At 61.1% G+C, this 115,343-nt stretch carries 98 protein-coding genes (2 of these 98 only partly in view); 58 read left to right on the forward strand and 40 right to left on the reverse strand.

The window, feature by feature from the left end; genetic code table 11:
* Both MHH62_RS03805 and MHH62_RS03810 read left to right on the forward strand, forming a co-directional pair.
* Positions 1-857, forward strand: partial view of a TolC family outer membrane protein gene (locus MHH62_RS03805; RefSeq protein ID WP_014718378.1) — the 3' portion only. The gene continues 487 nt to the left of window position 1, outside the view; 857 of the gene's 1,344 nt are visible here — the last part of the coding sequence; its start codon lies off the left edge, out of view; its stop codon occupies positions 855-857.
* An 87-nt stretch (positions 858-944) separates the two neighbouring features.
* Complete coding sequence (locus tag MHH62_RS03810; RefSeq protein ID WP_019820111.1) at positions 945-1,841, forward strand: LysR substrate-binding domain-containing protein; 897 nt, start codon at positions 945-947, stop codon at positions 1,839-1,841.
* Positions 1,842-1,843: 2 nt separating this feature from the next.
* Here the strand turns inward: MHH62_RS03810 and MHH62_RS03815 are convergent, their stop codons facing one another.
* Positions 1,844-2,299: a hypothetical protein gene (locus MHH62_RS03815; RefSeq protein WP_019820112.1), complete on the reverse strand. Its 456-nt coding sequence runs from the start codon at positions 2,297-2,299 to the stop codon at positions 1,844-1,846.
* 388 nt (positions 2,300-2,687) lie between these two features.
* Between MHH62_RS03815 and MHH62_RS03820 the strand changes: the two genes are divergently transcribed.
* The 3 genes from MHH62_RS03820 to MHH62_RS03830 are packed head-to-tail and all read left to right on the forward strand — an operon-like array spanning position 2,688 to position 8,536.
* Positions 2,688-3,929, forward strand: a complete 1,242-nt coding sequence (locus MHH62_RS03820) for an efflux RND transporter periplasmic adaptor subunit (RefSeq protein WP_060766478.1) — start codon at positions 2,688-2,690, stop codon at positions 3,927-3,929.
* A gap of 15 nt (positions 3,930-3,944) precedes the next feature.
* The gene (locus MHH62_RS03825; RefSeq protein WP_003191086.1) at positions 3,945-7,124 is read left to right on the forward strand and encodes an efflux RND transporter permease subunit; all 3,180 of its coding nucleotides are present in this window, start codon (positions 3,945-3,947) and stop codon (positions 7,122-7,124) included.
* The gene (locus tag MHH62_RS03830) at positions 7,121-8,536 is read left to right on the forward strand and encodes a TolC family protein (RefSeq protein ID WP_014718375.1); all 1,416 of its coding nucleotides are present in this window, start codon (positions 7,121-7,123) and stop codon (positions 8,534-8,536) included. Before MHH62_RS03825 ends, MHH62_RS03830 begins: the two co-directional genes overlap by 4 nt.
* A gap of 84 nt (positions 8,537-8,620) precedes the next feature.
* Here the strand turns inward: MHH62_RS03830 and MHH62_RS03835 are convergent, their stop codons facing one another.
* Positions 8,621-9,637 (reverse strand): AraC family transcriptional regulator, encoded by a 1,017-nt coding sequence (locus tag MHH62_RS03835; RefSeq protein ID WP_019820116.1) that lies wholly within the window; start codon positions 9,635-9,637, stop codon positions 8,621-8,623.
* A gap of 168 nt (positions 9,638-9,805) precedes the next feature.
* Between MHH62_RS03835 and efeU the strand changes: the two genes are divergently transcribed.
* Genes efeU through efeO (MHH62_RS03855) form a run of 4 tightly spaced genes read left to right on the forward strand, consistent with a single transcriptional unit; the run spans position 9,806 to position 14,024 of the window.
* The gene (efeU, locus tag MHH62_RS03840) at positions 9,806-10,651 is read left to right on the forward strand and encodes an iron uptake transporter permease EfeU (protein ID WP_103451301.1); all 846 of its coding nucleotides are present in this window, start codon (positions 9,806-9,808) and stop codon (positions 10,649-10,651) included.
* A gap of 10 nt (positions 10,652-10,661) precedes the next feature.
* Positions 10,662-11,864, forward strand: a complete 1,203-nt coding sequence (gene efeO, locus MHH62_RS03845) for an iron uptake system protein EfeO (RefSeq protein ID WP_339232522.1) — start codon at positions 10,662-10,664, stop codon at positions 11,862-11,864.
* A gap of 14 nt (positions 11,865-11,878) precedes the next feature.
* The gene (efeB, locus tag MHH62_RS03850) at positions 11,879-13,183 is read left to right on the forward strand and encodes an iron uptake transporter deferrochelatase/peroxidase subunit (RefSeq protein WP_060766477.1); all 1,305 of its coding nucleotides are present in this window, start codon (positions 11,879-11,881) and stop codon (positions 13,181-13,183) included.
* A gap of 25 nt (positions 13,184-13,208) precedes the next feature.
* On the forward strand, positions 13,209-14,024 hold the full coding sequence (gene efeO, locus MHH62_RS03855; RefSeq protein ID WP_014718370.1) for an iron uptake system protein EfeO: 816 nt from the start codon (positions 13,209-13,211) through the stop codon (positions 14,022-14,024).
* Between the two features lie 71 nt (positions 14,025-14,095).
* On the opposite strand, the gene pssA is transcribed toward efeO (MHH62_RS03855), so the two are convergent.
* Positions 14,096-15,439, reverse strand: a complete 1,344-nt coding sequence (gene pssA, locus MHH62_RS03860) for a CDP-diacylglycerol--serine O-phosphatidyltransferase (protein ID WP_019820125.1) — start codon at positions 15,437-15,439, stop codon at positions 14,096-14,098.
* A 123-nt stretch (positions 15,440-15,562) separates the two neighbouring features.
* On the opposite strand from pssA, the gene MHH62_RS03865 reads away from it, so the two are divergent.
* Positions 15,563-16,126, forward strand: a complete 564-nt coding sequence (locus MHH62_RS03865; protein WP_014718368.1) for a TetR/AcrR family transcriptional regulator — start codon at positions 15,563-15,565, stop codon at positions 16,124-16,126.
* Positions 16,127-16,180: 54 nt separating this feature from the next.
* Positions 16,181-16,660 (forward strand): nuclear transport factor 2 family protein, encoded by a 480-nt coding sequence (locus MHH62_RS03870; RefSeq protein ID WP_339232526.1) that lies wholly within the window; start codon positions 16,181-16,183, stop codon positions 16,658-16,660.
* 176 nt (positions 16,661-16,836) lie between these two features.
* On the opposite strand, the gene MHH62_RS03875 is transcribed toward MHH62_RS03870, so the two are convergent.
* Together MHH62_RS03875 and MHH62_RS03880 are read right to left on the reverse strand one after the other, a co-directional pair.
* Positions 16,837-17,994 carry a PQQ-dependent sugar dehydrogenase gene (locus MHH62_RS03875; protein ID WP_014718366.1) on the reverse strand — a complete coding sequence of 386 codons (1,158 nt, stop codon included), beginning with the start codon at positions 17,992-17,994 and terminating at the stop codon, positions 16,837-16,839.
* 12 nt (positions 17,995-18,006) lie between these two features.
* Positions 18,007-18,315: a hypothetical protein gene (locus MHH62_RS03880; protein ID WP_014718365.1), complete on the reverse strand. Its 309-nt coding sequence runs from the start codon at positions 18,313-18,315 to the stop codon at positions 18,007-18,009.
* Positions 18,316-18,500: 185 nt separating this feature from the next.
* On the opposite strand from MHH62_RS03880, the gene MHH62_RS03885 reads away from it, so the two are divergent.
* Positions 18,501-19,340, forward strand: a complete 840-nt coding sequence (locus MHH62_RS03885) for a Ku protein (RefSeq protein ID WP_014718364.1) — start codon at positions 18,501-18,503, stop codon at positions 19,338-19,340.
* 24 nt (positions 19,341-19,364) lie between these two features.
* Complete coding sequence (gene ligD, locus MHH62_RS03890; RefSeq protein WP_339232531.1) at positions 19,365-21,878, forward strand: DNA ligase D; 2,514 nt, start codon at positions 19,365-19,367, stop codon at positions 21,876-21,878.
* A gap of 18 nt (positions 21,879-21,896) precedes the next feature.
* Here the strand turns inward: ligD and lpxO are convergent, their stop codons facing one another.
* Positions 21,897-22,796 (reverse strand): lipid A hydroxylase LpxO, encoded by a 900-nt coding sequence (gene lpxO, locus MHH62_RS03895; protein WP_014718362.1) that lies wholly within the window; start codon positions 22,794-22,796, stop codon positions 21,897-21,899.
* A 263-nt stretch (positions 22,797-23,059) separates the two neighbouring features.
* Positions 23,060-24,385, reverse strand: a complete 1,326-nt coding sequence (locus MHH62_RS03900; protein ID WP_014718361.1) for a Wzz/FepE/Etk N-terminal domain-containing protein — start codon at positions 24,383-24,385, stop codon at positions 23,060-23,062.
* Between the two features lie 340 nt (positions 24,386-24,725).
* Between MHH62_RS03900 and MHH62_RS03905 the strand changes: the two genes are divergently transcribed.
* From MHH62_RS03905 to MHH62_RS03920, 4 genes are all read left to right on the forward strand, one after another.
* Positions 24,726-25,112 (forward strand): TIGR03067 domain-containing protein, encoded by a 387-nt coding sequence (locus MHH62_RS03905; RefSeq protein WP_019820134.1) that lies wholly within the window; start codon positions 24,726-24,728, stop codon positions 25,110-25,112.
* Between the two features lie 290 nt (positions 25,113-25,402).
* A complete protein-coding gene (locus MHH62_RS03910) occupies positions 25,403-26,641 on the forward strand; it encodes an MFS transporter (RefSeq protein ID WP_336826446.1) in 1,239 nt (412 codons plus the stop codon).
* A gap of 142 nt (positions 26,642-26,783) precedes the next feature.
* The gene (locus tag MHH62_RS03915) at positions 26,784-28,370 is read left to right on the forward strand and encodes an ABC-F family ATPase (RefSeq protein ID WP_003191057.1); all 1,587 of its coding nucleotides are present in this window, start codon (positions 26,784-26,786) and stop codon (positions 28,368-28,370) included.
* 419 nt (positions 28,371-28,789) lie between these two features.
* Entirely contained in the window at positions 28,790-29,962 is a 1,173-nt protein-coding gene (locus tag MHH62_RS03920) for an MFS transporter (protein ID WP_339232532.1), read from the forward strand.
* Here the strand turns inward: MHH62_RS03920 and MHH62_RS03925 are convergent.
* Together MHH62_RS03925 and MHH62_RS03930 are read right to left on the reverse strand one after the other, a co-directional pair.
* Positions 29,956-30,993, reverse strand: a complete 1,038-nt coding sequence (locus MHH62_RS03925; RefSeq protein ID WP_032874017.1) for a dienelactone hydrolase — start codon at positions 30,991-30,993, stop codon at positions 29,956-29,958. The genes MHH62_RS03920 and MHH62_RS03925 overlap by 7 nt on opposite strands.
* Before the next feature lie 191 nt (positions 30,994-31,184).
* Positions 31,185-31,796: an FMN-dependent NADH-azoreductase gene (locus MHH62_RS03930; protein ID WP_003191051.1), complete on the reverse strand. Its 612-nt coding sequence runs from the start codon at positions 31,794-31,796 to the stop codon at positions 31,185-31,187.
* Positions 31,797-31,921: 125 nt separating this feature from the next.
* On the opposite strand from MHH62_RS03930, the gene MHH62_RS03935 reads away from it, so the two are divergent.
* Complete coding sequence (locus MHH62_RS03935; protein ID WP_014718355.1) at positions 31,922-32,830, forward strand: LysR substrate-binding domain-containing protein; 909 nt, start codon at positions 31,922-31,924, stop codon at positions 32,828-32,830.
* Complete coding sequence (locus tag MHH62_RS03940; protein ID WP_014718354.1) at positions 32,827-33,183, forward strand: MmcQ/YjbR family DNA-binding protein; 357 nt, start codon at positions 32,827-32,829, stop codon at positions 33,181-33,183. The genes MHH62_RS03935 and MHH62_RS03940 overlap by 4 nt, the downstream gene beginning before the upstream one ends.
* Here MHH62_RS03940 and MHH62_RS03945 read toward each other — a convergent pair.
* Positions 33,172-33,555 (reverse strand): DUF1294 domain-containing protein, encoded by a 384-nt coding sequence (locus tag MHH62_RS03945; RefSeq protein WP_014718353.1) that lies wholly within the window; start codon positions 33,553-33,555, stop codon positions 33,172-33,174. The two genes, MHH62_RS03940 and MHH62_RS03945, sit on opposite strands and share 12 nt — an antisense overlap.
* On the reverse strand, positions 33,552-34,382 hold the full coding sequence (locus MHH62_RS03950) for an undecaprenyl-diphosphate phosphatase (RefSeq protein ID WP_014718352.1): 831 nt from the start codon (positions 34,380-34,382) through the stop codon (positions 33,552-33,554). Before MHH62_RS03950 ends, MHH62_RS03945 begins: the two co-directional genes overlap by 4 nt.
* A gap of 226 nt (positions 34,383-34,608) precedes the next feature.
* On the opposite strand from MHH62_RS03950, the gene MHH62_RS03955 reads away from it, so the two are divergent.
* Positions 34,609-36,243 carry a methyl-accepting chemotaxis protein gene (locus tag MHH62_RS03955; RefSeq protein WP_058410366.1) on the forward strand — a complete coding sequence of 545 codons (1,635 nt, stop codon included), beginning with the start codon at positions 34,609-34,611 and terminating at the stop codon, positions 36,241-36,243.
* 47 nt (positions 36,244-36,290) lie between these two features.
* Here MHH62_RS03955 and dctM read toward each other — a convergent pair whose 3' ends face one another.
* The 8 genes from dctM to MHH62_RS03995 all read right to left on the reverse strand — a co-directional run bounded on the left by dctM (position 36,291) and on the right by MHH62_RS03995 (position 45,011).
* A complete protein-coding gene (gene dctM / locus MHH62_RS03960) occupies positions 36,291-37,571 on the reverse strand; it encodes a C4-dicarboxylate TRAP transporter large permease protein DctM (protein ID WP_014718351.1) in 1,281 nt (426 codons plus the stop codon).
* Entirely contained in the window at positions 37,571-38,203 is a 633-nt protein-coding gene (locus MHH62_RS03965; protein WP_339232535.1) for a TRAP transporter small permease, read from the reverse strand. Before MHH62_RS03965 ends, dctM begins: the two co-directional genes overlap by 1 nt.
* A 201-nt stretch (positions 38,204-38,404) precedes the next feature.
* Positions 38,405-39,388, reverse strand: a complete 984-nt coding sequence (gene dctP, locus MHH62_RS03970) for a C4-dicarboxylate TRAP substrate-binding protein DctP (protein ID WP_014718349.1) — start codon at positions 39,386-39,388, stop codon at positions 38,405-38,407.
* A gap of 218 nt (positions 39,389-39,606) precedes the next feature.
* The gene (locus MHH62_RS03975) at positions 39,607-40,422 is read right to left on the reverse strand and encodes a CoA ester lyase (RefSeq protein ID WP_200599194.1); all 816 of its coding nucleotides are present in this window, start codon (positions 40,420-40,422) and stop codon (positions 39,607-39,609) included.
* 14 nt (positions 40,423-40,436) lie between these two features.
* Positions 40,437-41,630 (reverse strand): CaiB/BaiF CoA-transferase family protein, encoded by a 1,194-nt coding sequence (locus MHH62_RS03980; protein ID WP_073453285.1) that lies wholly within the window; start codon positions 41,628-41,630, stop codon positions 40,437-40,439.
* A 10-nt stretch (positions 41,631-41,640) separates the two neighbouring features.
* A complete protein-coding gene (locus tag MHH62_RS03985) occupies positions 41,641-42,990 on the reverse strand; it encodes an MmgE/PrpD family protein (protein ID WP_339232537.1) in 1,350 nt (449 codons plus the stop codon).
* Between the two features lie 10 nt (positions 42,991-43,000).
* A complete protein-coding gene (locus tag MHH62_RS03990; RefSeq protein WP_020301504.1) occupies positions 43,001-44,164 on the reverse strand; it encodes an acyl-CoA dehydrogenase family protein in 1,164 nt (387 codons plus the stop codon).
* Between the two features lie 28 nt (positions 44,165-44,192).
* Positions 44,193-45,011, reverse strand: a complete 819-nt coding sequence (locus MHH62_RS03995) for a MaoC family dehydratase N-terminal domain-containing protein (protein ID WP_019820163.1) — start codon at positions 45,009-45,011, stop codon at positions 44,193-44,195.
* A gap of 284 nt (positions 45,012-45,295) precedes the next feature.
* On the opposite strand from MHH62_RS03995, the gene MHH62_RS04000 reads away from it, so the two are divergent.
* From MHH62_RS04000 to MHH62_RS04010, 3 genes are all read left to right on the forward strand, one after another.
* Positions 45,296-46,195: a LysR family transcriptional regulator gene (locus MHH62_RS04000; protein ID WP_014718343.1), complete on the forward strand. Its 900-nt coding sequence runs from the start codon at positions 45,296-45,298 to the stop codon at positions 46,193-46,195.
* A gap of 116 nt (positions 46,196-46,311) precedes the next feature.
* On the forward strand, positions 46,312-48,135 hold the full coding sequence (locus MHH62_RS04005) for a serine hydrolase domain-containing protein (protein ID WP_339232539.1): 1,824 nt from the start codon (positions 46,312-46,314) through the stop codon (positions 48,133-48,135).
* A 16-nt stretch (positions 48,136-48,151) separates the two neighbouring features.
* Entirely contained in the window at positions 48,152-48,943 is a 792-nt protein-coding gene (locus MHH62_RS04010) for a MipA/OmpV family protein (RefSeq protein ID WP_339232541.1), read from the forward strand.
* A gap of 136 nt (positions 48,944-49,079) precedes the next feature.
* On the opposite strand, the gene MHH62_RS04015 is transcribed toward MHH62_RS04010, so the two are convergent.
* Both MHH62_RS04015 and MHH62_RS04020 read right to left on the reverse strand, forming a co-directional pair.
* Positions 49,080-50,357, reverse strand: a complete 1,278-nt coding sequence (locus MHH62_RS04015) for an ATP-binding protein (protein ID WP_014718340.1) — start codon at positions 50,355-50,357, stop codon at positions 49,080-49,082.
* Positions 50,358-51,065 (reverse strand): response regulator, encoded by a 708-nt coding sequence (locus MHH62_RS04020; protein ID WP_014718339.1) that lies wholly within the window; start codon positions 51,063-51,065, stop codon positions 50,358-50,360.
* 157 nt (positions 51,066-51,222) lie between these two features.
* Between MHH62_RS04020 and MHH62_RS04025 the strand changes: the two genes are divergently transcribed.
* Positions 51,223-52,422, forward strand: a complete 1,200-nt coding sequence (locus MHH62_RS04025; protein ID WP_336826425.1) for an MFS transporter — start codon at positions 51,223-51,225, stop codon at positions 52,420-52,422.
* Here the strand turns inward: MHH62_RS04025 and miaE are convergent.
* Positions 52,378-52,980: a tRNA isopentenyl-2-thiomethyl-A-37 hydroxylase MiaE gene (gene miaE, locus MHH62_RS04030; protein WP_014718337.1), complete on the reverse strand. Its 603-nt coding sequence runs from the start codon at positions 52,978-52,980 to the stop codon at positions 52,378-52,380. The two genes, MHH62_RS04025 and miaE, sit on opposite strands and share 45 nt — an antisense overlap.
* A 149-nt stretch (positions 52,981-53,129) precedes the next feature.
* On the opposite strand from miaE, the gene MHH62_RS04035 reads away from it, so the two are divergent.
* Positions 53,130-53,993 carry a universal stress protein gene (locus MHH62_RS04035; RefSeq protein ID WP_014718336.1) on the forward strand — a complete coding sequence of 288 codons (864 nt, stop codon included), beginning with the start codon at positions 53,130-53,132 and terminating at the stop codon, positions 53,991-53,993.
* Positions 53,994-54,127: 134 nt separating this feature from the next.
* On the opposite strand, the gene MHH62_RS04040 is transcribed toward MHH62_RS04035, so the two are convergent.
* Entirely contained in the window at positions 54,128-54,595 is a 468-nt protein-coding gene (locus MHH62_RS04040; protein WP_339232544.1) for a DUF1289 domain-containing protein, read from the reverse strand.
* Positions 54,596-54,990: 395 nt separating this feature from the next.
* Between MHH62_RS04040 and acnB the strand changes: the two genes are divergently transcribed.
* The 5 genes from acnB (at position 54,991) to MHH62_RS04065 (ending at position 61,605) form a co-directional block, all read left to right on the forward strand.
* Positions 54,991-57,600: a bifunctional aconitate hydratase 2/2-methylisocitrate dehydratase gene (acnB, locus tag MHH62_RS04045; protein WP_003190828.1), complete on the forward strand. Its 2,610-nt coding sequence runs from the start codon at positions 54,991-54,993 to the stop codon at positions 57,598-57,600.
* A 364-nt stretch (positions 57,601-57,964) separates the two neighbouring features.
* Complete coding sequence (locus tag MHH62_RS04050; RefSeq protein WP_014718333.1) at positions 57,965-58,858, forward strand: alpha/beta hydrolase; 894 nt, start codon at positions 57,965-57,967, stop codon at positions 58,856-58,858.
* A 25-nt stretch (positions 58,859-58,883) separates the two neighbouring features.
* Positions 58,884-60,155, forward strand: coding sequence for a glycosyltransferase (locus MHH62_RS04055; protein ID WP_014718332.1), 1,272 nt, complete (start codon positions 58,884-58,886; stop codon positions 60,153-60,155).
* 117 nt (positions 60,156-60,272) lie between these two features.
* A complete protein-coding gene (locus MHH62_RS04060; RefSeq protein WP_020301512.1) occupies positions 60,273-60,998 on the forward strand; it encodes an autoinducer binding domain-containing protein in 726 nt (241 codons plus the stop codon).
* Positions 60,999-61,026: 28 nt separating this feature from the next.
* Complete coding sequence (locus MHH62_RS04065) at positions 61,027-61,605, forward strand: acyl-homoserine-lactone synthase (RefSeq protein ID WP_014718330.1); 579 nt, start codon at positions 61,027-61,029, stop codon at positions 61,603-61,605.
* 52 nt (positions 61,606-61,657) lie between these two features.
* Here MHH62_RS04065 and MHH62_RS04070 read toward each other — a convergent pair whose 3' ends face one another.
* Positions 61,658-62,935, reverse strand: coding sequence for a serine/threonine transporter (locus MHH62_RS04070; RefSeq protein ID WP_014718329.1), 1,278 nt, complete (start codon positions 62,933-62,935; stop codon positions 61,658-61,660).
* Between the two features lie 415 nt (positions 62,936-63,350).
* Between MHH62_RS04070 and MHH62_RS04075 the strand changes: the two genes are divergently transcribed.
* The 5 genes from MHH62_RS04075 (at position 63,351) to MHH62_RS04095 (ending at position 67,437) form a co-directional block, all read left to right on the forward strand.
* The gene (locus MHH62_RS04075; protein WP_339232546.1) at positions 63,351-63,845 is read left to right on the forward strand and encodes a DUF4822 domain-containing protein; all 495 of its coding nucleotides are present in this window, start codon (positions 63,351-63,353) and stop codon (positions 63,843-63,845) included.
* A 90-nt stretch (positions 63,846-63,935) separates the two neighbouring features.
* Positions 63,936-64,349 carry a hypothetical protein gene (locus tag MHH62_RS04080; RefSeq protein ID WP_020301515.1) on the forward strand — a complete coding sequence of 138 codons (414 nt, stop codon included), beginning with the start codon at positions 63,936-63,938 and terminating at the stop codon, positions 64,347-64,349.
* A gap of 148 nt (positions 64,350-64,497) precedes the next feature.
* Positions 64,498-65,451, forward strand: coding sequence for a 2-hydroxyacid dehydrogenase (locus MHH62_RS04085; RefSeq protein WP_339232547.1), 954 nt, complete (start codon positions 64,498-64,500; stop codon positions 65,449-65,451).
* Positions 65,452-65,580: 129 nt separating this feature from the next.
* On the forward strand, positions 65,581-66,648 hold the full coding sequence (locus MHH62_RS04090) for a phosphotransferase family protein (RefSeq protein ID WP_339232548.1): 1,068 nt from the start codon (positions 65,581-65,583) through the stop codon (positions 66,646-66,648).
* 21 nt (positions 66,649-66,669) lie between these two features.
* Positions 66,670-67,437 (forward strand): SDR family oxidoreductase, encoded by a 768-nt coding sequence (locus MHH62_RS04095; RefSeq protein ID WP_339232549.1) that lies wholly within the window; start codon positions 66,670-66,672, stop codon positions 67,435-67,437.
* Positions 67,438-67,488: 51 nt separating this feature from the next.
* Here the strand turns inward: MHH62_RS04095 and MHH62_RS04100 are convergent, their stop codons facing one another.
* On the reverse strand, positions 67,489-69,219 hold the full coding sequence (locus MHH62_RS04100) for a hypothetical protein (protein WP_339232550.1): 1,731 nt from the start codon (positions 69,217-69,219) through the stop codon (positions 67,489-67,491).
* Between the two features lie 24 nt (positions 69,220-69,243).
* Positions 69,244-72,612 (reverse strand): calcium-binding protein, encoded by a 3,369-nt coding sequence (locus MHH62_RS04105; RefSeq protein ID WP_339232551.1) that lies wholly within the window; start codon positions 72,610-72,612, stop codon positions 69,244-69,246.
* A gap of 161 nt (positions 72,613-72,773) precedes the next feature.
* On the opposite strand from MHH62_RS04105, the gene MHH62_RS04110 reads away from it, so the two are divergent.
* Positions 72,774-74,207 carry a PLP-dependent aminotransferase family protein gene (locus MHH62_RS04110; protein WP_014718321.1) on the forward strand — a complete coding sequence of 478 codons (1,434 nt, stop codon included), beginning with the start codon at positions 72,774-72,776 and terminating at the stop codon, positions 74,205-74,207.
* A gap of 84 nt (positions 74,208-74,291) precedes the next feature.
* The gene (locus MHH62_RS04115; protein ID WP_014718320.1) at positions 74,292-74,693 is read left to right on the forward strand and encodes a cupin domain-containing protein; all 402 of its coding nucleotides are present in this window, start codon (positions 74,292-74,294) and stop codon (positions 74,691-74,693) included.
* A gap of 127 nt (positions 74,694-74,820) precedes the next feature.
* Here the strand turns inward: MHH62_RS04115 and MHH62_RS04120 are convergent, their stop codons facing one another.
* Positions 74,821-75,450, reverse strand: a complete 630-nt coding sequence (locus MHH62_RS04120) for a DNA-3-methyladenine glycosylase I (protein WP_014718319.1) — start codon at positions 75,448-75,450, stop codon at positions 74,821-74,823.
* Between the two features lie 215 nt (positions 75,451-75,665).
* On the opposite strand from MHH62_RS04120, the gene MHH62_RS04125 reads away from it, so the two are divergent.
* The 3 genes from MHH62_RS04125 (at position 75,666) to MHH62_RS04135 (ending at position 78,554) form a co-directional block, all read left to right on the forward strand.
* Positions 75,666-76,991, forward strand: a complete 1,326-nt coding sequence (locus tag MHH62_RS04125) for a C4-dicarboxylate transporter DctA (protein WP_172832684.1) — start codon at positions 75,666-75,668, stop codon at positions 76,989-76,991.
* 158 nt (positions 76,992-77,149) lie between these two features.
* Positions 77,150-77,851, forward strand: a complete 702-nt coding sequence (locus MHH62_RS04130) for a FadR/GntR family transcriptional regulator (protein WP_014718317.1) — start codon at positions 77,150-77,152, stop codon at positions 77,849-77,851.
* Between the two features lie 16 nt (positions 77,852-77,867).
* Positions 77,868-78,554 carry a GntR family transcriptional regulator gene (locus MHH62_RS04135; RefSeq protein ID WP_014718316.1) on the forward strand — a complete coding sequence of 229 codons (687 nt, stop codon included), beginning with the start codon at positions 77,868-77,870 and terminating at the stop codon, positions 78,552-78,554.
* Positions 78,555-78,738: 184 nt separating this feature from the next.
* On the opposite strand, the gene MHH62_RS04140 is transcribed toward MHH62_RS04135, so the two are convergent.
* Positions 78,739-83,607 (reverse strand): NAD-glutamate dehydrogenase, encoded by a 4,869-nt coding sequence (locus MHH62_RS04140; protein ID WP_130174962.1) that lies wholly within the window; start codon positions 83,605-83,607, stop codon positions 78,739-78,741.
* Between the two features lie 482 nt (positions 83,608-84,089).
* On the opposite strand from MHH62_RS04140, the gene MHH62_RS04145 reads away from it, so the two are divergent.
* The 13 genes from MHH62_RS04145 to MHH62_RS04205 all read left to right on the forward strand — a co-directional run bounded on the left by MHH62_RS04145 (position 84,090) and on the right by MHH62_RS04205 (position 92,908).
* A complete protein-coding gene (locus MHH62_RS04145) occupies positions 84,090-84,443 on the forward strand; it encodes a hypothetical protein (RefSeq protein ID WP_003190803.1) in 354 nt (117 codons plus the stop codon).
* Positions 84,444-84,709: 266 nt separating this feature from the next.
* Positions 84,710-85,669, forward strand: a complete 960-nt coding sequence (locus tag MHH62_RS04150) for a MoxR family ATPase (protein WP_020301524.1) — start codon at positions 84,710-84,712, stop codon at positions 85,667-85,669.
* Between the two features lie 5 nt (positions 85,670-85,674).
* Positions 85,675-86,607 carry a DUF58 domain-containing protein gene (locus MHH62_RS04155; RefSeq protein WP_014718313.1) on the forward strand — a complete coding sequence of 311 codons (933 nt, stop codon included), beginning with the start codon at positions 85,675-85,677 and terminating at the stop codon, positions 86,605-86,607.
* Positions 86,604-87,098: a DUF4381 domain-containing protein gene (locus MHH62_RS04160; protein WP_339232552.1), complete on the forward strand. Its 495-nt coding sequence runs from the start codon at positions 86,604-86,606 to the stop codon at positions 87,096-87,098. Before MHH62_RS04155 ends, MHH62_RS04160 begins: the two co-directional genes overlap by 4 nt.
* Positions 87,091-88,179, forward strand: a complete 1,089-nt coding sequence (locus MHH62_RS04165; RefSeq protein ID WP_019820200.1) for a VWA domain-containing protein — start codon at positions 87,091-87,093, stop codon at positions 88,177-88,179. Before MHH62_RS04160 ends, MHH62_RS04165 begins: the two co-directional genes overlap by 8 nt.
* The gene (locus tag MHH62_RS04170) at positions 88,176-89,915 is read left to right on the forward strand and encodes a tetratricopeptide repeat protein (protein ID WP_339232554.1); all 1,740 of its coding nucleotides are present in this window, start codon (positions 88,176-88,178) and stop codon (positions 89,913-89,915) included. Before MHH62_RS04165 ends, MHH62_RS04170 begins: the two co-directional genes overlap by 4 nt.
* Entirely contained in the window at positions 89,912-91,552 is a 1,641-nt protein-coding gene (locus MHH62_RS04175) for a BatD family protein (RefSeq protein ID WP_339232555.1), read from the forward strand. The genes MHH62_RS04170 and MHH62_RS04175 overlap by 4 nt, the downstream gene beginning before the upstream one ends.
* A gap of 103 nt (positions 91,553-91,655) precedes the next feature.
* Positions 91,656-91,778 (forward strand): hypothetical protein, encoded by a 123-nt coding sequence (locus tag MHH62_RS04180; protein ID WP_254989527.1) that lies wholly within the window; start codon positions 91,656-91,658, stop codon positions 91,776-91,778.
* 103 nt (positions 91,779-91,881) lie between these two features.
* Positions 91,882-92,004, forward strand: coding sequence for a hypothetical protein (locus MHH62_RS04185; RefSeq protein WP_254989527.1), 123 nt, complete (start codon positions 91,882-91,884; stop codon positions 92,002-92,004).
* A 103-nt stretch (positions 92,005-92,107) separates the two neighbouring features.
* Positions 92,108-92,230 (forward strand): hypothetical protein, encoded by a 123-nt coding sequence (locus MHH62_RS04190; RefSeq protein WP_254989527.1) that lies wholly within the window; start codon positions 92,108-92,110, stop codon positions 92,228-92,230.
* Positions 92,231-92,333: 103 nt separating this feature from the next.
* Positions 92,334-92,456, forward strand: a complete 123-nt coding sequence (locus MHH62_RS04195) for a hypothetical protein (RefSeq protein WP_254989527.1) — start codon at positions 92,334-92,336, stop codon at positions 92,454-92,456.
* A gap of 103 nt (positions 92,457-92,559) precedes the next feature.
* Entirely contained in the window at positions 92,560-92,682 is a 123-nt protein-coding gene (locus MHH62_RS04200; protein ID WP_254989527.1) for a hypothetical protein, read from the forward strand.
* A 103-nt stretch (positions 92,683-92,785) separates the two neighbouring features.
* On the forward strand, positions 92,786-92,908 hold the full coding sequence (locus tag MHH62_RS04205; RefSeq protein WP_020301528.1) for a hypothetical protein: 123 nt from the start codon (positions 92,786-92,788) through the stop codon (positions 92,906-92,908).
* A gap of 156 nt (positions 92,909-93,064) precedes the next feature.
* Here MHH62_RS04205 and MHH62_RS04210 read toward each other — a convergent pair whose 3' ends face one another.
* Positions 93,065-93,535: a hypothetical protein gene (locus MHH62_RS04210; protein ID WP_173877528.1), complete on the reverse strand. Its 471-nt coding sequence runs from the start codon at positions 93,533-93,535 to the stop codon at positions 93,065-93,067.
* A 408-nt stretch (positions 93,536-93,943) separates the two neighbouring features.
* Here MHH62_RS04210 and MHH62_RS04215 point away from each other — a divergent pair, with 408 nt between their 5' ends.
* The 4 genes from MHH62_RS04215 (at position 93,944) to MHH62_RS04230 (ending at position 99,835) form a co-directional block, all read left to right on the forward strand.
* Positions 93,944-94,195: a hypothetical protein gene (locus MHH62_RS04215; RefSeq protein ID WP_014718308.1), complete on the forward strand. Its 252-nt coding sequence runs from the start codon at positions 93,944-93,946 to the stop codon at positions 94,193-94,195.
* 173 nt (positions 94,196-94,368) lie between these two features.
* Positions 94,369-95,610 (forward strand): exonuclease SbcCD subunit D C-terminal domain-containing protein, encoded by a 1,242-nt coding sequence (locus MHH62_RS04220; protein WP_032903194.1) that lies wholly within the window; start codon positions 94,369-94,371, stop codon positions 95,608-95,610.
* A complete protein-coding gene (locus MHH62_RS04225) occupies positions 95,607-99,245 on the forward strand; it encodes an AAA family ATPase (RefSeq protein ID WP_339232557.1) in 3,639 nt (1,212 codons plus the stop codon). Before MHH62_RS04220 ends, MHH62_RS04225 begins: the two co-directional genes overlap by 4 nt.
* Positions 99,242-99,835 carry a glutathione S-transferase gene (locus MHH62_RS04230; protein WP_003190786.1) on the forward strand — a complete coding sequence of 198 codons (594 nt, stop codon included), beginning with the start codon at positions 99,242-99,244 and terminating at the stop codon, positions 99,833-99,835. Before MHH62_RS04225 ends, MHH62_RS04230 begins: the two co-directional genes overlap by 4 nt.
* Positions 99,836-99,950: 115 nt before the next feature.
* Here the strand turns inward: MHH62_RS04230 and MHH62_RS04235 are convergent, their stop codons facing one another.
* The 5 genes from MHH62_RS04235 to MHH62_RS04255 form a co-directional block, all read right to left on the reverse strand.
* Positions 99,951-100,130, reverse strand: a complete 180-nt coding sequence (locus MHH62_RS04235; protein ID WP_003190784.1) for a hypothetical protein — start codon at positions 100,128-100,130, stop codon at positions 99,951-99,953.
* 156 nt (positions 100,131-100,286) lie between these two features.
* A complete protein-coding gene (locus MHH62_RS04240) occupies positions 100,287-101,459 on the reverse strand; it encodes a lactonase family protein (protein WP_019820208.1) in 1,173 nt (390 codons plus the stop codon).
* On the reverse strand, positions 101,449-101,736 hold the full coding sequence (locus MHH62_RS04245; RefSeq protein ID WP_014718303.1) for a DUF5629 family protein: 288 nt from the start codon (positions 101,734-101,736) through the stop codon (positions 101,449-101,451). Before MHH62_RS04245 ends, MHH62_RS04240 begins: the two co-directional genes overlap by 11 nt.
* Positions 101,737-101,939: 203 nt before the next feature.
* Complete coding sequence (locus tag MHH62_RS04250; protein ID WP_339232558.1) at positions 101,940-104,315, reverse strand: RND family transporter; 2,376 nt, start codon at positions 104,313-104,315, stop codon at positions 101,940-101,942.
* Positions 104,316-104,333: 18 nt separating this feature from the next.
* The gene (locus tag MHH62_RS04255; RefSeq protein ID WP_339233046.1) at positions 104,334-105,371 is read right to left on the reverse strand and encodes a YCF48-related protein; all 1,038 of its coding nucleotides are present in this window, start codon (positions 105,369-105,371) and stop codon (positions 104,334-104,336) included.
* 431 nt (positions 105,372-105,802) lie between these two features.
* Between MHH62_RS04255 and MHH62_RS04260 the strand changes: the two genes are divergently transcribed.
* Positions 105,803-106,918: a Gfo/Idh/MocA family oxidoreductase gene (locus MHH62_RS04260; protein ID WP_020301534.1), complete on the forward strand. Its 1,116-nt coding sequence runs from the start codon at positions 105,803-105,805 to the stop codon at positions 106,916-106,918.
* A gap of 114 nt (positions 106,919-107,032) precedes the next feature.
* Here MHH62_RS04260 and MHH62_RS04265 read toward each other — a convergent pair whose 3' ends face one another.
* The 6 genes from MHH62_RS04265 to MHH62_RS04290 form a co-directional block, all read right to left on the reverse strand.
* Positions 107,033-108,736: an AMP-binding protein gene (locus MHH62_RS04265; protein ID WP_014718299.1), complete on the reverse strand. Its 1,704-nt coding sequence runs from the start codon at positions 108,734-108,736 to the stop codon at positions 107,033-107,035.
* Between the two features lie 31 nt (positions 108,737-108,767).
* On the reverse strand, positions 108,768-110,066 hold the full coding sequence (locus tag MHH62_RS04270) for an acetyl-CoA C-acetyltransferase (RefSeq protein ID WP_014718298.1): 1,299 nt from the start codon (positions 110,064-110,066) through the stop codon (positions 108,768-108,770).
* Positions 110,063-110,953: a MaoC/PaaZ C-terminal domain-containing protein gene (locus MHH62_RS04275; protein ID WP_058410555.1), complete on the reverse strand. Its 891-nt coding sequence runs from the start codon at positions 110,951-110,953 to the stop codon at positions 110,063-110,065. The genes MHH62_RS04270 and MHH62_RS04275 overlap by 4 nt, the downstream gene beginning before the upstream one ends.
* Positions 110,954-110,956: 3 nt before the next feature.
* The gene (locus tag MHH62_RS04280; RefSeq protein ID WP_020301537.1) at positions 110,957-112,300 is read right to left on the reverse strand and encodes a 3-oxoacyl-ACP reductase; all 1,344 of its coding nucleotides are present in this window, start codon (positions 112,298-112,300) and stop codon (positions 110,957-110,959) included.
* A 153-nt stretch (positions 112,301-112,453) separates the two neighbouring features.
* Positions 112,454-114,964 carry an acyl-CoA dehydrogenase gene (locus MHH62_RS04285; protein WP_339232559.1) on the reverse strand — a complete coding sequence of 837 codons (2,511 nt, stop codon included), beginning with the start codon at positions 114,962-114,964 and terminating at the stop codon, positions 112,454-112,456.
* A 217-nt stretch (positions 114,965-115,181) separates the two neighbouring features.
* Positions 115,182-115,343 carry the end of an outer membrane protein transport protein gene (locus MHH62_RS04290; RefSeq protein WP_014718294.1) on the reverse strand. The gene runs 1,284 nt beyond the window's last position, so only the last 162 of its 1,446 coding nucleotides appear in the window; its start codon lies off the right edge, out of view; the stop codon is at positions 115,182-115,184.

Raw genomic sequence — 115,343 nt, forward strand, 5'->3', positions numbered from 1 at the left:
TACAAACCTTGCGCGAGAGCCAGACGCGCAGCCAGCGACTGCTGGCCGACGGCGCCACCACCGCTAATGCGCTCGCCCAGGTGCAGGCCAAGTACGACCAGGCATTCGCCGAACAGGTGGCGGCCCGTGGCGCACTGGACATTGCCAACGAAACGCTCACCCAATTAACTGCCGCACAGGCAGGCCCGTGGTCAGGCAAAGAGCCGCAGTTCAGTGCCCCGGTGCCCGCTGCCATCGATGATTGGGCCACGACCGCGCAACAAGGCAACCTTGCCGTACAGGCGGCGCAGATTGCCCAGCGCCTGGCCGAAATGGACATCGACAAGGAACGGGCCGGCCATTTGCCGACCCTGGATCTGATCGCCGCCCATGGCCGCTTCGCCTCTGTCGGCGGTGATGTCTACGATGTGACGTTGCCGGAAAACCGCTATAACCAGACCGTGGTCGGGGTCAAACTGAGCGTTCCTCTCTACAGCGGTGGCCGCACCAGCAGTCGCGTGCGCGAAGCCCATGCACTGCAAAGCAAGGCGGCGGACGAAGTCGAAGATGCACGTCGCAACGCCGGGCTGAAGGCGCGCCAGGCTTACCTGCAAGTCACCAACGGCATGAGCCAATACCAGGCACTCAAGCAGGCCTTGAACTCCAGCCAGATCAACCTTGCCGCCGTGACCCACGGCTTCGAAGCCGGTTCCCGCATCAACACCGACGTGCTGGATGCCCAACAAAAAGTCACCGATACCCAGCAACGCCTGGCCCAACAACGTTATGCGATCCTGATGGCCCAGTTGCACCTGTTGGCATCCACCGGCAACCTGAGCGACGCGCGCCTGCGGGATATCAGTCATACGCTGAACTGACGCACTGATCAGTAGTGCGCTGACATTCGCTCAACGTGAGGGCTGATTTGGATTAAGCTTGGGCATCTCAAAAATGGAACACTGCCCATGTTCGACCTCAACGAACTCTTCCTCTACGCCAAGGTGGTCGAACACGGCGGGTTTGCGGCGGCGGGTCGAGCGTTGAACCTGCCCAAATCGACCTTGAGCCGCAGGGTCAGCCAGCTTGAAGCCAGGCTGGGGGCACGGCTGATACAGCGTTCGACGCGCCAATTCCAGGTGACCGATATCGGCCATGCCTATTACCGCCATTGCGTGGCGATGATTGCCGAAGCCGAGTCAGCAGAAGATGTGATTGCCTTCAACAAATCAGAGCCGCGGGGCGTGATCCGCCTGAGCTGCACCACCGCATTGCTCAACTACTGGGTGGCGCCGATGCTCGCCCAATTCATGGCGCAATGCGCCAGCGTCGAACTGAACGTGAAGAGCTTCAACCGCAAGGTCGACATCATCAGCGAAGGCTATGACATGGCCTTGAACCTGTGTTTCCCACCGCTGGAAAGCAGTGAGCTGGTCATGAAGGTACTGGCTAAAAGTCCTCAGGTACTGGTGGCGAGCGCGACTTTTTTGCAGGACGCTCCCCTGCCCTCGCTACCGGCTGACCTTGCCGGGCTGGCGACTATCCATTGGGGCAACCCGTTGCTTCAATACCTGTGGGACCTGACCGGGCCGGACGGCGCGACGGCCCAGGTCGCGCACACGCCGCGCCTGGTCAGTGATGACATGTCGACCCTGAAAAATGCAGCACTGGCGGGCGTGGGCATCGCCAACCTGCCCCAAGTCGTCGTGAAAGACGAGTTGGCCGATGGCCGCCTGATTGCCGTATTGCCTGAATGGCAACCCGCTGAAGGCGTGATCACCGCCGTGTTCCCCTCTAGGCGCGGGCTGATGCCGTCGGTGCGGTCCTTGATCGACTTTCTGGGCGATGCGTTCGAGGCGCCGTGATCTTAACTAGCCGCCGTTGCATGAACCAAAGCTAGGCCGGCTACATCATAGACCACACTGTCATATTCAAATGCCAGGTAAAATTGAGCCTGGATGGTATCTTTGTCACCGTCCTTGAATCTTTTTATATTCAATTTCCCACTGTCCGCCTTGATGAGCGACGGTAAAGCAAAAGTAGCATTAACACCTGCCTCATCCCTGCTTACGTCATGCTCGCCATCTTTTATAGGTGGCGGCATCTTGAAGGTGAGCAGCTCAAATCGCCCCGTCTCCTCTTCATTAAGGCTCCCACGAAGAATAAGAACGCCATCGTCCGACTCATAATAGCGGAACTCTAATGCCCTCCAAAATTCCTCTACCATAGGAAAGGGAGGAGCAAACATGAAGTTAAAATAATCAGCGCCGACCTTTGAATTCTTCGCTGCGCCAGAAGACTCGCTGGGTTTAGTGTTATTCATGGCTCAATTCCTTGAACTGATTGATTAATCTACGCTCGGCATTTCGAGAGCCCTCCGGGCATGAATATCAGCCTACGCAAACGCCATTAATCAAACTACTGTCAGACTTCTCAGTTGACATCTGTGCCATGTGATGCGCATTAGCTTCTGGCCGAATCAGCGACACCACTGCCCATCGATACCTACTCGGGCTGCATCCATGCATTCGCTGCAACAGTCTTTTGTCATCAATCACATTGATAGCTCCCTAACAAAAGCCCCATGCTAGAGGGCTGACTCCGCGCTTATATCATTCCGAATGATAGTTACCTTTGCTTCATTCGATTCGTGACCTAGCACCTCCCCGCGCATGATCCGCCCATCTCAAATACATTGGCGGATGCACCTCATGGAACAGTCACTCAAACTTTTGCGCTTCCCCTTGGCGATCTTGGCCGTGGTGGTGATCAGCGCGTGCGGCAAGTCTCCCGAACAAGCGGCCGCCATGCCCCCAGCCAAGGTCAGCGTGGCCAAGGTGCTGGAACAACCGGTCAACGAGTGGGACGAGTTCACCGGGCGCCTTGAAGCGCCGGAAACCGTGCAGATTCGTCCGCGGGTGTCCGGCCAGATTGACCAGGTGGCGTTCACCGAAGGCGCGCTGGTGAAGAAAGGCGACCTGCTGTTCCAGATCGACCCTCGCCCATTCCAGGCCGAAGTGCGCCGCCTCGAAGCCCAGCTTGCGCAGACTAAAGCCGCCGCCACTCGCAGTGAAAACGAAGCGCAACGTGGCGAGCGCCTGCGCCAGAGCAATGCGATCTCTGCCGAACTGGCCGACTCGCGCACCACCGCCGCCCAGGAAGCCCGCGCCGCGATGGCCGGGATCCAGGCGCAGTTGGACCTGGCCAAGCTGAACCTGAGTTTTACGCGCGTGACCTCGCCCATCAGTGGCCGCGTCAGCCGTGCCGAAATCACCGCCGGCAACCTGGTGACCGCCGATACCACCGCGCTGACCAGCGTGGTCTCCACCGACAAGGTTTACGCCTACTTCGACGCCGATGAGCGTGTATTCCTCAAGTACACCGAACTGGCCCGTGAAGGCCGGCGTGGCGCCACCACCCCGGTGTATCTGGGCCTGTCCAACGAAACCGGCAACCCGCACCTGGGCCAGATGAACTTCGTCGACAACCAGGTCAACCCGGCCACCGGCACCATCCGTGGCCGCGCGGTGTTCGACAACAGCAAGGGCGAATACACCCCTGGCCTGTATGCGCGTTTGAAGCTGGTCGGCAGCGGCACCTATTCGGCGGTGTTGATCAATGACGAAGCCGTCGGCACCGACCTGGGCAAGAAATTCGTGCTGGTGATGGACGGCGACAAGCCGGCTTATCGCGCGGTGGAACTGGGGCCGAAAATCGAAGGCTTGCGCATCGTGCGCAGCGGCCTGACCAAGGATGACACCGTGATCGTCAAGGGCCTGCAACGCGTGCGCCCTGGCTCGCCGGTCGCACCGGAAACCATTCCGATGGCCAGCAAGGAAACCCTCGCCGCCTTGGCCCAACAACGACAAGCGCTTGAAGCCAGCAACCTGGAGCAAGTGGCGCCGGAAAAACCCGCGCCCAAGCTCGCAAGCGTCGCGACTCCACGCGGTTAAGGGATACGACTCAAGATGAATTTTTCCAAGTTCTTCATTTCACGGCCGATCTTCGCAGCGGTGCTGTCGCTGTTGATCCTGATTGCCGGTGCAATCTCGCTGTTCCAACTGCCGATCAGCGAATACCCGGAAGTGGTACCGCCGACCGTGGTGGTGCGCGCCAACTTCCCGGGCGCCAACCCCAAAGTCATCGGTGAAACCGTGGCCGCGCCGTTGGAGCAAGCCATCACTGGCGTTGAGAACATGCTGTACATGTCCTCGCAATCTACCGCCGACGGCAAGCTGACCCTGACCATCACCTTCGCCCTGGGCACCGACCTGGACAACGCGCAGGTGCAGGTGCAAAACCGTGTGACGCGTACCCAGCCCAAGCTGCCGGAGGAAGTGACACGCATCGGTATTACCGTGGACAAGGCCTCCCCCGACCTGACCATGGTGGTGCACTTGACCTCCCCGGATCAGCGTTATGACATGCTGTACCTGTCCAACTACGCGATCCTCAATATCAAGGATGAACTGGCCCGCCTGGGCGGCGTCGGTGACGTGCAGTTGTTCGGCATGGGCGACTACTCCCTGCGCGTCTGGCTGGACCCGAACAAAACCGCTTCGCGCAACCTGACCGCCACCGATGTGGTCACGGCGATCCGCGAGCAGAACCGCCAGGTGGCAGCCGGTGCCCTGGGCGCACAGCCTGCGCCGAGTGACACCAGCTTCCAGTTGTCGGTCAATACCCAGGGCCGCCTGGTCACTGAAGAAGAGTTCGAGAACATCGTGATTCGCGCCGGCGCCAACGGTGAAATCACGCGCCTCAAGGACATCGCCAGGGTCGAACTGGGCTCCAGCCAATACGCGCTGCGCTCGCTGATCGATAACCAGCCGGCCGTTGCGATTCCGATTTTCCAGCGTCCCGGCTCCAATGCCATCGACATCTCCAACGATGTGCGCAGCAAGATGGCCGAGCTGAAAAAGAGCTTTCCGGCGGGCATGGATTACCGCATCGCCTATGACCCGACCATCTTTGTACGCGGTTCCATCGAAGCGGTGGTGCATACCCTGTTTGAAGCACTGATCCTTGTGGTGCTGGTGGTGATCCTGTTCCTGCAGACCTGGCGCGCCTCGATCATCCCGTTGGTGGCGGTGCCGGTTTCATTGATCGGTACCTTTGCGGTGATGCACCTGTTCGGGTTCTCACTCAATGCCCTGTCATTGTTTGGCCTGGTGCTGGCGATCGGTATTGTGGTGGACGACGCCATCGTGGTGGTGGAAAACGTCGAGCGTAATATCGAGTTGGGGCTTGAGCCGTTCCCGGCGACCGAAAAAGCCATGAGTGAAGTGACCGGCCCCATCATCGCCACGGCGCTGGTGCTGTGTGCGGTGTTCATTCCGGCCGCCTTTATCAGTGGCTTGACCGGGCAGTTCTACAAGCAGTTCGCCTTGACCATCGCGATCTCAACCGTGATCTCGGCGTTCAACTCCCTGACCCTGTCCCCTGCCCTGGCCGCTGTGCTGCTGCGCGGCCACGACGCGCCAAAGGACCGTTTCTCCAAGTTCCTCGACAAGGTCTTCGGGGGCTGGCTGTTCCGTCCCTTCAACCGCTTTTTCGAAAAGGCCAGCCATGGCTATGTAGGCACCGTGCGCCGAGTGATTCGCGGCAGCGGTATCGCCTTGTTCGTCTACGCAGGTTTGATGGTGCTGACGTTCTTCGGGTTTGCCCACACGCCGACCGGTTTCGTACCGGCCCAGGACAAGCAATACCTGGTGGCCTTCGCCCAACTGCCCGACGCCGCAAGCCTGGACCGCACCGAAAACGTGATGAAGCGCATGTCGGAGATCGCCCTGAAACAACCCGGCGTGGAAGCTGCGATTGCCTTCCCGGGCCTGTCGATCAACGGGTTCACCAACAGCCCGAACAGCGGCATCGTGTTCGTGACCTTGAAGCCGTTCGATGAGCGTAAAGACCCGAGCATGTCCGCCGGTGCGATTGCTGGTGCACTGAACGGCCAATACGCCAATATCGAAGAGGCCTACATGGCGATCTTCCCGCCGCCGCCGGTACAAGGCCTGGGCACCATCGGGGGCTTCCGCCTGCAGATCGAAGACCGTGGCAACCTCGGCTATGACGAGCTGTATAAAGAAGTGCAGAACGTGATTGCCAAGAGTCACAGCGTGCCTGAACTGTTCGGCCTGTTCACCAGCTACACGGTGAACGTGCCGCAAGTGGACGCGGCCATCGACCGCGAAAAGGCCAAGACTCACGGCGTGGCGATCAGCGACATCTTCGACACCCTGCAGGTCTACCTGGGTTCGTTGTATGCCAACGACTTCAACCGTTTCGGGCGTACCTATCAGGTCAACGTGCAGGCCGAGCAGCAGTTCCGCCAGGACTCCGACCAGATCGGCCAATTGAAAGTGCGCAATAACAGAGGCGAGATGATCCCGCTGGCGACCTTTATCAAGGTCAGCGACACCTCGGGCCCGGACCGTGTGATGCACTACAACGGCTTCATCACCGCAGAAATCAACGGCAACGCCGCGCCGGGCTACAGCTCTGGCCAGGCCCAGGCCGCGATTGAAAAGCTGCTCAAAGATGAACTGCCCAACGGCATGACCTACGAGTGGACCGACCTGACCTATCAGCAAATCCTCTCGGGCAATACCGCGCTGTTCGTATTCCCGCTCTGCGTACTGCTGGCGTTCCTGGTGCTCGCCGCCCAATACGAAAGCTGGAGCCTGCCGCTGGCGGTGATCCTGATCGTACCGATGACACTGCTGTCGGCCATTACCGGGGTGATCATCTCGGGCGGCGACAACAACATCTTCACCCAGATCGGCCTGATCGTACTGGTGGGCCTGGCGTGCAAGAACGCGATTCTGATCGTCGAGTTCGCCAAGGATAAACAGCAGGAAGGCCTCGACCCGCTCGCCGCAGTACTGGAAGCCTGCCGCCTGCGTCTGCGGCCGATCCTGATGACCTCGTTCGCGTTCATCATGGGTGTGGTGCCGTTGGTGCTCTCCAGCGGTGCCGGCGCCGAGATGCGCCATGCCATGGGCGTGGCGGTGTTCTCCGGGATGATCGGTGTGACCTTCTTCGGTCTGTTGCTGACACCAGTGTTCTACGTACTGATCCGTCGCTATGTCGAGCGCAGTGAAGCGCGCAAAGCGGCCAAGGCCTTGAAGCTGGAGACACAGCAATGAGTGTGAAAGTATTCCTGCCGAGCCTGTTGGTGCTGGCGCTCGCCGCCTGTGCCGTAGGCCCGGACTACAAGACCCAGCCACTGGAGGCGGCCAATATCACGGCCGCCGCCGACAGCAAAAGCTACGACCATGCCAAGTACGAAGGCATCTGGTGGCAGCAGTTCGAAGACCCCACGCTCAACCAGCTGGTAACCCAGTCGCTGAGCGGCAACCGTGATTTGCGCGTAGCCTTTGCCCGCCTGCGGGCGGCACGGGCTATCCGTGATGACGCGGCCAACGACATCATGCCGGTGGTCACCTCTCGCGCCAGCAGCGATGTGGGCAAGGGCCAGATTCCCGGGCAGACCACCAAGCGTGTCAACAGCGAGCGCTACGACCTGGGCCTGGACATGGCCTGGGAAGTGGATTTATTCGGGCGCATCCGCCGCAACCTGGAAGCCAGCGACGCCGACCAACAGGTGGCCGAAGCCGACCTGTACCAACTGCAAGTCACCATGATTGCCGAACTGGTGGATGCCTACGGTCAACTGCGTGGAGCGCAACTGCGTGAACGCATTGCCCTGGACAACCTGAAGAACCAGCAGGAATCGCGCACCATCACCGTCAGCCTGCGTGATGCCGGCGTCGGTGATCAGCTCGACGTGGAACGTGCCGACGCGCGCCTGGCAGCAGTTGAAGCCAGCGTGCCGCAACTGCAGGCCGAACAAGTGCGCGAGCGCAACCGCATCGCCACCCTCCTCGGCCAGCGCCCCGACAAACTGAGCGTGGACCTGAGCCCGAAAGACCTACCAGCGATTGCCAAGGCGTTGCCGATTGGCGACCCGGGGCAACTGCTGCAACGACGCCCGGACATCCTCAGCGCCGAACGCAAACTGGCCGCCGCCACCGCACGTATCGGCGTGGCCAAGGCCGACCTGTTCCCACGGGTGAGCCTCAGCGGTTTCCTCGGGTTCACCGCCGGGCGCGGTTCGCAGATCGGCTCCGCCGCGGCGAATGCCTGGTCCCTGGGCCCGAGCATCACGTGGGCCGCGTTTGACCTGGGCAGCGTGCGTGCGCGTCTGCGTGGCGCGAATGCCGAAGCCGATGGCGCGTTGGCGACCTATGAACAGCAAGTGTTGCTGGCATTGGAAGAGTCCGAGAACGCCTTCAGCGATTACGGCAAGCGCCAGCAACGCCTGGTCTCGCTGATCCGCCAAAGCGAATCCAGCCGCGCCGCCGCCGACCTCGCGGCGATCCGCTATCGCGAAGGCACCGTGGACTTCCTGGTACTGCTCGACGCCCAGCGCGAACGCCTGGCTGCCGAAGACGCCCAGGCCCAGGCCGAAGTGGATCTGTATCGCGGCATCGTGGCGATCTACAAGGCCTTGGGTGGTGGCTGGCAGCCGGATACGGTGGTCGCCAGCAACCGGTGAGGTAAGAGCTCCTTTGGTTGGTCGCATCCAGCCAATTTTTAGCCCTGCGGTCCATTCGGTCGCGGGGCTTTTTTTCGTGTGGGATTAGCTGGCCTCACCCAGAATCAGGCTACGGTAATGCCCCGGATTCGATCCCACCCACTTACGAAAGGCCTTGTAGAACGAACTCGCATCGGCAAACCCCAGCCGCGTGGCGATCTCGGCAAAACTGATCTGCGGCTCGGCCAACCACACAATCGCCAGTTCCTTGCGCACGCTGTCCTTGAGGCCCTGATAGGTCTGCCCCTCTTCCGCCAGGCGGCGGCGTAGTGTGGACGCAGAAATACACAACCTGGCGGCAAGCCCCTCGGTTTCCGGCCAGGTGTCGGGGGGCATCTGCCGCAAGTCGTGCTTGATGCGCGTGGCGAGGCTTTCCGGGTCGCGGTATTTCACCAGGATGTTAGCCGGTGCATGAGCCAGGAAACGTTGGAGCTCCTGCGGGCTGCGCTTGATCGGCAGGTCCAGGCAGTCGGCAGAAAAAATCATGCGGGTGCGTGGCCGATCAAAGCGCAGGTTGTCAGAAAACATCACCTGATAATCGTCACAGAAGTCCGGCTGCGCGCAACGCAACTCGATGGCGAGGATCGGAATGCGCCGCCCTGCCAGCCAGCAGGCGACGCCGTGGACGATCATCCAATAGGTGAAGTAGGTAAACGCACGCTTGGGATCATGCTCAGGTTCGAGCAGGACGATTTCCGCCAGGCTCTGTTGACGCACCAGCTGGGCTGGCATGTGCTCCAGCATCAACGACAGAAACCCCAGGCCGGTTTCCAGGCCCGCTGCCAGGCTGGGTTGCGCCACGGCGGCGCGACACAGGAACGCCAAGCTGCCGGACTTGAGCTTGCGCGGGTCCATGCCAAAGAACTCATCGTCCCTGCGCCGCGCCAGCAAGCGCCACAGGCGTGCATAGGCCGTGGCCGCCACGCGAGCGTCGGGCTGCTCAAGCAACGCCGGATCAATCCCGACTTTGCTCAATGCCTCAACGGTGGCCGCTCCCGGCGCGCAACTCTGCAACAGCGCTTCGCGCACGAGGTGGATGGAGATGGTGTCTTTTTCCGACATGGGGCGTTGAGCTATCCGGCTGCGGTCTGATTGCCCCGCATCATAAAGGCGGTTGCGCTTCGCCACCACTGTTCAGCCCACGTTCAGCAAAGGTCAATATTTCTTGTTTAGCAATGAGTATCATTATGTTACAACTTAGCTCCCTAACTAGTTGCGCCCGGGTGCCCGATGCTCGTTCCTTTTTTAATCATGCTGCGCGAAGGCATTGAAGCGGCATTGATCGTTGGCATTATCGCCAGTTACCTGCAACAGACCGGGCGTGGCCAGTGGATGCCTGCGGTGTGGATCGGCGTGTTCCTGGCGGCCGCGCTGGCGCTGCTGGTGGGCGGCGGCCTGGAATTGGTCAGTGCGGAGTTCCCGCAAAAGCAGCAGGAATTGTTTGAAGGTGTCGTCGGCCTGGTCGCCGTGGGTATTCTCAGTTCCATGGTGTTCTGGATGCGCAAAGTGGCGCGCTCGATTAAACACTCGCTGCATGAATCTCTCGACCATGCGTTGGCCGGTTCCAGGCACCAGGTGTTTGCCCTGATCGCCATGGTGTTTTTTGCCGTGGCCCGCGAAGGACTGGAGACGGTGTTCTTCCTGCTTGCCGTGTTTCAGCAGAGTGAAGGCCCCGGCGCTCCGGTAGGCGCCCTGCTCGGCCTGGTCCTGGCCATTGTCGTCGGCTTGCTGATTTATTCCGGCAGCATGCGCCTGAACCTCGGTGCATTTTTCCGCTGGACTGGCCTGTTCATCCTGGTGGTTGCGGCCGGCATTCTCGCCAACTCGGTGCAGGCCCTGCACGAGGCCGGCGTGTGGAATCACTGGCAGACCGTGCTGTTCGATTTCAGCGCTGCATTACCCATGGACAGCCCGCTCGGCTCGGTACTGGCCGGCATGTTCGGTTACCAGGAGGCGCCGACCGTCAGCACCCTGGGCGCCTATCTGATTTACCTGGTGGTGGCCCTGGTGATGTTCTTCCTGCCCTCGGCCCCTACCCAGCCCGTTGCCAATACCTCTTCCGTTTCCAGCCAGTAAGGACCGTCTCTTGTCCAACCCAACCCCTCAATCGGCCCCGCCATCCCGCGCCTTGCGCTGGAGCGTGGCCGGCTCGGTGGTGGTGATGATCGCCGCCGGTGGCCTGTTCTACTACGCCTCGCAATTGGCCGCGACCAAGCGCCAGACCAACCACAATGAAATCGCGGTCACGATTCACAGTCACGCCTGCGAGCCTAACGCTCTCACCGTGCCGGCCGGGCGCGCAAGCTTTCGTATCATCAACCGCTCCGACCGTGCGGTGGAGTGGGAAATCCTCGACGGCGTGCTGGTGGTCGAAGAACGGGAGAATATTGCCCCGGGCCTGAGCCAGGTGATCAATGCCAACCTGTTGCCCGGTGACTACGCCATTACCTGTGGCCTGTTGAGCAACCCGCGCGGCACCTTGCATGTCACGCCCACGGCAGAGTCTGACGCCCAGGCCAAGGCCAAGCCGTCGATGGTGGCCTTTATTGGCCCGTTGTCGGAGTTTCGCGTGTACCTGAGCGGCCAGAGCGGTGCGCTGGTCAAGGCCGTGACGGCCCTGCAACAGGCCATCGCCGCCGGTGATCTGGCCCAGGCACAGGCACTGTATGTGCCGGCCCGTGAGGCGTATCAGCGCCTGGCGCCGGCGTCCCAGCGCCTGGCCGAATTGGATAACGCGATCAACGCCCGCGCCGACTACTTTGAAAAGCGCGAGCAAGACCCCGCCTTCAGCGGCTTCCATCGCCTGGAATACAGCCTGTTCCAGCAACACAGCCTTGATGGCCTGGCGCCGGTCGCCCAACGCCTGGTTACCGACGTCACCACGCTCAAGCAACAGTTACTGGCCCAGTCCCTGCCACCAGAGCAACTGGTGAGCATTGTGGTACGCAACCTCGACAGCCTGGCAGACGTTCGCGCGGCGAGCGGTGAAGAGGAACGCTACAGCCACATCGACTTGAACGGCTTTGCCGCCAATCTTGAGGTGGCCCGCAAAGTGGTCGACCTGATGCGCCCGTTGCTGGGCAAGTCCGCCGCCGACCTGTTGCCCACTATCGACAGCGCGCTCAACGCCTTCGACACCGAACTCGAGGGGCTCAAGGTGAATGACCGCTACCCAACCTACGACAAGGTTACAGCCGATCAGCGCAAGCAGATCGCCGATAAGGCCAAGGCACTGGCCGTTGCACTCGATGGAATCGACCCCGCCCTTGGCCTTTCCGGCCTGCAGTGAAGACGACCGCATACATGAGTGATACAGAACAGTTTGACCTCCAACGTCGCCGCGTCCTGTTGGGCATGGCGGCCACCGGCGCTGCGATTGCCGGCAGCAGCCTGAGCTGCCCGGCGATGGCGGCAGCGGCCGAGCAAGTCACCACGGCCCCGCGTAGCGACAAGACCCAGGACCACCAAGCGTTTTTCGGCAAGCACCAAAGCGGCATCGTCACCCCGCGCCCGGCCTGCGGCATGGTCGTGGCGTTCGATGTACTGGCCAGCGACCGCGAAGACCTGGAACGCCTGTTCCGCACCCTCAACGAGCGCATCGCGTTCCTGATGACCGGCGGCACCGTGCCCCAGGTCGACCCGAAATTGCCGCCTACCGATTCCGGCATCCTTGGCCCGGTGGTCACGCCGGATAACCTGACCATTACCGTATCGGTCGGCGAGTCGTTGTTCGACGAACGCTTCGGCCTCGCGGCGGCCAAACCCAAGCGCCTGAGCCGCATGGTCGGTTTTCCCAACGATGCGCTGGAACCGGCGCAGTGCCACGGCGACCTGAGCCTGCAGTTCAGCTCCAACACGCCAGACACCAATATCCACGCGCTGCGCGACATCGTCAAAAACCTGCCCGACCTGCTGCTGGTGCGCTGGAAGCAAGAAGGCAGCGTGCCGCCCCAGGCACCGACCAAACCCGGTGAGCCGGCGCAGAGTGCGCGCAATTTCCTGGGCTTTCGCGATGGCTCGGCCAACCCCGACTCCAACGATGACAAGGCCATGGACCAGATCGTCTGGGTACAGCCCACCAGCGACGAACCGGCCTGGGCCGCCCATGGCAGTTACCAGGCCGTGCGCATCATCCGTAACTTTGTCGAGCGCTGGGATCGCACCCCGTTGCAAGAACAGGAAAGCATCATCGGCCGCGTCAAACCCACGGGCGCGCCCATGGACGGCCAGCATGAAACCCAGGTCCCGGACTACAGCAAGGACCCTGAAGGCAAGTTGACCAAGCTCGATGCCCACATCCGCCTGGCCAACCCGCGCACCCCGCAGACCCAGGCCAACCTGATCCTGCGGCGGCCGTTCAACTACTCCAACGGCGTCAACAAAAATGGTCAACTGGACATGGGCTTGTTGTTCATCTGCTACCAGGCTGACCTGGAGAAAGGCTTTATCAGCGTGCAAACCCGGCTCAACGGCGAGCCGCTGGAGGAGTACCTCAAGCCCGTGGGTGGCGGGTATTTCTTCACCTTGCCAGGGGTCACCGGCCCCAAGGATTTCATCGGGCGCACGCTGCTCGCGGCAACGCACTCTCAAACTCCTGCCAAGACCTAAAACACACCAGAGCGGAATGTCTCCCATGAAGAAGTCGTCTATTGCGTTGTTGTTACTCAGCCTTTCGCCACTGGCAAGCTTCGCCGCTACTGCGCCGTTGGACCTGGTGGGCCCGGTGTCGGATTACAAGATCTACGTCACCGAAGAAATCGGCGAACTGGTCACCCAGACCCAGGCGTTCACCGACGCTATCAATAAAGGCGACCTGGCCACGGCCAAGAAACTCTATGCGCCAACCCGCGTGCACTATGAGTCCATTGAGCCGATCGCCGAGCTGTTCAGCGACCTCGACGCGTCCATCGATTCGCGTGTCGACGACCATGAAAAAGGCGTGACGGCCGAAGACTTCACGGGCTTTCACCGGATCGAATACGCGCTGTTCTCGCAGAACTCGACCCAGGGCCTGCAAGCACTGACGGCCAAGCTCAACGCGGACGTGAATGACCTCAAGACCCGCGTCGACGGCCTGACCTTCCCGCCGGAAAAAGTCGTCGGTGGTGCCGCTGCGTTGCTTGAAGAAGTCGCGGCCACCAAGATCTCCGGTGAAGAAGACCGCTACAGCCACACCGACCTGTACGACTTCCAGGGCAACATCGACGGCGCGAAGAAAATCGTTGACCTGTTCCGTGGCCAGATCGGGCAGCAGGACCAGGCCTTCCTGGCAAAAGTCGACAAGAACTTTGCCAGCGTCGACAAGATCCTGGCCAAGTACAAAACCAAGGATGGCGGCTTCGAGACCTATGACAAGGTCAAGGACAACGACCGCAAGGCCCTGGTCGGCCCGGTCAACACCCTGGCCGAAGACCTCTCGACCCTGCGCGGCAAGCTGGGTTTGAACTAACTGCAGCGCACAAAAAAACACCCAGTCCCTGTCGAGGGGCCTGGGTGTTTTTTTGCCGGCACGTTGCTCAGTTAGAGAATGCGGTACAGCAAGCGCTCGATCCGCACCCGGCTGACACGCCGCAGGAACTTGCCGACAGCGGGCGGGTAATCCACCAGCGTCTGCAATTGCTGGTAACCCTGGATACGCGTGGTGTGCTGGAAAATATTCGCAAGCTCAGCGCCTCGCGGCCCTAGCCATTGGCCTTGAGGGTCGTCGATCAGCAAGCCGTTTTCCAGGTCGAGGCGAAACGCCCGCGGGTTGAGGTTGTTGCCGGTGAGCAAGGTGTAGCGCTCATCCACCCACATGCCCTTGAGGTGATAGGTGTTATCGCCGTCGCGCCATAGGTGCAGGTTCAACTGGCCGCTGTTGATCATCGGCTGGTGCCGTTTGGCAAAGCGCCGCAGGCTGATCTCGTACAGGTACGGCAACGCCGCAATCACCTTGAAGGGTTCAGTGGGCGGAATATAGAAGTCGTTGGCGGTCTTGTCGCCCACCACGATGTCGATCTTCACACCGCGTGCCAGGGCACGGTTGATCTCGCGGGTTACCGGCAATGGCAGGTTGAAATACGGCGTGCAGATGGTCAGTTGCTGCTGGGCGCTGGCGATGAGTTCGAGGATCACCCGGCTCAACGGGTTGTTCTTGCCGACGCCCAGCAAGGGGCTGACCGACAGATGGCCATTGGGCAACTGCCCGGCTGTGGTGTCGTAGGTCGCATGCTTGAGACGGCTGCGCAGGTCGCCGATGTCGTTGCGCAGGCTGCGAGTGGTGGGCGGGTTTGGCAGGTCCAGGCGATGCACTGCCTTGGACGCCACCAGGCCGTGTTCCACCAGGTGCTGCATCGAATCGGCCAAGGGTTGGCTATGGATCAGGTGATAACGGTCGAAGCGGTATTTGTCGAACTTGTGCAGGTACACATTGTTCAGGCTGGCGCCGCTGTACAGCACGCTGTCATCGATCACGAAACCCTTGAGGTGCAACACGCCGAACAGCTCGCGGGTTTGCACCGGCACGCCGTACACCGGCACTTCGGTGGCGTGGCGCTGGGTCATGGCCTGGTACCAGGCGCTGTTGCCCGGTTGCTTGCCTGCGCCGATCAGCCCGCGCTGGGCGCGCAGCCAATCCACCATCACCACGATGTCCAGTTCGGGCCGTGCGGCCTTGGCGGCGTGTAGCGCGTCGTAGATTTCCTGCCCCGCCTCGTCCTGCTGCAAGTACAAGGCAACGATGTAGATACGCCGCGTGGCCTGGGCGATTTTCTCCAGCAGGCAGCGACGGTAGGCGTCGGCGCTTGGCAGCACCTCAAGGGCCTCGTTGGACAACGGAAAACCGCGCAGCTTGGGCAACAGGGAGCGTTTGAAGAACGACGGCATAGGGCTCGCAATGGTCGAATCCGAAGAGGTTCAAAGCTTACACCATGAGGCTGCTCAGGTCTCGCAACGGGCAATCGAAAAAGACTGTTGACCATGAAGAACGGTCGTTCTACTGTACTCGACATGAACGATATAACCCAGAATGAAACCCGCGACATTATTCTCGACGTCACCGAGAAGTTGATCTATCGCCACGGCATCGCTGCCACCGGTATGGACTTACTGGTAAAAACCGCTGGCGTGTCGAGAAAAAGTATCTATCGCTACTTCGCCAACAAAGATGAGTTGGTGGTGGCCGCCTTGCAACGCCGCGACGAGCGCTGGATGCAATGGCTGCGCAGCGAAGTGGAACGCAGCGACGACAGCGGCGAACGCCTGCTGGGGCTGTTCAGCGCGCTCAAGCGCTGGTTCGGCTCGGCAGACTTTCGCGGTTGCGCCTTTATCAACACCAGCGGTGAAACCGGCGATGCCCAAAACCCGGTGCGCCTGCTGGCCAAGGCCCATAAACGCAAACTGTTCGAGTACGCACTTGAACTGTGCCAAGCACATGGCACCCCCGACCCGGAGCAGCAGGCCGCGCAACTGCTGATCCTGATCGATGGCGCCATTACCGTTGCCCTGGTCATGGGTGATTCAACAGCTGCCGATAATGCGCAATGCATGGCGCGGACCTTACTGCAACTTTGAACCCACAGCCCAGGCAACTTTCGACCCAACCTTTATTGCATTGAGGAGTCGCCCATGTCAGCCCAAGAAGAAGTCCGCCCGCCCCTGCCGCCGTTTACCCGCACCTCTGCCATCGAAAAAGTCCGCCTGGCCGAAGATGGCTGGAACTCCCGCGACCCGCAACGTGTATCCCTGGCCTACACCCTGGACACGAACTGGCGTAACCGCGCCGAATTTGCCCATAACCGCGAAGAAGCCAAGCAGTTCCTGACCCGCAAATGGGCCAAGGAGCTGGATTATCGTCTGATCAAGGAATTGTGGGCCTTTACTGATAACCGCATCGCCGTGCGCTATTCCTATGAATGGCACGATGATTCGGGTAACTGGTTTCGCTCGTACGGCAACGAAAACTGGGAGTTCGACGAGAACGGCTTGATGGCCAACCGCTTTGCCTGCATCAACGATATGCCAATCAAGGAGAGCGAGCGCAAGTTCCATTGGCCGCTGGGGCGGCGCCCGGATGCGCATCCCGGCCTGTCAGAGCTGGGGCTATAACCCCGACTCTGCAGACCGAATGAGATCCAATGTGGGAGCTGGCTTGCCCGCGAAAGCGGTCGTGCAGTAACAGATTCAGCGCCTGACACACCGCCTTCGCAGGCAAGCCAGCTCCCACACTTGGATCGCGGGGCATCAATTGGATCTGCGTCTGCTGCCAGCCCCCTCCCACACGTTTAGTCCTGATTCAGCCCAACGCGATACAACACACCGTCATCCTCATCGGTCAGCACATACAGAAAGCCATCCGGCCCCTGTCGCACATCGCGGATCCGCGCTTTCAATTCGCCCAACAAGCGTTCCTCGTGGACCACTTTGTCACCCTCGAACTGCAACCGAATCAGCTCCTGACTCACCAGCGCACCGACAAACAGGTTGTGCTGCCATGCCTTGAACCGGTCGCCGTCATAGAACGCCATGCCACTGACACCCGGCGACTTCTCCCACACATGGTGGGGCGCCACTGTGCCCTCTGCCGTTTTGCCCTTGGCTTCGGGAATCGGCAGCAGGGAATAGTTGATGCCATGGGTTGCCAACGGCCAGCCGTAGTTCTTGCCGCGCTCGATGATATTGACTTCATCACCGCCACGGGGCCCGTGTTCATTTTCCCAGATCGTGCCGCTCCAGGGATTCAAGGCCAGCCCTTGCGGGTTACGCTGCCCATAGGACCAGATCTCGGGACGCACGCCGGGTTGACCGACGAAAGGGTTGTCATCCGGCACGCGCCCATCCGGGTAGATGCGCACCACTTTGCCTTGCAACTTGTCCAAATCCTGGGCCGTGGGGCGGTCGTTGTTCTCTCCAAGAGTCACGAACAGGTAGCCATCACGGTCGAAGGCCAGGCGCGAGCCGAAGTGGTTGCCGGTAGACAGCTTGGGCTCCTGGCGCAGGATCACCTTGAAGTCCTCCAAGCCGCTCAAGTCAGCGGCCAAGCGACCACGCCCTACAGCTGTGCCGGCCTTGCCACCCTCGCCACCGCCTTCGGCGTACGACAGGTACACCAGGCGGTCCTGCTTGAAGTCTGGCGACAGCACCACATCCAGCAACCCGCCCTGCCCTTTGGCCCATACCTGCGGCACGCCCTTCAAGGGCGCAGACAGCTTGCCGTCCGGGCTGACAAACCGCAGGTGCCCAGGTAACTCGGTCACCAGGAAACCTTGCTGGTCCGGCAAAAACGCCAGCGCCCATGGATGGTCCAGGCCCTTGGCGACCGGCGTGGCGGTGATGCTGCCTTGCTCAGTGGGGAACTGTTGGCTATCGACGGCATACGCCGCGCTCAACGGCAGCAACGCGGTGGCGCACAGGGCGGCTAGCAGGGTTTTACGTACAAACATAAGGCGAAATCCTCAGCGGCGATTGCCGTTGGCATCATAGGTGGGCGCTTTGGGTGCGGTGGCCGGGCGGCTGGGGGCCGCCTCCTGCTTGGGGTAGCGGTTGCCGATGCCACCGTTTTCCAGCGTTGGCCGCGGGTTGGCCGGGACGGGCTGGATACTGCGAACAGCCGGTGCATTGGGCTGGGTGCCCTGCATGCTATTGGGGTTGGCCCGGTGAATAGGGCCGTGGTCGCTACGCCCCGGCAGGTTTTGCGCCTGGGCCAATGGCGCAAGGGCCAGGCCCAGCGCCAGTGCTGCGAGATGACGTACACAACGGTTCATGGCCAAACCTCTCTATGCCAAGTACTACGTGCTTTCGATAACACGCTACGCCGCGGGTTCGCGTTGTGACACTAAATAGTTTCTCATCAGGTGTAACACGATCTGTCCGAGCATCTATCCGCCGAAACTTTTGCCCTGCCCTGTGAGTCACCAGCACACAGGCTCTTCGTTGAGGAATCACACCTATGCCACGGGCAATCTGGAAAGGCGCCATCAGTTTCGGCTTGGTTCACATCCCGGTATCGCTGGTCTCGGCGACCTCTTCACAAGGCGTCGACTTTGACTGGCTGGACAAGCGCAGCATGGACCCGGTGGGCTATAAGCGCATCAACAAAACCACCGGCAAGGAAGTCACCAAGGAAAATATCGTCAAGGGCGTGGCCTTTGAAAAAGGACGCTACGTGGTGCTCAGCGAAGACGAAATTCGCTCGGCCCACCCCAAGTCCACCCAGACCATCGAAATCATCGCCTTCGTCGCCAGCGACCAGATCCCCCTGCAAAACATCGACACGCCCTACTTCCTCGCTCCGGATAAACGCGGCGGCAAGGTCTATGCACTGCTGCGCGAAGCGCTGAAAAAAACCGGCAAGGTGGCCCTGGCCAATGTGGTACTGCACACCAAGCAACACCTGGCCGCGTTGATGCCGCTGGAATCGGCTCTGGTGCTGGTCATGCTGCGCTGGCCCGCTGAAGTGCGCAGCCTGGATGAGTTGGAACTGGGCAGCGATGTGACAAAGCCGACCCTGGCCAAAGGTGAATTGGACATGGCCAAGCGCCTGGTGGAAGACATGAGCGCCGATTGGCAGCCCGATGAATACCGTGACAGCTTCCAGGACAAGATCAGGGCGCTGGTGGCGAAGAAGGCCAAGGCCGGCAAGATCGAAGATGTGGAAACGGTCGAAGGCGGCGAAGAGCGAAAATCCGCGGATGTCATCGACCTGACCGAACTGCTCAAACGCAGCCTGGCGGGTAAACCTGCGGCGAAAAAAAGCACCGCGAAAAAGTCCAATAACAAGGCCTCTTGAGCCTGCCATTGACGGGAGAATGACATGGCAAAGCCCCTGAGTGAGTACAATCGCAAGCGCGATTTCAAGATCACCGCCGAACCCGCCGGCAGCTCACCCGCCAGCAAACGCAACGTCTCGGCCCTCAGCTTCGTGATTCAAAAGCACGATGCGCGCAACCTGCACTACGACTTTCGCCTGGAACTCGATGGCGTGCTGCTGAGCTGGGCGGTGCCCAAGGGCCCAAGCCTGGACCCGAGCCAAAAACGCCTGGCGGTGCATGTTGAAGACCACCCACTGAGCTATGGCAGTTTCGAGGGCAGCATTCCCGCCGGCCAATACGGTGCGGGGGATGTGATCGTATGGGACCGAGGCATTTGGCAGCCCCACGATGACCCGCGCAAAGCCTACGCGGCGGGCAAGCTCAAATTCACCCTGGTCGGTGAAAAACTCTCCGGTGACTGGGCGCTGGTACGCACCCGGCTCAAGGGCAGCGGCGACAAGGAGCAATGGCTGTTGATCAAGGAAAACGATCAGCAGGCGCGCCCGGCCGCTGAGTTCGATATCGTCCAGGCCAAGCCCGCCAGCGTGCTCAGCGATGCGGTGGTGGGTAAGCCAAAGGCCAAGGCCAAACCCAAGGCCGCGCCAAAAGCCAAAACGCCCAAGCGCATCGCTGCCCTGCCGGATGAGTTTGCCCCCCAATTGGCAACCTTGGTGGACCGGGCGCCCGAAGGTGATTGGCGCTACGAGATCAAGTTCGACGGCTACCGCATCATGGCGCGTATTCGCGACGGCGAAGTGCGCCTGTTCACCCGTAACGGCCACGACTGGACCGAACGCCTGCCACGTCAGTGCAAAGCCTTGCAAGCCCTCAAGCTCAAGGACAGTTGGCTGGATGGCGAAGTGGTCAGCCTCAATGGCGACGGGCTGCCGGATTTCCAGGCGCTGCAAAACGCGTTCGATATCGGCCGCAGCCTGGACATTGTCTATTACCTGTTCGACGCACCGTTTTTGAACGGCCGCGACCAGCGTGAAGACCCGGTCGAAGAGCGTCGGGCTGCGCTTAAATCTGCGCTGTCCGCCAGCCGAAGCAAACTGCTGCGCTTCTCCGAAGCCTTTGCCGCCAGCCAGCGCGATATTTTCGAGAGCGCCTGTGACCTGGCGCTCGAAGGCGTGATCGGCAAGCGCGCCGGCAGCCCCTACGTGTCGCGGCGCAGTGCCGACTGGATCAAGCTCAAATGCCGCCTGCGCCAGGAGTTCGTGATTGTCGGCTATACCCGCCCCCAAGGTTCGCGCAGCGGCTTTGGGGCGCTGCTGTTGGCGGTCAACGATGACACCGGCCTGGTATATGCCGGGCGGGTGGGCACGGGCTTTGATCAAGCGGCGCTGAAAAGTATCTATGCCAAGCTCACCCCGCTTGAGCGCAAGGACTCGCCCCTGCAAAAACCATTGACCAGTGCCCAGGCCCGTGGCGTGCATTGGGTTGAGCCGAGCCTGGTCGGCGAGGTGCAATTTGCCGAATGGACCCGCGAAGGCGTGGTGCGCCAAGCCGCGTTTGTGGGCCTGCGCACCGACAAGCCAGCCTCGCAGATCATTCATGAACAGCCGCGCGCGGCCAAGTCGGTCAAGGCACCCGAAACGTCGAAAGCCGGTAAAGCGCAGGCAACGGTGAAGAGCGTGAAAATCACTCACCCCGAGCGCATTATCGACAAGCACAGCGGCACGCAAAAACAGCAACTGGCGCAGTTCTACACCGATATCAGCGAATGGATCCTGCCCTTCCTGCGCGCACGTGCCGTGTCATTGCTGCGGGCGCCGGAAGGGATCGAAGGTGAGCAGTTCTTCCAGAAGCACTCAGAGCGTATGGCCATCCCCCACATCAAGCAATTGGACCAGGCGCTGGACCCAGGCCATGCGCGCCTGATGGAAATAGACAGCGTGGAGGCCCTGGTCGGCGCGGTGCAAATGGGTACCGTCGAATTTCACACCTGGGGCGCCACTGCAGACAAGATTGAAACGCCTGACCTGTTTGTTCTCGATCTCGACCCGGACCCGGCCCTGCCCTGGAAAGCCATGCTGGAAGCGGCCCAACTGACCCTGTCGGTACTCGATGAGCTGGGCTTGCAAGCTTTCGTCAAAACCAGCGGCGGCAAGGGCCTGCACTTGATCGTGCCGTTGGCCCGGCGCGACGGCTGGGACACCGTGAAGGCGTTCGCCAAAGCCATTGCGCAATTCATGACCCGGCAACTGCCCGAACGCTTTACCGCCACCAGTGGCCCCAAGAACCGCGTCGGCAAGATTTTTATCGATTACCTGCGCAACGCCCGTGGCGCCAGTACCGTAGCGGCGTATTCCGTGCGGGCCCGCCCGGGCCTGCCAGTGTCGGTGCCGGTGGGTCGAGAGGAGTTGAAAGGATTGCGTGGCGCCCAGCAGTGGACAGTGGCGAACCTGCATCAGCGGCTGCAAACGTTGAAGGATGACCCCTGGGCGGGGTATGCCAATCGACAGAAGATCAGCAAAAAGATGTGGGACAAGCTGGGCGCGCAACCCCCTGGGTGATCCGCGCCTTGAGCCAGGTCAGATAAGAATGAAGATCAGCGCCAGACCGGCAAAGATCGCCCACTTTTCCAGGTAGTAGCGCGTGCGATTGCGCTTCTTGAGCTCTTTGCCACGCAGGCGAATCTTGTACAGACGGGTAAAGGCACGGTTGAGGCCGCCGGTCTTGTCACCCTCATCGTTGGGCGAACCTGCGGCCGCCATCACATTGCGGCTGAACCAGCGGTTGAACGCAGCTGCCCAGCGGTACTTCATCGGCCGTTCGATATCACAGAACAGAATGATGCGGTTCTGTTGGGTGGTGTTTTCCGCGTAGTGAATGTAGGTCTCGTCGAACATCACCGGCTCGCCATCGCGCCAGTAATAGCTTTCGCCATCCACATTGATGTAGCAACCTGGATCGTTAGGGGTATCCAGCCCCAGGTGATAGCGGTACGAGCCCGCATACGGGTCACGGTGACGTACCAGCTTGGAGCCCGGTGGCAGCTCGGCGAACATCGCCGCCTTGATCGAGCCGATGCTCTGCACCAGCTCGGTGGTACGCGGGCACAGCTTCATCGCCGAGGGGTGACTGTCGCCGTACCACTTGAGGTAGAACCGCTTCCAGCCGGTCTTGAAAAACGAGTTGAACCCTACGTCGTTGTATTGCTCCGAGCGTTTGATCTCACCCGCCCGCATCAGATTCTGGCCTTCTTCGCGGATCTCTTCCCAGTGCTCCTGCAATGGGCTCAGGTCTGGAAAGTCGCTGGGCGAGAGGTAGGGACGGCTGGGCTGCTTGGAGAACAGGTACAGGAAACAGTTGATCGGCGCCAGGAACGTCGAGTGATCGCTAAGCTGGCGACCCAGCTTGTGTCGCACCCGACCGCGCAGGTGTACATACGCAATGGAAGCAACGTAGAGAGCAACAATGATGAGTTTCAAGGGATTCGTCACACGTCAGGGAGAGAACAGGCTGCTCCTGCGGGCCCACAACGGCCGAGGATGGATAAGCAGCACCTGAAATCACAATTCACATACAGGCGACACGGCCGGCGGATAACCGCCTGCGTGCGACCATTGGCAGTTATTTAGCCACACTTTGTAACCAAAGGTTAACTAAGAATTGTGAAAAGCTGTCTACTGAGTGTGCTGGGGGTAGGAGCAGGCAGGCCCTTGAGCCTGCCTGTTTGAGGGCGCTGGAAGGGTTACAGCGGCGAGTCGTTACCCTCGCGGCGATCCCCTAATGCCGTATAGGGCACGGCCTGAGTGCGGCTGCGAACGAAGTAGCGGATCAGCGCAATCATCAGGCCCAGCAACAGACCTCCGACAAGGCTCAACGCGATAACCAGCGGCTTTTTCGGCTTGATCGGCGACAGAGGCTCCTGGGCTCGACGGTCAATGGTGACCAGCTTGAGGTTGCTCATATCGATATTCAAACCACGCAACCTGGCGACTTCAGCGCGAAGCGGCTCGACGTCCTGCAAGAAGATGTCTTCATTGCCACGCTTGCGCAGCACCTCAACCTCGCGGTTGCTTTCCAGCAGTTGCAGCTCTTTGCCGATCTCGGCAATGCGCGGGTTGGTGAAATCGTCGCTGGTACGCTGCTGCAATGCAGCGCGTTCGGCTTCCAACGCCTCGGTCCCCATGAAATACAGCGGGATCTTCTGGTTGTTCACCTCGGTCCGCATGACCTGGCTCGAACCCGTGCGGGTGGAGTCGGCCATTGAGGACGGCGTTGTCGGTGTACGAATGCCCATGGACTTGGCAATGCTGATGGCTTCGGCCAACTCGGCGAGGCGGTTGGTGCGTTCCATCTTCATCTGCAGGCGCAGGGCGCTGAGTTCATCCTGCAGTTGGGCACGCTTGAGCCGGTCCGCTTCCAGCAGCTTGGCGATTTTCGATTCTTTATCGGTATCGTAGTTGGCGCGGGCGGCGTCGATCTTGCCCTTGAGCTCGCTCAAGCGGTTATTGACGATCACCTTGAGGTCAGCACCCACTTGCTGACGCTCGGCGGCAATGGCGTAGTCCACAAAACCGTTGAGGATCGCAACACCATCGACGTCGGTCGGGTATTGCAGTTCCAGACGGATATAGCTGCTCAACGAATCGGATTTCTTGGGGTCAGGCAAAATCAGATTGACCGAATTGCGGTTGAACGCCTCAAAGCTCTGCTCAAGGGTTTGCCCCGGTTTCTTGAACGCCTTGAACAACTCCTCATGATCCTTGAAGAACCCCAGGCGTGCATCATAAGAGTCCAGCTGTGCACCTACTTTGAGCAGCGCATCGGCAGGCGGCAACTTATACACTTCCGAACGGTTCAAGGCGTCTAGCTCGTTGATTGCAGCAGGCCGCAACACACTGCTGACTTCATAGGTCTTGGGTGCCAGGAAGGCATAACCTGCGCCTAATACCCCGGCCAGAAGCGTACACCCGATCACCAGCTTTTTTTGTCGCCAGATGGCGTGAAACAATTCAAATAAATCAATTTCATCAGACGCTGCGGAAGGCGGAAGCGGGGAAGTACGATTCAAAATAAGAACACCTTAAAATAATACTAAAAGGCCATCATTCTCAGAAGTCTAAAAGACTTCAAAAATCAGGGACAACGCCCTGGATACGGCAGACCAATGGCGATGTGACCACTCAGTCCCCTGAAATATCCCACAAACTTAGGGATTATTTCGGTTTCATTTCGGTGAGTAAGCCAAATGACACAGCCATGTCAGACTGATCTGGTTGCAAGCGTAGTCAATACAACATGAAAAAGCTGTCAAATAGCTGTCTTATAAAGAAAAAAATTTCGCCTACAGGCGGAACAGTGTCAGCCTCAATACAATTGAACATTTTTTTGAACAGCAATAAGGAGTTTGCATGTCACCCCTTTCCGCTTCGGACTTTCGCGCACTGCAAGGCACTTGGGAACAAACAGCCCTTGAAGACAGTGGCGTGCTTAACCCCGTGGATGCCCACAGCGCGCCGGGAGCAACGACGACAATTGCGGGGGATCGCTTCGAAGTGACCACGGTCAGTGGCGAAGTATTATTGGCAGGACGCTTCGTACTGGACGCCAGTACCACGCCCAAAAGCATTACCTGGACGGACGACATGGGCGATGATGCAGGCAAGCAACTCCCCGCCAGTTACCGGCTCGACGGCGATGATTTCGTATTTATCGCAGCGGATGAAGGCATGCCCAGGCCCACCGTGTTCAGCACCGGCCCTGGGCAAACCATGCGCACCTTTGTGCGGCGGTCTTGATCAAATGTGGGAGCTGGCTTGCCTGCTCCCACATGTTGGAACGCGGGGCGTCAGGGAGATAGGCGGTGACGTGACCATCCGATTTGATCACGGCATTTTCACAAGGTCTTCACTTTTCCATCTATAGGGTGAAGCCTACCTACTCCAGTGAATCCCTTGGCCCGCCCTCTCCTCGCGGGCTTTTTTTTGCGTGCTGAAACCCTCGTTCACCGCGAAACTTATCACCCAGCCCACCGGTCATTAACCCAACGCGTGTTCAGCCCCTGAACGCCGCTCTTGAAGGTCGCATCGTGGCCCGTCATTCAGACCTGCGCATCGCTTTATCCCTGGACAGCCTGAACTTCTTTCTCGCCGATGTGCGCGACGGTCTCGGACCGTACCTGGCGATCTACCTGCTGGCCGTGCATCAATGGGAGCCGGCCAGCATTGGCGTGGTCATGACCCTCGCAGGCATCGCTGCCTTGCTGACCCAAGGCCCCGCGGGTGCGTTGATCGACCGCACTCGCAGCAAACGTGCGGTGGTCGCCCTGGCCGCGCTGTTGGTGACGGGCAGTTGCCTGATGCTGCCCTTCGTCAGTTCATTTGGCTGGGTGGCGCTGACCCAAGCTGCCAGCGCCGTAGCTGCCTCTGTCTTTGCCCCGGCAATTTCCGCCATTTCGCTGGGAATCACCGGGTCGCGTGCCTTCACCCGGCGTACCGGGCGCAACGAGACTTTCAACCATGCCGGCAATGCCGTGGCCGCATTGCTGGCCGGCGGGCTGGCCTACCTGTTCGGGCCGGTGGTGGTGTTCTACCTGATGGCGTTCATGGCCGTCGCCAGTGTCATTGCGGTCAGTTGCGTGCCGGCCAAGGCGATTGACCATGAGGTCGCCCGTGGTTTTGATCCGGCCCATCACACCGACCACGAACAGCCCTCGGGGCTTAACGCGCTGCTCACCAACCAACCGCTGCTACTGTTCGCCATCTGCTGCGCACTGTTTCACCTGGCCAACGCCGCGATGCTGCCGTTGGTCAGTCAGAAACTGGCGCAGATCAATCTGCAGATGGCTACCCCGCTGACTTCAGCCTGCATTGTCGCCGCACAGTTGGTGATGGTGCCGATGGCCTGGCTGGTCGGGCTCAAGGCCGATATCTGGGGGCGCAAGCCACTGCTGCTTGCCGGTTTCCTGATACTGCCGTTGCGTGGCGTGCTCTATACCCTATCCAGCGACCCATATTGGTTGGTAGCCGTGCAGATGCTCGACGGTATCGGTGCCGGCATTTTCGGCGCCCTGTTCCCGGTGATCGTCAAAGACCTGACCCAAGGCACCGGGCGCTTCAACGTCAGCCTGGGCGCCCTCTCCACCGTATTTGGCCTCGGCGCGGCGCTCAGTAGCAGCCTGGCCGGTTTCGTGGTGCAGCAGGCTGGCTACAACGCGGCGTTCCTGACGTTGGCGGCAGTTGCAGCCGCTGCCTTGATGCTGTTGTGGCTGGCGATGCCGGAGACCTTGGCAAAACCATCCTTCGCTCGCCATACAACTGTCGCCTGACATATGCGACAATGCGCGCCAAATTCCAACACACATTCCAAATTTTGTGTTCAGCGACCGGGTTTCGCGCCTTGATGTCGCTGTTGACGCATGCCTGAAGGCACCTGCCGTCACGCTCGCAACCCATTGATAGGTAAAGTAATTGATCTCCACAGCTAACATCACCATGCAGTTCGGCGCCAAGCCGCTCTTCGAGAACGTCTCGGTCAAGTTCGGCGCCGGCAACCGCTATGGTTTGATCGGTGCCAACGGTTGCGGCAAGTCGACCTTCATGAAAATCCTCGGTGGCGACCTCGACCCGTCCGGCGGGCAGGTCATGCTCGAGCCGAATGTGCGCCTGGGTAAACTGCGCCAGGACCAGTTCGCCTACGAAGAATTCACCGTGCTCGACACCGTGATCATGGGCCACGAGGAGCTGTGGAAGGTCAAGGCCGAGCGCGACCGCATCTACTCGCTGCCGGAAATGAGCGAAGAAGATGGCATGGCCGTGGCCGAGCTGGAAACCGAGTTCGCCGAGATGGACGGCTACACCGCCGAATCCCGCGCCGGCGAGCTGCTGCTGGGCCTGGGTATTCCCCTGGAACAGCACTTCGGCCCGATGAGTGAAGTGTCCCCCGGCTGGAAGCTGCGCGTACTGCTGGCCCAGGCGCTGTTCTCCGACCCAGAAGTGCTGTTGCTCGACGAACCGACCAACCACTTGGACATCAACACCATCCGCTGGCTGGAAAACATCCTGACCCAGCGCTCCAGCCTGATGATCATCATCTCTCACGACCGTCACTTCCTGAACAGCGTGTGCACCCACATGGCTGACCTGGACTACGGCGAGCTGCGCCTGTTCCCGGGCAACTACGACGAGTACATGACCGTGGCGACCCAGTCCCGCGAGCAATTGCTGTCGGACAACGCCAAGAAGAAAGCGCAGATTTCCGAACTGCAATCCTTCGTCAGCCGCTTCTCGGCCAACGCCTCGAAAGCCAAGCAGGCGACCTCCCGTGCCAAGGCGATCGACAAGATCCAGCTGGCCGAAGTCAAGCCGTCGAGCCGTGTGAGCCCGTTCATCCGTTTCGAGCAGAACAAAAAGCTGCACCGCCAGGCGGTCATGGTCGAAAAAATGGCCAAAGGTTTCGACGGCAAGCCGTTGTTCAAGGACTTCAGCTTCCAGGTTGAAGCCGGCGAGCGCGTGGCGATCATCGGCCCCAACGGTATCGGCAAGACCACCCTGCTGCGCACCCTGGTCAACGAACTGACCCCGGACGCCGGCAGCATCAAGTGGACCGACGCCGCCGAACTGGGCTACTACGCCCAGGACCACGCCCACGACTTCGAAGACGACGTGAGCCTGTTCGACTGGATGGGCCAATGGACCCAAGGCGAGCAAATGATTCGCGGCACCCTGGGCCGCATGTTGTTCTCCAACGACGAAATCCAGAAGTCGGTCAAAGTGATCTCCGGTGGTGAACAAGGTCGCATGCTGTTCGGCAAGCTGATCCTGCAAAAGCCGAACGTGTTGATCATGGACGAACCGACCAACCACCTGGACATGGAATCCATCGAAGCGCTGAACCTGGCGCTGGAGAACTACCCGGGCACGCTGATCTTCGTCAGCCACGACCGTGAGTTCGTATCGTCCCTGGCCACCCGCATCATTGAGTTGAGCCCTAGCGGCGTGATCGACTTCAGCGGCACCTATGACGACTACCTGCGTAGCCAGGGTGTGGTGTTCTAAGAGCAGCACTGAGCTGCAAGCTACAAGCTGCAAAAAAAGCCCTGTCCCTGTGACAGGGCTTTTTGCATCCGCACTGTGCCGGGCGCTGATTTTATGGGCCATGCATAACCAGTGTGGGAGCTGGCTTGCCTGCGATAGCGGTGGTTCAGTTAAAGATGCAGTGACTGACAGGCAGCCTTCGCGGGCAAGCCCGCTCCCACAGGGAATCGGTGCCAGGCGCTGATTTTATAGGCAATACATAACCCGTGTGGGAGCTGGCTTGCCTGCGATAGCGGTAGTTCAGCTACAGATTCAGTGACTGACACACCACCTTCGCGGGCAAGCGCGCTCCCCCAGGGGCCTTTGTAGGCGTCCCCTCGCTCCTACAGTCGTGCGGGATATGCCATGATGCTTCACCGCCCGCCAGCGATTGAGTATTCATGCCTGCCGCCCCCTCCTCCCTGTCGATCACCCTGCAGATCGTTTCCATCGTGTTCTACACCTTCATAGCCTTTATCTGCATCGGCCTGCCGATAGCGGTGATTCCAGGCTATGTGCACGAGCAACTGGGCTTCAGCGCCGTGGTGGCCGGGGTGACCATCGGTTCGCAGTACCTCGCCACGCTGCTCAGCCGCCCGATGGCCGGGCGAATGTCGGATAACGTCGGCACCAAACGCGCGATCGTGCTGGGCCTGGCCGGTATTCTGATCAGCGGTGTGCTGACCTTTATCGCCACGCTGCTGGACAGCCTGCCGAGCTTGAGCCTGGGTATTCTGATCGCCGGTCGCCTGTTGCTCGGGGTGGCCCAGGGCCTGATTGGCGTGGGGACCATCAGTTGGTGCATGGGCGCAGTGGGCGCCGAACACACCGCACGCTCGATTTCCTGGAATGGCATCGCCTCCTATGGCGCCATTGCCATTGGTGCGCCACTTGGCGTGGTGATGGTGGCTGATTATGGCTACGCCAGCCTCGGCCTTGCCCTGGCGGTGCTGGCGGCGTTGGGCCTGGTGCTGATCCGCAATAAACCCTCGGTGCCGGTGGTACGCGGCGAACGGCTGCCGTTCTGGGCTGTGTTTGGACGTATCGCGCCGTTCGGCGCCAGCCTGTGCCTGGCCTCGATTGGCTACGGCACGCTGACGACCTTTATCACCCTGTATTACCTGAATCGTGGCTGGGCCGGTGCGGCGTATTGCCTGACGGTATTTGGTGTGTGCTTTATTCTCTCGCGCCTGGTGTTTATCTCAGCCATCAGCCGGTTTGGCGGGTTCACCACCGCCATCGCCTGCATGCTCATTGAAACCCTGGGCCTGACGCTGTTGTGGCTGGCACCGTCTACCGGCGTGGCCTTGATCGGCGCCGGGTTGACCGGTTTTGGTTTATCGCTGGTTTACCCGGCGCTCGGCGTGGAAGCTATCAAGCAAGTGCCGGACAGCAGCCGCGGCGCGGGGCTGAGTGCGTATGCGGTGTTTTTCGACCTGGCCCTGGCGATCGCCGGGCCGTTGATGGGCGCCGTGGCGTTGAATCTTGGCTACGGCTGGATATTCTTCTGCGCCGCGTTGCTGTCGGTCAGCGCGCTCGGCCTGACCGTACTGCTCAGGCGCCGCGCCTACTGATCAGCCGTCTGCAGGCCGGCACGCGTTGCCTCACCGAGGGTGCGACTGAAAAAGCGCCCGGCCTCGGAGACCATATCGCGGTGAATCCCTTCACGGTCGACACCATCGGCATCGGTGCAGATGCCTGGCATTGTCGCCAGCTGATCACTGTCGCACGGGGCCATGAATACAAAGTGCCCTGCCCCGGCCAACAGCTTGAAGTCCGGCGGCTCTGGCAGTTTGCGCGCCAGGGCGGCGGCGTTTTTGTCCACTGCCACCAACTGGTCGCCATCGCCACTGTAGAGCAGCACCGGCACATGCACATCCGCCAGAGTGTGGCGGCCGAACATCAAGCTCAGCGGCGCCATCAGCATCAAAGCATGGATACGCGGGTCAGCCTGGGGTTGCAAGTCGTCGCGATCGACCACCAACTCGCCCTTGGTGGTGCACGCGTCGCGGTCTTCGGGGCGCTCTTGGCAGTAGCGGCGCAGGCGTTCGAAATCCGGCTTGGCGCCCGCCAGGATCAATGCCGTTTCGCCACCGGCTGAATAACCGATGACGCCGATCTGATCGATATCCACAAAGGGCGACAGCATCGGCTCGGCCAAGGCGGCGGTGATCGCCTGGGAGATCTGGATCGGCCGGCCATACAGATTGCTCACGGTGCCCAGGCGGCTGTGGTCCTTATAGTTGTCGCCAGGATGCAGAACCGCCACCACCACAAACCCCTTGCGCGCCAAGGCGGTGGCCAGGTCATGCAGGGCCAGCGGCGTGCCGGTATTGCCGTGGGACAACATCAGCATCGGGAAACGCCCGATCGCCACCTTGGCATCTTCGCTGGCCGCCACATGGTAGGCGCCCAGCGCGGTAGTGCGCTCGGCATCGGTAGAGGGATAGAACGCGATGGCTTTCATCGGCTGCGCATCCAGCGGGTCGAGAAAACTCATGCGATGAAACCCCACACTCCAATGGGGGTGCGGTGCCGGCGCGGCGTGCACTGAAACCACGCCGCCCAACAGCGAAAGAACCAAAACAGCACAAAGACGCATCATGGGGATGTCCACCTTTGCTGCAAAAGAACCGGCCTGTCGAAGAAAAAGTCCAGGGTATCGAATGGATGTCTGCATAACCTGGGCCACAACGAAAAAACTCCGTACTCCGCTCGCGTTCAGGCGATCAGAATACAGAGTTTAGGCGCTCGGTTTCAGAATGAAACCGAGGACAGGGCACATTTACATAAGCCTCACGCAGCGGCGAACAGTTGCTCGTTGATGCGCACGTTGGCGTCGCTCATGGCTTTGCTGCGCACTTCGTCACCGTAGGCCAGGCCTTCAGCGCGCACGATCTCGATGTCGGTGATGCCCAGGAAACCGAACAGCAGCTTCAAGTAGCCTTCGTGGGCAGCGCCCGAGGCCTGGTCGGCATGCAGGCCACCGGCGGTGGAAACAATAATGACTTTCTTGTTGCCGCACAGGCCTTCAGGGCCGGCTTCGGTGTAGCGGAAGGTCTGGCCGGCTACCGCGATGCGGTCGATCCAGGCTTTCAACTGGGTGGGGATGGTGAAATTGTACATCGGCGCACCGACTACCACGGCATCGGCGGCGAGGAACTCAGCCAGGGACGATGCACTCAGTTCAGCCTCGTGCTTTTGCGCCGCATCACGCAGTTCAGCGGCAGTGCCCAAGGCGCCCAGGGTAGCGCCGGAGAAATGGTTGATGCCTTCGCTGGCGAGGTCGCGGTAGGTCACTTCCACACCCGGCTGGGCGGCTTGCCATGCCTTGACCACACCGGCGCTGAGCTGACGGGAGGCCGAGTTGTCGCCGAGGATGCTGGAATCGATGTGCAACAGTTTCATGATGGATCTCCGAGGTGGGATCGACAGTGGCGATCAGATGGTAGTGATGCTACGCATGAAACCAATGGTCGATAAGCCACCTGAAATGCGATAGTTTGTCCCACTGACAGGACAATAGGCCCACCATGCAAGACCTCAACGACCTCTACTATTTCGCCAAAGTCGTCGAAGCCGGCGGTTTTGCTGCGGCTGGCCGGCTACTCGGGATTCCCAAATCCAGGCTGTCGCGGCGCATTGCCGAGCTGGAAGACCGCCTGGGTGCGCGCCTGCTGCAACGCACCACCCGGCAACTGACCCTCACCGCCGTGGGCGAGCGCTATTTGCGCCACTGCCAGGCCATGCTGTTGGAGGCGGAAATGGCCGACGAGGCCGTGGCCAGCATGTCCAGCGAGCCACGGGGGCGCTTGCGGGTCAGTTGCCCGGTGGGGCTGGCCCAGCAGATTCTGCCAGAGCTGGTAGCCGGTTTTCTGGCCGCGCACCCGTTGGTGCAGTTGGACATGACCCTGGTGAATCGCCGCGTCGACCTGGTAGCCGAAGGCATTGATGTAGCGCTGCGCGTACGCGAACTGGGCGACGAAGACCCGTTACTGGTCACCAAACGCCTGCGCCAGGCGCATACCGTGCTGGTGGCCAGCCCCGTTTTCATGCGTGAGCGGCGGGTCGAAACCCTGGAAGACCTCAAGCAGTTGCCAATCCTTGGCGCACTCGAGGCGGACCGAATGGTGCACCAACGCATCATCGACCCTCAGGGCAACATGCACGAGCTAGTGATGGAGGCGCGCCTGGGCATCGAAGACTTTATCGTGCGCAAGGCCAGCGCAATGATGGGCGTGGGCTTTACGGTGCTGCCAATGATGTACTGCGAAGAAGAACTGGCCAGCGGCCGCCTGGTGCAACTGCTGCCGCAATGGTCATTACCAGGCGGCTGGCTGCAAGCGGTCTACCCGCACCGGCGCGGCGTGCTGCCGGCCATCCGGGCCTGGATCGACTACCTGGAAGAAGGCTTCAAAGGCTGTGGAGATCGGCTGTTATGAGCATGACGGAAGAACAAGTCGCACGTTTTTGCCTGAGCCTGCCAGGCGCACGGGAAGACTATAAATGGGGCGGCGTGCGGGTGTTCTCGGTTGCTGGCAACAAGATGTTCGCCTTGCAGAACCTGCGCGGTGAGTCGCTGGCCTTCAAGGTCGACAAAGAACTGTTCCTGGGTCACGTCGACCGCCCGGGCATTCACCCGGCGCCTTACCTGGCGAGGGCGCAGTGGGTCATCATGAACACGCCCTACCCTTTGGGCGCAGAGGAACTGCGTGGCTTGTTGCAGCGCTCCCACCAGTTGGTGGTGAGCAAGCTGCCCAAGCGCACACAGATTGGCTTGTGGCTAGAGGATTGACAGCAAGGTGCCGCCAAGAAACAGCTGGTCCAGCCAGAACACCTGGTGCAACAGCACAATCACCCAGAACAGCACCTGGTAAGACACCTTGCGCGTCTTGTGCCGGAACACCTGCTGGGCAATCAACGCCCCCGGCCAACCGCCCGCCAGCTCCACCGCATGCAGGATGTTTTCCGGGGTGCGCCAGCCTTCGGTCTGCGCCTTGCGCTTGTCGCTCCAATAAAGAAAGAACGCCACCACACTGACCACGCCGTAGGCCATCAACGGAATCGCCGTTTCGCCGCGATACCACAGCAAGGCCGAGCCCAGCAGCGGCGCGGCACACAGCAGTACAAAGATCAGCGCCTTCAGGCGTGGGTGCTGGATAGTCATGGCTTGACCGCAGTCCAGTCGATCCAGCCGAACTGCCAGGTCGCCAGGATGACCAGGCCAAAGGCAATCCGGTACCAGGCAAACACCGCGTAGCTGTGGCTGGCGATGAATTTGAGCAAGCCCTTGACCGCAATCATCGCGAAGATGAACGAGGTGACAAAACCAATGGCGAACACTGGAAAATCCGCCGGCTGGAACAGATCGCGGTACTTGTAACCCGAGTACACCGCCGCCCCAACCATGGTCGGCATGGCCAGGAAGAATGAAAATTCGGTGGCCGTCTTGCGCGACAGGCCGAACAACAGGCCGCCGATGATCGTTGCACCGGAGCGCGAAGTGCCCGGGATCATCGCCAGGCACTGGGCCAGGCCGACCTTGAGGGCGTCTTTCCAGGTGATGTCGTCGACGGTTTCAGCCCGCACTGCATGTTGGCGGCGCTCGGCCCACAACATGATCACGCCACCCACTACCAGGGCAGTCGCTACAGTGATCGGGTTAAACAGGTAGTGCTTGATCAGGTCGGCAAAAATCACCCCCAATACCACCGCCGGCAACACGGCGATGATCAGGTTGACGGTAAAGCGCCGGGCCTTGGGCTGGGTCGGCAGGCCGATGACCACGTCAAAGATCTTGCGCCGAAACTCCCAGACTACCGCCAGGATCGCGCCCAGCTGGATGATGATGTTGAAGGCTTCGAAACGCTCGCCGCCAAAATTGATCAGGTCGGCGACGATGATCTGGTGGCCAGTGCTGGAGATCGGCAAGAACTCCGTAAGCCCCTCGACGATGCCGAGAATCAATGCCTGTATGGCGGTCCAAAAATCCATGCTGTCTCCAAAGGTCATGCGCGTGGCATGCCTCTTAGTCTTTTTTAAGTTCACTGACGACGAGCGCACACAAGCGCCCGCAGTTGATTCTCAACGCCGGTCTGCAAAAATTCCGTGAAAAATCAGGCAGTACTCAGGTTTTTCGATTCCGGGCCGAAAGCCTATCAGACACGCCGGAAATCTCGAAGCAGCACCACAATTATAAAGAGCAGGGAGTGACAGGACGATGAACAGTTTGCGCAGCATGTCGATCAGCCGCCGCCTTTGGCTGATCCTGATAGTCGCCGTGTTGATGCTGCTGGCCTTGGGGCTGTTAATGCTCAACCAGATCCACGGCGACCTCTACCAGGCCAAGCGCCAGCAAACCCAGCACGTGGTGCAGACCGCCAGTGGCGTACTCAGCTATTACCAGAGCCTGGAAAAAACCGGCGTACTGACCCGCGACGCCGCGCAACAACAGGCCCTGAGCGCGGTGCGCGGGCTGCGTTATGACCACGATGACTACTTCTGGATCAACGACCTCACCCCCGTGATGATCATGCACGCGGCCAACCCCAAGCTCGACGGCCAGAACCTTTCGGCGATTCGCGACCCGGACGGTTTCGCCGTGTTCAACGAATTCGTGAACCTGGCCAAGGCCAAGGGCGCCGGCATCGTCAACTACCGCTGGCCGAAGCCCGGCGCCGAAGCGCCGGTAGAGAAAACCTCGTACATCCAACTGTTCGAACCCTGGGGCTGGATTATCGGCTCCGGGGTCTACGTGGACGATGTGCAGGCCGAATTCAGGGGCCAGGTGTGGAAAGCCTCGGCCATTGGCCTGGGCATTGCGCTGATGATGGCCGTGCTGGTGGTGCTGATTGCCCGCAGCATCGTGCAGCCGTTGCAGGCCGCGGTGAATGCCATGGGCAATATTGCCAGTGGCGAAAGTGACCTGACCCACAGCCTCGATACCCACGGCCGTGACGAATTGACGCAACTGGCCCAGCACTTCAATAGCTTCACCGCCAAGCTGCGCCAGGTGGTCGGCCAGTTACAGGTGTGCGCGAACGCCCTGGGCCAGTCGTCCAGCGAGCTGGGCCACAACGCCAGCCAGGCCCACGACCGCAGCCAGCAGCAGTCCCAGCAGATGGAACTGGTGGCCACCGCCATCAACGAAGTCACCTACGGCGTGCAGGACGTGGCCAAGAATGCCGAGCACGCCGCCAGCGAAATGCGCGATGCACAGGCCCAGGCACAGCAGGGCCAGGTCAATATCGACGGCAGCTTGCAGCAGATCGACCAGCTCTCCACCACTATCAGCCAGGCCGTGGAGGTGATCCGCACGCTCTCCAGCGAGAGCACGCAGATCGGCGGGGTACTGGAGGTGATCCGCTCCATCGCCGACCAGACCAACCTGCTCGCCCTCAACGCCGCCATCGAAGCCGCCCGTGCGGGCGAGCAAGGCCGCGGGTTTGCGGTGGTCGCCGATGAGGTGCGCCTGCTGGCCCAGCGCACGCAGAAATCCACCGCCGAGATCCAGGTGATGATCGAGCGCCTGCAAGGCCACTCCGAAGCGGCGGTCAAGGTCATCAGCGACAGCCACAGCGCCTCGCAACTGACCATTGAACAAGCCGGCCAGGCGGGCGCAAGCCTCACCGCCATCGGCCAGGCGCTGCACAACCTCAACGGCCTGAACGCCTCGATTGCCAGCGCCACCCTGCAGCAGGCCCATGTGGTGGAAGACATCAACCAGAACGTCACCCAAGCGGCCGGGCTGTCCCACAGCACCGCGCTGGCAGCGGAGCAATCGAGCGTGGCGAGTGCACAGTTGCGTGGCTTGAGTGAACAGCTTGATGGGCTTTTGCGTCAGTTCAAGGTTTGACATCCCTCAGCGGTGGGAGGGCTGCCCTCTCCCACCGTCTAGCGGCCTCACATCCCCAGCCACTGCGGCAGCGCGAGGGAAATGAACGGCAGGTAGGTGACCATGATCAGGAACACCAACAGAATCATCAGCCACGGCATCGCGGCGCGAATGGTCTGCCCTAGAGTCAGCCCCGTCACCGCCGAGGTCACGAACAGGTTCAGCCCCACCGGCGGGTGCACCAGGCCGATTTCCATGTTCACCACCATCACAATCCCCAGATGAATCGGGTCAATCCCGAGCTTCATCGCAATCGGGAAAAAGATCGGCGCCAGGATCAGCACAATGGCCGAAGGCTCCATAAAGCTGCCGGCAATCAGCAGCACCACGTTGACCATGATCAAAAAGCCAATCGGCGTCAGCCCTTCCGAGATTACCCACGCGGTAATTTGCTGGGGGATCTGTTCGGTGGTCAGCACGTGGGCAAACAGCATGGCGTTGGCGATGATGAACATCAGCATGATCGACAAGCGCCCCGACTCCAGCAGCACCTTGGGGCAGTCGCGCAGCTTCATGTCCTTGTAGACGAACAGCGCGACGAATGCTGAATACACGGCTGCCACTGCCGCCGCTTCGGTCGGGGTGAACATGCCGCTGTAAATGCCGCCGAGGATGATCACCAGCAGCAACAGCCCCCAGAACGCTCGGCGTGCACAACTCAGCCACTCACGGAATGTCGCCCGGGGTTGCGCCGGCAGCTTCTTGATACGGGCGACGATGTAGATCGCGACCATCAACATCAGGCCCAGCAGCAAGCCCGGAATCACCCCGGCCATGAACAATTTGCCTACTGAGGTTTCGGTCGCCGCCGAATACACCACCATCACGATCGACGGCGGAATCAGAATGCCCAAGGTCCCGGCGTTGCAGATGATGCCCGCCCCAAACTCCTTGGGGTAACCGGAACGCACCATGCCCGCCACGGCAATCGAGCCCACCGCTGCCACCGTGGCCGGTGATGAGCCGGACAGCGCCGCAAACAGCATGCACGCCAGCACCGCCGCAATCGCCAGGCCACCGCGGATATGCCCGACACAGGCGTTGGCAAAGTCGATCAGCCGCTGGGCCACGCCGCCGGTGGTCATGAAGGCGCCGGATAACAGAAAAAACGGAATCGCCAGAAAGGTATAGGCGTCGCTGGTTTCAAACAGTTTGATCGCCAGGGAACTCACAGAGTCCTGGCTGAACATCAGGATCGACACCGCACCGGACAACCCCAGGGCAATCGCAATTGGCACGCCCAGAAACATGAACACGAACAACAGGAGAAACAGACAGAGCACGGCCATCAGTGACGCTCCTCATGGCTGCCGGCCAACTTGCTGGCCTCGCCGGCCTCGTCGGCCAGGCCCAACCCGACCTGGCGGTGGGTAAAGATGCGGTAGAAAATTTCCAGGTAGCGGATCAAGACCAAGGCAAAGCCAATGGGCACGATCACCACGATGTCGCCGACATCGATGCCGAACTGGTCGAGGTCTTCGGCGCCGATATGCGCGGTCATCACCGCACTCACCCACTTGTAGCTGGCCACCATGAACAGCCCGGCATAGGCCAGGCAGCACAGGCAGGCGAGCATGCCGAGCAGGCGTTGCACCGGGCGCCGGGTCAGCCGCACCAGCGCGTCCACGCCCAGGTGGCCAGCGGTGCGCACGCCGTAGGAAATGCCGAAGAAAATCAACCAGCCGAACATGGCCTTGGTCAGCGCCACACTCCAGGTCATCTCTTGGGCCCAGGCCATGGTGCCGTCGCCCAGGGCATTGAAGAAGGCGCTGCTCCAGGCCCATTTGTCGGCCAGGGCAAAAAACAGGGTGTAGACGTTGTTGAGCATGACGTAGACGAATGTCACCAGGGTCATGGCGGCCAGCAGGAAAGCAATGAAGCCTTCCTCCAGGTGCTCCCAGACGCTCCTTAGCGTTTGCATGGCAAAACCTCGCGTGGCAGAGATAGGTAAAAAGCCAGGTCAACCTGCTAGATCGTTCCCACGCTCCGCGTGGTAATGCCGCCCCGGACGTTCCACGTCCTGTATCACGCCGTGCGTAAGGCGACGCGGAGCGTCACGGGATGCATTACCACGCGGAGCGTGGGAACGATCAGTCGCGGGCAAGCCCGCTCCCACAGAGGTTTACTGGTTGGAAGCGTCCGCCGCCTTGATCAGGTCAGCCCCAATCTCGCCCTCGAACTTCTGCCACACCGGGCGCATGGCTTCGCGCCACAGCGCACGTTGCTCGGGGGTCAGTTCGATGATTTCGCTGGTCTTGGCGTCGACGATCTTCTGCTTGGCCGACTGGTTCAGCGCTTCGGCCTGCTTGTTCACCTCCACGGTGACCTCGGCCATGATCTGCTCCAGGGTGCTGCGCACATCCGGCGCCAGGCCATTCCAGAACTTCGCGTTGGTGATCACCATGTAGTCGATCAGGCCATGGTTGGACTCGGTGAAGTACTTCTGCACTTCATTGACCTTCTGGCTTTCATAGTTCGACCAGGTGTTCTCGGTGCCATTCACGGTACCGGTCTGCAGGCCCTGGTAAACCTCGGCAAAGCTCATCTTGCGCGGGTTGGCGCGGATCGCCTTGAACTGTTCTTCGAGCACACTGGAAGCCTGCACGCGGAACTTCAGGCCACGGGCGTCCTTGGGTTCATGCAGGGCCTTGTTGGCGGAGAGTTGCTTGAGGCCGTTGTGCCAATAGGCCAGGCCGAGGATGTTCTTATCCTGCATCGAGGTCAGCAGTTGCTTGCCCTGAGCGGCCTGGAAACGGTCGACGGCGGCCAGGTCGTTGAACAGGAACGGCAGGTCGTAGATCTGCACTTGCTTGGTGTAGTGCTCGAATTTGGCCAGGGACGGCGCCAGCATTTGCACGTCACCCAACAGCAATGCTTCCATTTCCTTGCCATCGCCAAACAGCGACGAGTTCGGGTACACCTCGACCTTGACCTTGCCGGGCAGGCGCTCTTCAGCAAGTTTTTTGAACAGCAGCGCGCCCTGGCCTTTGGGGGTGTTTTCGGCCACCACATGGGCGAACTTGATCACAATCGGGTCTGCCGCCTGGGCCAGGCCAGCGGTAAACAAGGTGGCGGCGCACAGCAGCGCCCGGGAAAGCTTGAGCATGGGAATCACCTTCTTATTGTTGTGTTTAAGGCAAGGTGCCTGATGTAACGCGTGTCGTGAATTTCGAATTTTAGATACCTGCGTTCGGCCTGGCCGAACGCGCCCAGTGTGGGAGCTGGCTTGCCTGCGATAGCGGTGTGTCAGGCAACACAGACATTGACTGTTCTGCCGCTATCGCAGGCAAGCCAGCTCCCACACTTCGTTCCCGGTTTTGTCAGTTACAGTTGCGCGGCCAGCAGCCGTTGCGCGCGCAGCAGTACCGGCGCATCCACCATCTGCCCATCAATCTGATAAGCCCCTGCCCCATCAGCACCCGCCTCCACCACCCGCCTGGCCCAGGCCAGCTCTTCAGCGCTCGGCGCCAGCGCGGCATGGATCACCGCGACTTGCTTGGGATGAATGCACAACGCCCCGGCAAAACCCATCTCATAGGCGTGCCGGATCGAACGGTGCAGGCCTTCGGGGTCGTCGATGGCCGGGTGCACGCCGTCCAGCGGCGCCGCCAGGCCCGCGGCGCGCGAATGCACGATCAACGCCAGGCGCGCCTGGTCGAGGGCCAATTCGGCGGCACGGGAGTGACTGCTCAGGTTCAGGTCCAGCGCCAGGTCCAAGCCACCGAACGACAGGCGCTCTACCTGGGGCGCCTGGGCAATCTGCGCCAGTGCCAGCAAACCGCGTGCGCTTTCGATAATCGGCCAGATAGCCTTGCCGGTAGCGGCCACCACAGCCACCTGGGCCGCGCTTTCGACCTTGGGCAGCAATATCCCGGCGACATTTGCATGGGCCTTGCAGAAGGCCACGTCCTCAAAATGTTCGGCATGTTGCGGCGCGTTGATGCGCACCCACACCTGGGCCTCGGGATGGGCGCACAGGAATGCTCCCAGATTATCCCGGGCCTGACGTTTGAGCGGTTCTTCCACCGCGTCTTCAAAATCCACAATCACTGCGTCGGCGCCGCTGGCCAGGGCCTTGGCAAACCGCTCCGGGCGGCTGCCCGGCACAAACAGCGCAGAACGTACTAAAGGCTTTGGCATCACTTGATTCCTGATTAGATAACGCCGCGCTCGCGCAGGCTGTTAATGGCCTCAACGGAGTAACCCAGCTGATCGAGGATGCCTTGGCTGTGTTGCCCCAGCGCTGGCACGCCGTCCATGCGCGGGGTAAACGCGGCGTTACGGGCCGGTGGCAGCAGCGACGGCAACGGCCCCGCCGGGCTGTCGACGTCGCGCCAGCTGTCGCGGGCCTTGAGTTGCGGGTGGTCCCACACGCCTTGCATATCGTTGACCCGGGCGCTGGCAATTTGCGCGTCTTCCAGGCGCTGGATCACCGCCTCGACGCCCAGTTGGGCAAAGCGCTCCACGATGATCTGGCGCAGCACCTCGCGGTTGGCCGAGCGCTTGAAATTGGCGCTGAAGCGTTCGTCCATGGCCAGCGCCGGGGTGAGCAGCACTTTGTCGCAGAACGCCGCCCATTCGCGCTCGTTCTGCAAGCCAAGCATCACGGTGCCGCCGCCCCCGGTGGGAAACGGCCCGTAGGGGTAAATCGTCGAATGCGCGGCACCCGCACGCGGTGGCGGCGCCGCGCCGTCGAAGGCGTAATACATCGGGTAGCCCATCCACTCCACCAGGCTTTCGAGCATGCTTACATCGATGCGACTGCCCTGGCCGGTTTTGCCGCGCAGCAGCAACGCCGACAGAATGCCGCTGTAGGCGTACATGCCGGCGGAGATATCCGCGATGGAGCAACCGGCCTTGGCCATCTGTTCTTCTTCTGGGCCTCCGGTCACCGAGAGGAAGCCGCCCTCGCTCTGGATCAGCAGGTCGTAGGCTTTCTTTTTCTCATAGGGCCCACCTTCGCCATAGCCGGAAATATCGCAGACGATCAGGCGTGGAAAACGTACGTGCAGCGCCTCGAACGATAAGCCCATGCGCGCCGCCGCGCCGGGGGCAAGGTTCTGCACCAGCACATCGGCATCGGCCAGCAGCGCATCCAGAATGGCGCCCGCCTCGTCCTGCTTGAGGTCCAGGGTCAGGCTTTCCTTGGAGCGGTTGGTCCAGACGAAATGTGACGCCAGGCCACGCACCCGCTCGTCATAGCCACGGGCGAAATCGCCGGTGCCGGGGCGCTCTACCTTGATGACCCGGGCACCGAGGTCGGCCAGTTGGCGCGTACAGAACGGCGCGGCAATCGCGTGTTCCAGGCTGACGACGGTGATGCCGTCCAGCGGTCGTTGTTCAGTCATGACAAATCCCTCAAAGCCAATGGGCCATGGACGCGGTAGTTCGCAGGTTCCACACCTGCTCGATCAGGCGGTTGGCCTGGGCCGGGGTGCGGGCGCCGCTGAAGTCGGCCAGGCGCTGGAACTTGTCCGCCAGCTCGGCACGGCTCAGGGTGTTGCCCGGGTCGCCCTTGGGTTCATCAATGGCACCGTGCAGCGTGCGGCCATCGGTGGTGGTGACGGTGACGCGGCCCAGCCAGCGTTGCGGGTAGGCGTTGTCGACTTCGGGGTCCAGGCTCATGCAGACCTTGTCGCGAAACGCCGCGACCGCAGGATCGGTCAACGCCAGCTCATGGAATTCAGGCAAACCGGCTTTGCCATGCACAGCGATCAGCCCAAGCACCGTGCCCATGGAAAATTTGGCCTGGTGCACGGTGGTCGGCACCGTCACTCGGCCGAGTACGTCAATGGCGCCTTGGTGCACGTGGGTTTGCACCTGGGAGATCTGCGCAGCGCTCAGGCCTTCACGCTGCATCACGGCCAGCAGCGCGTCGGCAGCAGGATGGGTGTGGCGACAGGAGGCGTGGAATTTGAACGAGGTTTCCACCAGCGCCCAACGGCTGCCCAGCTCGGAAGACAATTTGCCCGGTTGGGCATCACTGGACATCCCGGCCGCCAAACCTTGCTCACCTTCAAGGATATTGCGCGCGCCGGTCAGCCCATCGGCCGTAAGGTAAGCCGCCAGCAAGCCGTCCGCCGCCGCCTTGGCCGTGTGCAGTTGCTTGGAGTCGGCGGCATCGCGCAGAAACTCCCACAGCCCGGCAGCCTGGGTGCCGGCGCTGCCGAGCAGGTTGATGAATTGTTCTTCGTTGAAGTCGAGCAACTTGCCCACCGCGACCGCCGCCGCCAGGGTGCCGACCGTGGCCGTGGTGTGGAAGATGCGGTAGTGGGAGCGGCCCATGAACTCACCGATGCGAATCCCCGCCTCATAGCCGGCTACAGAAGCCAGCAACAGCTCACGGCCAGACTTGCCGAGGTCCTGGGCAGCCGCCAATGCAGCGGAAAACACCACGGTGGCCGGGTGCAGCACGGAGCTGTTGTGCAGGTCATCCTGCTCTACCAGATGTGAGGAAGCGGCGTTGACCAGTGCGGCAAAATACGCGCTGGTGCCGGTGCCGTTGACGATCACCTGGGCCGGGCCGCTGCTCGGGCCCATCTTCTGCGCGTAGCGTTCAAACAGGGGGATCGGGTGCGCGCCTTGGCTGGCCAAGGCGGATGCGAGCCAATCCAGGTACAGTTCTTCGGTGCGCGCCAGCACGGGCTCGGGCAATTGTGAGTACGTCAGCTCGGCCAGGAACCGGCAAAGGGCTTGGGTAGGGCTCATGCTCAGGCCCTCAGAAGCTGCGTGGCAGTTCGAGCAAATGCTCGGCCACGTAGGACAGGATCAGGTTGGTGGAGATCGGCGCCACCTGGTACAGGCGGGTCTCGCGGAATTTGCGCTCCACGTCGTACTCGCAGGCAAAGCCGAAGCCGCCGTGGGTTTGCAGGCAGGCATTGGCCGCTTCCCAGGACGCCTTGGCCGCCAGGTACTTGGCCATGTTGGCACTGGCCCCGGCGTTCTTGCCGCTGTCGTATTCCTCGCAGGCACGCCAGCGCATCAGGTCGGCCGCTTCGATCTCGATATGCGCCTCGGCAATCGGGAACTGCACGCCCTGGTTTTGCCCGATGGGCCGGCCAAACACCACACGGTCGCGGGCATAGGCGCTGGCCTTTTCGATGAACCAGCGGCCGTCACCGATGCACTCGGCGGCAATCAGCGTGCGCTCGGCATTCAGGCCATCAAGGATGTATTTGAAGCCCTTGCCCTCCTCGCCAATCAGGCTGTCCAGGGGCAGCTCCAGGTTGTCGAAGAACAGCTCGTTGGTCTCGTGGTTGACCATATTGGCGATGGGCTGCACGGTCAGGCCGTTGCCGATGGCCTGGCGCAGGTCCACCAGGAAGATCGACATGCCTTCGGATTTTTTCTTTACGTCGGCCAAGGACGTGGTGCGTGCCAGCAGAATCATCAGGTCGGAATGCTGTACCCGTGAGATCCAGACTTTCTGGCCGTTGATCACGTACTTGTCGCCGCGCTTGATCGCCGTGGTCATGATCTTGGTGGTGTCGGTGCCGGTAGTGGGTTCGGTGACGGCCATCGACTGCAAGCGCAATTCACCGCTGGCCAGCTTGGGCAGGTAGTAGCGTTTTTGCGCCTCGCTGCCATGACGCAGCAGGGTGAACATGTTGTACATCTGGCCGTGCACGGTGCCCGAGTTGCCGCCGCAGCGGTTGACTTCCTCAAGGATCACCGAGGCTTCGGCCAGGCCCAGGCCGGAACCGCCGTATTCCTCGGGGATCATTGCCGACAGCCAACCGGCGTCGGTCAGGGCCTTGACGAAGGCTTCGGGGAAGCCTTTTTCTTCATCGATCTTGCGCCAGTAAGCGGCATCGAACTCGGCGCACAAGGCGCGCACGCCGTCGCGGATCGCATTGAGTTCTTCGTTGTCATGGGCATTCATCTACGGCTCTCCGCCTGTTGTTATCGGGTTATTCGAAATGCACCTGGGCGGTCTGTGCCAGGCCTTCAGTGTTGCCAGCCCACAGTTCTGCGACGCCGGTGGCGGTGATGCGCCCGCCGACCTGAAAAGGCTGTGGCGCAATCAGTGGGCGCACGCCGCGATAGGCAAAGCGGCGCAAGGTCGCCTCAGGGTGCGCTCGGCAGAACGCACGCAGGTTCAAGGTGGCGATCAGCGGGCCATGCACCACCAGGCCGGCATAGCCTTCGGTGCCGGTGACATAGGGGTAGTCGTAGTGGATGCGGTGGCCGTTGAACGTGACGGCGCTGTAGCGGAACAACAGGGTCGGCGTCGGCTCGACGGCCTCTGTCCATTCGCCCCGGGCCAGCGCGTCGCCGCTGCCAGGCTTGGGTGGCGTGGGTTCGCGGTAGACGATGTCCTGCTCCTCGCGGATGGCCAGGCGCCCTTCCTGGGAGTAGTCATGACGCACGGTGACAAATAGCAGTGAGCCGGTGCGCCCGGTCTTTTCTTCGACCTGGGTGATGGTCGACACGCGCGTAGCCGCCTCGCCAGCCCGCAGTGGGTGCAGAAATTCAAGACGCCCACCGGCCCACATGCGATTGCGGTTATCGGCCGGCGGCAGGAACCCGCCGCGTGCCGGATGGCCGTCGCTGCCCAACGCCACCTCCGGCAGCGGGTCCTGGAAAAAGCACCATTGCCACAACGCAGGCACAGCGTCGCCGTCGGCAGGCACCTCTTCACCTAATGTGGCGGCGATGCGCTTGAGCAGGTTATGGCTCAGGTGGTCGTAGGCGGTCTCACTTCGGCCGATCCAATCAGTGGCGCTCATCGGGTGCAGGTCCTCAGGCAGTGGGTGTCTGCCGAGGATCATGCAAGGGCCAGCCCGTTCTGAGAATTTGCATTTCAATAAACCAGCGTTCGGTTATGCTGAACGCTTACAGCCACACCGTGAACCAATGTGGGAGCTGGCTTGCTGTGGCGAGCAAGCTTGCTTGCGCTGGGGTGCGTAGCGCCCCCAAAAAAGCCGGCTCCAGCTGCGCTGTCGAGCGGGAGCAAGCTCCCTCGCCACAGCAAGCCCGCTCCCACAGGAAACCTGTTGTCCGGGAGCCTTGCATGCACTTCGATCTCGCCGACCTGCGCCTGTTTATCCATATCGCCGAATCCCCCAGCCTCACTCAGGGTGCCAAGCGCGCCTTCCTGTCGCCGGCTGCCGCCAGTGCGCGGATCAAGGCCCTGGAAGGACAGCTCGACACGCGCCTGTTGTACCGCGACAGCCGGGGCGTGGAAATCACTCCGGCAGGCGAGCGCCTGTTACACCATGCGCGGTTGATCATGCGCCAGGTGGATTACCTCAAAAGCGAGTTCACCCAATACGGCGTGGATTCGGCCGGGCATATCCGTATCTTCGCCAACACCACGGCGGTCACCGAGTTTTTGCCGGAAGTCCTGGCAGGCTTTCTGTCACAGCGCCCGGGCGTCACCGTCGACCTGCAGGAACGCCTGTCACGAGACATCGTGCGCGGGGTGCTCGATGGCACCAGTGACATGGGTATCATCGCCGGCCCCGTGGAAGCCTCCGGCCTGCAAGTGTTGCATTTCAGCACCGATGAACTGGTGCTGATGGTGCCCGTCGGGCATGCCTTGGCCGAACTGCCTTCGGTCACCCTCGAGCAGACCCTGGCGTATCAGCATATCGGCCTGCATGAAGGCAGCACGCTGTTGAGTTTCCTGCGTGAACACGTCGAGCGTCTGGGCAAGCAATTGTCGCTGCGTATCCAGGTCTCGAGCTTCGAGGCGATCTGCCGGATGGTCGAGGCCGGCGTTGGCATTGGCATCATTCCAGAGTCCGCCGCCCTGCGTCACAGCCGCACCATGCAGCTGGTGACGGTGAAACTGGACGAGCCCTGGGCGATTCGCGAGCGCAGCATCCTGGTACGCGAGCTGGAAGCGCTGCCGGGGACCATACGCGCCCTGATCGCCACGTTGATGCCTGCCCCCCTGGGCAAATCCTGATGTTTTTATAAGCGGCCGTTAACAGTCTTTGACAGTTTCCCGACAAAGCACTCAAAGATTCTCAGCACCCGCCGCCCTAGCATTCCAGCATCCAAATCATCATTCGGGTGCTCTTGATGTTTCGCAGACTGCGCGGTATTCCGCTATTGGGTTGCCTGTTGGGCAGTATCGGTTGCCACTCGCAACCGCCTGCCCCGCCGCCGATTCAAAAAGGTGATTACGGCGCAATCATCCGCTACCTGCAAACCCGCATTCCCCAGGAGATGGCGCGGGACAATGTGGCGGGATTGTCGATTGCCCTGGTCAATGGCCAGGAGCTGATCTGGGCCCGCGGCTTTGGCCTGGCTGACAAAGACCTGGGGGTGCCGGTCACGCCCAATACCGCGTTTCGCGCCGGTGGCATCTCCAAGCTGCTGACCGCCACGGCGGCGCTGCAACTGGTGGAGCAGCAACACCTGGCGCTGGATGCGCCGATCCAGCAGACCCTGCGTGAGTTCTACGTACGCTCCCGCTTTCACAGCGACCAGGCCGAGGCGGATCGAGCGATCACCTTGCGGCGCTTGCTCAGCCATCAATCCGGTTTGCCCAGCGAGCACCTGCGCGACCTGCGCAGCACCTATGCCATGGGGCAAATGCCGATGCGTGTGTCGGGTGTGTGGCTGAGCAGCCTACCGGGCTCCCAGGTGGCGTATTCCAACCTTGGCTATGCCTTGGTGGGCGCCGCCATTGAGCGTAGCAGCGGCAAAAGCTTCGAAGCCCAGTTACAAAGCAGCCTGCTCACACCCTTGCGAATGAACCAGTCCAGTTTCCTGGGTACCGGTGCGCAAATGAGCTATCGCGCCCACGGCTACGAGGATGGCAAGGCCAGCACCGACCCCCAGGTGCGTGACCTCGCCGCCGGTGGCCTGTGGACCAGCCCCAAAGACCTCAGCCGCTACGTGCGCATGCTGTTTGCCAAGGGCACCTACAAGGGCCGTCAGATCCTCGGCAGCGCTTCTATCGATGCCATGTTTACCCAGCAAAACACCGGCAACGCCTTGGATTTCGACTGCCAGATGGGCTTGGGCTGGTTCTTGGCGCCCTGTGGTGACGAGCCCATCGGCCCCGGTGTGCGCACCTACCAGCACAGCGGTGGCGGCGACGACTTCGTGGCCCAGTTGACCCTGCTGCCGGATCAGCAACTGGCCGTGGTCATCATGGCCAACGACAGCAACGCCGAAGACATGGTGGTGTCGCTGACCACCGACAGCCTGCGCCTGATGCTCCAGGCTCAGACCGGCAAGCCCGTATGCGCCGACGACTGCCAGGCCCCCAGCCACGGCCTCAAGCTGCGCCATGTACCGGCGGCGGTGGATCGCAAGCGCCTGGCCGGCTTCTACGCGACCGCCTGGGGCGTGTTCCGCATCAGGGATGAGCATGCCCGTTTGAGCGGTGAACTGGCCGGCTACGATTTCCAGCTATTGCGTGATGAGCAAGGCTGGCTGCGGGCGCAGAAAAAGATACTGGGGTTCTGGCGCAAGGACCTCGGCGAGTTGGGCCGCGTGCAGCTGGATGTGCTCACGGTACAAGGCCGCCAAATGCTCACCGCCCGCAGCCACGGCCAACGCATTGCCATCGGCGAGCGCATCGAGCCGCCGCCCTTGTCCGCCGCGTGGGCCAACACGGTCGGCACCTACCAGGTGCTCAGCAGCCATGAACCCGACGCGCCATTGAGTGGCATCAGCGTGCGCCAGGAGGACGGTTTCCTGGTGATTCGCGGCCAATTAAACGGCGAGCCGCTGACCGACTACATCCTGCTGCCCATCGACAACGCCCATGCGGTGCTGGCCGGCAACGGCTACGGCCTGGGCGATACCGTCAGCCGCCAGGTCAACGGCCTGAGTGCTTCGGGCTACTCGTTCAAACGCACCCATTCACCCCACACACCCTTGAACCTCTAACCAGGAAAACACCCTGATGCACTCAAAAAACCTGTGCCTGTCATTGACCTCACTGTGCCTGCTCGCCGCCGCCGATACGGCGCTTGCCGAAGACTGGCAATACAGCCTCAAGGCCGGCATGGCCAACGCACCCCGCTACAGTGGCAGCGACGAACGTATGACGGCGCCTGTGCTCGGCGGCAAAATCATCAGCCCCTGGGGCGTCTTTCTCGACACTGATACGGGCTTGGGCTGGGGTTACGAAGGTGATGCCCTGAGCTTCAGCGCATACGTTGGCGCAAGCGATTCGCGCAAGGATAAAAATGAAAGCATGCATGCCGGCTCCAAACGCCTCAAAGGCATGGGCGAGATCAAGTCACGTCCGCAATTGGGGGTAAGTACCGCCTACAAGCTCGGCGGTGTGATCATCGGCGCCACCCTGGAACATGCGCTTGAAGAAGATAAACACAAGGAAACCGGCAAGGCTTTTACCCACCTGGAGTTGAGCCTGGGTACCCATCTCTATGAAGGCCGCTACGGCTCCGTCGATGCCGCCATCAACAGCCACTTCGGTGACCGCAACTACCTGCAAACCTGGTACGGCGTGACTGCCGACCAGGCCACCCGCAGCCGCTTCAAGGAATACAAGGCAAGTGCCGGCAATATCAGCAATGGCATGAACCTCTCATGGAGCGTGCCGATCAACGAACACACGCAGTTCTCGACCTTGCTCGATGTGCAATACCTGGCGAATGAAGCAGGCAAGAGCCCGATTGTGGAGCAGCGGCTGCAGGCGTCGGTGTTGGGGGAGCTGCAGTACACCTTCTGATCTGACTTGCCCTCTGTAGGAGCGAGCTTGCTCGCGAAAAACTCGCAGGCGCCGCGTTTATCCAGAAAACACGCGTTATCGTTGAGGTTCTTCGCGAGCAAGCTCGCTCCTACAGGATGGCATGGGGCAAGCCGCCTTACTCTGCATAGGCCCACGTCATTCGAAACGACGCCCCGCCCCACTCCGAATCCTGCACTTCCACCTGCCCGCCATGCCACTGGCTGACACGCTTGACCAGCGCCAGGCCCAGGCCAAATCCGCCTGTGCGGCGGTCGCGGCTGGCGTCAAGGCGCAGGAAGGGTTCGAATATCTTGGTGCGACCCTCCAGCGGTACCCCCGGCCCATCGTCGTTGACCCGCACTTCGTAACCGCTGCCAAACTTGACCAGCGACACTTCCACGCGACGATCGGCATAACGAATCGCGTTGCGCAGCAGGTTGATCACGGCCCGCGCCATAAAGCGTGGCTCGATCTGGATAACGTCCACCTCGCAGGTGCGCAACGACAACTGCACCCCTTCTGCTTCGGCCTCCAGGGCCACGCTGCCGATCACACTGTCGAGCCAACTGTGGGCCTCGATTTGCTCGCGGGTGACCTGGGTAGCGCCTGGCTCAAGGCTGGCATAGGTCAACAGCTCGGAGACCATTTCTTCCAGTTCACCGAGGTCGGCGTACATGTCGTTGATCAACGCTCGGCTTTGCCGTGGGTCACTCTGCTGCCTGAGCTGGTCCAGCTCGAATGACAGCCGCGCAATCGGCGTGCGCAATTCGTGGGAGACCGCGTTGGTGAGTTCGCGCTGGTTGGCGATCAAACCTTCGATGCGCTCGGCCATCTGGTTGAAGTGCCCGGCCAGCGAGCGCACGGTGGAGCGACTCGGCAGCAAGATGCGCGAGCCCAGGTCATTGTCACCGAAACGTTGCGCTGCCAGGCGGATGTGCTCCAGGTCGCGCCAGTGTGGACGCACCCAGAAATACAGGACGATGGCCAGGCTCACGCCCAGGAAGCCATAGGCCCACAGGTATAACCACTTGGGTTCTTCCGGCAATCTGATTTCGAGCAGTTGCGGGCCGTCGTCGATAGGCGCGAGAAATTTCATGAAGTCTTCGCGCACCACCACCTGGTCAGCCGCCAGGAGTTTCTGTTCCCGTTCGCTCAAATCCTGGGTGTCGCGCTGCACCAATTTGAGCCGCAAGCCGTAATGCGGTTGCAGCTCGTCCAGGCGTGCCTGGCGTGCCTCTGCCTGCACGGGGCGCAGTTGCTCCACCAGGGCCCAGGCCGGGCCGCGCAGGGCTTCACGGTTATAGGTTTCGTTGGACTCGGGCATGTAGGCGTCCAGGCCGTAGTTGACCAACCAGATCGACCCGGCCAGACCGAGCGCGAGAATCAGATAGAGGCGCAGATACAAGCGCAGCATCTACACCTCCCACGCGAACGGATTGAACAGGTAGCCCTTGCCCCAGATGGTCTTGATGCACACCGGCTCGCGGGGGTTGTCATTGAGCTTGCCGCGCAGTTTGCTGATGTACACGTCTACGCTGCGGTTCAGGCCGTCAAAAGCGATGCCGCGCATGCGGTTGAGGATGTCGTCGCGAGAGAGAATCTTGCCCGCGCTGCTGGCCAGCAACCACAGCAACTCGAATTCCATGGTGGTGAGGTCAATGGTCTCGCCGCCCAGGCGGACCACCCGGCAACTGCGATCAATCGACAAGCGGCCAAATTCCAGGGCACCGCGCACGGTGGGCTCGGGCACTTGACGGCGCTGCAGCGCACGCAGGCGCGCCAACAACACCGGCGGTTTGATCGGCTTGATCACGTAGTCGTCAGCACCGGACTCAAGGCCAAGGATATGGTCCAGGTCATCTTCCTTGGCGGTGAGGATCACGATGGGCGTGTCCGACACGTTGCGAATCTCGCGGCAGACATGCAGCCCGCTCTGACCCGGCAGCATCAGATCGAGTACGACGATCTTCGGCTTGAAATCCAGGAACGCCGCCAAGGCTTCATCACCCCGGTACACCACCCGTACCTCGAAACCATGCTGCGACAGAAAATGCGAGACCAGCCCTGCCAGCTTTTCATCGTCCTCAACGAGCAAGACCTTGCCCAGACCCAGGTTTTCCATAAGTTCTCAGTGTGGATGCGCGGATTGAAATGGGGCCATTATAGGTGGCAAGCTGGCCGACAGAGGTGGCTGACCAGTCCACAGCGACGAAGCTTCATGCTTTTAAGAGTTTTTAACAAATAGCCTGCACTTTTTAACGCCATTGACAGGGAGTTCTATGCGCAAGGATTACCTGGCGTTCTTCATTTCGCTGTTCCTTTCACGGCTGGCCGACCAGGTTTTGCTGTTTATCGTGCCCCTGATCGTATTCCAGACCACTCAAAGCGTGTCGTGGGCGGGGCTGGCGTTTTTTGTCGAGTCACTGCCGCGCTACCTGGCTTTTCCGGTGTGCGGGGCATTGTGCGACAGGTTTTCACCGGTGCGTATCCTGCATATCAGCCAGGTGTATCGGGCCGTGGCCTGCGTGGTGGCGATGGCGCTGTATGGGCTGTTCGACGGTATTGAGTGGCTGGTCATGCTGTCCGCGTTGTGCGGCGTGTTGACCACCCAGGGCATCATGGCGCGGGAAGTGGTGATGCCGCATATCTTCGAGCATTACACCTACGCCAAGACCTTGTCCTATTCGCAGATCGCCGACCAGAGCGGGCTGGTGCTCGGGCCATTGGTGGCGGCGCTGATGCTGGAAGTCTGGGCGTGGCCTTGGGTGGTGCTGGGGGTCGCCGTGCTGTTTGTGCTGGCGGACCTGGCGATGCTGATCTGGCAGCGCCACACCACGGTGGACCTGCACATCCATGAACAACAGCCGGGTAACTGGCTGCAACCCCTGCGCACCGCTTTTGGCCACATCCTCAACCGGGTGGAGTTGAAGCGCATCATCGTCCTGGCGGTCGGCGTGAACCTGATAGTCGGCGTGACGCTGGCCACCTCGGCTGCCATGGTCACCGGCCACTACGCAGCGGGCAAAGACACCTATGCCCTGCTGCAAGCCGCCGGGGCGCTGGTGACCATCGCGATTCTGTTCTACCTGGCGCATTCATCACTGAAGCTGAAGGTACTGGGCGGGTTGTCGTACTCGATGATCACCGTCGGCGCGCTGATCACAGCGCTCAGCCCCGGCGTGTGGGCCTACGCGGTGGGGTTCCTGCTGCTGACCGGCTTTGACAAGATGTTCAACGTGTACCTGCGCAGCACCCGACAACGGGTGATTCCGGTGCAGGACTTCGGCAAGACAGTCGGTGTGATGACCTTGCTCAACAACCTGGCCCAGCCCTTGGCGGGCTTGATGATTGCCGTGCTGGCAGCACCCTTTGGCACGCCAACGGTGATCCTGCTGCTGGCGGGGATCACCGCGTTGATCGGTGTGGCCGTGGCCTCAGGCTGGCACGCCACTGTGAAAGCGGAACTCGACGTCGGGTGATTCGATCAGGTCTTGCTCGGTGGCTCGCACCCGGTCGATCACCTGGGCGATGTCCTTGGCGTCGCCGTACTGGTAAGCCAGCTTCAAGTAACCCTGGAAGTGCCGCGCCTCGCTTTTGAGCAAGCCGAAGTAGAACTTGCCGAGTTCTTCGTCCAAATGCGGCACCAGCGCTTCGAAACGCTCGCAACTGCGTGCTTCGATAAAGGCGCCCACCACCAGGGTGTCTACCAGCTTGACCGGCTCATGGCTGCGCACCACCTTGCGCAAACCCGAGGCATAACGGCCGGCGTGCAGTTGACGCAGTTCGACCTTGCGCTTTTTCATCAGGCGCATGACCTGCTCGTGGTGCACCAACTCTTCGCGGGCCAGGCGCGACATCATGTTGATCAGGTCAACGTGGCCGTAGTACTTGGCCATCAGGCTCAAGGCGGTGCTGGCGGCTTTGAATTCGCAGTTCTTGTGGTCGATCAGCAGGGTTTCCTGATCGGCCAACGCGGCCTGGACCCAGGCATCGGGGGTGCGGCAGCCGAGGAATTCATGGATTTCGGGCAGGTTCATCGGGCTCACGGGCAAAGGATCACAAAAGGGCGCCGATTATACCGACCCCGTCGCAGACCACCAGCCACCGGCCTTGATGTGTATCAACATGACGGCTGCCGGCCAGCAACTATAGTTATCCAACGCCCGCCCTTTTGGAGATCCCGACCATGCAAGCCATCCGCAGCATCCTGGTGGTCATCGAACCCGAGCATTCGGAAAGCCTGGCCCTCAAGCGTGCCAAGCTGATTGCCAAAGTGACCGACGCGCACCTGCACTTGCTGGTCTGTGACAAGAAGCACGAGCATTCGGCGCTGCTGAGCCTGCTCAAGGAAGGCTTGAAAGAAGACGGCTACAGCGTCACCACCGAGCAGGCCTGGAACGACAGCCTGCATGAAACCATCATCGATGTGCAGCAAGCCGAAGGCTGTGGCCTGGTGATCAAACAGCACTTCCCCGACAACCCTCTGAAAAAAGCCCTGCTGACCCCGGCGGACTGGAAGTTGCTGCGCTATTGCCCGACGCCGGTGTTGCTGGTCAAGACCGCCACCCCTTGGGCAGGCGGCGTGATCCTGGCGGCCATCGATGTGGGCAACGCCGACGGCGAACACCGCTCGCTGCATAATTCGATCATCGACCATGGCTTTGATATCGCCAGCCTCGCCAAAGCGCAGTTGCATGTGATCAGTGCTCACCCCTCGCCCATGCTGTCGGCGGCAGACCCGACCTTTCAGCTCAAGGAAACCATCGAGGCGCGCTATCGCGAGCAATGCAAGGCCTTCCAGGCCGAGTTCGACGTGGACGACAGGCACCTGCATATAGAGGAAGGCCCCGCCGATGTGCTGATCCCCCATATTGCCCATCGCTTGCAGGCGGCGGTGACCATTATCGGCACGGTGGCACGCACGGGGATTTCCGGCGCGTTGATCGGCAATACGGCGGAGGTGGTGCTGGATGCGGTGCAAAGCGATGTGCTGGTGCTTAAACCGCAGACGCTCATGGACCATCTGCAAGAGCTGGCGACCAAGCCCTGACACCGACCTTCAGGCAATGTGGATCAAATGTGGGAGCTGGCTTGCCTGCGATTGCGGTGGGTCAGCTGGCGCATTTGCTCCTGATACACCGCTATCGCAGGCAAGCCAGCTCCCACATTGACCTCGCCAGTCAATTAACCCAGCGCATCTTTCAAGAACCCAGGCGCGATATAGCGCTGGTAATGCGCCTCGGACAGGATAAAGAACTCGCGTTCAATGGCATCGCGCAGTTCAGGCAGCGCCCAGTCGCGAAACTCCGGCAACAGCACCATGCCGTACGCCTCCAGGTTATTGATCACCCGGGCCCCACGGGCGATCAACTGGTAGGCCCAACAATACTCGGACTGGTGTGGCACAAAGCGAATCTTGCGTTGCTCCAACTGCCCGCGCAGTGTCTTGGGGTCGAAAACCTCCACTTTGCCGGCCATGACCTGCACCAACAGCTGCTCAAGCCTGAGCCAGACCGCACGCTTTTCTTCTTCGTTATAGCCGTTCCACTGGATCACTTCATGGTGAAAGCGCTTGCATCCACGGCACACGAGATCGCCGTAGACCGTAGAGCACAGGCCGACGCAGGGGGTCTTGATGGTTTGGTTGGGCATGGGCAGCAACACGCAAATCAGCGAAACAGTGCGCCATGTTAGCCCTTTGTCTAAGGTTGATCACCCAGCAAACTTGAGTAGGCAACTTACCTTTAGATTTTTTTTGCCGTAGAATCACCCGGCCTTGTAAGGCGCCAATAATCCGCTGGAAGCTGTTTTCAAAGCGTCACGAGCACAGTCGTTCCTTCAGAACGGTGTTGGCGCAGGTTCGACCCGGTAGGTCAGAGCCCGCGCCAACCCTCATCAGCTCCGTTCTGCAGGCGTAAAACTTTGAAAGCAGCTTCTGTAAGAAATGGCGGCAGCGCTGGCTTTGCGGCCCAAAAAGCCCCCGAGCGCATGCGTGCCGTTCATTTCTGGATGAGCGTCCCGTGGGACCACTGATGAGGGTAATAACTGTGCTTGAAGCCTACCGCAAACATATCGAAGAGCGTGCCGCACTGGGTATCGTTCCCCAGCCGCTTAACGCCGAACAAACCGCAGGCCTGGTCGAGCTGCTGAAAAATCCTCCGGCTGGCGAAGAAGAATTCCTCGTTGACCTGATCACCAACCGCATTCCACCAGGCGTTGACGAAGCCGCTTACGTCAAGGCCGGTTTCCTGTCTGCCCTGGCCAAGGGCGAAGCCACTTCCCCCCTGATTGACAAGAAACGCGCTGTTGAACTGCTCGGCACCATGCAAGGCGGCTACAACATCGTGACGTTGGTCGAGCTGCTGGACGACGCCGAACTGGCACCCGTCGCGGCCGCCCAACTCAAGCACACCCTGCTGATGTTCGATGCGTTCCACGACGTCGCCGAAAAAGCCCGCAACGGCAACGAGCACGCCAAAGGCGTGATCCAGTCCTGGGCTGACGGCGAGTGGTTCCGCAACCGCCCTACCCTGGCCGACAAGATCAGCCTGCGCGTCTTCAAGGTCACCGGCGAAACCAACACCGACGACCTGTCGCCTGCGCCTGATGCCTGGTCCCGTCCTGACATCCCGCTGCACGCCCTGGCCATGCTGAAAATGGCGCGTGAAGGCATCGTGCCGGACGAGCAAGGCAAGACCGGCCCGATGAAGCAGATCGAAGAGATGCGCGGCCAAGGCTTCCCGATCGCCTACGTCGGTGACGTGGTCGGTACCGGTTCGTCGCGTAAATCGGCAACCAACTCGGTATTGTGGTTCTTCGGTGACGACGTGCCTTACGTGCCGAACAAGCGTGCTGGCGGTTTCTGCTTCGGCAGCAAGATCGCTCCGATCTTCTACAACACCATGGAAGATGCTGGCGCACTGCCAATCGAATTCGACGTTACCAACATGAACATGGGCGACGTGATCGACCTGTACCCGCATGCTGGCAAAGTCTGCAAGCACGGCACCGACGAAGTCCTGACCACCTTCGAAATGAAGACCCCGGTGCTGTTGGACGAAGTTCGCGCCGGCGGCCGTATCCCGCTGATCATCGGCCGTGGCCTGACCGACAAGGCACGCGCTGAGCTGGGCCTGGGCCCTACCGACCTGTTCAAGCTGCCTGAAGCGCCTGTCGACACCGGCAAGGGCTTCACCCTGGCGCAGAAAATGGTCGGCAAGGCCTGTGGCCTGCCAGAAGGCAAAGGCGTTCGTCCAGGCACCTACTGCGAGCCGAAGATGACCACCGTGGGGTCCCAGGACACCACCGGCCCAATGACCCGTGATGAACTCAAAGACCTGGCGTGCCTGGGCTTCTCGACCGACCTGGTGATGCAGTCCTTCTGCCACACCGCGGCTTACCCCAAGCCGATCGACGTGACCACCCACCACACCCTGCCTGACTTCATCATGACCCGTGGCGGTGTATCGCTGCGTCCAGGCGACGGCATCATCCACAGTTGGCTGAACCGCATGCTGCTGCCGGACACCGTCGGTACCGGTGGTGACTCCCACACCCGTTTCCCGATGGGCATCTCGTTCCCAGCCGGTTCTGGCCTGGTCGCGTTTGCCGCCGCCACCGGCGTCATGCCGCTGGACATGCCGGAATCGATTCTGGTGCGCTTCAAAGGCAAGATGAAACCTGGCATCACCCTGCGTGACCTGGTGCATGCCATTCCTTACTACGCGATCCAGGCTGGCCTGCTGACCGTAGAGAAGAAAGGCAAGAAGAACGCCTTCTCTGGCCGCATCCTGGAAATCGAAGGCCTGAACGACCTGACGCTGGAACAGGCTTTCGAGCTGTCCGACGCCTCGGCTGAACGTTCGGCTGCCGGTTGCACCATCAAGCTGTCCAAAGAGTCCGTCACCGAGTACCTGAACTCCAACATCACCCTGCTGCGCTGGATGATCGGCGAAGGCTACGGCGATGCACGCACCCTGGAACGTCGCGCCCAAGCGATGGAAGCCTGGGTTGCCAACCCGGAGTTGATGGAAGCCGATGCCGACGCCGAATATGCCGAAATCATCGAAATCGATCTGTCGGAAATCAACGAGCCGATCCTCTGCGCGCCAAACGACCCGGACGACGCCCGTCTGCTGTCCAGCGTCGCTGGCGAGAAGATCGACGAAGTGTTCATCGGTTCGTGCATGACCAACATCGGCCACTTCCGCGCTGCCGGTAAGCTGCTGGAGCAGGTCAAGGGCCAGTTGCCGACTCGTCTGTGGCTGTCGCCGCCGACCAAGATGGACGCTCACCAACTGACCGAAGAAGGCTACTACGGCATCTACGGCAAGGCTGGCGCACGTATGGAAATGCCAGGCTGCTCGCTGTGCATGGGCAACCAGGCACGCGTTGAGCCGAACTCCACCGTCGTGTCGACCTCGACCCGTAACTTCCCGAACCGCCTGGGTGATGGTGCAAACGTCTACCTGGCATCGGCTGAGCTGGCGGCAGTCGCCTCCACTCTGGGTCGCCTGCCAACCGTCGAAGAGTACATGGGCTACGCAGCGAAACTGGACACCATGGCCAGTGACGTCTACCGCTACCTGAACTTCGACCAGATCGCTGAGTTCCGCAAGATCGCAGCAAGCGCCAACATCCCGGTGATTCAAGCCTAACGGTGTGTTGATGTGAAAGGCGCCGCGTATCGCAAGGTACGCGGCGTTTTTTTGCGTAAGCCAAAAGGGTAACGGATGTCAATCCAGGCTCCCGCTCCCCCTTAAAGAGTTGTATCAGACTGAAAAGTACTGGCCGCCGACAACCTTTGCACGACGACCTACCAGATCAGGTAGTTGTCCCTCTACGCCTTGAAGGCTAAAACTCTCTACACCCTGACGCCTGTATCACGGAACCCACCAGCTCTGGATGTACTTCGCGCTGTAAGCCGTACCCCTTAATAAAAAAAACAAACCCTGCCCTCGACACCCAAGCCCGGTGCCAGGGGCGCTCTCGCCTGTTTTTTGTGCTGACTGGAGGTGTGTTATGTCGCGTAGCCAATATGTGATCAAGAAAATCTTCAAGCATTATTCGGTGTCGGTGGAACACATCGGCGATGCGCCTGATAGAAAGAACGTCCTGTTGGTCAACGGCGCCATGGCCACGACGTCGGCCTTTGCCCGTACCAGTAAATGCCTGGCCGAACACTTCAACGTGGTGCTGTTTGACTTGCCGTTCGCTGGAAACTCCCGCGCTCACAACCCTGACCGGTGCCTGGTGACCAAGGACGACGAAGTCCAGATCCTGCTGGCATTGATCGAGCGCTTCAACATTCACCACTTGGTTTCCGTGTCCTGGGGTGGCCTGTCCACCCTGCTGGCACTTGCCAAAAATCCAGACAGCGTTGAAAGCTCAGTGGTGATGTCGTTTGCGCCTGGCCTCAACGCGCCGATGCTCGATTACGTCAGCGGGGCGCAGGCACTCATGGCCCGGGATGACAACGCAGGGATCGGCCATTTGCTCAACCAGACGCTGGGCAAGCATCTCCCGGCTCGACTCAAGACCGCCAATCAACAGCATATGGCGCAGTTGATCAACGCCGAGCAGCATCAAGCGCGCTTCCATATCGAACAGGCACTCAAGCTCAATGAAGGGGCCTACTTGCCGCAACTCTTGAACATTGACAGTCATGTGCACTTCCTGAATGGCGCCTGGGACGAATACACCAGCGCCATGGACGTGCAGTCCTTCAAGCAGTACATCCGCGATTGCAGCTTCTCCATTGCCCAGAGCAGCGGACATTTTCTGGACCTGGAGTCCAAGGCCGCGGCCAACGGCGTGCACCGCGCGTTGCTCGGGCATTTGCTGAGGGCATGCGACGCCCAGCCAGGGGCGTTTTGCGAGCAGTCGGCTCAACGAGCGCGGCTGAGCTTTGCCTAAATACTTTTCAACAAGGACGTAGATGATGCGAGTAATCATGGTTGCCATCGGCTCGGCCGGTGACGTTTTTCCCTTTATCGGCCTGGGGGCTGCCCTGACTGTGCGCGGTCATCAGGTCACCTTGTGCAGCATGCCGACGTTTCAGCGCGCCATTGAGGCGCAGGGGCTGAACTTCGTGCCGTTATGCGATGAGGCGACCTACAGCGCCGCCATGGGCGATCCCCTATTGTGGGACCCGAAGACCTCATTCGCCGTATTGTGGCAAGCCATCGCCGGCCTGCTGGAACCCGTCTACGACTATGTAACCACTCACAATACCGACGATACGGTGGTTGTCGGCTCACTATGGGCCTTGGGTGCACGTATCGCCCATGAAAAATACGGCATCCCTTATCTGTCCGTCCAAGTGTCGCCATCCACGTTGCTTTCTGCACATTTGCCGCCCGTGCACCCCACCTTCAATGTGTCGCGGCGCTTGCCATTGACTCTGCGCAAGCTGCTCTGGCGCGGGATCGAATACCTGAGCCTGGACCGTACCTGTGCTCCCCAAATCAACGCACTACGCCACAAACATGGGCTACCAGGCGTGGTGAAGAACATCTTCAGTCAATGGATGCATGCGCCCCAAGGGGTGATATGCCTGTTCCCCGAATGGTTCGCCCCCGCACAGAAAGACTGGCCACAGCCTTTGCACATGGCCGGTTTCCCTCTGTTCGACGGTGGCGCCCCTGGGCTCGATGAGCCCACACGAGCCTTTCTGGTTGCCGGAGCGCCCCCTATTGTCTTCACTCAAGGCTCCACTGAGCACTTTGACCAGCAGTTTTATCGTTTCGCCCTGGCAGCGCTGCACAGGGTCGGTGCCCGCGGCATTTTTCTGACCGGTGATCGACCGCTCTTCACGGACCTGCCGCCCACCGTGATACAGCGCCCGTTTTTGCCGATGAGTTCGCTGTTGCCCCACGCGGCCGGTCTGGTCCACCCCGGCGGCATTGGCGCCATGAGCCAGGCGCTGGCGGCCGGCATTGCGCAGATTGTGCTGCCTATCGCTCATGACCAGTTCGATAACGCCGAACGCCTGGTGCGCATGGGATGCGGCATACGCCTTGCCCTACCGTTAAACAAACAGGACCTGGACGATGCGATCACAACGCTCTTGCACGACAGCCGGCTGCAAACGGCCTGTCGTCGAGCGAGCAGCCTGATGCCCTGCGACGCTGCCTCTTGTGAAACAGCGGTCAACGCCATTGAGCAGTGCCACGCGCGGCATTCAATGCCTCGCCTGCGCCAGGCCTCATAAACCACGAACGTCCAAGTGTAAGCACCGTGCCAGAGCGGTCGGGAAGCCTCGGCAAAGTTTGACAGAAATAGCTTGTGGGCTAGATTGCCAAGAATGCAGTAATCGAGGCGACTGTCCATGGAGAAGGAAAACGACCTCATTCGTTGGTGGGATTGCTTACGCATCGAGATGTGCAAGCAACAGGATGAGACTCAAGTGTTAGCGCTTCTGGAGCGTGAAGTGTTGCAACTGGGGTTCGAGTACTACGCCTATGGCGTACGTCACCTGACCCCTTTTACACGCCCCAGAACCGAGATATGCGGGTCCTACCCCGCAAGCTGGCTGGCACATTACGAGAAGCAAAACTACGCGGCTGTCGATCCGTCAATCCTTAGTGGCTTGCGCTCTACCGAGATGGTGGTATGGAACGACGCACTGTTTGATAACAGCCGCACGCTGTGGCAGGAAGCTCGGGACTGGGGCTTGTGCATCGGCGCCACACTGCCGATTCGAAGCCACGACCGTTCACTGCGGGTACTGTCCGTGGCTCGGCGCCAAGACATTATTTCGCAGGCTGAAAACAACGAAATTCAAGTGCGCCTGCGCTGCATCCTTGAACGGGTGACACTGCGCCTGACAGACCTGGCTTATAGCGAACGCGCCCACCAATTGGTCTGCCTGAGCCGGCGTGAGCGGGAGATCCTGCAGTGGACCGCCGACGGCAAGAGTTCAGGAGAAATCGCGCTGATCCTCACTATTTCCGTCAACACCGTAAACTTTCACCTCAAAGCCATTCAGAAGAAATTCGGCGCTGGCAACAAAACACTGGCGGCAGCCTACGCCGCTGCACAGGGCCTTATCTAGGGCCCGACAATTGCGATAAGGACATCCAATGATCAGCATCATCACCCGTCGTCACCATGAACTGTCTGCAACGCTTGAGGACGACCTGGGCCGCTACCGACACGAAGTTTTCATCCAGCAATTGGGCTGGCAACTGGATTCCACGCACGCCCGGCCCCAACGCGAATTCGACCAGTTCGACCACGCGGATGCTCGTCATATCCTCGCCCTAGATGCCGAGCACCAAGTCTGCGGTTGCGCGCGACTCTTGCCGACCACGCAACCTTATCTGCTGGCGCAAGTGTTCGGTTTTCTGTGCGACCAGCCAACCCCGCGAAGCAGCGACACCTGGGAGGTGTCGCGTTTTGCCGCGCGCGCCCTGGAGGAAGGCACCTTACCGATGCGCGTCTGGTGGAACAGCCTGAACCATGCCTGGAGCCAGGGCGCCAATCGGGTAGTGGCGGTGACCACACCCGCGCTGGAACGTTATTTTCTCAGGCATGGCGTGCAGTTGAGCCGCCTCGGTTCTCCGCAACGCGTGAATAAAGACCATGTGGTAGCGCTGAGTTTTCCGGCCTGGCAGAAAAACGGCCAAATCGCGTTACACGCAGAGTCGGCCGTTGCCTAGCGATGGGTGATCCCCACCTGTGCTTAAAGCCGGGGCATCGGCTGCGAACGCCTCAGGGAATCAGCGAGTAAATCAGTGAGGAAATGGCCACCAGACCGACCAGCGTCACGAACACATTCGAGGCCTGCCCCCGGTACTTGGCCATGGCCGGGACCTTGCGGATCGCGTACATCGGCATCAGGAACAGTATCGACGCGATGATCGGCCCGCCCAGGGTCTCGATCATGCCAAGGATGCTCGGGTTAAGCGTGGCGACGATCCAGCACACCACCAACATGAAGGCGGCGGTCATGCGGTCCAGGGTCTTGGGTGCCGGGCGGCGGCCAGTCTTGACCACCAGGCCCTTGAGGCCCTCGCTGGCGCCGATGTAGTGGCCCAGGAACGACTTGGCAATCGCCACGAACGCAATCAACGGTGCGGCAAAGGCAATCGTCGGGTTATCGAAGTGGTTGGCCAGGTACGACAGGATCGACAGGTTCTGCGCTTTCGCTTCGGCCAACTGCGCGGGCGACAGGGTCAGCACGCAACTGAACACGAAGAACAGCACCATCGCCACCATCAGCAAGTGCGCGCGGGACAGGATCTGCGAGCTGCGCTCGTCGGCGTGTGCGCCGTACTGGCGCTTCTGGTCCACCGCGAAGGCCGAGATGATCGGTGAATGGTTGAACGAGAACACCATCACCGGAATCGCCAGCCACAACGTGTTGAGCAGCGCCGAGGGTGCCGGCACTTCGCTGGCGGTGCTGAGAATGCCGCCATTCCAGTGCGGTACCAGGTACACCGCCAGGAACAGCAAGGCCACAATAAACGGGTACACCATCAAGCTCATGGCCTTGACGATCACTTGCTCACCGCAACGCACCACGGCCAGCAGACCCAAGATCAACACAAACGCCAGGATGGCCCGGGGCGGCGGCAGGATATGCAGCTGGTGCTCCATGAAGCTGCTGACGGTATTGGTCAGCGCCACGCTGTAGATCAGCAGGATCGGGAAGATCGCAAAGAAGTACAACAAGGTGATCAGTGCACCGGCCTTGATACCGAAATGCTCTTCAACCACGTCGGTAATGTCGGAACCTTCACGCCCGGACAGCACGAAACGGGTCAGCCCACGATGGGCAAAGAACGTCATCGGGAAGGCCAGCAACGCCAGGATCACCAGCGGCCAGAAGCCCCCCAGGCCCGCGTTGATAGGCAGGAACAAAGTACCGGCGCCAATGGCGGTACCGAATAGCCCGAGCATCCAGGTAGTGTCCTGGCGGCTCCAGCTTGTGAGCGTTGCAGGTGTCGTTGCATAGCGTTCGTCGACGCTATTGGCCTGATCATTCATCCGGTGGGATCTCCGCATTCACACGGCCAGCACGAGTCAGAAAAACCTGACAGGCAGCGCCCTGGCCGAAACAAGGGCCGGATTGTCCGGGATTCTCTTGGAGAAGCAAAGACTTAGCTGAGGAATGGTTAGGCGGAGCAGCTGGTCAAGTGGCCGCCCCCGTGAAGGTTTTGGATGGCTGAAACGTCGTACAAACATTACGTCTAAGTTTTAATAGGCCACCTATTGCGAGAAGAGTCCGACAACAAGTTCAGAAGCAGCCCGCTTCAAAATCATATTCTTAGTCATACAACCCCTCAACTGTTACAGGACCATACATAGCTATTGAGCACGCGTAAATTCACACACTAATATCTTCGAGCACTGACCGACAAAGACGATAACAACACTTAACCAACCAGTAAGGAGTTTGATAATGCGAAGATTCACCCTTGCTTTTACCGGCCTGTTTTTCGCGGGTTTATTAGGCGCGCCGTCAAGTTACGCGAAATCGGTTGAGGCTGATGTTCGTGCCCTGGCCTCTTCGCCTCAATGGTTGACCACCAAGGTGTATATAGAGGGCGAGCCAGAAAACGACGTCAAGGCCAAATACCCCGGCGTGGTCGGAATCTCAATGTGGGACCCGCAACGCAATCGTTACGAATTTTTCTACACCGATACAGGGCGCTCGAAACGCCCTGATGGCGGGGGCGGTTATTTCCTGGTCACTGGCGACAAGCAGACCCACATCCTGGTGCCCGACCTTGGCCCGCATCGCACCATCGTCAGAAGGCTGGAAAAATTGGACAACACCGAATTCACCTATTCTCGTGAAGTCCCTCGCGACATGGTAGCGACCAACCCTCCCGTTAGAATCTATGTGGTACATGCGCCTTACACGGGACCAATAAAGACTCAGATGTCAAACTAGTTAAACACCCCATTTATATCCAGCCATAAAAAACCAATAACAAACGAGGCACTTGTGATGAATCCATACGCTTCATTCAGATATCTACTCATGCCTGCACTGCTGGTAGCCGTACTGTTGCCCAGCGCAACCACGGTACAGGCCAACACGACACTGCCCACCAAAAGCATCGCCGCCACGTCCGATAACACCGTCATGTTGACCGTGTTTCTTAAACACGATCAATCACGCCCGCTGGGCGAATTGAAAGCCCAACTGGCCAAGCAGGAATTTCACAAGGTCTTCCCGCCGGAAGGTGTCGAAGTCGTCAGTTGGAATATCACCATGGGCATCGGGCAAGTCATCGTGCTGCGTTTACCGGCGTCTCGCCTGGCTCAAGTCAACCTGGCCATCGAGAACACGGCGTGGGGTGTCTACAAGACGGAATTCTTCCCGACCTACGATTTCATGCCGATTGCACAAAGAGAGCGGGCCCAGGCACGGCAACCGGGGACTACTCAGTAGCTGGCGCGACAGCGAAGGAGCCTGGGTGCGCGGGTTTGGGTTGCGCAGCCAGGTTTGACGTATCCGGAAATCTTGCAGGAGGTCAGCGCAATAACGGGTAGGTTCGGCGCATACTCATGCTCTCAAACCCTTCAGGAAGAGCCTTGCGATGCCCACCACTGTTCTGGTCCTGGTTGAAACCATCAACGAATACCTGCAAATCATCGAGAGCAACGACTTTCATGTGATCCTGGCGCCGACGCCTACTGAACGCGCCCAAGCGATCAAGACCCATGGGGGGCAGATTCAGGCCGTGCTGACCCGCGGGCCGCTTGGGTTGTATGCCGAAGAGATCGCCGCGTTGCCATTACTGGAGATCATCTGCGTGATTGGCGCCGGCTACGAACATGTGGACCTGCAAGCGGCAAGCAACCGCGGGATAGTAGTGACTAACGGTGCCGGCGTGAACGCACCCTCGGTGGCTGATCACGCCATGGCGTTGCTGTTGTCACTGGTGCGCGGGATTCCTCAGACCGACGCCGCTGTTCGCCGCAGCGAGTGGCCGAAGGTCATGCGCCCTTCCCTGGCCGGCAAACAACTGGGCATTCTCGGGCTGGGGGCCGTGGGCATGGAAATCGCCAAGCGCGCCGCCCTCGGGTTTGGCATGGAAGTGAGCTATCACAACCGCCAACCTCGCGATGACGTGGATTACACCTACTGCTCAACGGCCGTCGAACTGGCGCGCACTTCGGACTTCCTGATCCTGGCCACGCCCGGTGGGGCCGGCACTCGCCATCTGATCGATAAACATGCGCTGGATGCGTTGGGGCCCAATGGCTATCTGGTGAACATCGGCCGCGGCAGCGTAGTGGTGACCGCCGACCTGATCGCCGCGTTGGAACAGCGCCGCATCGGCGGCGCCGCGCTGGACGTGTTTGACGATGAGCCTGCAGTGCCCGATGCCCTCAAGCGCCTGAGCAATACCGTGCTGACGTCCCACGTGGCCGGCCTGTCCCCGGAAGCGGCCCATGACACGGTGCAGCGCGTCGCTGATAACCTGGTGGAATACTTTGCCGGCCGCCCCGTGCTTACACCGGTGGCCTTGCCAGCGCCCGCAAAATGACCAATCAGGCACGCTGATCACGCTTCAACACGCTAACCTATTAAACCGCCCCGACCTTGTCGCTGGGCGGCTATGCGCATTAGATTAGGAAATAGTCCAAGGCCTTTAGAATAAGCAGAAGGGATAAGCATGGCGCTGAACGACCAATCGACCCAGATTCGCCCAGGCGAAGAACTTGATGCCAGCCTGATCGATCCCTACCTCAAAGCTCATATTCCGGGCCTGAGCGGTACCGTCAAAATCAGCCAGTTCCCTGGTGGCGCGTCGAACCTGACTTACCTGCTGGAATACCCCGACCAGGAATTTGTGCTGCGTCGCCCGCCGTTTGGTCACAAGGCCAAGTCTGCCCACGACATGGGCCGCGAATACCGCATTCTCAACCAGCTCAAAGATGGCTTCCCGTACTGCCCCAAGGCTTATGTGCACTGCACCGATGAATCGGTGATCGGCGCCGAGTTCTATGTGATGGAGCGCGTCAACGGCATCATCCTGCGTTCCGACCTGCCGGCTGAGCTGGGCCTGGACGCTACCCGCACCGAAGCCTTGTGCAAGAGCTTTATCGACAAGTTCGTCGAACTGCACCAGGTCGACTACCACGCCTGCGGCCTGACCGACCTGGGCAAGCCCGAAGGCTACGTGGCGCGGCAGATTCGCGGCTGGGGCGAGCGCTATGAAAAAGCCCTGACGCCCGATGCGCCAAAATGGGAGGCGGTACGCGCCTGGCTCAACGACAAGATGCCTGCCGATCACTCCACCTCCAGCATCGTGCACAACGACTACCGCTTTGACAACGTGATCCTCGACCCGCACAACCCGATGCAGATCATCGGCGTGCTGGACTGGGAGCTGACCACCCTGGGCGACCCGTTGATGGACCTGGGCAACACCCTCGCCTACTGGATCGAGGCCGCGGACCCGGCGCCGGTGCAACTGATGCGCCGCCAGCCGAGCAACGCCCCCGGCATGCTCACCCGCCGCCAGTTTGTCGACTACTACGCCGAGCGCTCCGGCATCCAGATCGACAATTTCGATTTCTATTACACCTACGGCCTGTTCCGTCTGGCCGGGATTGTGCAGCAGATCTACTACCGCTTCTTCCATGGCCAGACCCAGGACAAACGCTTCGCGCAGTTCATCCACATGAACAAACTGCTGGAGCAGATGAGCCTGAATGTCATCGGCAAATCAGCGCTCTGAGTGCAACTACAAGGAACCCTCATGTCCAAGACCAACCTGTTCGACCTCGATGGCAAGATTGCGTTTGTTTCCGGCGCCAGCCGTGGCATCGGTGAAGCCATCGCCAAGTTGCTGGCCCAGCAAGGCGCCCATGTGATTGTCTCCAGCCGCAAGCTGGCGGGTTGCCAGCACGTGGCCGATGCGATCATCGCCGAGGGCGGCAAAGCCACGGCCATTGCCTGCCATATTGGTGAAATGGAGCAGATCACCCAGGTGTTCGCCGGCATTCGTGAACAGTTCGGCCGCCTGGATATCCTGGTCAACAACGCTGCCACCAACCCGCAGTTCTGCAACGTACTGGACACCGACCTGGGCGCATTCCAGAAGACCGTTGACGTGAATATCCGTGGTTACTTCTTCATGTCGGTGGAAGCCGGCAAGCTGATGCGCGAGAACGGCGGCGGCAGCATCATCAACGTGGCCTCGATCAACGGCATCTCGCCGGGCGTGTTCCAGGGCATCTACTCGGTGACCAAGGCCGCCGTAATCAACATGACCAAGGTGTTTGCCAAGGAATGTGCGGCCTTTGGAATCCGTTGCAACGCGCTGCTGCCGGGCCTGACCGATACCAAGTTTGCCTCGGCGCTGGTCAAGAATGATTCCATCCTGAAAATGGCCCTGGCCCAGATCCCGCTCAAGCGCGTGGCCGACCCCAGCGAAATGGCTGGCGCGGTGCTGTACCTGGCCAGTGATGCGTCGAGCTATACCACTGGGGTTTCGCTGAATGTGGACGGTGGTTTCTTGTCCTGACGCCCCAAGCGCCATCGGTGGCAGACGGGGCTGAGCCGTCTGCCATCAGACTCAGACTCGCACGCCGCTCATATCGATCTTGAATAGCACCAGTTTGCCGTCTGGCAGGGTCGCGCCAATCACCTTGAACAGCCGCTGACGGTCCAGCGCATCCGCTACCTGTTGCCTGGCCCCTGGATCACTGCGGTCCAACTTCTTCAACACGCGTCTAACCCAACCATCCTCCATCTGGAAATGCTCATAGACCCTCTGCATGCTGACATTGCGCGGTTTGGCATGCTTGACCTCAAGCACGTAGACATCGCCCGCGGGCCCTTTGAACACCAGATCGAAACCGTTTTGACCGCCACCGTAGGTTCCACCAGGGATGATTTGATAGCCATCATTGACCAGTAGTGCGCGGTACATCTTCTCATTGGCAAGCCCACGGCCCTTTGCATCCTGAATACTCAGCGTCTTCCAATGATCAAACAACGCTATTTCATCCGCGCGCCTTTGCCGATGGGGATAATGAAACTGGTCGTTGGCGGCCACTGCGTCGACATTGAACGAGCCCTCACGGCGTACCGCAACGGTGGCCATGCCTTGAAACGGATCAAACTGCACAATGCCCATGGGTAGAGCGAGGCCGTCGGCCTTGGCCTGTATCCCCTGTAACAGCCGACCATAGGGATAACCGTGGGTCCAGATATGCGTATCAATCTTGCGATCTTGCAGGTGCGCGGGTGCATTGCGGATAGCCGGGTTATCGAATGCAATCATCTGCCGCGCATACTGGCGCATGTAGCAGTACGTTTGCCTGTCCTGCGTCGACATCACCCCCTGGCTCATATCACTGGTAACAGTGGTGTAGCCCAGAACCTTGCGGGCCGCGCGAATGATGGCGCCGATGCTGCCCAAGCGCATCTCGGGCACCCACGAAGCACGGCTGCCACCGGTATCCAGGTAAACACCCGGCGCATGGCTGTGTGCATTGGGAATCATCTGGTATTTATTTCTCGTGCTATCAAGATCGACGCGAACCACTACGCCCCCCACCTCCAGATAGCTGGCGATTGAGTCACCAGAGATCTGAATGATGCCGTCTTCGGTGATGGCCCCGCTTTGCTGCCACACCCCACGCGCGTCAGGTACGTAAAGTTTGTTATCGCCCGCTTTGAAGGATGCCAACGAGAACCGGGCATCGCCGTAGTAGCTCTGCCCGCCCATGACGTACTGTCTTTTCCCCTGGATAGCCGGCCCCGTCGTTGCGCCCCCACCTCGTGCATCGTAAAGCTGCAGATCCAACCGTGGATCCCGCGGCACGGCGGCGGCCATCGGCATCGACACCGATGCACTGGCATGAGCCGCCGTCGTCACGCCGGTCCAGGTCCAAGTGCCCCCCACTCTGCTGACAGCAGATGGGCTGGCCGCCAGTTGATGAGCCAAACGCGGGTGATAAGTGCCGCTGGCCGGGTGATAGTCCACTTGCACTGTCTGCCCGGTATCCAGATCAATGTAACTGCGGCCGGCAGCCTGACGAATACCCTCGGCATTTGCGGGCCCAAGCGCATCGCCCGTTACCCACACTGCCTGCGGCGGCAGCGGCCCAGGCAGATCCAGCGCACTTATGTGCGCGACCCCAAGCGCGTCGCCGTGCCCGGTGCGCTGCACGCCTTGATTCACAGGCTGAAGGGAAGGAACCTGACGGCCATAGTCCCTGACCATGACGGTGTCGGCACCCAAGCCGATACGTGAGGGTGATACATGCGCGGTCCTGGGTGATTGAGGTTTTTGCTGCATAAAAAATCCCTTTTCAATGATCTATCAAACTGAATCGGCACCGATAAACCGCAGTTGCGCAGACGTCACAGTGCGCTGGGGATCAGCGTCCGCTCCCCAGCAATCGCGACCTGCATCGTAATGAATACCTGACACCGTACCGTCCTCCAGCTCAAGGCCGACGATACGCAACTGACGCACCATCACGGTCGTCCACTGGCGAGAACGGCGCAGCGCACCCAGCACCTCATCGATGCTCGAATAACGGCAAGCATCCAGTTGCACAAGGCAGATCGCGCCCAGGTCCTGGCGAATGTCGTACTGCTCGCCCTGCAGGGTGTGTACGCTGACCTGTTCCAGCGGTATCGAAGGGTCTGTCACGGGAGGCAGCAACACTGTCACGCTGCCAACGGTCAGCGTGTCGTTGATCAGGGCGATATGCGCCCGCTCAATCAACTCGCCAAGACCGGCGGTATTGATCCGCCAGAACGACGCGTCCGCCGTTTTGGCCAACGCCCCCGGCGTGGACAGGGCAATCGTTGAGCCTGCGCTGGGCACGACCTCGTAGGTCGATGAGCGCCCCATCAGCGCATAAGGCCTCTGGTAATGGGGCGGTACAGGAATAACGACTTTCTGTTGCACCGATTGCAACCAGATGCCCTTGGCGCTGTGCGGTCGAAAAAACCCGTGCACGCCGGGCTTTTCTATCAAGGCAGAGCTGCCATCGAAGGTCTTGAACCCGGGCGAGGCACGGTCTTGGATATAGGATTGCTGGGCCGCCTGCACGCGGTATGAGACGCCGTCATTCATGACCAGCACGAATCGGCAGTCCAGCGTCAAAGCCACCGCGATGATGTTTGAGGTCACGTTGGTGCGCGCCGAAGAACGATCGCTGGCATAGTGGGCGAGGACCAATTGGCTGCCGTCGATGAACCTGATGGTCAATCTCACGTCGCTGTAGGTCAGCGAATCGAAATGCCCCGTCCTGCGCAGGGTCACGCGGTAATGGGCCAAGGCCTGGAGAATCTCCCGCGACGAATAGTCCACGTACAGCACGCACGCGGTGGTGTCGCCCTTGAGGCGAACATCGAGCACCTTTGCACCTGGCCCGCGTTCGACGAACCCACGCGTAGAACGCCCATGGGGCACCACGAACGTGCCAGCGCCCAACACCTTGTCCAGGCTGACGTCCTGGCCGCCCGCTCTCACGGCAACGGTGACGTTAGCGTCCTCGCTGCCCATCAACACCGGTTCAAGGATCGGCTCAAGCATATAGCCGTCCTCCGTGAGAAACAGCAGGTTGTGCGTGTTCAAGCGGCGCAGCTCATCACTGGACGTATAGAGCCGCTCAAGCTTGATGACTTGCTCCGGCAGTTCGCCGTCCACGCCCCTCCACGCCACGATGACCAGCGCACAGCCCTGGATACGCCAACTGCTGATAGACGCCAACGGCCAGCGCATCTCAATCACAGAGCCCTCGGCCCAGTCCTGCTCATGCAATGTCACCGCGCCAGGGTTGCTGGCAATCACATAACGGTCCTTGCCCGCCCCACCGTCCACCCAGGCGCCAGCGCCCAGCACAATCACTGTATCGTTGCCCTCTGCGGCTTCGATCCGATCGTTGTGACCGGCGGCGACCAGGGTATTGGCCTGTGCTGAACCCTTGACGTGGCTGGCAAGCCCGGTTGGGGTGTAGATATTTTCTATCGAGTCCAGGCTGATCGAAGGATAAGGCGGCGACTTGTCGATATCCTTGCGCCGCACCACAGTGCCCGCCTGCAGGTCGATGGCATAACCTGCCGTCCCGTCCTCATAAATTGTCGAGTTGGCCAGGTAAAGCGTATCGCTGCCCTCCTCGCCACGCAGCTCGCTGGCCGGGCTATTCGCATCGGTTTCGTCCAGTATGGCCGTCGGCATGTCATACCTGAACAGGTCGTTCTTGGCGCCCCCGGTGAGCTGCTTGTGGCCTTCACCGAAGCGGAAAATGTTCGGGTTGCCAGTCGAACCTTTGACCTTGTCATTACCTCCCCCCAGTTGCCAGAGCACAGCCGCATCCACGGCAGTACTGTCAAACACCGCACCCGGCAGACGGTCAACCGGGGTATTGGACGCATCGACTTCATCATCTTGGTCAATCACCGTGGGCTCTGTGGTATCGATGTACGGATCTTCACCCTCGGCCTCGTTCCAGCGGCGCTTCCAATGGCGGACTGGCCTCAACCGCACCTCAAACCCGCCATTGACCACCGCCTGCACGGTGCCTTTGAGCGCGCCTTTAAGCCAGGCATCGGCCTGCTCCTCCAGTTGCTGCGCATACTGTTGTTCCATCCGGGCCACGACGTACCGATCGCGTATGGCCCTCTCCTGCTCCTTGCCTTGAAAGGCCAACCAGCCCGCGTGCAGGCGCTCGAAGATACTCAGTTCGATGTAATCATCAATGTCATCCACCTGACGAACCGCAGCATAGAGTTGCGTGCCAAAGATCAGTACGGCAGCGGCGGCAATGCCCAGCGGGCCGGCCACGCTGAACCCGGCCAACGCAGCGGCACTCAGGGCCACAGCCACGCTGGCGCTCACAATACTGAAGCCGGCATTGACGTAATGGTCCATGGCTTCCTTGCCGGTACTCTTGGCTGCCTTGGCGAACGACTCCTTGGCATTGAGATAATCAAAGGGCAACGTCAGCACCAACGCAAACAGGCTGGCCCCCCGTCGCAGGGCCTGGCCAAGGCAACTGGTGCTGAAACCTGCAAATACCTTGCGACCGTTTTCCAGCAGCCGTCTGCCGAGTTTTTCCAGCGCCAGCTCCAGTGCAGCCCCTGTGAGGTTGGCCAATAACTCAGCGCCGGTGACCACCGACCTATTGATGTCGCCGGTTTTGATCGCCTCGGCCAAGGCGCTGATTGCGCTGTAATACCCGTAAGCTGCAAGCCCCGCGCCCATGACCGCCAGGCTTCGGCTTTTCTTCGGCTCGACCCAGCGAGGCATTCCCTCCAACTGCGCCGCTTGGTTGAGATTGGTTTTCTGTACTGAACGCAACAGGTTATCGAGCTTGCCGACTGCACCAGGATGTTCGTCTCCCGGCTTCGCCAACAGCAGAGGTGGTGCCTGTAGCGAACGCAATGCCGCGAACTCGAATAACAGCGCGGCACTGTTGTCACTGACCGAGTCATTCCTGCGCAGACACCGATGCAGTCTGGATGCCGAGAATCGGATCGCATCAAGCAGCGTCTGGTCTGCTTCGCGTACCGCCAGGTGATGGGCCTTTACCGGTTTTCCCGCCATATAGGCCCCCATGGCGGCAAGGTCTCTACGCTGGACAGTCAGCTCGCCCACAACCAATGGCCCCAGGCTCTGATCCAGGGCAAGCAATGCTGCTTGCCTTTTTTTCGCAGGTGTTTCGATTGTCGCCATGCGTCCGCCTCCCTATGCCACGACGTAAACAGGGATAGTGGCGGCCAACAGGACCCAGGCAACGGTAGATGCTTATGCGTACCGGCAATTGACGCACAGATAGTTTGAGCCCATAGCGCAAGCGAGTAATCTTGGCGCGGAGTGAAGCCTTGGGATGAAACATGGAACTGCACGTGGTAATCAATGGCCGCAAGGACCTGGCCGAACAGCTCTACCAGCAGTTGCGCGAAGCCATCGCCACCGGGCGGCTGTCGGCAGGCGCACAGCTGCCCCCCAGCCGACTGCTCGCCGAACAACTGGGCATCTCGCGCAAGACCGTGTCGGACACCTACGCCACCTTGACCTACGAGGGCCTGCTGATTGGCAAGATCGGCCGCGGTACTTTCGTCAATGCCTGGGCGCCACAGCCCGACCGCGTGCAAACCGCCACCGACCTGGCATGTGCCGCCAACCTGGGCAAATGGGCGGCACTGCCCTCACCCATGGGCCACCCCGCCCGCGAGGAGATCCTGCGCTACGAATTTATCGGTGGCGCGACGACACGCCACCAATTCCCACAGGATGAATGGCGGCGTTGCACCCAGGATGCGTTGCGTCGCATCGCCCAGAACAGTGGTTTTTACAGCCAGCCAGAAGGCGTGCCCGCCCTGCGCGATGCCATCGCCGGGCATATCGCGTTTTCCCGCGGGGTCAAATGCGGCGCCCGCGATATCGTGGTCACCAACGGCGCACAGCAGGCGCTGGACCTGCTTGCCCGCGTGGTGCTTGAACCCGGCAGCCTGGTCGCGATGGAAGACCCCGGTTACAGCCCCGCACGCCAATTGTTCGTCGCGATGGGCGCCCGCGTCGCCAGTGTTGCCGTCGACGAACAGGGCCTGCAGGTCGACCAGATCCCGGATGGCACGCGCCTGATCTATGTGACGCCGTCCCACCAGTTCCCCCTCGGCATGCCCATGAGCCAGGCGCGGCGCGAGGCCCTGCTGGACCGCGCCATTGCGCTCGGCGCGATCATCATCGAAGACGATTACGACAGCGAATTCCGCTACGAAGGCCGCCCCACCGACTCCCTGCAAAGCATGGATACCCGAGGCGTGGTCACCTACGTCGGCACCTTTTCCAAAACCCTGTCGCCGGAGTTGCGCCTGGGCTACGCGGTGCTGCCGCCGGCCATTTATGGTGCGGTGCTCAAGGCCAAGCAATTGACCGACCAGCACAGCGCTACCTTGCCGCAGTGGGCACTGGCCAAGTTCATCAGCGAAGGCTACCTGCTCAAGCATATTCGCCGCTGTCACGGGGTCTATGCGGGGCGTCGCGAACGCATCCTGCAGCGTCTGGCGGGCGATCTGTCGCCGTGGTTCGAGGCAGTACCGACGGTGGCGGGCTTTCACCTGGCGGCCCTGTGCAAGGTGCCGGTGAATATTCCATTGCTGATGGAACGGGCGCGCCAGGTTGAGGTGGGTTTATATCCCTTGGACGTGTTTTTTCACGACAAGCCGGTGCGCTCGGGGCTGATTCTGGGGTTCGGCGCCATCGAGACCCTGGACATCGACCCGGCGCTGGACAAGGTCCGCGATATTCTCCTGCAGATTGGCTAGGCAGTTTTCCGGCGCATTGGTCATTGGTGGCAAGCCCTCGGCGGCGTAGGGTGAAGCGGTCTTTCACCCGATGGAACCCTCATCATGAAACGCTTATTCGCTGCCACCCTGATGCTCGCCTCCCTCAGTGCATTTGCCCACGACCCGGTCTACAACCAGGAAACGCTCAAGGTGCTGCAAGAGCACGCCTTGACCAACGTGCCGGGCAAGAAAACCATCATGCTCACCGTGGACTACGCCCCCGGCCAGGCCACCGTGCCCCACAGCCACACCGGCACCGCCGTGGCTTATGTGCTCGAAGGCGAGATCACCTCGCGGGTCAATGATGAAAAGGCGATCACCTACAAAGCCGGGCAATCGTTCTACGAACCGGCCGGCTCGCGGCATTTTGAGTCAAGCAATGCCAGCCAGACCCAACCGGCCAAGCTGCTGGTGGTGATGGTGCTGGATGACAAAGCTGAGGTACTCACCCCGCTTCCCAAATAATCAGCAACACCACAAAACCCATGTGGGAGCTGGCTTGCCTGCGATAGCGGTGGACCCGCCAGCTCATCTTTTACTGGCCCACCGTTATCGCAGGCAAGCCAGCTCCCACAGTTTTAACCGTATCTGGTCAGGGACGTTTGAACAGGTTGCGCTGGTGTTCAATGCGCTGGCGGCACTCACAACCCTCCAGATGATCATTGACCATTCCCATCGCCTGCATCAACGCATACATCGTGGTCGGGCCGACGAAGGTCCAGCCGCGTTTCTTCAGGGCCTTGGACAAGCGCACCGAAGCCGCTGAGGTCGGATTGGCCGTCCAGTAAGCCATGTCCACCACTGCCGGCCGCTCTTGCGCGCCGGGTTCGAACGCCCACAGCCAGCGCGCCAGCGAACCGGTCTCCTCCACCAGCTCACAGGCCCGGCGTGCGTTGTTGATGGCCGAGATGATTTTCGCCCGATTGCGCACGATGCCCGGCTCGCTCATCAACCGCTCGATGTCCGTCTCGCCGTACTGCGCCACCCGGCGAAAATCAAAACCCTCGAACGCCTGCCGAAAGTTTTCGCGCTTGCGCAGGATGGTGATCCACGCCATCCCCGCCTGAAACCCCTCCAGGCAGATCTTCTCGTACAGCGCGATGTCATCCGCCACCGGCACACCCCACTCGTGGTCGTGGTAATGCAGGTACGCAGGCGCTGCAGTGCGCCAGGCGCAATACATGCGCCCTGCTTCGTCGGTTGTCAGCCCTGATTGATCCATCCATCACCTCGTATGCCCAAGGCGATGATACGCAAAAAAAATTAATCCCCGCCAACCGCTCAAGCATCGTACTTACCGACCAACTGGTCAGACCGGGACCTGCCAACCGCCAAATATTTACTTGTGATTTGAAAAAACCCGAGCGTAGACTGGCCCCGCACTGGACTTACCGGTAAGACCACAACAATTAAGCCCTGGAACCACCAGGGCACCGAATAGAGATCCCTCCCATGCTCAGATGGTGCTCGCGTTCGATTTTCCTGCAAGTCGTGATTGGCCTGATACTCGGCATCGTCTGCGGCCTGGCCCTTCCCGAATTCTCCTCGCAACTCAAACCTTTGGGTGACGGCTTTATCAAGCTGATCAAAATGCTGATCGGCCTGATCGTGTTCTGCGTAGTGGTCAGCGGTATTTCCGGCGCGGGCGACTTGAAGAAGGTCGGACGCATCGGCCTCAAGTCGGTGATCTATTTTGAGATGCTGACCACCGTCGCCCTGGTGCTCGGCCTGATCATGGCCTTCAGCACCGGCATCGGCAGCGGCGCCAATATTCACCTGGAGCAACTCTCTTCCGCCGGTTTGAATGAACTGGCGGACAAGGGCCAGCACATCCGCGGCACCAGCCAGTTTCTGATGGAGTTGATCCCCAACTCGGTAGTCGGCGCCTTTGCCGATAATAACGTGCTGCAAGTGCTGTTGTTTTCGGTGTTGTTCGGCAGCGCGCTGAACCTGGTGGGCGAAGCGGCCAGCGGGATTTCGCGACTGATCAACGAATTGAGCCATGTGATCTTCCGCATCATGGGCATGATCGTGCGCCTGGCGCCGATTGGCGTATTCGGTGCCATCGCGTTCACCACCAGCACCTATGGCCTCGATTCACTGCAACACCTGGGCAGCCTGGTGGGGCTTTTCTACCTGACCTGTTTTGCCTTTGTGGCGGTGATCCTCGGGCTGGTGATGCGCCTGTCGGGCCTGCGCATGTTGCCGCTGCTCAAGTACCTGCGCGAAGAACTGCTGATCGTGATGGGCACCGCGTCGTCCGACGCGGTGTTGCCGCAGATCATGCGTAAACTGGAACACCTGGGCATCGGCAGCTCCACCGTGGGCCTGGTGATTCCCACCGGCTATTCGTTCAACCTCGACGGTTTTTCCATCTACCTGACCCTGGCTATCGTGTTTATCGCCAACGCCACCGGCACACCGCTGTCGATGACCGACTTGCTGACCATCCTCCTGGTATCGTTGATCACCTCCAAGGGCGCCCACGGCATTCCAGGCTCGGCATTGGTGATTCTGGCGGCAACGCTCACAGCGATTCCGGCGATTCCGGTGGTCGGCCTAGTGTTGGTGCTGGCCGTGGACTGGTTCATGGGCATCGGCCGTGCGCTGACCAACCTGATCGGCAACTGCGTGGCCACCGTGGCGATTGCACGCTGGGAAAAAGACATTGATATCCAGCGCGCCAACAAGGTGCTCGACGGCCAGCAAGGCTATGCCTTCCAGGCCAAGAAGCCGGTACTGCCGGCGCATCAGGAGTTCTAGGACAACACCCATCCAATGTGGGAGCTGGCTTGCCTGCGATAGCGGTGGGTCAGCGTCAACTGTAGTGCCTGACACTCAGTCATCGCAGGCCAGCCAGCTCCCACACTGGACCTTCGCCAGACTGAATACTGTATGAGCAACATCAAGGAGCCTTCGACGTGATCAGCACTTCAACCGTCGTCAATTCAGTGGTAGAAAAACTGCGCGCCGCCTTGGCGCGAGGCCAGTGGCGCCGCGGTGAAATGCTGCCCGGTCAACGCGAACTGGCCGAACAGCTAGGCATCAGCCGCCCGAGCCTGCGCGAAGCGGTAATCGTGCTGGAGACCCTCGGCCTGGTGCGCTCCATGCCCGGCAAAGGCGTGGTCGTGCTGGAAACCAGCGTCAGCGAGCCGCAATCGAGCGACGCCGTGGCCGATGCCAGCCTCGAGGACATCCTGCAACTGCGCTACACCCTCGAACCCTTCATCGTCGGCCTGGTGGCCCAGTCCATCAGCAGCAAGGAAATCGGCCAACTGCGCCTGACCCTGATGGACATGCGCGAGGCCCTCGATGCCGGCGATGCCGAAGCCGGCATGAACGCCTATATCGACTTCCATGAAGAATTGTTCGCCCTGACCTCCAACCCGATCTTCCAGAACGTGGTGCAGCAAACCAGCACCGCGCTCAAACAAAGCGCCCAGGTACTGCGCAACTCCCCTGAACACCTGGCCGAACGCCTGCAAGAGAACGAGGCCGTGGTACGCGCCATCCGCAACAAGAACAGCGCCCTGGCCAGTGCCGAAATGCGTCGGCACATCCTGCAGGAAGGCCTGCGCATGGGCATTCGCTTGAATATCCCGGACGACCATCTGGGCAGTTGATTTTCGGAGACCGGCCATGAACGCTCACGCCCTGCAACGCGACTCCACCCTCACGTCCCTACGCTGGACGCCCGAAAAAAAGCCCTCGGTGGACGATATCTACCCACGCTTGTTCGACGCCATTCTTGAGCAACGCATTGCGCCCGCCAGCCGCTTCACCGAAGAAGGCCTGGGCGAACTCTTTGGCGTGAGCCGCAGCGTGATTCGCCGAGTGCTCGCCAAGCTGTCCCATCAGCAAGTGGTCATCCTGCGCCCCAACCAGCGCGCCCAGGTCGCCGCGCCGGATGCCCAGCACACACGGCAGATTCTGGAAGCACGGCGTCTCACCGAAATGACCGTGGTGCAACTGGCCTGCGCCCAAGCCACAGCGATGCAGATTCGCCAACTGCGCGAGCTGATTGCACAGGAGCGCGACGCCATTGAGCGTGACCAACGGGGGCCGGCGATCCGGTTTTCGGGAGAGTTTCATCTGCAACTGGCGCACATGGCAGGCAATGCGCCGTTGGCGCAGTTTCTCAACAGCCTGGTGCCGTTGACGTCGTTGATCATTGCGCAATTTGAAGTAAAAGCCTGCACCTATTGCGCGTGGCAGGAGCATGTGGCGATTGTGGATGCCGTGGAACAGCGCGACGCTCACACGGCCGTCGCCCTGATGACCCAGCACCTGGATCACCTGGAAACCCGACTACTCAAACACCACTGACGCCAAGTGAGTAAAGTTAAAACTGTGGGAGCTGGCTTGCCTGCGATAGCGGTGTATCAGTGACCAAATTATTAACTGACCCGCCGCTATCGCAGGCAAGCCAGCTCCCACATTGATCGCATTCCAGATCAAATAAAAAAGCCCCCGCATCTCAGGATGCGGGGGCTTTTGGTTTAGCGAGGCATCAAGCCGGTTGCACCACCGACTGACCGCTCAACGCCAGGTCCAGCAACTCACGGTTGGCCACCGCGTACATGGCGTAGTCCGTGCCCACTGCGGCACGAATTTCCACCATCATGGCACGCCAGCGATCCGCCATGTCCTGATGCTGCTCAAGCCACAGGGCCACGCGGGCTTCCATGTCTTGTGGCGCATCGGCCATTTGCAGGACCGAAATGGTGATCGCCCGTTGCTGCCAGTCCACGTCGTCGCGGAAGGCTTCGCGGGCCTGGGCTTGCCAGTTGTTGGCCACTGGCAGATCGCTGATCTGCTGCAGGTACCAAGGCAGGTCCAGGGCGCTGCCGACGGCGAAGTAGGCCTTGGCCACTTCGGCGGCGTCATGCCCGGTCACGTCGGCGGCTTCGATGATCGGCAGCAAGGTGTACAGGTGGGTAGTGCCTGCAACCATGCGCGCCAACAACTCTGGTACGCCGGCCTGGGTGTAGGCCTGGTAGCGGTTCTGCCAGCCTTCGCGGGTCGGGCCTTCCAGCAGTTCGTCGAGCTTGAGGCCCAGCGCCGCCAGGTGCGGACCGAAGTGCGCGGTGTCGCGCCCGGCGTCTTGCTCGTTGCGACGGCTGCGCAAGAACCAGCGCGTAGCACGACGGCCCAGGCGCATCAGTTCATCCATGAGCTCCAGTTGCACGTCAGCGGAAACCTGGTGGTCCAGGGCTTCAATCTGACGGAACCAGTGCGGGAGATGGAAGATGTCCCGCACGATCACATAAGCGCCCGCCACGTTCGCTGGGCTCATGCCGGTCGACTCTTTGAGTCGCTGCACGAAGGTGATACCCATGTGGTTGACCAGGTCGTTGGCGATCTGGGTGCTGACGATCTCGCGCTTCAGACGATGGCGACGCATGGCTTCGCCGAACTTGGCCACCAGGCTCGGTGGGAACGCGGTCTCCATGTCACGGGTCAGGTACTCGTCATCCGGTACCAGCGACTTGAGCAGTGCTTCCTTGAGGTCGATCTTGCTGTACGAGATCAGTACCGACAGTTCCGGGCGGGTCAGGCCCTTGCCGGCAGAGGCGCGTTCAGTAAGCTGTTCCTCGGTCGGCAGGTACTCGATGGCACGGTCCAGCTTGCCACGGCCTTCCAGGTCGCTCATCAGGCGCTTGTACTCGGCAGCACGCTCGTAAGCCTTGCGCGCAGCCAGGGACAGGGCCTGGGTCTGCTTGTAGTTGTTGCCCAACACCAGGTTGCCAACTTCGTCGGTCATGCTCGCCAGCAACTGGTTGCGCTGCTTGTCGGTCATATCACCGGCCTGCACCACTTCGTTGAGCAGGATCTTGATGTTCACTTCGTGGTCGGAGCAATCCACGCCACCGGCGTTGTCGATGAAGTCGGTGTTGGAACCGCCGCCATTGAGGCCGAATTCCACACGGCCCAGTTGGGTCATGCCCAGGTTGCCGCCCTCGCCCACCACCTTGCAGCGCAGTTCGTTGCCGTTCACGCGCAGCGCGTCGTTGGCCTTGTCGCCCACGTCGGCATGGCTTTCGGTGCTGGCCTTGACGTAGGTACCGATACCGCCGTTCCACAACAGGTCCACCGGCGCCTTGAGCAAGGCGTTGAGCAGTTCGGTCGGGGTCAGCTTATCGGCCTGGATGTCGAAGCGTTCTTTCATCTGTGGCGAGATGGCAATGCTTTTCGCGCTGCGCGAGAAGATACCGCCACCTTCGGACATGATGCTGGTGTCGTAGTCGGTCCAGGCCGAACGCGGCAGTTCGAACAAACGCTTGCGCTCGACGAAGCTGGTGGCCGGGTTCGGGTTCGGGTCGACGAAGATATGCAGGTGGTTGAAGGCTGCGACCAGTTGCAGTTTGTCCGACATCAACAAGCCGTTACCGAACACGTCACCGGCCATATCGCCGACGCCTACCACTGTGATGCTGTCTTCCTGCACGTTGATGCCGCGCTCACGGAAGTGACGCTGTACACCTACCCATGCGCCCTTGGCGGTGATGCCCATTTTCTTGTGGTCGTAACCAGCCGAACCACCGGAGGCGAACGCATCGCCCAGCCAGAAGCCGTAGTCGATGGCAATGCCGTTGGCGATGTCGGAGAAGGTTGCAGTGCCCTTGTCCGCCGCTACCACCAGGTACGGGTCATCGTCGTCATGACGCACGACGTTGGCCGGCGGCACCAGGGCGCCGTCTTTCAGGTTGTCGGTGATGTCCAACAGGCCGGAGATGAAGATGCGGTAGCAGGCGATGCCTTCGGCCGCGATCTCGTCCCGGCTGCCGCCCAATGGCAGGCGACGCGGCAGGAAGCCGCCCTTGGCGCCCACCGGCACGATTACCGAGTTCTTCACTTGCTGGGCTTTTACCAGGCCAAGCACTTCGGTGCGGAAGTCTTCTTCACGGTCAGACCAGCGCAGGCCGCCACGAGCGACGTTGCCGAAGCGCAGGTGCACGCCCTCGACCCGTGGCGAGTACACGAAGATTTCAAACTTCGGCACTGGCTTGGGCAGCTCGGGGATGGCACGCGGGTCGAACTTGAAGCTGAAGTACGACTTGTTCTGGCCGTTGGCATCGGTCTGGTAGAAGTTGGTGCGCAGGGTGGCCTTGATCAGGTCCAGGTAGCGACGCAGGATGCGGTCTTCGTTGAGCACCTGAACGTCGTCCAGAGCCGTGAGAATCGCTTGCTCCAGGCGTTGCTGCTTGTCTTCCAGGTCGTCGGCAGTGAGCTTGCGCGCCAGGTAGAAGCGGGTCTTGAACAGCCGGGTCAACTCGCGGGCGATGTCGGTGTGGTTGTTCAGGGTGCTGGCGATGTAACCCAGGTCGAAGCCCAGGCGAATCTGCTTCAGGTAACGGGCATAGGCACGCAGCAGCGCCACGTCGCGCCATGGCAGGCCGGCGGTGAGGACCAGGCGGTTGAACGCATCGTTCTCGGCATCGCCATGCACGATGTGCACGAACGCATCCTGCAGGGTGTCGTTGAGCTGCTGGATATCCAGGTTCACGCCTTCGGCGGCGATGAACGCAAAATCATGAATCCAGAACTCACGGCCATTGGCATGGCGCAGGCGATACGGAAACTCGCCCAGCACGCGCAGGCCGAGGTTTTCCAGGATCGGCAGTACGTCGGACAGCGCCAGCGGGGTGTCAGCGTGGTAGAGCTTGCAATGCAGCTCACGCTGACCGGAGACCTGGCCCAGCGGCTGATAGAAGCTCATCACCAGCGGGTTGGCTTCGGTCAAACTGTTGAGGTGCTGCATGTCGACCACAGCCGAATGCGCAGCGAAACGCTCGCGGTAGCCGGCCGGGAAGCCCTTAGGGAAATCCGCCAGCACGTTGGTGCCCTGGGCTTCGCCGAAGCTTTCCACGACCAGACTGGCGTAGTCGTCCTGCCAGCTGCGGCAGGCCTGCACCACTTCTTTTTCCAGTTGCAGCGGGTCGATGTCCAGGCGGTTCTTCGGGTCAACTCGCAGAATCAGTTGCACACGGGCAAGGACGGACTCGGAGAAGAAGGTCCAGAACTCGCAGTCCGAGGCCTTCAGACGGTCCATCAGCACTTGCTGGATCTTCTGGCGCACTTCGGTGGAGTAGATGTCGCGTGGCACGTACGCCAGGCAGTAGCAGAAACGACCGTAGGGGTCTTTGCGCAGGAACACGCGGATCTTGTTGCGTTCCTGGATCTGCACGATTGACATCACGGTGCTGAACAGCTCGTCGACTGGAGTCTGGAACAGGTCGTCACGGGGCAATACTTCCACCACCTGGGCAAGCTCTTTACCCAGGTGCGCCTTGGCCTGGAAGCCCGAACGACGTTCGATTTCCGCGACCTTGCGGCGGATGTAAGGGATCACCCGGACGCTTTCGCCGTACACCGAGGAGGTGTACAGGCCCATGAAACGGTGTTCCTTGATGACCTTGCCGTCGGCGCTGATCTCACGGATCGACACGTAGTCCGGGTAGGCCGGACGGTGCACGCGGCTTGGGTGGGCGGCCTTGGCGAACGACAGTACGGTCGGCTCGCGCAGGTAGGCCACCGCGTAGTCCTCGATGCGCAGGTCTTCGGCGGTGAGGCCGGCGCGCAGCAGCTTGGTCAGACCGAGGAAGGAGCTGGCGTCATATTCGATATGACCGCCGTCCGCCTCGTCACGTACCACGAACTCTTCGTAGCCCAGGAAGGTGAAGTGGTTGCCCACCAGCCATTCGAGGAAGTTCTTGATCTCGGCTTTTTCTTCGCCGTCGATGGCGAACGCGCTGGCGTCGATACCGGCGAGCAGGTCCTGAACCTTGGCTTTCATCGGTTCGAAATCGGCCACGGCTACGCGCACTTCGCCCAGTACCTGCTCAAGCTCTTTGCTCAGCACGTTCAGTTCGGCGGCATTGGCGCAGCGGTCGATCTCCAGGTACATCAGCGATTCTTGCAGAATGCCGTCGCCCTGGGTGCCCTTGGGCAGGATTTCCAGCAGCTCGCCCTTGCTGCCGCGACGCACGCTGAGCACGGTGGTTTGCAAGGTATGGATGCTGTAGCCACGGCGATTCAGCTCGGTGCGTACCGAGTCGACCAGAAAGGGCAGGTCATGGTGCAGCACTTCGACCGCAGTATGCGTCGATTGCCAGCCATGACGCTCATAATCGGGGTTGTAGACCCGCACTTGCGGTTGGGTGTGATCAAAGCGCTCAAGCAGGCGCCAGGCAGACAGGGTGCAACCGGCCAGGTCGGAAAGGCGACGCTGGGTCAGTTCGTCCAGAGAAATGATGCCGAAGAATTGCTCAGCGAACAGCGCCACTTGTGGCAGTGCCTGTTCGCTGATGTGCTGCGCCAGTGCCGCTTGCAGTTGGTGCTGGAAGTCGGCCTTGCTGGCTGCGGTGAAGAACGCCATCTGTGGTACTCCGCTTGGGCTTGTTATTGATGAAAGCGTCGCGTGTTATCCCCTTGCGGGGAGACCGTCAGCTCTGTTCGCTGGTGTGCTGACAAGCACCTTAAACGAATCAGGGTGACAGGTGGGTGAAGCTGGACAGGACAGTCAGGTCACATACAACTTCCATACGGCATGCCATTGGCCAGATGACGATACGACGGGCAGGTCAGGCGCCTGGCACAGGGCACATCCGTTGCGCAGCTTAACGAGTGTAGGAAGAACGCTGCTTGCGACGCTGCGACATATTCGGTCATCGGTAAGCAGGGTGTCGGTTGCAACTTGGGCAACCTAGGATTTTCGGTAGAAAATCTTGCTACTTTGCACACCATCAGTACCAGAAATGACCGATCCGGCCCGTCAGGTCATGCACAAGTTCCGACACAGGATGAAGCACAAAATTCGCCGCAGTGGCACAATTGCCCTCCCCAACACAGGATTGCCCCATGCTGCAGCTGAAAACCGACGCCCTGATGGCCACTCCGTGCGACGACGAAGAAGACAACATGGCCATGCTTTGCTGTCACGGCAAGAACGGCGAAATGTTCATGCTCACCCGTTACCCGGATGAAGATGAAGTGGAGCTGACCTGGGATTACGAGCCTTCGACCCTCGATGGGCTGAAAGTGACGTTGGGCGACACCACCTTATTGATCGAACTGGCGGCCGGCGATGCAGATGCCTTGGGCGGCAAGGACCAGTTGGAGATCACCCACAGCACCGCTGCGGCAGACATGGCCGAAGTGCAGGAAACGCTGCAGAACATCCTCACAGGCACCGGCACTTTCATTCGGATCTGAATGCACCGAAGACCCCATGTGGGAGCTGGCTTGCCTGCAATGCAGGCGGTGGGGTCTTTCAGCCAGACCGAGTTGAGGCCATCGCAGGCAAGCCAGCTCCCACAGTGACCGTGCTTTACCAGCCCAGACGCTTGCTATCCCATGGGTTTTGCTAAAAATACCCATCAAGCCGTTAGTCGCCGCACCCCGCGATGCATTAAAGTAAACGCCCCAGGCCCGGTGTTCTGTCACAACACCCAGGCTCATCTTTCCAGGAACCGTCATCGATGGAACATCGTGAAGCGCTGCTTGCGCTGCGAACCTTTCTTTCTACGCAGATTCTCGGCCAGGAAAAACTCATCGATCGCCTGCTGATCGCCCTGCTCGCCGACGGCCATATGCTGGTCGAAGGCGCACCGGGGCTGGCCAAGACCAAGGCGATCAAGGAGTTGGCCGAAGGGATCGAAGCGCAGTTCCATCGTATTCAGTTCACCCCCGACCTGCTGCCCGCCGACATCACCGGCACTGAGATCTATCGCCCGGAAACCGGCAGTTTCGTATTCCAGCAGGGGCCGATCTTCCACAATCTGGTACTGGCCGACGAAATCAACCGTGCCCCGGCCAAGGTCCAGTCGGCCTTGCTGGAGGCGATGGCCGAGCGTCAGGTCAGCGTAGGCCGCAGCACCTATGAGCTGTCGCCGCTGTTTTTGGTGATGGCCACGCAGAACCCCATCGAACAGGAAGGCACCTACCCGCTGCCCGAAGCGCAGCTCGACCGGTTCCTGATGCACGTCAAGATCGGCTTCCCGGACGCCGCCGTCGAGCGCCGCATCCTGCAGCAAGCCCGCGGCGAAGCACTCAATGGCGAAACCAAGCCCGAGCGCCGGGTCAGTCAGCAGGCCATCTTTGCTGCGCGTAAGGAAATCCTCGGCCTGTACATGGCCGATGCCGTGGAGGAATACCTGGTGCAACTGGTGATGGCCACGCGCACCCCTGCCAAGTTCGACCCGGAAATGGCTGAGTGGATCGCCTATGGCGCCAGCCCCCGTGGTTCCATCGCCCTGGACCGTTGTGCCCGAGCCCATGCCTGGTTGGCCGGTCGCGATTTTGTCAGCCCGGAAGATATCCAGGCGGTGCTGTTCGACGTGCTGCGTCACCGCATCATCCTGTCGTTCGAGGCCGAAGCCGCCGGTGTCGACCAGGACCGCGTGGTGCAACGCATTCTCGACGTCGTTGCCGTCGCTTGAAGTCGATGAACGCAAGCGATGGCATCCGCGTAACCCTCAGTGAATTGATTGAGATGCGCCACCGCGTGCGTGAAGTGCAGTTGTTCTCCACGCCTGGCCAGCGTAGCCCGCTGGTGGGCCTGCATCACTCCAAGCTGCGCGGGCGTGGCGTCGATTTCGACCAGGTGCGCGTGTACCAGGCCGGCGACGACGTGCGCACCATCGACTGGCGCGTGACGGCGCGTACCCAGGAGCCGCACACCAAGCTGTTCCACGAAGAGCGCGAACGGCCGATTTTCATCATGGTCGAGCAAAGTTGCCGGCTGTTTTTCGGCTCGGGGCAAATGTTCAAGTCGGTGCTCGCCGCCCAGGCCGCCAGCCTGATCGGCTGGGCCGCCCTGGGCCATAACGACCGGGTGGGCGGGCTGGTGTTCGGCGACAATGAGCACTACGAGATCAAGCCACGGCGCAGCAAGCAAAGCCTATTGCAACTGCTTAACCGGCTGGTGCGGGTCAACCAGAGCCTGGATACCGAGCGTCAGCCGGAAGCGGATGCCCTGGGCATGGCCTTGCGCCGTGGCCGCGAGGTACTGCGCCCGGGCAGCCTGGTGGTGGTGATCTGTGATGAACGCGCCCTCACCGAAGGCGCCGAGCAACAGCTGAGCCTGCTGGCGCGCCATTGCGACCTGCTGTTGTTGCCAATCTCCGACCCGTTGGACCACGCCCTGCCCGCCGCCGGGCTGCTGCGTTTCGCACAAAGAGGTGCGCAACTGGAACTGGACACACTGAACATCGACCTGCGCCAGGCCTACAAGGCCCAAGCCGAAGCGCGTATCGCCCGCTGGGAACTGCTCGCGCAGAAACTGCGGCTGTTGTTGATGCCCTTGAGCACCCAGAGTGAAATGGTCGAGCAACTGCGCGAATACCTCAACCCGCAACGCCCGGTTAAAAAACCATGAGCAGCCTGGACCAACTGCAACCGCTGATGGCCCCACCCGCCATTGGCTTCTGGCCACCTGCGCCGGGCTGGTGGCTGTTGCTGCTGGTGATCCCACTGCTCGGTTGGGGCTTGTGGTGGCTGCGTCGTTTCCTGCCGGCCCGCCGCCCCGTGGCCCGTGCCGAACAACCGCTGGACCCGTTGCGTATCGCCGCCCTGGCCGAGTTGGCGTTGATGCCCAAGCCCTACGACGGAGCGCCAGCGGGCGCCTGGTTGCAGCAACTCAACGGCCTGCTCAAGCGCCTTTGCCGTAACGACTACCCTTATAGCCAGAGCCACACCCTCAACGGGCGCAAATGGCTGGCCTTCCTGGATAACCGCTGCCCCGCCGCCGGCCTGACGCGCTGGATGGTGTTGGTGGAAGGCGCCTACAAGCCCGAATGCAAGCTCGACGACAAAGCCATCGCCGGTCTTACCCAAGCCGTCGACACCTGGATTCGCAAACATGTTTGAGTTCGCCTGGCCGTGGATCTTCGCCCTGTTGCCATTGCCCTGGATCATGCGCCTGGTGCTGCCCGTGGCCGACAGCGGCGAACCGGCGCTCAAAGTCAGTTACCTCAGTGACCTGGAAGGCTTGGCCCGCCGTCGTGCCCGGGTCAACCTGCCCGGCTGGCGCCAGCAAGCGCCATTCGTGGTGCTGTGGCTGCTGCTGTTGACCGCCGCCGCCCGCCCGCAATGGCTGGGCGAACCCTTGCCGATTGCTGCCAGCGGCCGGGATTTGCTGGTGGCGGTGGATGTCTCCGGCTCCATGGATTTTCCCGACATGCATTGGCAGGACGAAGACGTCAGCCGCCTGGCCCTGGTCAAGCACCTGCTGGGAGACTTTCTGGAGGAGCGTGAAGGTGACCGCGTGGGCCTGATCCTGTTCGGCAGCCAAGCCTACCTGCAAGCGCCCCTGACCTTTGACCGCCGCACCGTGCGCACCTGGCTGGATGAAGCGCGCATCGGCATTGCCGGCAAGAACACCGCCATCGGCGACGCCATCGGCCTGGCCCTCAAGCGTCTGCGCCAACGCCCGGCGCAAAGCCGTGTGCTGATCCTGGTCACCGACGGCGCCAACAACGCCGGGCAGATCGACCCGTTGACCGCCGCGCGCCTGGCGGCCGAGGAAGGCGTAAAAATCTACCCCATCGGCATCGGTGCCGACCCCGAGCAAACCGGCTCCCTGGGCATCCTTGGCGTAAACCCGAGCCTGGACCTCGACGAACCGGCGCTCAAGGCACTGGCCGAGGCCACCGGCGGCCAGTATTTCCGCGCCCGGGACGGCGAGGAACTGCTGAAGATCAAGGACACCCTCGACACCCTCGAGCCCGTGGAACAACAACCCACCCAGGCCCGCCCGGCCCAGGCGCTGTACAGCGGCCCGTTGGCCTTGGCGTTGGTGTTGAGCCTGCTGCTGGTGATCCAGGAACGCTGGCCGAACAACGCTTTGCAACGAGCCTTCAATAGGCTATCGAGCAGGGGCATCTTTTTGCAGCAACACCCTGAATGGCGCCAGCGCCTACAGCGCCTGCGCTTGCGGAGGCGTCGATGATCGCGCTGTGGCCGCACTGGTTGCGCCCCTGGTGGCTATTGCTGCTGCCCCTGCTTGGCTGGTTGCTGTGGCAGCTATGGCATCGGCAAAAGCGCGCCGGGCGCTGGCAGATGATCCTGCCGCCGGCGTTCCATGCCGAGTTGCTCAGTGGTGGCAATGGCCGCGAGAGTCGATCGCCATGGGTGGTGCTCGGCATCGCCTGGCTGTTGGCCGTGCTCGCGTTGCTGGGCCCCAGTTGGCAACGGGTTGAACAGGCCAGCCAGAAACCTTCCGACCCCCTGGTGGTGCTGCTGGAACTGACCCCGGAAATGCTCGCCACCGACAGCCCGCCCAACCGCCTGGAACAGGCGCGGCGCAAGCTGTATGACTTGCTGCAAGCACGCACCGATGCTCAAACAGCCATCATCGTGTATGCCGGCAGCGCCCATACCTTGGTGCCGCTGTCCGATGACCTGGCTACCAGCCGCAACCTGTTGGAAGCCCTGCGCCCATCGATCATGCCCGAGCCCGGCCATCGTGCCGATCTGGGCGTGGAAAAAGCCCTGGGCCTGCTCAAGCAAGGCGGTCTCGGCCAGGGGCGCCTGCTGCTGATCGGTTCCTCACTGTCCAAACAAGAGCGCCAAGGCATCCGCCTGCAACTGCAAAGTGCCCAGGCTCCAACGTTGTCGATCCTCGGCATCGGCAGTCGCGAAGGCACGCCGGTGACGCAGGAGAGCGGCGAATTCCTCAAGGACGACCAGGGCGCGATCCTGGTGCCGCGTCTTGACAGCCCGACCCTCAAGGCGTTCGCCAGCGAAATGGGCGGCCGCTACCGTGCGGCACGCCTGGATGACAAGGACCTGCGCCAACTCGGCATGCTCGACAGCGCCCAGGCCCTGCGCGACGACGGCCAACGGCTGCGCCTGGACAGCTGGGCCGACCAGGGTTACTGGCTGCTCTTGCCGTTGTTGCTGCTGGCCGCGTGCGCCGGGCGTCGCGGCTGGCTGTTCTGCCTGCCCTTGCTGCTGATGGGCGTGCCGCAACCCAGCTACGCCTTTGGGCTGCAGGACCTGTGGCTGCGCCCCGACCAACAAGGCCAGTACCTGCTCAAGCACAAACGCCCGGCCGAAGCCGCCGAACACTTCCAGGACCCACAATGGCAAGGCGTGGCGCTGTATGAAGCCGGCAATTACGCCGAGGCCATCAAGCGGTTTGCCCAAGGCAGCGACGCCTATTCTCACTACAACCGCGGCAATGCCCTGGCCAAGGCCGGTGAACTTGAAGCGGCCATTGATGCGTATGAACAAGCCCTGGAAGCCCAGCCCGATTTGCAGCCCGCGCTGAAAAACAAAGCCCTGGTTGAAGCGCTGATGCAGGAGCAAGCGCAGCCCGAGCCGGACCCGCCCGCAAAAAACGCAGATGACGAAACCGCCCAACCCGGCCAAACTGCGCAACCGGGCACCAGCGCGCAAACGGCCCAGGGCGGCGAGCAATCGTCCCACGGCCAGGGCGAAGCCGGCACGGGTGAGACCCAGGCCAACGCCCCGCCACAGGCCGGTGGCAATGAAGTGCCAGGCAGCGAACTGGGTGACGAGCAAACCACCACGCCGCCACTGCGCCCTGCCGACACGCGCCTGGAAGGCGAGCGCCGCCAAGCGCTGGAGCAATGGTTGCAGGAAATCCCGGACAACCCCGGCGAGCTGTTGCGCCGCAAATTCTGGTACGAACAGCAACAACATCAGGACACCACTCGATGAGCCGCCGCACTACCCTTTTGCTCCTGCTCGCGTTGTCGGCAGGCCACGCCCAGGCGGCGGACCTGGTCGCCAGCGTAGACCGCAGCCGCCTCAACTCCGGGGAAACGGTGGAGCTGACGGTGCAATCCAGTGATGTAACCCAGTTTGGCAAACCGGACCTGTCGCCCCTGGACGCGCAGTTCGAAGTCAGCGGCACCCGCCAGATCAACCAACTCACCACGCTGGACGGCGACAACCACGCCACCACCCGCTGGATCATCACCCTGTTGCTCAAGGTAAACGGCAACGTGGTGATCCCGCCGCTGCAGGTGGGCGCACTCAAGACCCAGCCGATCACCCTGCAAGTGGTGGAAAGCGCCAGCCAGAACACCAGCGCCGAACTGGCCCCGGTGTTCATCGAAGCCAGCCTCGACCAGACCAGCGTGTACGTGCAGGCCCAGGCCCTGTTGACCGTGCGCGTCTACCACTCGGTGTCGCTGTATGACGACAGCAGCCTCACGCCCTTGCAGATACCGGATGCACGTGTCGAACAACTGGGCGAATCACGCACCTATGAAAAGGTCATCAACAGCATTCGCCATGGCGTGATCGAAACCCGCTACGCCCTCTACCCGCAACACAGCGGCGCTGTGGTGATTCCGGCGCAGACCTTCAGCGCTACCCTGGTGGAATCGCGACCGCCCCAGGAAAACACCCTGCAGGGCACCAAGCCGGGCAAGATGATTCACGTTAGCTCAGCGCCCCTGCCCTTGACGGTCAAACCCAAACCGGACGCCTACCCCGCCGACACCCCCTGGTTGCCCGCGCGCAGCCTGACCTTGAGCGAAGGCTGGAACCCCACGCCGGACCACGTGCAAGTCGGCGACTCTCTGACCCGCAGCCTTACCGTGGAGGTCGAAGGCCTGTCCAGCGCACAACTGCCGGCGCTGCCCGGCACCGAGGTCAACGGCCTGCGCCGCTACCCCGACCAACCAGTGATGGCTAACCGTACCAGCGACCGCGGCCTGACCGGCAGCCGTGAAGACCGCGAAGCGCTGGTGCCGACCCGCGCCGGCGAACTGGAACTGCCCGCCGTGGAAGTAGTGTGGTGGAACACCCACGAAGATCATCTGGAACGCACCAGTCTGCCGGCGCGCACCGTGCACGTGGCGGTGAACCCCAGCCTGGTGGTGGACACCCCGGCGACACCGACCATCATCACCGCCCCCGACGATGACCGCCTGTGGCTATGGCAACTGAGCACACTGATACTGGCCTGCACCACCCTGCTAGGCTTTGGCCTTTGGTGGCGCGCACGCCGGCAACCGGCGGTACAACGCGCCGCGCAAACCGGCCCCAGCCCACGCACCCTGCTCGACGACCTCAAGCGCGCCACCCAGGCCAACGACCCCCACGCCACCCGCCAGGCCCTCGACGCCTGGGCGCGGCAACAACCCGAAACCCTGGCCGACATGGCCGCACGGTTTGTGCCGCTGTCAGATGCCCTGGATGGCCTGAATGGCGCGCTGTACAGCGAAAGCGGTCAATACTGGTTGGGTGATGACCTGTGGCGAGCGATCAAAGCCATCCCCGTGGCCGAACGCGAGCAAGACCCGGCCACCGACACCACCAGTTTGCCGCCGCTCTACCCCAAGTAACCCCCGAGCCTGCTCGTTCCCACGCTCTGCGTGGGAATGCCGCCCCGGACGCTCCGCGTCCAGGTTTTACGCCCTGTGCAACGGTGACGCAGAGCGTCACGGGATGCATTACCACGCAGAGCGTGGGAACGATCAATGGCGAGCGATCAAAGCCATCCCCGTGGCCGAACGCGAGCAAGACCCGGCCACCGACACCACCAGCTTGCCGCCGCTCTACCCCAAGTAACCCCCGAGCCTGCTCGTTCCCACGCTCTGCGTGGGAATGCCGCCCCGGACGCTCCGCGTCCAGGTTTTACGCCCTGTGCAACGGTGACGCAGAGCGTCACGGGATGCATTACCACGCAGAGCGTGGGAACGATCAATGGCGAGCGATCAAAGCCATCCCCGTGGCCGAACGCGAGCAAGACCCGGCCACCGACACCACCAGCTTGCCGCCGCTCTACCCCAAGTAACCCCCGAGCCTGCTCGTTCCCACGCTCTGCGTGGGAATGCCGCCCCGGACGCTCCGCGTCCAGGTTTTACGCCCTGTGCAACGGTGACGCAGAGCGTCACGGGATGCATTACCACGCAGAGCGTGGGAACGATCAATGGCGAGCGATCAAAGCCATCCCCGTGGCCGAACGCGAGCAAGACCCGGCCACCGACACCACCAGCTTGCCGCCGCTCTACCCCAAGTAACCCCCGAGCCTGCTCGTTCCCACGCTCTGCGTGGGAATGCCGCCCCGGACGCTCCGCGTCCAGGTTTTACGCCCTGTGCAACGGTGACGCAGAGCGTCACGGGATGCATTACCACGCAGAGCGTGGGAACGATCAATGGCGAGCGATCAAAGCCATCCCCGTGGCCGAACGCGAGCAAGACCCGGCCACCGACACCACCAGCTTGCCGCCGCTCTACCCCAAGTAACCCCCGAGCCTGCTCGTTCCCACGCTCTGCGTGGGAATGCCGCCCCGGACGCTCCGCGTCCAGGTTTTACGCCCTGTGCAACGGTGACGCAGAGCGTCACGGGATGCATTACCACGCAGAGCGTGGGAACGATCAATGGCGAGCGATCAAAGCCATCCCCGTGGCCGAACGCGAGCAAGACCCGGCCACCGACACCACCAGCTTGCCGCCGCTCTACCCCAAGTAACCCCCGAGCCTGCTCGTTCCCACGCTCTGCGTGGGAATGCCGCCCCGGACGCTCCGCGTCCAGGTTTTACGCCCTGTGCAACGGTGACGCAGAGCGTCACGGGATGCATTACCACGCAGAGCGTGGGAACGATCAATGGCGAGCGATCAAGGCCATCCCCGTGGCCGAACGCGAGCAAGACCTGGCCACCGACACCACCAGCTTGCTGCCGCTCTACCCCAAGTAACCCAGCCTCAACCAACACCACAAAACCCCTGTGGGAGCTAGCTTGCCTGCGATGGCGTTGTAACAGGCGGCAGATGTGCTGGCTGATACTCCGCCATCGCAGGCAAGCCAGCTCCCACAGTTGATCTGCATCGCCTGCTCGGACGCCTGCTTGCACTCAGTGATTACGACGCGGCACCTTCCATTCCCGATGGGGGAACTTGTACAGATAGTTCAGGTTATCCATATCGAACCGGCCATCCTCCTTGCCGGGGCCACCGAAGAAGCTGATGCCGATATCCAGCTTGCGCAGCAGTTTAGGGCGTGAGAGTAGCTCCTTGGCCGCGTGGTGGGCCTCGGGTGAGAACGTCCTGTCGGTGGCGATCAGGCCGGCGGCCTCTTTCAATTCATTGAAGTTCACATAGCTGTCTGTCGCCCCTGCGGCGAATTCACGGAAGTGATCGCGGATCAACCCTATTAGTTGCCGGTCACTCACGCTTGCGTACGGGCGCAGGTCCGGGGCGCTGGCCTGGGTTTGAGTGCTTCGTGCCTGACGATGGTTAGCTTGGGTTGAGCGACTTTCAGCATCCAGTTGCTCTGGTAGAGCGGTGAAAGCGCTAGTGGAAGGTGGGTTTACTGAAAAAGACATGGTGGGCCTCTGATTCATTCAGGGGTTGATTGAGAAATCCACGTTGTGCGTGGTCGCCACTCGCCCTGTGGTTCCACTTCGTTCGTCACGCCCGCTCGACATGCATTGTTAAAGGCCAGCAATCCATATCCCTTTAATTTGCAGGACGTTTCCTAGACAATCCTTTGGCCTTGCGCCTGCTCATTTCGCTGGCTAGCCTTCGCTTCGTCGCTGCAAATCAGCGATCGGGAGTGAGATCCCGTTATCAGCAGGCGCACTGCGCTACAACCGTCAATGGCGGCTGTGTGCGGGCAGACTTCGGTCTGGCCGGGTCCTGTTTTCCGGTATCTCACCCCGCACATAGCTGCCACCTTTTGACGTGTGAGATCGGCAAAAGAATGGCTCCCAATCCAAGCAGGAGCTTTATCCATGAACAAACTTATCCCCGACCCACCCTTTCCGATTTTCGTCGCCCACGAAGACCTGAGTTTCGAAGACGCTATCGCCAGCATCTCCTCGCTACTCCGTTGCGCCGCCACCACCGCCACCGAAACCGCCGAGGGCCTCAAAGGCACCCGGCGCGACATGGCCTGTTCCACCGCTCACCTGATCGACATGGCCCGCACCCTCGCCGACCGTGCGCTGGATTGCCTGCAACCCAACCCCACTAACACCCCATAACCCCTGTGGGAGGGGGCTTGCCCCCGATGGCGGTGGTTCAGTGCCAGGGATGCTGGCTGACCCAGCGCCATCGAGGGCAAGTCCTCTCCCACATTTGACCTGCGTCGCCTGGAGCAGCAGGTACGCAGAACAGGTAAACTCCCCTCCTTTTCATCTTCTCCACGGAGTTCGCCTTGCGTCTGTTTCATACCTCCGACTGGCACTTGGGCCAAAACCTCCACGGCCAGGAACGCGACTTCGAACACGCCTGTTTCCTTGAGTGGCTGCTGGGCCAACTCAAGGCACAGCGCCCGGACGTGCTGTTGATCGCCGGCGATATCTTCGACACGGTCAACCCGCCGCTCAAGGCCCAGGAGCGCTTGTATGACTTCATCATCAGCGCCCACGAACAACAGCCGACACTGACCATTGTGATGATTGCCGGCAACCATGACTCCGGTTCGCGCATTGAGCTGCCTGCGCCTCTGATGCGCCGCTTGCGCACCCATGCCCTGGGCCGAGTGCTGTGGCTGGATGACGGGCAACTGGATGCCGACCGCCTGCTGATCCCGCTGCCCAATGCCAAAGGCAAGATCGCCGCCTGGTGCCTGGCGCTGCCCTTCCTGCGCCCGGCGGAAGTCACCGGCGCACAGCTGGGCGATGATTACCTGCGCGGCATCGGCCAAGTGCATGAATGGCTGATCGCGGCCGCCAATGCCAAGCGCAACAAAGGCCAGGCGTTGATAGCCATCAGCCATGCGCACATGGCCGGTGGGTCGGTATCCGAAGACTCCGAACGCAGCCTGATCATCGGCAATGCCGAGGCGCTGCCCGCCACACTGTTCGACCGAAGCGTGGCATATGTGGCCCTCGGCCATTTGCACAAGCCGCAAAAGGTCAATGGCGAGGAGCGCATTCGCTACAGCGGCTCGCCAATCCCCCTGTCGTTCTCCGAAATCGGCTACAAGCACCAGATTCTCGACGTGACGTTCCAGGGCGAACGGCTGGTGGGCTGTGAACCGATCCTGATTCCCCGCTCCGTCAACCTGCAACGCCTGGAAGCCGCGCCCCTGGCCGATATTCTCAAGCAACTGGGTGAACTGCCCGACATCGACCTGCTCGCCGAAACCCAGCGCCACCCTTGGCTGGAAGTGCGCGTGCGCCTCGACGAGCCGCAACCGGACCTGCGCCAGCAGATCGAAACCGCCCTGCAAGGCAAGGCCGTGCGCCTGGTACGGATCGCCGCCGACTATGCCGGCACACGCGGCAGCGCAGAGGCAGACGATGCGCAACTGATCGAACTCGACCAGCTCACGCCCCAGGAGTTGTTCAGCCGCGCCTGGCAGGACAGCTACGGCAGTGAGGTGGATGAACAGACCTTGAAGGACTTCGCCGTGCTGCTCCAGGAAGTGCAACAGGAGGGCGAACAGCCATGAAGATCCTCGCCATCCGCCTGAAAAACCTCGCCTCCCTGGCGGGCCCGTTCGAAATCGACTTTACCGCCGAGCCCCTGGCCAGTGCTGGCCTGTTCGCCATCACCGGGCCGACTGGCGCGGGGAAAAGCACCCTGCTCGATGCGTTGTGCCTGGCGCTGTTTGGCGCGGTACCGCGCCTGGGTGATACAGGCCAGGCCAAAATGCCGGATGCCGACACGGACATTTCCATCGGCGACCCGCGCACCCTGATTCGCCGCGGCACTGGCGGCGGCTATGCCGAGGTGGATTTTGTCGGTGTCAGTGGCCGTCGCTACCGCGCCCGCTGGGAAGCCAACCGCGCCCGCGACAAGGCCAGCGGCAAGTTACAGAACAGCCGGCAAAGCCTGATCGACCTGGACAGCGACCAACTGCTGGCCAGCCAGAAAACCGAATACAAGACCCAGCTGGAATTGGCCCTGGGCCTGAACTTCGAACAGTTCACCCGTGCGGTGCTGCTGGCGCAAAGCGAGTTCAGCGCCTTCCTCAAGGCCAATGACAATGAGCGCAGCGAACTGCTGGAAAAGCTCACCGACACCGCGCTCTACACCCAGCTCGGCCGCCGTGCGTTCGACAAGGCCAAAGAGGCCAAGGACGCCCACAAACAGCTACAGGACCAAGCCACCGGCGTGGTGCCCCTGGCCCCCGAAGCCCGCGCCGAGCTGGATCAACAGTTGGCCCAAGCCCAGCAGCAGCTCAAGAGCCAGCAAGCCCAGCTCAAGCAGCTGGAGTTGCAGCACACCTGGCTCAAGGAGCTGCGTGAATGGCAGGAGCGCCATCAGCATGCTGTGGAGCAACTGCAACGCGACGAGCAGACCTGGGCCGACCAAGGTCAGCAACGCCAGGACCTGAGCCTTCTGGAGCAGTTGGCACCGCAACGCCATCACTTCCTGCGCCAGGCAGAACTCGCCACCTTGCTGACGCCCCTGGCGGCGCAGATTGCCCAGCACCTCGAGCAACAAACCGCCCTGCACACCCGCCAGGAACAGGCGCAACACCAGCAAGTGGCCGCCCAGGCAGCACTGGCCGAGGCCCTGAAACACCAGGCCGACGCCGCGCCCCTGCTGCGCCAGGCCATCGAAGAGCAAAACACCCTCGCCCACGTGAGCCGCGAACTGGCCAAGCGCAACGAGGAAAAACACCAGCACGAAAGCGCCTGCACCGAAGGCCAGGCCCTGCTCGACGGTTTGCAACACACGCAGGCCCAAGGCACCGAGCGCCTGCAACGCCTAGCCACCGAGCTTGAGCACAGCGCCGCCCTCGCGCCGCTGAGCGATGCCTGGAACGCCTACCGTGACCGCCTGCAACAGTTGGTGTTGATCGGCAATCGCCTCAACCAAGGCCAGGCCGAGCTGGGGCAGCTCGAACAGCGCGCCAGCGCCGCCATTGAACAGTTCACCCAACAGCGCGAAGCCCTGGATTTGCTCTACCACGAGGCCGGTGCCGAACCGCACGCGGTGGCCGAACAAATCCAGTTACTGGCCAGCCTGCTGCAAGACAATCGCAAGCAACAGCGCGCCTTCGAAGACCTGGCCCGCTTGTGGGACAGCCAGCAACAGTTGGATCAACAGGCCTCTGCGCTCACGCAAAGGCTCGCCGAGGCCGCGCAAAAACGCGAACAACTGAACCAGACCGGCCTGCAAACCAAGGCCGAACTCACCGTTGCCGAACAAACCCTGACGGTGACCAAGCAACTGCTTGAGCGCCAACGCCTGGCCCGCAGTGCCAGCGTCGAGGAATTACGCGAGCAGTTGCAGGATGACCAACCCTGCCCGGTGTGCGGTAGCCACGAACACCCCTATCACCAGCCCGAGGCTCTGCTACAGAGCCTGGGTCGCCATGATGAAAGTGAAGAGGCGGCTGCGCAGAAAGCCGTCGACAGCCTCAAGGAAAAACTTACCGAACTGCGCGGTGAAGTGGGCGGCCTGATCGCTCAGCAAAAAGAGTTCCTGCAACAACAGGAACAGTTGGCCATGCAGCAGCAGGGTTTGGCACCGAGCCTGCAAGCCCACCCACTGTCGGCCTCGCTGCTCGCCCAGGACGCCGCCAAGCGCAGCCCTTGGCTGGCCCAGCAATTGGCCCAATTGACCCAAAGCATCAGCCAGGACGAACAACGCCAAGGCGCCCTGCTCAACCTGCAACAGAACGCCGGGCGCTTGCAGCAACAATTGCAAGCGGCCCAGGACGCCAGCCAGCAAGCCCGGCAATTGCTGGTGGACCAACAACGGCAACTGGCCGGCGACCGCGAACGCCTGGAGGCGGAACTCAGCGCCTTCGCCAGCCTGTTGCCCAGCGAAACGCTGGAAGGCTTGCGCAGCGCGCCTGCGGCGACCTTCATGCAGCTCGACCAGCAGGTCAGCCAGCGCCTTGAGCAGTTGGGCCATCAACGCGATGAGCAGGCCGAGCAGCAGGAGCGCCAACAGGCCATCGAGAAACAACACACCCACCAACAGCATCGTCAGCAGCAATTCGACGCCTTGAATCTGCAAGTCGCCGAGCTGGCCGACCAGCAACACGCCGTCCAGGAAAAACTCCGCGCCTTGCTAGGGGACCACCCCAGCGCCGAGTACTGGCAACAGCAGCTGGAGCAAGCGGTCACACAGTCGCGCCAAAGCGAGACCGACGCCAACCAGGAACTGCACGCCGTGCACACGGCCCAGGTACAGCTGGCCGCCGACCTCAAGGCCCAGCAGCACCACCAGCAGGCATTGGAGGCGGAGCAGCAAGCCCTTGCGACACGCATCGGCGAATGGCGCGCCCTGCACCCAGACCTGGATGATCAGGGCCTGGCACGCCTGTTGGCCCTTGATGAAGCCCAGGTCGCGCAGTTGCGCCAGCACCTGCACAGCAGCGAAAAGGCCGTCGAGCAAGCCAAGGTTCTGTTGCACGAGCGCGAACAGCGCCTGGCCGAACACCAGGCCCTGCACAATGGCAACCTGGAGGCCGAGCAGTTGGCCGCCACCCTGGCAACGCTTGAGCAACAATTGCTCGAGGGTGAGAAACACTGCGCCGAACTGCGCGCACGCCAGTCCGAAGACCAGCGCCGCCAGAATGCCAACCAGGCCCTGGCCGAACAGATTGCCAAGGCTTACGAGCAGTGGCAGCGCTGGGCACGCCTGAATGCGCTGATCGGCTCGGCCACCGGCGACACCTTCCGCAAGATCGCCCAGGCCTACAACCTCGACTTGCTGGTGCACCATGCCAACGTGCAACTGCGCCAACTGGTGCGCCGCTACCGGCTTAAACGCGGCGGCAGCATGCTGGGGCTGCTGGTGATGGACACAGAGATGGGCGATGAACTGCGCTCGGTGCATTCCCTGTCCGGTGGCGAAACCTTCCTGGTGTCGTTGGCACTGGCGTTGGGGCTGGCCTCGATGGCGTCGAGCACCTTGAAGATCGAGTCGCTGTTTATCGACGAAGGTTTTGGCAGCCTTGATCCGGAGTCCTTGCAATTGGCGATGGACGCTCTGGATGGTTTGCAGGCCCAGGGTCGCAAGGTGGCGGTGATCTCCCACGTACAGGAAATGCATGAACGCATCCCGGTGCAGATCCAGGTACAGCGCCAGGGCAATGGCCTGAGCACGTTGGAGGTCAAGTGAGCGAAGCGCTGCTTTATTCGTTCCGGCGCTGCCCCTATGCAATGCGCGCGCGACTGGCGCTGCGTTATTCCGGCGTTGCGGTGAGCATCGTCGAAGTCAGCCTGAAAGCCAAGCCGGCCGAGATGCTCGCGCTGTCGCCCAAGGGCACGGTGCCGGTGTTGAGCGTCGAAGGGCGAGTGATCGAGGAAAGCCTGGAGATCATGCAGTGGGCGCTGGCCCAGCACGACCCCGAAAACTGGCGGCTACAGGGCGATCCGGCGGTGTATGCGCTGATTGAAGAAAATGACCAGGTGTTCAAACATCATTTGAATCGATACAAGTACGCCGAGCGCTACCCGGAGCAACCGATGGAACACTATCGGGCCGAGGGCGAGGTGTTCTTGCGCAAGCTGGAAGATTTGCTGGCAGACCGTGAGTATCTACTCGCCGATCACCTGAGCTTGGCAGATGCAGCGCTGGCGCCGTTTGTGCGCCAGTTTGCCCATGTGAATCGGGAGTGGTTTGCGGGCACGCCCTATCGGCGTTTGCAGGCCTGGTTACAGCGGTTTCTGGATTCACCGTTGTTTAGAGCAGTGATGGCAAAACCCTGAGACCAATCCAATCCAATGTGGGAGCTGGCTTGCCTGCGATGGCATCGACTCGGTACATCAGCTATACCGAGTGGTCCGCATCGCAGGCAAGCCAGCTCCCACATTGGACCGTGGCTCAGTGCTGGGTCTTGTGATCCAGCGCCGCATAGAAATTGGCGCTCTGTTGCAGGTATTTCTGGGTATAGGCCGTGACATTGGATTTTTTGCCGGTGACTTCCACGCTGGCGGCGGCAGGCAATGCCACGGTGGCGGAAACAGCAGAAGCAGCAATGATCGAGAAGAGATTGAAATTCATGGCGGTAACCCTTGTGTGCGTTTGGTTGGGTGGCCTGGGAAGGCCTTGGAACCCAACTTACGCCCGAGGGTTGAACCTTAGAAATGCTTTGAAACAGTAGCCGTTATCACTGCGATTAATACAAAGGCTCAGGCCCCGCAGTGCGGGGCCTGTGGCTTATTGACGCACCAGGAACTTGAGGTCACTGGGGGCATCAATCGGCAATTTCTGCACGGTTTTACCCAGCAGGCCGGTCTTGGGGTCGCGCTCGACGACGACAATTTCATTGCTTTTCTGGTTGGCGATCAGCAGGAATTTGCCGCTAGGGTCGAGGCTGAACTCACGCGGATGGTCGCCTTCGACAGAACGGCGCTGGATTTCCTTGAGGTGCGCGGTGGCCGGGTCGATGCTGAACACCAGCATCTGATTGGCCGTGCCACGGTTGCTCACGTACAGGAATTTGCCGTCGTTTGACGCATGCAACGCCGCACCGGCCTTGTCGGACACCGGTTGGCCGGCGGCATAGTCGAGCAACTGGGTTTGCGTCAGCTTGCCGTCGTTGTAATCGAACACGGCTACCTGGGCGCTCATCTCAGTGGTCAGCCAGGCGTGCTTGCCGTCCGCGCTGAACAGCAAGTGACGCGGGCCGCTGCCCGGTGGCAACTGCACCGACGCCGGGTCGGCCGCCGTCAGTGGCAGCTCATGATTGGCCTTGGGGTCGTAGCGGTAGGCAAACACCTTGTCCGCCCCCAGGTCCTGCACAAATACATACTTGCCGTCCGGCGACGACACCACCGAATGCACATGATTGGACGCCTGGCGCTCCGGGTTCACACGGCTGGCCGGGTGCCCGCTCAACTGCACCGGTGCCGACAGCTTGCCGCTGGCATCCACCGGCAGGATCGCGAGGCTGCCACCCGGGTCTTCCACCACCGAGTAGTTGGCGACGAACAGGTAGCGCCCATCGGCGGCCACACTGGAATGGGTCGGCTCATTGCCCAGGCTCTGCACCTGGTTGATCAGGGTCAACTGGTGGTTCTGGGGGTCGATGCTATAGCTGCTGACACGCCCCACCGGGTCTTCCTGGCCGGGGCCGTTTTCATTGACCACAAACAACTGCTTCTGGTCTTTGGAAATCGTCAGCCAGGAAGGGTTGGCGGTTTTCGCCGCCAGCACCGGCTTGCCGCTGAACTGCCCGGTGCTACTGTCGAATTGCAGGCGGTAGATCCCTTCACTGGTGCCGGCCGTATAGCTGCCGACCAACAGTTCATGGATATCGGCCGGTGCGGCCTGCACCGACATCGCACCGACACTGCCTGCCATCAGCAGGGGCCAGAATTTACGCATCATCTGCTTCGTCCTCGTCGTTATTGTTGTCGCCCTGGATGGCGCTCAAGCAGACCAGACGGTGTTCACCGTCGTCGTTGATCAGCAACCAGCTTTGCAAGCTCTCGTCAAAGGTAGCCGCCTCCAACTGTTCTGGACTGAAGGTCCAGCGCTTGAGTTCCCGGCCATCCATGCTTTGGATCTGCAGTTGCTGATCAAGCTCGAAGTCAAAGGCGTGCAGCCCATTGATGATCAGCATATCGCTGGTAGCAAGGACGCGAGTCAGGGTGTCGGCAGTCATCGCAGTCAATCATTTTGGGGAAAGCCGCAATGATAGCCCAGGCTGTAGCCTAGAGGTTGAACACCGCACCCATGTGGGAGCGATGTGTGGGAGCCGGGCTTGCCCGCGATGCAGATGCCGAGGTGTATCAGTGACACCGCGGCGATGCTATCGCAGGCAAGCCCGCTCCCACACAAGCCCGATCTCGCCATTTGGGAGCAGGATCAGTGCGCGAACAACGAGTTGCCCTTCTGCCCTGCCAGCTTCTCAGGTTTGATCAGGAATCGCGCCAGCGCTGGCAACAGCCACAGCGCGCCGAACATGTTCCACAGCAACATGAAGGTCAACATCAAACCCATGTCGGCCTGGAACTTGATGGCCGAGAAGATCCAGGTGCACACGCCGATGGCCAGGCACAGGCCGGTAAACAGCACGGCCTTGCCGGTGGATTTCAGCGTCTGGTAGTACGCCTCTTGTAGCGGCAGGCCGGCGCGCAGGAAGCTTTCCAGGCGGCTGTAGATGTAGATGCCGTAGTCCACGCCAATCCCCACACCCAGGGCCACCACCGGCAAGGTCGCGACCTTGACGCCAATGCCCATGAACGCCATCAGTGCGTTGCCCAGTACCGAGGTCAGCACCAGCGGCAGCACGATGCACAGAGTCGCCGCCCAAGAGCGGAAGGTGATCATGCACATGGTCGCCACGCACAGGTACACCAGGATCAGGATAATCAGCTCCGACTCCTTGATCACCTCGTTGGTGGCCGCTTCGATCCCGGCATTACCCGCTGCGAGGATGAATTCCAGGCCGTCCTTGTTGTTTTCCTTGGCGAAGTCCTGCACCGCATGCACGGCACGGTCGAGGGTTTCGGCCTTGTGGTCGTTGAGGAACACCAACACTGGCGCCAGGGAGCAATTGTTGTTGTACAAGCCATCGGCACGGGCGATGGAGTTGTTCAGCACATCCGGGTTGCGCGACAGGGTTTCCCATTTCAGGTTGCCTTCGTTCATGCCCTTGATCATTTGCTTGGACACGGTCACCAACGAGATCGCCGACTGCACGCCCTCGGTGTTCTGCATCTTCCACATCAACTGGTCGATGGGCGCCATGGCTTCATAGCGTGAGCAGCCTTCGGCCTTGGTCTTGACCATCACCACCAGCACGTCGGAGCTGGTGGAGTAATTGTTGATGATGAAGTTGTTGTCCTTGTTGTAGCGCGAATCCGGGCGCAATTCCGGTGCGCCTTGGTCCAGGTCGCCGATCTTCAGGTTCTGGCTGTACCAGAGGCCACCACCAAAGGCGATCAAGGCGAGGAACACCGACACCGGCGCGACTTTCGGGCTGGCGAATTTGGACAGCAGGCGCCAGAAGCTGTGTTCGCGGTTCGCGTCTTTCTTGCTCTTGGCGATGGCACGCTTGCTGATGCCCACGTAGGAAATCGCGACCGGCAGCAGGATCAGGTTGGTGAACACGATCACCGCCACGCCGATGGACGCGCCAATAGCCAGTTCGCGGATCACGCCGATGTCGATGATCAGCAGCGTGATGAAGCCCACCGCATCCGCCAGAATGGCGATCATCCCCGGCAGGAACAGTTGCCGGAAGGTGCGCCGCGCAGCGGTCAGGGCGTTGTCTGCCTCGCTGGATTGCAGGGCAATGCCGTTGATCTTTTGCACGCCATGGGAAATGCCAATGGCGAAGATCAGGAACGGCACCAGCATTGAATACGGGTCCAGTCCGAAACCGAAGAAGTGCATCAACCCGAGTTGCCAGACCACCGCCACCAATGTCGTGCTCAACACCGCAATGGTGCTGCGCAGGCAGTTGGTGAACCACAGCAGCAGAACCAGGGTGATGACAAACGCAACGCCGAAGAACAGCACCACCATCACCAGGCCGTCGATCAGGTCGCCAACCTTCTTGGCAAAGCCGACAATATGAATCTTGACGTTGGGGTTCTGGGTTTCGAACTTGTCGCGGATCTTGTCTTCGAGTTCATGGGAGAACTTGCGGTAGTCCAGGGCCAGCAATTTGCCCTGGTCTTGCGGGTCCGGGTAGGACTCCAACAGCGGGATATCAACGATGCTCGACTTGAAGTCATTGGCCACCAGCCGCCCGACCTGGCCGGACTTGAGCACGTTATTGCGCAACTGGTCGAGGCTTTGTGGCGAACCGTTGTAGCTCTGCGGGATGACCTCCCCGCCGGCAAAACCTTCTTCAGTCACTTCGGTCCAGCGCACGCTGGGGCTCCACAGCGACTTGAGGCCCGAGCGGTCCACACCGGAGATGTAGAACACCTCGTCGTGGATCTGGCGCAGGGTCTCCATGTATTCCTGGGTGAAGATGTCCCCGTCCTTGGCTTCCACCGAAATCCGCACGGTGTTGCCCAGGTTGGCCAGGTCGTTGCGGTGCTCCATCATCTTTTCGATGAAGGGGTGCTTGAGGGGGATCATCTTTTCAAAGCTGGTGGACGGGCGAATCAAGGTCGCCTGCCAGAACAGGAAGAGGCTCACCAGCAGGCAGATGACGATCACCGCCGGGCGATTATTGAAGATCAGACGCTCAAGAAAGGTCGCTTTATCGTTGTGATGACTGCTCATTGAATCCCCGCCTTCTTATTATTTTGAGAGCTCTGCGCCGGCCGAAGTGGCAATTCGCACGCCACCCTGCCCCGCGAGGATCAAATTGCCATTGCCTGCCGCCGTGACCGCCGAGAGTGAAATACGGTCCGGGCGATTGAACACACTGAAGGTCTGGCCGTCGTCATGGCTGACCACCACGCTGCCGCCGTTGCCGACCACAACGATGGAGCCGTCCTCCAGCAAGGTCGCACCCGACAGGCCAAACTCCAGCGCACCACGCGCCGCGTTCAATTGGAGCTGCTCCCAGGTGCTGCCGAAATCGCTGGAGCGGTAGAGATTGCCGCGCAACCCATACGCCAGCAGGGTTTGCGGCTGCGCAGTGCTGATCACCCCAAACAGCGAACCCTCGTAGGGGCCTTCGAGTTTTTCCCAGGTCTGGCCGTCGTCACTGGAGCGAAACATGCTGCCTTGCTCACCGACGATAAACAGGCCGGCGTCCTTGACCTGGGCGATGGCGTTGAGGTGGTACTGGTCTTCGTTGTCGAGGCGCTCGCTGACATCGTTCCAGGTTTTGCCGGCGTCGGTGGTCTCGATCAACGCACCGTAGGCGCCCACGGCCAGGCCGTGGTTGGCGTCGTTGAACCACACATCGAGCAACGGCGCTTCGCGTTTGAGGTCTTGATATTGCTGGGTCCACGTGGCGCCGCCATCGGTACTGGCAAGAATCTGCGCATCGTGGCCGACGGCCCAACCGTGCTGATCATCAACGAAAAACACCGCCGTGAGCAGTTGCCGGGTGGGCACTTTGGCTTGGGCCCAGGTGTTGCCCTGATCATCGGAATAAAGGATATGCCCCCGATCACCGACCGCCACCAGGCGCTTGCCCGCGTGAACCACGTCGATCATCAAGCCTTTGGCGGCCTTGGGGGATTCAATTGCAAAGACTGCGGCGGCGGGGGTATCGCTGGCAGCCAGAACCGGCAGCGACAATGCGCTGCCAGCAAGCAGCGAGAGCGCTGTGGCCAGCAACGCAACCCTGCGTGCGGCGCGTGGGCGGCAAACAACCCAACCCATGACAGGCTCACTCATAGACCTTTCTCCCATTTATTATTGTTAGGTCGTCTTCTGTTCCAGGACCTTGAAACCTGCAATCTAGAGCGCCTGGAGGAAGCAGGGGCCATCCTATCGGGCTTTGGAATCGTCTGACAATCGGCGCTACGTTATCTTTTGTTAACTGGCGGCGTTTGGCCATGTGCTGAATATAGCTACATCAGCTGAAATGATGGCCCCACGTGATCGTTCCCACGCTCCGCGTGGGAATGCATCCCCTGACGCTCTGCGTCCTCACCGCGCAAACAGCGGGGCGCAGAGCGCCCCGGGCGGCATTCCCACGCGGAGCGTAGGAACGATCAGGAGAAATGAATTTTTATTCCATCTATTGAATTTAGTGAATTTTTATTCCATTAATGGCGTTCCTGAAAACAATAATCCAAAGGACCACGACGATGCGTGAACTCGGAATCGGCTTGATCGGCACAGGCTTCATGGGCCGCGCCCACGCGCTGGCGTTCAACAACGCTCGGGCGGTATTTGAACTGCCCGTGCAGCTCAAGCTGGCCGCCCTGGCCGATGCCGACACCGAACGCGCCCAGCGTTGCGCCAGCGCCTGGGGGTTTGCCCAGGCTCATGGCGACTGGCAAGCGTTGATCACTGACCCCAAGGTCGATGTCGTGGCTATCACCACCCCCAACCACTTGCATTACCCCATGGCCATGGCCGCGATTGCGGCGGGTAAAGCGGTGTATTGCGAGAAACCCCTGGCCGTCAGCCTTGAACAAGCCGACGCTATGCGCCGCGCCGCCCATACCGCCGGAGTGGTAACGCGGGTGGGTTACAACTACCAGCACAACCCGATGATCGTGTTGGCGCGGCAGATGATCGCCCAAGGCGAACTGGGCCAACTCATCAGCTTCCAGGGTGAGTTCAGCGAAGACTTCATGGCCGACCCGGCCTCCCCTTGGTCGTGGCGCTGCGAAGTGGAGCATGCTGGCGGCGCCCTGGCTGACCTGGGCAGCCATTTGCTGTCGATGGCCCGCTATCTGGTGGGCGAGGTCACTCATGTCTGTGCCGACACCCAGACCGTGCACGGCCAGCGCCCCGCCACCGCCGGCAGCCCAACCTCAAAAGCCATTGCCGTGGATGACCAGGTGCATGCCCTGTTGCGCTTCGCCAACGGCGCCCGTGGCACGGTGAGCAGCAGTTGGCTCAAGCACGGCTACAAAAACCATCTGAGTTTCGAGATCAGCGGCACCCAAGGCACGCTGGCGTTTGACCAGGAACGCTTGAATGAACTGCGCCTGTACCGCATCGGCCAGGACGGCTTCCAGCGCGTGCTGGCTGGCCCTGCCCTGCCCGGCTATGCGGCATTCAGCCCGGCGGCGGGGCATCAGTTGGGTTACAACGAATTGAAAACGTTGGAAGTGCACGAGTTGATCATGGCCCTGGCCGGCCAAGGGGCGCTGGGGACGGACTTTGAGGCGGCCTGGGAGGTGGAGCGGCTGGCGACGGCGATTCGAGTGGCCGCCCTTGAGGAACGCTGGGTGAAAGTGGGCACGTTTTAAAATGTGGGAGCGGGCTTGCTCGCGAATACGCTGTGTCAGTCGGCACATTCAGTGCCTGAACCGCCGCTTTCGCGAGCAAGCCTGCTCCCACATTTGGTCATCTGAACCATTCAATCAGCGCAAGGCCCGGCGCAGCACTTTGCCCACCGTGGTCTTGGGCAATTCCATGGTGCGGAACTCCACATATTTAGGCAGCTTGTACCCCGTCAGGTACTCTCGGCAGTGCGCAAGAATCTGCTCCTGTGTCAGGCTCGGGTCCTTGCGCACGACGATGATCTTGACTTTCTCCCCGGTCACCGCATCTTCCACACCAATGGCGGCCACTTCGGCGACCCCAGGGTGCATGGCCACCACGTCCTCGATTTCATTGGGGTACACGTTGAAGCCCGAGACCAGAATCATGTCCTTCTTGCGGTCCACCAGGCGGATATACCCGCGTGCGTCCATCACGCCGATGTCCCCGGTAGACAGCCAGCCCTCGGCATCCAGCACCTCGGCGGTTTCCTTCGGCCGTTGCCAGTAGCCCTGCATCACTTGCGGGCCACGTACTTGCAACTCGCCCTGCTCGCCGATATCCGCCAGTTCGCCGTCTTCGCGCAAGAAGCGCACCCAGGTCGAGGGCAATGGAACGCCAATGCTGCCGGTGAATTCCATCTCGCGCATGCGGGAAATATCAATAGGGCTGATGCTCACCACGGGCGAGCATTCGGTCAGCCCGTAGCCTTCGATGATCGGCAGCCCGGTCACCTCTTTCCAGCGCTTGGCCACGGCGGTGTGGGTGGCCATGCCGCCAGCAATCACCAGGCGCAAATCGGAAAAGTCCCGCGCACAGAACTCCTTGTTTTCCAGCAAGCCATTGAACAGCGTGTTCACCCCGGCGATGCCATTGAAGCGTTCCTTGCGCAGGATCATCTGCACGCGCTTCACGTCCCGAGGGTTGGCGATGAGGATATTGCGCCCGCCCAGGCACATGAACATCAGGCAGTTCACCGTCAGGGAGAAGATGTGGTACAGCGGCAGCAAGGTCACGTTGGTTTCCTGCTTGTGCAGGTTTAACTGATCACCGACCCAGGCCTTGGCTTGCAGCAGGTTGGCGATGATATTGCGGTGGCTGAGCATCACGCCCTTGGCATCACCGGTGGTGCCGCCGGTGTATTGCAGGAAGGCCAGTTCATCGCGGTGCAGGCTGACCGGTAAATGGTGCATGGCCCTGCCCTGTTTGAGCACTTGGTTGAAACGCAGCGAGCCGGGCAGCCTGAAGGCTGGTACCTGCTTCTGCACGCTGCGCAGGATGAAGTTCATTGCCGCGCCCTTGAAGGTGCCCAGCAAGTCGCCAATGGCCGCGACCACCACACGCTTGACGCTGCTGCCGACCATGGCTTTTTCCAGGGTATGTGCGAAATTTTCGAAGATCACCACGGTTTCGGCGCCACTGTCCTTGAGCAGGTGCTTGAGCTCGTGGGCGGTATACAACGGGTTGACGTTGACCACCACCGCCCCGGCCAGGATCGTGCCCAGCAGGCAGATCGGGTACTGCAAGCAGTTGGGCATCATCAGGGCCACGCGATCGCCCTTCTTCACGCCCTGGTCCTGCAGCCAGGCGGCAAAGGCAATGCCCTGGGTGCGCCAATCGGCATAGGTCATTTCAGTACCGATGCTGACGTAGGCCACCCGCTCACGGAATTTTTCCAGGTGCTCAAGGAACACTTCGCGCAACGACGGGTAGTCCTCGATCCCGGCCTCTATATCCGCCGGCACGCCAGGCAGGTATGTGTTCAACCAGATGCGTTCGGTGTGTTCCAGGCTGATCGCGTTCATCGCAGTGTCCTTATTGTTGTTTTTGATAGCGCTACTTTTCGACGATGGCGGTGATGCCCAACCCACCCGCCGCGCAGATCGAGATCAGGCCGCGACCGCCACCGCGTTCATGGATAGCCTTGGCCAGCGCCGCCAGCTGCCGGCCACCGGTGGCCGCAAAGGGATGGCCGCAACCCAGTGAGCCGCCGTTGACGTTCATCTTGGCCCGGTCGATGGCGCCCAGGGGGGCGTCAAGGCCGAGTCGCTCGCGGCAATACTGCGGGTCTTCCCAGGCCTTGAGCGTGCACAGCACCTGGGCGGCGAACGCTTCGTGGATCTCGAAGAAATCGAAGTCGGCAAACCTCAAGCCTTCCCGCGCAAGCATGCGTGGCACGGCGTAAGCCGGCGCCATCAGCAGGCCCTCGGTGCCGTCGACAAAATTCACCGCAGCGGTTTCGCCCGTGCGCAAGTAGGCCAACACCGGCCAGCCATGGGCGGCGGCCCATTCTTCACTGGCCAGCAGCACCACCGAGGCGCCATCGGTCAGGGGCGTGGAGTTGCCGGCGGTGAGCGTGCCGTTCTGGCGGTCGAAGGCCGGCGACAAGCCGGCGAGCTTTTCCAGGCTGATATCGGCACGCAGGTTGTTGTCACGGGCCAAGCCGCGGTGGGGGCTGATCAGGTCGTCGAAGAAGCCGCGTTGATAGGCCGCATCCAGGCGCTGGTGGCTGGTGAGGGTCAGCTCGTCCTGGGCCAGGCGCTTGATCTGCCAGCGCTTGGCCATTTCTTCGCAGTGTTCGCCCATGGACAGCCCGGTGCGCGGCTCGCCATTGCGCGGCAGCAATGGTTTGAACAGCATCGATGGGCGCACTTTCATCAAGGCCTTGAGCTTGTCGCCCAGGCTTTTGGCGCGATTGGCCGCGAGCAAGGTATGGCGCAAGGATTCGTTGATGCCAATGGGCGCGTCGGAAGTGGTATCGGCGCCACCGGCAATGCCCACCTCGATCTGGCCGAGGGCGATTTTATTCGCCACCAGCAGCGCGGCTTCCAGGCCCGTGCCACAGGCTTGTTGCACATCATAGGCAGGGGTTTGCGCAGACAACGTGGTGGACAACAGCGCCTCGCGCGCCAGGTTGAAATCCCGCGAGTGCTTGATCACCGCCCCGGCGGCAAACTCGCCCAGGCGTTGGCCGTGCAGGTTGTAGCGCTCCACCAACCCTTGCAGGGCGGCGACCAGCAGGTCCTGGTTACTGTCGTGGGCATACACCGTGTTGGAGCGCGCAAATGGAATACGGTTGCCGCCGATAATCGCCACGCGGCGGGTCGGGGCCGGGGTAAAACTGTAGTCACTCATTGCTGGCTCTCTTTCCAAATGAATAGCCCGCGCATATGGGGCTTGTCCCCGACAAAATTGCGCACTTCGAACTCGCGCCGTGGCCCGCTCGCCGGGTGGCGCCACAGGGCGACCTGGCCGGGCAGGAAGATCGGCAATTTGAAGTCGCAATGTGCCTCGGCCTGGTCCAGGCCACCAGGCGGCTGTTGCGCTGCCAATGCGCGGCCCAGGGTCCACATGCCATGGGCGATGGCGCGACGAAAGCCGAAGAGCCTGGCACCGATGACCGACGTGTGAATGGGATTGAAATCCCCCGAGACCTTGGCAAAGCGTCGCCCCAGGTCGGCGGGCAGTACCCAGCGCTGGGTGCGTAACAGACCGTCTTCCTGCAGTGGCAGAGGGTCATTCCAGGGTTCACCCACCGGATTGCTGACGTCACGGCGCAAATACAGGCTATCGCTTTCCCACACCAGGGTTTCCTGGCTGTAGGCACGGGTAGCAATGCTCAACGCCTGCCCTTTGAGATGGGCCACCCAGCGCTCGCAATACACCTCCAGGCGCAACGCCTGGCCCTCGTGCAAGCGCTGGTGCTGACGAATACGATTGGCCAGGTGCACCATGCCACTGGCCGGGTAGGGAAAGCTTGGCCGAGTCAGCAGCATGAGGTGCAGTGGGAACGCCAGCACATGGGGATAGGACAATGGCACGCCCTGCTCGCGACGAAAACCACACGCCCGTGAGTAAGCGGCGATACCGGCCGACGAAAGCTCCACCGCGCTGCGCACCAGGCGTGCGGTGGGCAATGGCGGCGCACCGTCGGGCTTGGGTTTGCGCAAGGCGCGCAGGCCGTCGAGCAACAACTGCGTGCGCGACGGCGGTGGGTCGATGATCTGTGTCACGTAGTCCATCGGTCAGGCTCCCAACAGGCTTTGGCCGCACACCCGCACCACCTGGCCAGTGACGCCGCCCGACGCCGGATGCGCCAGCCAGGCGATGGTCTCGGCCACGTCGATGGGTTGCCCGCCCTGGGACAACGAATTCATGCGCCGCCCCGCTTCGCGGATCATCAGCGGGATCTTCGCGGTCATCTGGGTCTCGATAAAGCCGGGCGCCACCGCGTTCACCGTGACCTGCCGGGCTGCCGCACGCGGCGCCAGGCCCTGTACCAGGCCGATCACCCCGGCCTTGGACGTGGCGTAGTTGCTCTGCCCCAGGTTGCCGGCGATACCGGAAATCGACGACACGCACACAATGCGCCCACCAGGGTTCAAACCCTGACTGTCGAGCAAAGCCTCACTGAGCTGCCACGGCGCTTCGAGATTGACCGCCAGGACACTGCGCCAGGCGGCCTCGGTCATTTTGGCGATGGTCTTGTCGCGGGTGATGCCGGCGTTGTGCACCACCACATCAAAGGCGCCGTATTGGCTGACGTGGGTTTGCAACAGTGAGGCGGTGTCGGCGGCGGTGATATCCAGGGGCAACGCCGAACCGCTCACGCTGGTCGCCGCCTGCTGCAAGGCTTCCTGGGCCTGGGGCACGTCCACACACACCACATGGGCACCGTCGCGCGCCAGCACCTGGGCAATCGCCAGGCCGATGCCACGGGAGGCGCCGGTGACCAGGGCACGTTTGCCGGCAAAGGGTTTGTCCCAGTTGATGGCGGCGTGGCCATCGACCGGTTTTTCCAGGCGCACCACTTGCCCCGAGACATAGGCGGAGCGGCGCGACAGGAAAAACCCCAGGCTGCTGTCCAGCGCGTCTTCCGCGCCCGGCGCCACGTACAGCAGTTGCACGGTAATCGCCCGGCGCAGTTCCTTGGCCAGCGACCGCACCAAGCCTTCAAGGGCGCGTTGGGCGATGGCCTGGGGCAAGTCGTCGCAATGCTCGGGTGCCGTGCCGAGTACCACCACCCGGCCATGCTGGCCGAGGCGCTTGGCGTTGCTGTGAAAGAACAGGTAGAGCTCATCCAGCTGCTGCAGGTCGGTCACGCCGCTGGCGTCGAACACCGCGCCTTGCACCTTGACCGTGGACGGTGCCTTGAGCGTCGCCGGGCTCGCGGCGACGGTGTCGGTGGCGCTGAACACGCGCTGCACCGAGGCCACCAGCCGCCCTGCCCCGGCGATGATCACAGGATTAGCCAGGCCGGCCTGGCCGCTGCGATGCCGTTGCAGGGGCAAGGGTTGCGGCAAGCCGACCGCCTGGGCCAGACGCCGGCCCCAGGGGGAATTGACGAACGAAAGGTAGCTGTCACTCATAGAGGGTTCCACTCACAACACAATGGCTGTCTTGTAATCCCGATCGAATGGGGGAGCTGGCTTGCCTGCGATGCCGACGACTCGGTGTATCAGTCAAACCGAGGTGATGCCATCGCAGGCAAGCCAGCTCCCACAGGTGGACCAGGTTTTCTCTTAATTGACCGGAGCGCTGCGCCGTTTGGCCACCGGCTCGAGCGCCTGCTTACGCTGCTGCAGGGCCTCCAGCAAACCAAAGTCCTGGGGAAAGTCGTCCACCTGGATACCGTGGTCGGCGTATTCCACATAGCGCGCCAGCAAGGCGTCTTCGTCGTCGCTGATCAAATCCAGCGCCCGCGCCTTCACGCGCCAGTCGGTGAAGGCCGTGGCAGAGATCGGCAGCGGACCGAGCAGACCTTGCTTGATGGCGGGCTTGAGCCGCGCCTCGATCAGCTCCACTTGGGGCAGCAAACGGAAACCCAATTCGCCGTAGGCCAGCTTGTCGACTTCCGGACGGGGAATGTAGGAGTTGGCCAGCAAACGGTCGCGGGTTTCGCCAGGGGTCTGCACCACCTCCGCCACCTGCGCCAACAGGCGATCCGACGGTTTGCGCTGCGGGATGCCAAACGGAAAACTCAACGTGCGCACTACTGCTGCTGCGGGTTTTGAAGGGTAGTTGTCGAGCACTTCGGCCAAGGCTTCATGGGCGCGCAACAAGGCGTCCTGGGCCGCCCAGTGCACCAGCGGCAAGTCCGCCTGGGGCCTGCCGTCATCCTCGAAGCGCTTGAGCACGCAAGACAGGATGTAGAGCTGCGACAGCATATCCCCCAGGCGCCCGGTGATACTTTCCTTGCGCTTGAGGGCACCGCCCAGCACGCCCATGGAAATATCCGAGATCAGCGCCAGCACCACCGACAGCCGATTGGCCTGGCGGTAGTAGGCAGCCAGCGCCGAGTCGGTCTTGGCCGGGGCCGCAATCAGGCGTCCGCCGGTCAGGGCATGCACCGCTGCGCGTACAGTGTTGGCCACGACAAAACTCACATGGCCAAACATTGCGCTGTCGAAGTCTTCCAGGGCCTTGCGCCGGTCGGGGTTGCGCGCCGCTTCCATCTCGCGGAACACGTAGGGATGGCAACGAATCAAGCCCTGGCCAAAGATGATCAGGCAGCGGGTCATGATGTTCGCACCTTCCACCGTAATGGCGATGGGGCTTTGCTGGTAGGCACGGGCGAGGAAGTTATTGGGGCCCATGCAGATGCCTTTGCCGGCGACGATGTCCATGCCGTCGTTGACGATGATGCGCGCCCGCTCGGTGACGTGGTACTTGGCAATGGCCGAGATCACCGACGGTTTCTCGCCGGCGTCCAGGGATGCCACCGACACCTTGCGCACCGCATCACAGGCATACAGATGCCCGGCCATGCGCGCCAGCGGCGCCTGTACACCTTCGAACTTGCCGATGGGCAGGCCGAATTGCTTGCGCATCGCCGCATAGGCTGTGGTACCGCGCACCGCCACTTTACCCAGGCCGACGTTGGCCGGTGGCAGGGAAATCGCCCGGCCTGCCGCCAGGCATTCCATCAACATGCGCCAGCCGTTGCCGATTTGTTCGCGACCACCGATCACCCACTCCAAGGGAATGAACACATCCTTGCCGGTAGTAGGACCGTTCTGGAAAACCGCATTCAACGGCCAGTGACGCCGGCCGCTGTTTACCCCTGGATGGGAGGTGGGGATCAACGCACAGGTAATGCCCAGGGAACCTGGCGCGCCAAGCAAGCCCTGCGGGTCTTCGGCGCGGAACGCCAGGCCCAGCACCGTGGCAATCGGGCCGAGGGTGATGTAGCGCTTGTCCCAGGTCACGTTGAAACCCAGTACTTCCTCGCCCTCATGCATGCCTTTGCAGACGATGCCCAGGTCAGGGATCGCGCCGGCATCGGAGCCGGCATACGGGCTGGTCAGGGCGAAACACGGAATATCGTCACCGCGTGCCAGGCGCGGCAGGTAGTAGTTGCGCTGAGCGTCGGTGCCGTAATGCAGCAGCAGCTCGGCCGGCCCCAGGGAGTTGGGCACCATCACCGAAATGGCTGCCGCCGAGCAACGTGTCGACAGCTTCATCACCACCTGGGAATGGGCGTAGTGGGAGAAGCCTTTGCCGCCGTACTGCTTGGGAATGATCATGCCGAGGAACCCGGCCTCCTTGGTGTACTGCCAGCCCTCGGGGGACATGTCCTGCCAGACTTGCGTGGTTTCCCAGTCGTTGGCGATGTCGCACAGGGTTTCGACTTCGTTGTCGAGGAAAGCTTGCTCCTCGGCGCTCAGGCTGGCCGGCGCGGCTTGCAGCAGGCGCTGCCAGTCGGGTTTGCCGCTGAACAGCTCGGCATCCCACCACACCGTGCCGGACTCGATGGCCGCACGCTCGGTATCGGACATCGCCGGCATGATTGTACGAAACAGGCCCAAGGCCTTGGTAGTCAGCAGCTTGCGGCGCAGGGGTTTGATTGCCAGCACCAAGGCGGGCACCACCACCAATACCGCCGCCAGGGTAATGCCCGGCACGGCCACCGCGTTGAACAGATAACCCGCCGCTAACCAGACCAGGCCAGCGCCCAGCCAGAGGGTGGCGGCGGCTTGTCGATACGCCAGGGCAATCGCGGCGGCGAGACCCACCAATAACCAGATAAGCATGGGGATACCTCTACTTGATTCAGGGCGTAAAACCACACTACAAACTTCAAATCATAAATTCAAATAATGTTTTGAAATTTTTATTTAGTATGTTGACGAAAAAAATCAGGCTGAACGACTCAGCCTTGTGGAATAAGAAACCAGAACAGCCTAAACAGCCCCGGCAGGGTCTCCAGGTGCACTGGGAACCCTGCTCGACAACTGCTCCACGTGCCCTTTAGAACTTGTAGGTAGCCGACAGACTGACCACATCACCTGATGATTCGGCTTTGCCGTCCAGTTGGGCGGCTCCGAGACGATCAACGTTCTTGGTCTTCAGATTGACCTTCTGGACGAATTGGTGCGAATACGCGGCATCCACTGACAGACCAGGCACAGC

The organism is Pseudomonas sp. FSL L8-0168, assembly GCF_037976155.1.
Classification (GTDB): Bacteria; Pseudomonadota; Gammaproteobacteria; order Pseudomonadales; family Pseudomonadaceae; genus Aquipseudomonas; species Aquipseudomonas paracarnis.

Excerpts from the sequence above, each read along its gene's own strand:
- efeU (WP_103451301.1), top strand. The coding sequence starts at position 9,806 with ATGCTCGTTCCTTTTTTAATCATGCTGCGCGAAGGCATTGAAGCGGCA.
- efeO (WP_014718370.1), top strand. The coding sequence starts at position 13,209 with ATGAAGAAGTCGTCTATTGCGTTGTTGTTACTCAGCCTTTCGCCACTG.
- MHH62_RS04025 (WP_336826425.1), top strand. The coding sequence starts at position 51,223 with ATGCGCAAGGATTACCTGGCGTTCTTCATTTCGCTGTTCCTTTCACGG.
- MHH62_RS04225 (WP_339232557.1), top strand. The coding sequence starts at position 95,607 with ATGAAGATCCTCGCCATCCGCCTGAAAAACCTCGCCTCCCTGGCGGGC.
- MHH62_RS04235 (WP_003190784.1), bottom strand. The coding sequence starts at position 100,130 with ATGAATTTCAATCTCTTCTCGATCATTGCTGCTTCTGCTGTTTCCGCC.
- MHH62_RS04240 (WP_019820208.1), bottom strand. The coding sequence starts at position 101,459 with ATGATGCGTAAATTCTGGCCCCTGCTGATGGCAGGCAGTGTCGGTGCG.
- MHH62_RS03825 (WP_003191086.1), top strand. The coding sequence starts at position 3,945 with ATGAATTTTTCCAAGTTCTTCATTTCACGGCCGATCTTCGCAGCGGTG.
- MHH62_RS03935 (WP_014718355.1), top strand. The coding sequence starts at position 31,922 with ATGCAAGACCTCAACGACCTCTACTATTTCGCCAAAGTCGTCGAAGCC.
- MHH62_RS03925 (WP_032874017.1), bottom strand. The coding sequence starts at position 30,993 with ATGATGCGTCTTTGTGCTGTTTTGGTTCTTTCGCTGTTGGGCGGCGTG.
- MHH62_RS04095 (WP_339232549.1), top strand. The coding sequence starts at position 66,670 with ATGTCCAAGACCAACCTGTTCGACCTCGATGGCAAGATTGCGTTTGTT.
- MHH62_RS04280 (WP_020301537.1), bottom strand. The coding sequence starts at position 112,300 with ATGAGTGACAGCTACCTTTCGTTCGTCAATTCCCCCTGGGGCCGGCGT.
- MHH62_RS04170 (WP_339232554.1), top strand. The coding sequence starts at position 88,176 with ATGATCGCGCTGTGGCCGCACTGGTTGCGCCCCTGGTGGCTATTGCTG.
- MHH62_RS04105 (WP_339232551.1), bottom strand. The coding sequence starts at position 72,612 with ATGGCGACAATCGAAACACCTGCGAAAAAAAGGCAAGCAGCATTGCTT.
- MHH62_RS04110 (WP_014718321.1), top strand. The coding sequence starts at position 72,774 with ATGGAACTGCACGTGGTAATCAATGGCCGCAAGGACCTGGCCGAACAG.
- MHH62_RS03835 (WP_019820116.1), bottom strand. The coding sequence starts at position 9,637 with ATGTCGGAAAAAGACACCATCTCCATCCACCTCGTGCGCGAAGCGCTG.
- MHH62_RS04085 (WP_339232547.1), top strand. The coding sequence starts at position 64,498 with ATGCCCACCACTGTTCTGGTCCTGGTTGAAACCATCAACGAATACCTG.
- MHH62_RS04195 (WP_254989527.1), top strand. The coding sequence starts at position 92,334 with ATGCATTACCACGCAGAGCGTGGGAACGATCAATGGCGAGCGATCAAA.
- MHH62_RS03955 (WP_058410366.1), top strand. The coding sequence starts at position 34,609 with ATGAACAGTTTGCGCAGCATGTCGATCAGCCGCCGCCTTTGGCTGATC.
- MHH62_RS04265 (WP_014718299.1), bottom strand. The coding sequence starts at position 108,736 with ATGAACGCGATCAGCCTGGAACACACCGAACGCATCTGGTTGAACACA.
- MHH62_RS04180 (WP_254989527.1), top strand. The coding sequence starts at position 91,656 with ATGCATTACCACGCAGAGCGTGGGAACGATCAATGGCGAGCGATCAAA.
- MHH62_RS03920 (WP_339232532.1), top strand. The coding sequence starts at position 28,790 with ATGCCTGCCGCCCCCTCCTCCCTGTCGATCACCCTGCAGATCGTTTCC.
- MHH62_RS04070 (WP_014718329.1), bottom strand. The coding sequence starts at position 62,935 with ATGAATGATCAGGCCAATAGCGTCGACGAACGCTATGCAACGACACCT.
- MHH62_RS03885 (WP_014718364.1), top strand. The coding sequence starts at position 18,501 with ATGCCACGGGCAATCTGGAAAGGCGCCATCAGTTTCGGCTTGGTTCAC.
- MHH62_RS04200 (WP_254989527.1), top strand. The coding sequence starts at position 92,560 with ATGCATTACCACGCAGAGCGTGGGAACGATCAATGGCGAGCGATCAAA.
- MHH62_RS04150 (WP_020301524.1), top strand. The coding sequence starts at position 84,710 with ATGGAACATCGTGAAGCGCTGCTTGCGCTGCGAACCTTTCTTTCTACG.
- MHH62_RS04255 (WP_339233046.1), bottom strand. The coding sequence starts at position 105,371 with ATGGGTTGGGTTGTTTGCCGCCCACGCGCCGCACGCAGGGTTGCGTTG.
- MHH62_RS04090 (WP_339232548.1), top strand. The coding sequence starts at position 65,581 with ATGGCGCTGAACGACCAATCGACCCAGATTCGCCCAGGCGAAGAACTT.
- MHH62_RS04115 (WP_014718320.1), top strand. The coding sequence starts at position 74,292 with ATGAAACGCTTATTCGCTGCCACCCTGATGCTCGCCTCCCTCAGTGCA.
- MHH62_RS04175 (WP_339232555.1), top strand. The coding sequence starts at position 89,912 with ATGAGCCGCCGCACTACCCTTTTGCTCCTGCTCGCGTTGTCGGCAGGC.
- MHH62_RS04120 (WP_014718319.1), bottom strand. The coding sequence starts at position 75,450 with ATGGATCAATCAGGGCTGACAACCGACGAAGCAGGGCGCATGTATTGC.
- dctP (WP_014718349.1), bottom strand. The coding sequence starts at position 39,388 with ATGCTCAAGCTTTCCCGGGCGCTGCTGTGCGCCGCCACCTTGTTTACC.
- ligD (WP_339232531.1), top strand. The coding sequence starts at position 19,365 with ATGGCAAAGCCCCTGAGTGAGTACAATCGCAAGCGCGATTTCAAGATC.
- MHH62_RS04145 (WP_003190803.1), top strand. The coding sequence starts at position 84,090 with ATGCTGCAGCTGAAAACCGACGCCCTGATGGCCACTCCGTGCGACGAC.
- MHH62_RS03980 (WP_073453285.1), bottom strand. The coding sequence starts at position 41,630 with ATGACTGAACAACGACCGCTGGACGGCATCACCGTCGTCAGCCTGGAA.
- MHH62_RS03830 (WP_014718375.1), top strand. The coding sequence starts at position 7,121 with ATGAGTGTGAAAGTATTCCTGCCGAGCCTGTTGGTGCTGGCGCTCGCC.
- miaE (WP_014718337.1), bottom strand. The coding sequence starts at position 52,980 with ATGAACCTGCCCGAAATCCATGAATTCCTCGGCTGCCGCACCCCCGAT.
- dctM (WP_014718351.1), bottom strand. The coding sequence starts at position 37,571 with ATGGCCGTGCTCTGTCTGTTTCTCCTGTTGTTCGTGTTCATGTTTCTG.
- MHH62_RS04020 (WP_014718339.1), bottom strand. The coding sequence starts at position 51,065 with ATGGAAAACCTGGGTCTGGGCAAGGTCTTGCTCGTTGAGGACGATGAA.
- MHH62_RS04165 (WP_019820200.1), top strand. The coding sequence starts at position 87,091 with ATGTTTGAGTTCGCCTGGCCGTGGATCTTCGCCCTGTTGCCATTGCCC.
- MHH62_RS03965 (WP_339232535.1), bottom strand. The coding sequence starts at position 38,203 with ATGCAAACGCTAAGGAGCGTCTGGGAGCACCTGGAGGAAGGCTTCATT.
- MHH62_RS04215 (WP_014718308.1), top strand. The coding sequence starts at position 93,944 with ATGAACAAACTTATCCCCGACCCACCCTTTCCGATTTTCGTCGCCCAC.
- MHH62_RS04135 (WP_014718316.1), top strand. The coding sequence starts at position 77,868 with ATGAACGCTCACGCCCTGCAACGCGACTCCACCCTCACGTCCCTACGC.
- MHH62_RS04160 (WP_339232552.1), top strand. The coding sequence starts at position 86,604 with ATGAGCAGCCTGGACCAACTGCAACCGCTGATGGCCCCACCCGCCATT.
- MHH62_RS03990 (WP_020301504.1), bottom strand. The coding sequence starts at position 44,164 with ATGAATGCCCATGACAACGAAGAACTCAATGCGATCCGCGACGGCGTG.
- MHH62_RS04040 (WP_339232544.1), bottom strand. The coding sequence starts at position 54,595 with ATGCCCAACCAAACCATCAAGACCCCCTGCGTCGGCCTGTGCTCTACG.
- MHH62_RS04035 (WP_014718336.1), top strand. The coding sequence starts at position 53,130 with ATGCAAGCCATCCGCAGCATCCTGGTGGTCATCGAACCCGAGCATTCG.
- MHH62_RS04245 (WP_014718303.1), bottom strand. The coding sequence starts at position 101,736 with ATGACTGCCGACACCCTGACTCGCGTCCTTGCTACCAGCGATATGCTG.
- MHH62_RS04190 (WP_254989527.1), top strand. The coding sequence starts at position 92,108 with ATGCATTACCACGCAGAGCGTGGGAACGATCAATGGCGAGCGATCAAA.
- MHH62_RS04010 (WP_339232541.1), top strand. The coding sequence starts at position 48,152 with ATGCACTCAAAAAACCTGTGCCTGTCATTGACCTCACTGTGCCTGCTC.
- MHH62_RS03940 (WP_014718354.1), top strand. The coding sequence starts at position 32,827 with ATGAGCATGACGGAAGAACAAGTCGCACGTTTTTGCCTGAGCCTGCCA.
- MHH62_RS04155 (WP_014718313.1), top strand. The coding sequence starts at position 85,675 with ATGAACGCAAGCGATGGCATCCGCGTAACCCTCAGTGAATTGATTGAG.
- MHH62_RS04210 (WP_173877528.1), bottom strand. The coding sequence starts at position 93,535 with ATGTCTTTTTCAGTAAACCCACCTTCCACTAGCGCTTTCACCGCTCTA.
- efeB (WP_060766477.1), top strand. The coding sequence starts at position 11,879 with ATGAGTGATACAGAACAGTTTGACCTCCAACGTCGCCGCGTCCTGTTG.
- MHH62_RS04000 (WP_014718343.1), top strand. The coding sequence starts at position 45,296 with ATGCACTTCGATCTCGCCGACCTGCGCCTGTTTATCCATATCGCCGAA.
- MHH62_RS03995 (WP_019820163.1), bottom strand. The coding sequence starts at position 45,011 with ATGAGCGCCACTGATTGGATCGGCCGAAGTGAGACCGCCTACGACCAC.
- MHH62_RS03875 (WP_014718366.1), bottom strand. The coding sequence starts at position 17,994 with ATGTTTGTACGTAAAACCCTGCTAGCCGCCCTGTGCGCCACCGCGTTG.
- MHH62_RS03880 (WP_014718365.1), bottom strand. The coding sequence starts at position 18,315 with ATGAACCGTTGTGTACGTCATCTCGCAGCACTGGCGCTGGGCCTGGCC.
- MHH62_RS04260 (WP_020301534.1), top strand. The coding sequence starts at position 105,803 with ATGCGTGAACTCGGAATCGGCTTGATCGGCACAGGCTTCATGGGCCGC.
- pssA (WP_019820125.1), bottom strand. The coding sequence starts at position 15,439 with ATGCCGTCGTTCTTCAAACGCTCCCTGTTGCCCAAGCTGCGCGGTTTT.
- MHH62_RS04065 (WP_014718330.1), top strand. The coding sequence starts at position 61,027 with ATGATCAGCATCATCACCCGTCGTCACCATGAACTGTCTGCAACGCTT.
- MHH62_RS04055 (WP_014718332.1), top strand. The coding sequence starts at position 58,884 with ATGCGAGTAATCATGGTTGCCATCGGCTCGGCCGGTGACGTTTTTCCC.
- MHH62_RS04275 (WP_058410555.1), bottom strand. The coding sequence starts at position 110,953 with ATGGACTACGTGACACAGATCATCGACCCACCGCCGTCGCGCACGCAG.
- MHH62_RS04005 (WP_339232539.1), top strand. The coding sequence starts at position 46,312 with ATGTTTCGCAGACTGCGCGGTATTCCGCTATTGGGTTGCCTGTTGGGC.
- MHH62_RS03975 (WP_200599194.1), bottom strand. The coding sequence starts at position 40,422 with ATGCCAAAGCCTTTAGTACGTTCTGCGCTGTTTGTGCCGGGCAGCCGC.
- MHH62_RS03945 (WP_014718353.1), bottom strand. The coding sequence starts at position 33,555 with ATGACTATCCAGCACCCACGCCTGAAGGCGCTGATCTTTGTACTGCTG.
- MHH62_RS04060 (WP_020301512.1), top strand. The coding sequence starts at position 60,273 with ATGGAGAAGGAAAACGACCTCATTCGTTGGTGGGATTGCTTACGCATC.
- MHH62_RS03820 (WP_060766478.1), top strand. The coding sequence starts at position 2,688 with ATGGAACAGTCACTCAAACTTTTGCGCTTCCCCTTGGCGATCTTGGCC.
- MHH62_RS04080 (WP_020301515.1), top strand. The coding sequence starts at position 63,936 with ATGCCTGCACTGCTGGTAGCCGTACTGTTGCCCAGCGCAACCACGGTA.
- MHH62_RS03905 (WP_019820134.1), top strand. The coding sequence starts at position 24,726 with ATGTCACCCCTTTCCGCTTCGGACTTTCGCGCACTGCAAGGCACTTGG.
- MHH62_RS03865 (WP_014718368.1), top strand. The coding sequence starts at position 15,563 with ATGAACGATATAACCCAGAATGAAACCCGCGACATTATTCTCGACGTC.
- MHH62_RS04185 (WP_254989527.1), top strand. The coding sequence starts at position 91,882 with ATGCATTACCACGCAGAGCGTGGGAACGATCAATGGCGAGCGATCAAA.
- MHH62_RS04050 (WP_014718333.1), top strand. The coding sequence starts at position 57,965 with ATGTCGCGTAGCCAATATGTGATCAAGAAAATCTTCAAGCATTATTCG.
- MHH62_RS04205 (WP_020301528.1), top strand. The coding sequence starts at position 92,786 with ATGCATTACCACGCAGAGCGTGGGAACGATCAATGGCGAGCGATCAAG.
- MHH62_RS03985 (WP_339232537.1), bottom strand. The coding sequence starts at position 42,990 with ATGAGCCCTACCCAAGCCCTTTGCCGGTTCCTGGCCGAGCTGACGTAC.
- MHH62_RS03815 (WP_019820112.1), bottom strand. The coding sequence starts at position 2,299 with ATGAATAACACTAAACCCAGCGAGTCTTCTGGCGCAGCGAAGAATTCA.
- MHH62_RS03810 (WP_019820111.1), top strand. The coding sequence starts at position 945 with ATGTTCGACCTCAACGAACTCTTCCTCTACGCCAAGGTGGTCGAACAC.
- MHH62_RS03870 (WP_339232526.1), top strand. The coding sequence starts at position 16,181 with ATGTCAGCCCAAGAAGAAGTCCGCCCGCCCCTGCCGCCGTTTACCCGC.
- MHH62_RS04075 (WP_339232546.1), top strand. The coding sequence starts at position 63,351 with ATGCGAAGATTCACCCTTGCTTTTACCGGCCTGTTTTTCGCGGGTTTA.
- MHH62_RS03950 (WP_014718352.1), bottom strand. The coding sequence starts at position 34,382 with ATGGATTTTTGGACCGCCATACAGGCATTGATTCTCGGCATCGTCGAG.
- MHH62_RS04285 (WP_339232559.1), bottom strand. The coding sequence starts at position 114,964 with ATGCTTATCTGGTTATTGGTGGGTCTCGCCGCCGCGATTGCCCTGGCG.
- MHH62_RS04140 (WP_130174962.1), bottom strand. The coding sequence starts at position 83,607 with ATGGCGTTCTTCACCGCAGCCAGCAAGGCCGACTTCCAGCACCAACTG.
- MHH62_RS04250 (WP_339232558.1), bottom strand. The coding sequence starts at position 104,315 with ATGAGCAGTCATCACAACGATAAAGCGACCTTTCTTGAGCGTCTGATC.
- MHH62_RS03930 (WP_003191051.1), bottom strand. The coding sequence starts at position 31,796 with ATGAAACTGTTGCACATCGATTCCAGCATCCTCGGCGACAACTCGGCC.
- MHH62_RS04100 (WP_339232550.1), bottom strand. The coding sequence starts at position 69,219 with ATGCAGCAAAAACCTCAATCACCCAGGACCGCGCATGTATCACCCTCA.
- MHH62_RS04270 (WP_014718298.1), bottom strand. The coding sequence starts at position 110,066 with ATGAGTGACTACAGTTTTACCCCGGCCCCGACCCGCCGCGTGGCGATT.
- MHH62_RS04015 (WP_014718340.1), bottom strand. The coding sequence starts at position 50,357 with ATGCTGCGCTTGTATCTGCGCCTCTATCTGATTCTCGCGCTCGGTCTG.